At 51.5% G+C, this 99560-nt stretch carries 88 protein-coding genes, 1 tRNA gene and 3 pseudogenes (1 of these 92 only partly in view); 50 read left to right on the top strand and 42 right to left on the bottom strand.

What is annotated here, in order from left to right; all coding sequences use genetic code 11:
• The first annotated feature begins 226 nt into the window (after nt 1–226).
• From AC6HVW_RS19395 to AC6HVW_RS19370, 6 genes are all read left to right on the top strand, one after another.
• A complete protein-coding gene (locus tag AC6HVW_RS19395) occupies nt 227–865 on the top strand; it encodes a vWA domain-containing protein (RefSeq protein WP_021807361.1) in 639 nt (212 codons plus the stop codon).
• A 20-nt stretch (nt 866–885) separates the two neighbouring features.
• Nucleotides 886–1530 carry a TerD family protein gene (locus AC6HVW_RS19390; RefSeq protein ID WP_021181609.1) on the top strand — a complete coding sequence of 215 codons (645 nt, stop codon included), beginning with the start codon at nt 886–888 and terminating at the stop codon, nt 1528–1530.
• Nucleotides 1527–2165 (top strand): vWA domain-containing protein, encoded by a 639-nt coding sequence (locus AC6HVW_RS19385; protein ID WP_021807360.1) that lies wholly within the window; start codon nt 1527–1529, stop codon nt 2163–2165. Before AC6HVW_RS19390 ends, AC6HVW_RS19385 begins: the two co-directional genes overlap by 4 nt.
• Nucleotides 2166–2260: 95 nt before the next feature.
• Entirely contained in the window at nt 2261–3301 is a 1041-nt protein-coding gene (locus AC6HVW_RS19380) for a TerY-C metal binding domain-containing protein (protein ID WP_071682766.1), read from the top strand.
• Entirely contained in the window at nt 3301–4902 is a 1602-nt protein-coding gene (locus AC6HVW_RS19375) for a PP2C family serine/threonine-protein phosphatase (protein ID WP_497569642.1), read from the top strand. Before AC6HVW_RS19380 ends, AC6HVW_RS19375 begins: the two co-directional genes overlap by 1 nt.
• A gap of 30 nt (nt 4903–4932) precedes the next feature.
• Complete coding sequence (locus AC6HVW_RS19370; protein ID WP_497569641.1) at nt 4933–6432, top strand: helix-hairpin-helix domain-containing protein; 1500 nt, start codon at nt 4933–4935, stop codon at nt 6430–6432.
• 112 nt (nt 6433–6544) lie between these two features.
• Here AC6HVW_RS19370 and AC6HVW_RS19365 read toward each other — a convergent pair whose 3' ends face one another.
• Entirely contained in the window at nt 6545–7117 is a 573-nt protein-coding gene (locus AC6HVW_RS19365; protein ID WP_497569640.1) for a response regulator transcription factor, read from the bottom strand.
• A 76-nt stretch (nt 7118–7193) separates the two neighbouring features.
• Nucleotides 7194–7451 (bottom strand): FaeA/PapI family transcriptional regulator, encoded by a 258-nt coding sequence (locus AC6HVW_RS19360; protein ID WP_021181614.1) that lies wholly within the window; start codon nt 7449–7451, stop codon nt 7194–7196.
• A gap of 774 nt (nt 7452–8225) precedes the next feature.
• Here AC6HVW_RS19360 and AC6HVW_RS19355 point away from each other — a divergent pair.
• From AC6HVW_RS19355 to AC6HVW_RS19325, 7 genes are all read left to right on the top strand, one after another.
• Nucleotides 8226–8774, top strand: a complete 549-nt coding sequence (locus AC6HVW_RS19355; RefSeq protein ID WP_071682762.1) for a fimbrial protein — start codon at nt 8226–8228, stop codon at nt 8772–8774.
• A 44-nt stretch (nt 8775–8818) separates the two neighbouring features.
• Nucleotides 8819–9544, top strand: coding sequence for a fimbrial biogenesis chaperone (locus AC6HVW_RS19350; protein ID WP_081367078.1), 726 nt, complete (start codon nt 8819–8821; stop codon nt 9542–9544).
• Nucleotides 9519–10079, top strand: coding sequence for a fimbrial protein (locus tag AC6HVW_RS19345; RefSeq protein WP_071682761.1), 561 nt, complete (start codon nt 9519–9521; stop codon nt 10077–10079). Before AC6HVW_RS19350 ends, AC6HVW_RS19345 begins: the two co-directional genes overlap by 26 nt.
• A gap of 7 nt (nt 10080–10086) precedes the next feature.
• Nucleotides 10087–10806, top strand: coding sequence for a fimbrial biogenesis chaperone (locus AC6HVW_RS19340; RefSeq protein ID WP_071682760.1), 720 nt, complete (start codon nt 10087–10089; stop codon nt 10804–10806).
• The gene (locus tag AC6HVW_RS19335; protein ID WP_368439080.1) at nt 10803–11537 is read left to right on the top strand and encodes a fimbrial biogenesis chaperone; all 735 of its coding nucleotides are present in this window, start codon (nt 10803–10805) and stop codon (nt 11535–11537) included. Before AC6HVW_RS19340 ends, AC6HVW_RS19335 begins: the two co-directional genes overlap by 4 nt.
• A 61-nt stretch (nt 11538–11598) precedes the next feature.
• Nucleotides 11599–14190 carry a fimbria/pilus outer membrane usher protein gene (locus tag AC6HVW_RS19330; RefSeq protein ID WP_497569639.1) on the top strand — a complete coding sequence of 864 codons (2592 nt, stop codon included), beginning with the start codon at nt 11599–11601 and terminating at the stop codon, nt 14188–14190.
• A 224-nt stretch (nt 14191–14414) separates the two neighbouring features.
• On the top strand, nt 14415–15293 hold the full coding sequence (locus AC6HVW_RS19325; RefSeq protein ID WP_497569638.1) for an adhesin: 879 nt from the start codon (nt 14415–14417) through the stop codon (nt 15291–15293).
• A 421-nt stretch (nt 15294–15714) separates the two neighbouring features.
• Here the strand turns inward: AC6HVW_RS19325 and AC6HVW_RS19320 are convergent, their stop codons facing one another.
• The 12 genes from AC6HVW_RS19320 to AC6HVW_RS19265 form a co-directional block, all read right to left on the bottom strand.
• Nucleotides 15715–16299, bottom strand: coding sequence for a tyrosine-type DNA invertase (locus AC6HVW_RS19320; RefSeq protein ID WP_447886386.1), 585 nt, complete (start codon nt 16297–16299; stop codon nt 15715–15717).
• A gap of 461 nt (nt 16300–16760) precedes the next feature.
• Nucleotides 16761–17474, bottom strand: coding sequence for a helix-turn-helix transcriptional regulator (locus tag AC6HVW_RS19315; RefSeq protein ID WP_447886377.1), 714 nt, complete (start codon nt 17472–17474; stop codon nt 16761–16763).
• Nucleotides 17475–17536: 62 nt separating this feature from the next.
• Entirely contained in the window at nt 17537–17935 is a 399-nt protein-coding gene (locus tag AC6HVW_RS19310) for a hypothetical protein (protein ID WP_497569637.1), read from the bottom strand.
• Between the two features lie 612 nt (nt 17936–18547).
• Complete coding sequence (locus tag AC6HVW_RS19305; protein WP_037376481.1) at nt 18548–19327, bottom strand: outer membrane protein; 780 nt, start codon at nt 19325–19327, stop codon at nt 18548–18550.
• 142 nt (nt 19328–19469) lie between these two features.
• Nucleotides 19470–20036 carry a fimbrial protein gene (locus AC6HVW_RS19300; RefSeq protein ID WP_209529090.1) on the bottom strand — a complete coding sequence of 189 codons (567 nt, stop codon included), beginning with the start codon at nt 20034–20036 and terminating at the stop codon, nt 19470–19472.
• 17 nt (nt 20037–20053) lie between these two features.
• Nucleotides 20054–21088 (bottom strand): fimbrial protein, encoded by a 1035-nt coding sequence (locus AC6HVW_RS19295; protein WP_497569636.1) that lies wholly within the window; start codon nt 21086–21088, stop codon nt 20054–20056.
• Nucleotides 21089–21103: 15 nt separating this feature from the next.
• A complete protein-coding gene (locus tag AC6HVW_RS19290) occupies nt 21104–23740 on the bottom strand; it encodes a fimbrial biogenesis usher protein (protein ID WP_209529088.1) in 2637 nt (878 codons plus the stop codon).
• Nucleotides 23741–23839: 99 nt separating this feature from the next.
• Nucleotides 23840–24487 carry a fimbria/pilus periplasmic chaperone gene (locus AC6HVW_RS19285; protein ID WP_209529181.1) on the bottom strand — a complete coding sequence of 216 codons (648 nt, stop codon included), beginning with the start codon at nt 24485–24487 and terminating at the stop codon, nt 23840–23842.
• Between the two features lie 129 nt (nt 24488–24616).
• Nucleotides 24617–25165 (bottom strand): fimbrial protein, encoded by a 549-nt coding sequence (locus tag AC6HVW_RS19280; RefSeq protein ID WP_021807339.1) that lies wholly within the window; start codon nt 25163–25165, stop codon nt 24617–24619.
• Between the two features lie 65 nt (nt 25166–25230).
• Nucleotides 25231–25788: a type 1 fimbrial major subunit FimA gene (gene fimA / locus AC6HVW_RS19275; protein ID WP_021807338.1), complete on the bottom strand. Its 558-nt coding sequence runs from the start codon at nt 25786–25788 to the stop codon at nt 25231–25233.
• Between the two features lie 438 nt (nt 25789–26226).
• The gene (locus AC6HVW_RS19270; RefSeq protein ID WP_209529085.1) at nt 26227–26820 is read right to left on the bottom strand and encodes a tyrosine-type DNA invertase; all 594 of its coding nucleotides are present in this window, start codon (nt 26818–26820) and stop codon (nt 26227–26229) included.
• Between the two features lie 267 nt (nt 26821–27087).
• A complete protein-coding gene (locus tag AC6HVW_RS19265; protein ID WP_021807336.1) occupies nt 27088–27561 on the bottom strand; it encodes a YfjT/YkfB family phage-associated protein in 474 nt (157 codons plus the stop codon).
• Nucleotides 27562–28007: 446 nt separating this feature from the next.
• On the opposite strand from AC6HVW_RS19265, the gene AC6HVW_RS19260 reads away from it, so the two are divergent.
• The 19 genes from AC6HVW_RS19260 to AC6HVW_RS19170 all read left to right on the top strand — a co-directional run bounded on the left by AC6HVW_RS19260 (nt 28008) and on the right by AC6HVW_RS19170 (nt 50759).
• Nucleotides 28008–28271: a PAAR domain-containing protein gene (locus AC6HVW_RS19260; protein ID WP_059199172.1), complete on the top strand. Its 264-nt coding sequence runs from the start codon at nt 28008–28010 to the stop codon at nt 28269–28271.
• Between the two features lie 90 nt (nt 28272–28361).
• Nucleotides 28362–29822 carry a type VI secretion system contractile sheath large subunit gene (gene tssC, locus AC6HVW_RS19255; protein ID WP_497569635.1) on the top strand — a complete coding sequence of 487 codons (1461 nt, stop codon included), beginning with the start codon at nt 28362–28364 and terminating at the stop codon, nt 29820–29822.
• 24 nt (nt 29823–29846) lie between these two features.
• On the top strand, nt 29847–31589 hold the full coding sequence (gene tssF / locus AC6HVW_RS19250) for a type VI secretion system baseplate subunit TssF (protein WP_497569634.1): 1743 nt from the start codon (nt 29847–29849) through the stop codon (nt 31587–31589).
• Complete coding sequence (tssG, locus tag AC6HVW_RS19245; RefSeq protein ID WP_059199175.1) at nt 31586–32614, top strand: type VI secretion system baseplate subunit TssG; 1029 nt, start codon at nt 31586–31588, stop codon at nt 32612–32614. Before tssF (AC6HVW_RS19250) ends, tssG begins: the two co-directional genes overlap by 4 nt.
• Before the next feature lie 18 nt (nt 32615–32632).
• Nucleotides 32633–34378, top strand: a complete 1746-nt coding sequence (gene tssF / locus AC6HVW_RS19240; RefSeq protein WP_071682752.1) for a type VI secretion system baseplate subunit TssF — start codon at nt 32633–32635, stop codon at nt 34376–34378.
• Nucleotides 34379–34398: 20 nt separating this feature from the next.
• Nucleotides 34399–36381 carry a type VI secretion system tip protein TssI/VgrG gene (tssI, locus tag AC6HVW_RS19235; RefSeq protein WP_141130892.1) on the top strand — a complete coding sequence of 661 codons (1983 nt, stop codon included), beginning with the start codon at nt 34399–34401 and terminating at the stop codon, nt 36379–36381.
• A gap of 30 nt (nt 36382–36411) precedes the next feature.
• Nucleotides 36412–37128, top strand: coding sequence for a DUF4123 domain-containing protein (locus AC6HVW_RS19230; RefSeq protein WP_071682750.1), 717 nt, complete (start codon nt 36412–36414; stop codon nt 37126–37128).
• A complete protein-coding gene (locus AC6HVW_RS19225) occupies nt 37128–38261 on the top strand; it encodes a hypothetical protein (protein WP_071682749.1) in 1134 nt (377 codons plus the stop codon). The genes AC6HVW_RS19230 and AC6HVW_RS19225 overlap by 1 nt, the downstream gene beginning before the upstream one ends.
• Before the next feature lie 13 nt (nt 38262–38274).
• On the top strand, nt 38275–42264 hold the full coding sequence (locus AC6HVW_RS19220; protein ID WP_497569633.1) for an RHS repeat-associated core domain-containing protein: 3990 nt from the start codon (nt 38275–38277) through the stop codon (nt 42262–42264).
• A 4-nt stretch (nt 42265–42268) separates the two neighbouring features.
• Nucleotides 42269–42517, top strand: a complete 249-nt coding sequence (locus tag AC6HVW_RS19215; RefSeq protein WP_179248563.1) for a hypothetical protein — start codon at nt 42269–42271, stop codon at nt 42515–42517.
• Nucleotides 42518–42899: 382 nt separating this feature from the next.
• The gene (locus AC6HVW_RS19210) at nt 42900–43130 is read left to right on the top strand and encodes a hypothetical protein (RefSeq protein ID WP_186486325.1); all 231 of its coding nucleotides are present in this window, start codon (nt 42900–42902) and stop codon (nt 43128–43130) included.
• Between the two features lie 357 nt (nt 43131–43487).
• Nucleotides 43488–44051, top strand: a complete 564-nt coding sequence (locus tag AC6HVW_RS19205; RefSeq protein WP_186486407.1) for an RHS repeat-associated core domain-containing protein — start codon at nt 43488–43490, stop codon at nt 44049–44051.
• On the top strand, nt 44051–44440 hold the full coding sequence (locus AC6HVW_RS19200) for a hypothetical protein (RefSeq protein WP_179248565.1): 390 nt from the start codon (nt 44051–44053) through the stop codon (nt 44438–44440). Before AC6HVW_RS19205 ends, AC6HVW_RS19200 begins: the two co-directional genes overlap by 1 nt.
• Before the next feature lie 118 nt (nt 44441–44558).
• Nucleotides 44559–44810: a hypothetical protein gene (locus tag AC6HVW_RS19195; RefSeq protein WP_186486326.1), complete on the top strand. Its 252-nt coding sequence runs from the start codon at nt 44559–44561 to the stop codon at nt 44808–44810.
• Nucleotides 44811–46638: 1828 nt separating this feature from the next.
• The gene (locus AC6HVW_RS19190) at nt 46639–47673 is read left to right on the top strand and encodes an RHS repeat domain-containing protein (protein WP_497569632.1); all 1035 of its coding nucleotides are present in this window, start codon (nt 46639–46641) and stop codon (nt 47671–47673) included.
• Nucleotides 47666–48058, top strand: coding sequence for a hypothetical protein (locus AC6HVW_RS19185; protein ID WP_039996075.1), 393 nt, complete (start codon nt 47666–47668; stop codon nt 48056–48058). Before AC6HVW_RS19190 ends, AC6HVW_RS19185 begins: the two co-directional genes overlap by 8 nt.
• Nucleotides 48059–48261: 203 nt before the next feature.
• Complete coding sequence (locus tag AC6HVW_RS19180; RefSeq protein WP_186486330.1) at nt 48262–48546, top strand: hypothetical protein; 285 nt, start codon at nt 48262–48264, stop codon at nt 48544–48546.
• Nucleotides 48547–48843: 297 nt separating this feature from the next.
• Nucleotides 48844–49236, top strand: a complete 393-nt coding sequence (locus tag AC6HVW_RS19175) for a hypothetical protein (protein WP_497569631.1) — start codon at nt 48844–48846, stop codon at nt 49234–49236.
• 896 nt (nt 49237–50132) lie between these two features.
• Nucleotides 50133–50759 carry an ECs1377 family protein gene (locus AC6HVW_RS19170; protein WP_497569630.1) on the top strand — a complete coding sequence of 209 codons (627 nt, stop codon included), beginning with the start codon at nt 50133–50135 and terminating at the stop codon, nt 50757–50759.
• Nucleotides 50760–51444: 685 nt separating this feature from the next.
• Here the strand turns inward: AC6HVW_RS19170 and AC6HVW_RS19165 are convergent.
• From AC6HVW_RS19165 to AC6HVW_RS19095, 15 genes are all read right to left on the bottom strand, one after another.
• Nucleotides 51445–52788 carry an McrC family protein gene (locus tag AC6HVW_RS19165; protein ID WP_497569629.1) on the bottom strand — a complete coding sequence of 448 codons (1344 nt, stop codon included), beginning with the start codon at nt 52786–52788 and terminating at the stop codon, nt 51445–51447.
• Nucleotides 52785–54941: a DUF8426 domain-containing protein gene (locus tag AC6HVW_RS19160; protein WP_497569628.1), complete on the bottom strand. Its 2157-nt coding sequence runs from the start codon at nt 54939–54941 to the stop codon at nt 52785–52787. The genes AC6HVW_RS19165 and AC6HVW_RS19160 overlap by 4 nt, the downstream gene beginning before the upstream one ends.
• Nucleotides 54942–55072: 131 nt before the next feature.
• Nucleotides 55073–55360: a type IV toxin-antitoxin system YeeU family antitoxin gene (locus tag AC6HVW_RS19155; RefSeq protein WP_497569627.1), complete on the bottom strand. Its 288-nt coding sequence runs from the start codon at nt 55358–55360 to the stop codon at nt 55073–55075.
• 76 nt (nt 55361–55436) lie between these two features.
• Entirely contained in the window at nt 55437–55772 is a 336-nt protein-coding gene (locus AC6HVW_RS19150) for a TA system toxin CbtA family protein (RefSeq protein ID WP_497569626.1), read from the bottom strand.
• Nucleotides 55773–55785: 13 nt separating this feature from the next.
• On the bottom strand, nt 55786–56268 hold the full coding sequence (locus AC6HVW_RS19145; RefSeq protein ID WP_497569625.1) for a hypothetical protein: 483 nt from the start codon (nt 56266–56268) through the stop codon (nt 55786–55788).
• A gap of 59 nt (nt 56269–56327) precedes the next feature.
• Nucleotides 56328–56648, bottom strand: coding sequence for a DUF5983 family protein (locus AC6HVW_RS19140; RefSeq protein WP_497569624.1), 321 nt, complete (start codon nt 56646–56648; stop codon nt 56328–56330).
• Nucleotides 56645–57025, bottom strand: a complete 381-nt coding sequence (locus AC6HVW_RS19135; RefSeq protein WP_497569623.1) for a hypothetical protein — start codon at nt 57023–57025, stop codon at nt 56645–56647. Before AC6HVW_RS19135 ends, AC6HVW_RS19140 begins: the two co-directional genes overlap by 4 nt.
• A gap of 67 nt (nt 57026–57092) precedes the next feature.
• Nucleotides 57093–57578: a RadC family protein gene (gene radC, locus AC6HVW_RS19130; protein WP_497569622.1), complete on the bottom strand. Its 486-nt coding sequence runs from the start codon at nt 57576–57578 to the stop codon at nt 57093–57095.
• Between the two features lie 19 nt (nt 57579–57597).
• Nucleotides 57598–58044 (bottom strand): antirestriction protein, encoded by a 447-nt coding sequence (locus AC6HVW_RS19125; protein ID WP_497569621.1) that lies wholly within the window; start codon nt 58042–58044, stop codon nt 57598–57600.
• 114 nt (nt 58045–58158) lie between these two features.
• The gene (locus AC6HVW_RS19120; RefSeq protein ID WP_497569620.1) at nt 58159–58977 is read right to left on the bottom strand and encodes a DUF932 domain-containing protein; all 819 of its coding nucleotides are present in this window, start codon (nt 58975–58977) and stop codon (nt 58159–58161) included.
• Between the two features lie 100 nt (nt 58978–59077).
• Entirely contained in the window at nt 59078–59290 is a 213-nt protein-coding gene (locus tag AC6HVW_RS19115) for a hypothetical protein (RefSeq protein WP_497569619.1), read from the bottom strand.
• Between the two features lie 81 nt (nt 59291–59371).
• Nucleotides 59372–59731 (bottom strand): hypothetical protein, encoded by a 360-nt coding sequence (locus AC6HVW_RS19110; protein WP_497569618.1) that lies wholly within the window; start codon nt 59729–59731, stop codon nt 59372–59374.
• A gap of 86 nt (nt 59732–59817) precedes the next feature.
• Complete coding sequence (locus AC6HVW_RS19105; RefSeq protein ID WP_497569617.1) at nt 59818–60282, bottom strand: YfjT/YkfB family phage-associated protein; 465 nt, start codon at nt 60280–60282, stop codon at nt 59818–59820.
• Nucleotides 60283–60336: 54 nt separating this feature from the next.
• A complete protein-coding gene (locus tag AC6HVW_RS19100) occupies nt 60337–61014 on the bottom strand; it encodes a helix-turn-helix transcriptional regulator (protein WP_497569616.1) in 678 nt (225 codons plus the stop codon).
• A gap of 59 nt (nt 61015–61073) precedes the next feature.
• A complete protein-coding gene (locus AC6HVW_RS19095; protein WP_418355234.1) occupies nt 61074–61802 on the bottom strand; it encodes a YaaW family protein in 729 nt (242 codons plus the stop codon).
• Between the two features lie 537 nt (nt 61803–62339).
• On the opposite strand from AC6HVW_RS19095, the gene AC6HVW_RS19090 reads away from it, so the two are divergent.
• The 8 genes and pseudogenes from AC6HVW_RS19090 to AC6HVW_RS19055 form a co-directional block, all read left to right on the top strand.
• Nucleotides 62340–63785: a YfjI family protein gene (locus AC6HVW_RS19090; protein WP_497569615.1), complete on the top strand. Its 1446-nt coding sequence runs from the start codon at nt 62340–62342 to the stop codon at nt 63783–63785.
• 190 nt (nt 63786–63975) lie between these two features.
• Complete coding sequence (locus tag AC6HVW_RS19085; protein ID WP_497569614.1) at nt 63976–65016, top strand: DUF6387 family protein; 1041 nt, start codon at nt 63976–63978, stop codon at nt 65014–65016.
• 114 nt (nt 65017–65130) lie between these two features.
• Nucleotides 65131–65349, top strand: coding sequence for a helix-turn-helix transcriptional regulator (locus tag AC6HVW_RS19080; RefSeq protein WP_497569613.1), 219 nt, complete (start codon nt 65131–65133; stop codon nt 65347–65349).
• Nucleotides 65350–65733: 384 nt separating this feature from the next.
• Nucleotides 65734–66762 carry a YagK/YfjJ domain-containing protein gene (locus AC6HVW_RS19075; RefSeq protein WP_497569612.1) on the top strand — a complete coding sequence of 343 codons (1029 nt, stop codon included), beginning with the start codon at nt 65734–65736 and terminating at the stop codon, nt 66760–66762.
• A gap of 208 nt (nt 66763–66970) precedes the next feature.
• Nucleotides 66971–67389, top strand: a pseudogene (locus tag AC6HVW_RS19070) (transposase); the annotation flags it as partial.
• Between the two features lie 232 nt (nt 67390–67621).
• Complete coding sequence (gene istA, locus AC6HVW_RS19065) at nt 67622–69157, top strand: IS21 family transposase (protein WP_497569611.1); 1536 nt, start codon at nt 67622–67624, stop codon at nt 69155–69157.
• 24 nt (nt 69158–69181) lie between these two features.
• Nucleotides 69182–69937 carry an IS21-like element helper ATPase IstB gene (gene istB, locus AC6HVW_RS19060; RefSeq protein WP_419236845.1) on the top strand — a complete coding sequence of 252 codons (756 nt, stop codon included), beginning with the start codon at nt 69182–69184 and terminating at the stop codon, nt 69935–69937.
• Between the two features lie 122 nt (nt 69938–70059).
• Nucleotides 70060–70856 (top strand): annotated as a pseudogene (locus AC6HVW_RS19055) (IS256 family transposase); the annotation flags it as partial.
• A 145-nt stretch (nt 70857–71001) separates the two neighbouring features.
• On the opposite strand, the gene AC6HVW_RS19050 reads toward AC6HVW_RS19055, so the two are convergent.
• The 3 genes from AC6HVW_RS19050 to AC6HVW_RS19040 are packed head-to-tail and all read right to left on the bottom strand — an operon-like array spanning nt 71002 to nt 76017.
• The gene (locus AC6HVW_RS19050; protein ID WP_497569610.1) at nt 71002–71316 is read right to left on the bottom strand and encodes a hypothetical protein; all 315 of its coding nucleotides are present in this window, start codon (nt 71314–71316) and stop codon (nt 71002–71004) included.
• Entirely contained in the window at nt 71316–75545 is a 4230-nt protein-coding gene (locus tag AC6HVW_RS19045) for an RHS repeat-associated core domain-containing protein (RefSeq protein ID WP_497569609.1), read from the bottom strand. Before AC6HVW_RS19045 ends, AC6HVW_RS19050 begins: the two co-directional genes overlap by 1 nt.
• A gap of 37 nt (nt 75546–75582) precedes the next feature.
• A complete protein-coding gene (locus tag AC6HVW_RS19040; protein WP_497569608.1) occupies nt 75583–76017 on the bottom strand; it encodes a DUF1795 domain-containing protein in 435 nt (144 codons plus the stop codon).
• A 207-nt stretch (nt 76018–76224) separates the two neighbouring features.
• Here AC6HVW_RS19040 and AC6HVW_RS19035 point away from each other — a divergent pair, with 207 nt between their 5' ends.
• From AC6HVW_RS19035 to AC6HVW_RS19025, 3 genes are all read left to right on the top strand, one after another.
• Nucleotides 76225–76776 (top strand): SH3 domain-containing protein, encoded by a 552-nt coding sequence (locus AC6HVW_RS19035; RefSeq protein ID WP_497569607.1) that lies wholly within the window; start codon nt 76225–76227, stop codon nt 76774–76776.
• A 180-nt stretch (nt 76777–76956) separates the two neighbouring features.
• Nucleotides 76957–77133 (top strand): hypothetical protein, encoded by a 177-nt coding sequence (locus tag AC6HVW_RS19030; protein WP_497569606.1) that lies wholly within the window; start codon nt 76957–76959, stop codon nt 77131–77133.
• A gap of 127 nt (nt 77134–77260) precedes the next feature.
• Nucleotides 77261–78376, top strand: a complete 1116-nt coding sequence (locus tag AC6HVW_RS19025; RefSeq protein ID WP_497569605.1) for a YcjF family protein — start codon at nt 77261–77263, stop codon at nt 78374–78376.
• Between the two features lie 200 nt (nt 78377–78576).
• Here AC6HVW_RS19025 and AC6HVW_RS19020 read toward each other — a convergent pair whose 3' ends face one another.
• Nucleotides 78577–79350, bottom strand: a complete 774-nt coding sequence (locus AC6HVW_RS19020) for an LEM-3-like GIY-YIG domain-containing protein (protein WP_497569604.1) — start codon at nt 79348–79350, stop codon at nt 78577–78579.
• A 319-nt stretch (nt 79351–79669) separates the two neighbouring features.
• Here AC6HVW_RS19020 and AC6HVW_RS19015 point away from each other — a divergent pair.
• Both AC6HVW_RS19015 and AC6HVW_RS19010 read left to right on the top strand, forming a co-directional pair.
• Nucleotides 79670–79969: pseudogene (locus AC6HVW_RS19015) on the top strand (IS5 family transposase); the annotation flags it as partial.
• A gap of 188 nt (nt 79970–80157) precedes the next feature.
• Complete coding sequence (locus tag AC6HVW_RS19010; RefSeq protein WP_497569603.1) at nt 80158–81588, top strand: hypothetical protein; 1431 nt, start codon at nt 80158–80160, stop codon at nt 81586–81588.
• Between the two features lie 57 nt (nt 81589–81645).
• Here AC6HVW_RS19010 and AC6HVW_RS19005 read toward each other — a convergent pair whose 3' ends face one another.
• The 4 genes from AC6HVW_RS19005 to AC6HVW_RS18990 form a co-directional block, all read right to left on the bottom strand.
• Entirely contained in the window at nt 81646–84069 is a 2424-nt protein-coding gene (locus tag AC6HVW_RS19005; protein WP_497569602.1) for a DNA methyltransferase, read from the bottom strand.
• Between the two features lie 957 nt (nt 84070–85026).
• Nucleotides 85027–86241 carry a tyrosine-type recombinase/integrase gene (locus tag AC6HVW_RS19000; protein WP_497569601.1) on the bottom strand — a complete coding sequence of 405 codons (1215 nt, stop codon included), beginning with the start codon at nt 86239–86241 and terminating at the stop codon, nt 85027–85029.
• Nucleotides 86228–86680, bottom strand: a complete 453-nt coding sequence (locus AC6HVW_RS18995) for an Arm DNA-binding domain-containing protein (protein WP_497569600.1) — start codon at nt 86678–86680, stop codon at nt 86228–86230. Before AC6HVW_RS18995 ends, AC6HVW_RS19000 begins: the two co-directional genes overlap by 14 nt.
• 156 nt (nt 86681–86836) lie before the next feature.
• A tRNA-Sec gene (locus AC6HVW_RS18990) sits at nt 86837–86931 on the bottom strand.
• A gap of 174 nt (nt 86932–87105) precedes the next feature.
• Here AC6HVW_RS18990 and AC6HVW_RS18985 point away from each other — a divergent pair.
• Both AC6HVW_RS18985 and AC6HVW_RS18980 read left to right on the top strand, forming a co-directional pair.
• The gene (locus AC6HVW_RS18985; RefSeq protein ID WP_179252613.1) at nt 87106–87690 is read left to right on the top strand and encodes a DJ-1/PfpI family protein; all 585 of its coding nucleotides are present in this window, start codon (nt 87106–87108) and stop codon (nt 87688–87690) included.
• 680 nt (nt 87691–88370) lie between these two features.
• Entirely contained in the window at nt 88371–89315 is a 945-nt protein-coding gene (locus tag AC6HVW_RS18980) for an Rpn family recombination-promoting nuclease/putative transposase (protein WP_186486408.1), read from the top strand.
• Nucleotides 89316–89633: 318 nt separating this feature from the next.
• On the opposite strand, the gene AC6HVW_RS18975 is transcribed toward AC6HVW_RS18980, so the two are convergent.
• The 5 genes from AC6HVW_RS18975 to xylF form a co-directional block, all read right to left on the bottom strand.
• Nucleotides 89634–90980, bottom strand: coding sequence for an esterase-like activity of phytase family protein (locus AC6HVW_RS18975; RefSeq protein WP_186486343.1), 1347 nt, complete (start codon nt 90978–90980; stop codon nt 89634–89636).
• 166 nt (nt 90981–91146) lie between these two features.
• The gene (xylR, locus tag AC6HVW_RS18970) at nt 91147–92325 is read right to left on the bottom strand and encodes a D-xylose utilization transcriptional activator XylR (protein WP_059199223.1); all 1179 of its coding nucleotides are present in this window, start codon (nt 92323–92325) and stop codon (nt 91147–91149) included.
• A 51-nt stretch (nt 92326–92376) separates the two neighbouring features.
• Nucleotides 92377–93561 carry a xylose ABC transporter permease XylH gene (xylH, locus tag AC6HVW_RS18965; protein WP_071682713.1) on the bottom strand — a complete coding sequence of 395 codons (1185 nt, stop codon included), beginning with the start codon at nt 93559–93561 and terminating at the stop codon, nt 92377–92379.
• On the bottom strand, nt 93539–95080 hold the full coding sequence (locus AC6HVW_RS18960; protein ID WP_071682712.1) for a xylose ABC transporter ATP-binding protein: 1542 nt from the start codon (nt 95078–95080) through the stop codon (nt 93539–93541). The genes xylH and AC6HVW_RS18960 overlap by 23 nt, the downstream gene beginning before the upstream one ends.
• Nucleotides 95081–95108: 28 nt before the next feature.
• Complete coding sequence (gene xylF, locus AC6HVW_RS18955; RefSeq protein WP_071682711.1) at nt 95109–96104, bottom strand: D-xylose ABC transporter substrate-binding protein; 996 nt, start codon at nt 96102–96104, stop codon at nt 95109–95111.
• A 376-nt stretch (nt 96105–96480) separates the two neighbouring features.
• On the opposite strand from xylF, the gene xylA reads away from it, so the two are divergent.
• From xylA to AC6HVW_RS18940, 3 genes are all read left to right on the top strand, one after another.
• The gene (gene xylA / locus AC6HVW_RS18950; RefSeq protein WP_497569599.1) at nt 96481–97800 is read left to right on the top strand and encodes a xylose isomerase; all 1320 of its coding nucleotides are present in this window, start codon (nt 96481–96483) and stop codon (nt 97798–97800) included.
• A gap of 51 nt (nt 97801–97851) precedes the next feature.
• Nucleotides 97852–99303, top strand: a complete 1452-nt coding sequence (xylB, locus tag AC6HVW_RS18945; protein WP_497569598.1) for a xylulokinase — start codon at nt 97852–97854, stop codon at nt 99301–99303.
• 157 nt (nt 99304–99460) lie between these two features.
• A protein-coding gene (locus AC6HVW_RS18940) for an isochorismatase family protein (RefSeq protein ID WP_071682708.1) crosses the window boundary here: on the top strand, nt 99461–99560 show its start. Its footprint extends 452 nt past the window's final position; 100 of the gene's 552 nt are visible here — the first part of the coding sequence; the start codon lies at nt 99461–99463; its stop codon lies off the right edge, out of view.

Raw genomic sequence — 99560 nt, 5'->3', positions numbered from 1 at the left:
CCGTGCTACAACTCAACGACATCCTCTCTATCAGCCCTGTTACAGATCAGCTCCCGCCCCCGACCATAACTCCGCGCTGGCTCCCTCTCCCTGTGGGAGAGGGTCGGGGTGAGGGGATAAAGCGATCGCAAAATCAACAAATCCACTCCTGCAAACGTGGGTATTTCTGTTGAGATAACGACCAGAACACTTATTATGTAAACTCGGCACTCAATAAGGGAATACGATGAGAAGACTTCCGGTCTATCTGTTACTTGATACTTCGGGCTCCATGACGGGCGAACCCATTGAAGCGGTCAAAAATGGGGTGCAAACGCTGCTTTCCACCCTGCGACAAGATCCCTACGCCCTTGAAACCGCCTATGTTTCCGTCATTACCTTCGATTCTTCCGCACGCCAGGCTGTGCCCCTTACCGATCTGCTGAGCTTCAAGCTGCCAGAACTGGTCGCCAGCGGCACCACCGCGCTGGGTGAGGCACTCTCACTGGTCGCCACCAGCATCAGCAACGAAGTGCAGAAAACCACCGCCGAGACCAAAGGCGATTGGCGCCCGCTGGTGTTCATCATGACCGATGGCTCACCAACGGATGACTGGCGCAAAGGCGTCAGCGACTTTAAAGCCGCCAGAACCGGCGTGGTCGTTGCCTGTGCCGCTGGCCACAGTGCCGAAACCAAAGTGCTCCAGGAAATCACCGAGATCGTCCTCCAGCTGGATACGGCGGACTCCACCTCGATCAAAGCCTTCTTTAAATGGGTGTCGGCCAGCATCTCCGTCGGCAGCCAGAAAGTCGAATCAGGCAAAAAGGAAGTTATTGGCCTGGACGATTTACCGCCACCACCACCCGAAGTTAACGTTGTGCTATAAAACATTTTCAAGGAGATTTTATGTCAGTCAGTTTGCGTAAAGGACAAAGCGTCAGCCTGCGTAAAAACGAACACGACCTTTCCTCAGTCACCATTGGGCTCGGCTGGGATATCAATGAAGAGAAGAAAGGTTTGCTGGGTGGTCTGTTTGGCAAGAAAGAGCCGGAGTATGATCTCGACGTTATCGCCTTCCTGTGTAATGCCCAAGGCAAAGTCGCCGACCTTGGCGATGTGGAAAACGGCCGGCCTTCGCTGGTTAACGGGGACATCATTTTCTTCAACAGCCAGCGCCATAAGTCTGGCCACATCTGGCTGACCGGCGATAACCGCACCGGCGCGGGTGACGGTGATGACGAGCAGATTATCGCCCAGTTGAACTCCCTCGATCCCAAGTACGAAAAAATCGTCTTCATCGTGCAGATCTATAACGGCCAGGAGCTGAAGCAGCACTTCGGCAAGGTGCAAAACGCCTTTATCCGCGCGGTGGATGCCAAAAACGTGGAAATGGCGCGTTTCGATCTTTCGGGCGGGGCCGCCTTTGATGGCCAGCGTTCCATGCTGTTTGCCGAGTTGGTGCGTGAAAGCACCGGCTGGAAGCTGAACGCCATTGGCGAACCTTCCGAGTCCGACTCCTTCGTGTCCCACTTGAAGAACTACCTGCAATGAGAAGATTACCCGTTTACCTGCTGATTGATACCTCCGGGTCGATGCGCGGGGAATCTATCCATGCCGTTAACGTGGGCATTCAGTCGATGATGAGCGCGCTGCGCCAGGACCCGTATGCGCTGGAAAGCGTGCATATCTCCATCATCACCTTTGATAACGAAGCCCGGGAGTTTATCCCGCTAACCTCATTGGAAGAGTTCCAGTTCTCCGACATTGTCGTCCCCAGCGCGGGTGGCACCTTCACCGGGGCCGCGCTTGAGTGCCTGATCAAATGTGTCGATCGGGATATCCACCGCTCCGATGGCGATCAGAAAGGCGATTGGCGGCCATTGGTATTCCTGATGACCGATGGCACCCCGTCAGACAGCTATGCCTATGGCGAGGCGATCAAAGAAGTCAAAAAACGTTCCTTCGGTTCCATTATCGCCTGTGCGGTCGGGCCGAAGGCCAAGCATGAACACCTCAAGCAACTGACCTCTCAGGTTGTGGCCCTCGAAACTCTGGATTCAACGGCCTTTTCCGGCTTCTTCAAATGGGTGTCGGCCAGCGTCGCGTCAGGCAGTTCCAGTGCGGGTGTTAACGCCGGGCAGGATAACCTCCCGCCACCACCACCGGAAATACAGCTGGTTCTGTAGCCAACAGGCAAAGCCTCTACCCGGAGCTTTGCCTGTTTTTTCATTGCCCCATGACGCGCATTGCAAGAAGCATCCGCCTGACGAGGTTTTTAACCATGAGAAGACTGCCCATCTTCCTGGTCTTGGACTGCTCAGAGTCCATGATCGGGGAAAGCCTGAAGAAAATGAATGATGGCCTGCAAAGGATCGTCAGCGACCTGAAAAAAGACCCCCACGCGCTTGAAACCGCCTGGATATCGGTGATCGCCTTCGCCGGGGTGGCAAAAACCATCGTACCGCTGGTCGAGGTGGTGTCATTTTATCCCCCTCGCCTGCCGATCGGCGGTGGCACCAACCTGGGCGCGGCATTGCGGGAACTTACCCGTCAGTTGGATCAACAGGTCAGAAAAACCACCCAGGAACGCAAAGGCGACTGGAAACCGGTGGTGTACCTGCTCACGGATGGCCGCCCAACGGACGATACCGCCCCCGAAATCAGGCGCTGGAAAGAAAACTACGCCAATAAAGTCAACCTGATCGCCATCGGCCTTGGCCCTTCGGCGGATATGAACATCCTGCGGCAGTTGACCGATAACGTCTTGCTGTTCACCGACAGCCAGGAAGGGGATTTCGCCCAGTTCATTAAGTGGATCACCGCGTCTGTCTCTGCCCACAGCCGCAGCGTGGGGGAAGATGCGCCTCCGTTGCTAACCCACACCGACCACATTGTGAGGCTGGCCAAAGACGATATTGCCAGAGCCTACGACGAAAACTGCGTCACCCTGACGGGCCGTTGCAGCAAGTCACGCCGCCCTTATCTGATGAAATACGAACGCCCGGCCATTAACCTCTCCACGCTGGATTTCAAGCTCAATATCAACGGCTTTAACCTCAACGGCTGCTTCCCGATCGATGAGGATTATTTTGCCTGGAGCGATGAATCGGCGTCTGCCATTCAGGTCAATACCAGCGAACTGCACGGCGTGCCGGGTTGCCCGTACTGCGGCAATGCCAGCGCCTTTGCGATGTGTACCTGCGGCAAGCTGCTGTGCGTCAACGGGCCCGATGACGTTATCTGCCCGTGGTGCGATAAGGGGCTGACGTTCAGGGAAAACGGCGGCGACTCTGATTTCGACGTGACGCGAGGGAAAGGCTGATGCAAGACGTGGATAAACTGCGCCAAAACGTACTCATGCTGATCCTGGCTGAAACGGGCGCAACGACGGATGACGCCCAGCTTGCCAGCCTGCAAGCCGATGATGAGATCGGCACCTTGCTGACCAACCTCATCACGAAAGTGACGGCCAAGACCCCCGCAACGCTTGAGACAACAGAAGCTCCGCCGTTGGTTGCCAATGACGATACCTTGGCCGACGAGCCAAAAGTGGTCCTCACCAAGGACGATGACACCCCTGTTACCTCGCCAGATACCGAAGATCTGCCAACACCAGACGACTGGCAGAAAGCACAGTTTGATCCGCTGGACGTGCAAGGAGATGCCGCATTGTCTGAAGAAACCGCCAAAGAAAGCCTGAAGCCAGGCCAGATCCCGTCCGGCACCGCTACCCCGATTAGCACGCCGCAGAACATTCAGCCGCAGGCAAAAATCAACGTGGCCAATGCCCGTACCGGCGTCCCCTTCCATTCTGAAATCGATATCGTGCTGGATGATGGAACAAGCGCAGAAGTGCTGGCCGTCGCGTTCTCCAAAGATATCGGTATCACCTTTGATCCGGCGACCTCTTCACTGGCAGGAACCGCCACCGAAAGCGGCGACTTTGACATCACGGTCACCTGGTCTTGCCCTACTGCGCCGCAATGCTCCACCCAAGTGCCCTTTATCGTTAACCCCGACCCGCGCAGCCTGTGGAAAATCCTCGAGCCGCCTGCCGATTCGCGCTATTTCAAACCGCATGTCGCCCATCAGCAGATCCAGGGGCCTGGCGTGAACATCGTGGCAGCCAGCCGCAGAGGGCGTTCACACGAACATGCGGGCACCTTCCGGGATGACGACTTTTACATCGCCAGCAATAGCGATACCGGCTGGAACATCATGTTGGTGGCAGACGGAGCCGGTAGCGCTAAAAACTCGCGCGAGGGCTCGCGCATCGCGACTCAAACCGTAGGCGACTACCTGACGAACCTGTTGAATAGCGACAAAGGGCTGGAACTCAAAGCCTGCGTTGAAAACTGGGGAACCGACGATCAGCGGATAGTCTGGGAGGCGTTTAATCGCCTGTTCCGCCAGGCCGCGATCATGGCCGTCAACAATATCAGTAATGAATCCATCCGGGCCGAAGAGAGCGCTAAATCCTATTCGACCACGCTGCTGGTCACCGTTTCCTTCCGTACCGGGGCCGAGCTGTTCGCCGCCTCATTCTGGTTGGGCGACGGTGCCATTGCGGCCTACGGGCCGGTGGGCAAAGTGCGTGTACTCGGCACACCAGACAGCGGTGAGTATGCGGGCCAAACACGCTTCCTGGATGCCGACGCCGTGAACGATGCGAACTTCAGTAAACGCATCAGCATCGGTAAATGGACCGAGGTCTCTCATCTGGTGCTGATGACAGACGGCGTCTCCGATCCCCGGTTTGAAACGGATAATGGCCTGCAAAATAGCCAGAAGTGGGATGACCTGATCGCGGAGCTGACCCCCTGCCTGAACGATCCCTCGCAGCCCGCAGAGCGGCTGGCCGAATGGCTTAACTTCTTCTCCCCGGGCAATCACGACGATCGGACCCTGATCGTGGCGTGGTGAATGGATTGGACTACATAGCGGGTGAGTAAAATGGCAAATATTGTTACCTGTACCACCAGGGATGGCGAAACCATCCAGTATGTCGATGAGATCATCGGCTCCGGCTCCATGAAGGACGTCTACTTTTCGCCGGACAAATCATACGTAGTGGCGTTCTATAAAAAGCCGCAGAACGAGCAGGCGAAAGAACGCATCGAGATGATCACTGGCCGTTACCGGCAGAACATCTTTGAGCAAGCCGGTGGCGATTACTGGCAAGGGCTGTTTTGTTGGCCCACCAGCATAGTGGAACACGACGGCAAAATCGGCATCGTGGTGCCCACCTACCAGAGCCATTTCTTCTTTAAGTACGGCTCCAAGAATAACGACTTCCTGGGGATTAAAGGCCGCGAGAAGGAAGGTAAATGGTTCGCCAGCGCCAATAACCAGCACAAGTTCCTGGATCCGCGCGAACGTGGCAACACGCTGAATTACCTGAAGGTATGCCTGCTGCTGACCCGGGCCGTCCGGCGTATGCACGCCGCGGGCCTGTGCCATAGCGATCTGAGCTATAAAAACGTGCTGATCGACCCCGAGCAGGGGCACGCCTGCATCATTGACGTCGACGGGCTGGTGGTGCCAGGCAAATATCCCCCAGACGTGGTCGGTACGCCGGACTTTATTGCTCCGGAAGTGGTGAAAACCAGCCATCTACCGAAAGAAGATCCGCAGCGCATACTGCCCAGCATCGCCACCGACAGGCATGCGTTATCCGTGCTGATCTACATGTATCTGTTCTTCCGCCACCCACTGCGCGGCGGCAAGATCCATGACATGGACGATGAGATGCGCGACGAATCCCTGGCGATGGGCGAGAGAGCGCTGTTTATAGAGCACCCGACCGATCACAGCAACGCGGTCAAACTCAACCAGGTCAGCCCTTCATCGTTGCCTTGGGCCGATCCGCAGAAAGTGCCCTACACCATTATGGGCCCCTACCTGACGCCGCTGTTTGAAAGGGCGTTTATCGAAGGCCTGCATGAACCCACCAGGCGGCCAACCGCCGATGAGTGGGAAACGGCTTTGGTGAAAACAGTCGATCTGATCCAACCGTGTCAAAACACGGCCTGCGAACAGAAATGGTACGTGTTCTCCGGTAAAAATCGCCCGGCTTGCCCATATTGCGGTACGCCGTTCAAGGGTAAGCTGCCGATCCTGAACCTTTACTCCTCGCGTAAAGCCGGGAGCTTCCGGCCCGACGATCATCGCCTGATGGTATGGAGCGGCCAGTCGATTTATGCCTGGCACGTGAACCGCCTGATCGCCCCCAACGAACGTACGCCGGACGCGCAGAAAAAACGCGTGGGCTATTTCGTGTTCCATAACGATCAGTGGTGGCTGGTGAATGAAGGCATCAGTGGGCTGCTCTCCTTGCCGGATAAAACCCCGGTGGCGATCGGTGACAAGCTGGCGCTGAACGACGGTGTCCAGTTCGTGCTTTCTACCGAAGAAGGTGGCAGGCTGGTAGTAGTGCAGTTGGTGGAGAACTAAGCGTTGGTGAGTGCGGGGTGCGGCGCGCCTCGCACTGGATTATGGAGGAAAGGAAGATCCACACCTGCGCCCCACAAAAAACAACCATTAGTGCTTTCACCCTTAGGTAGCATCATCCCTCTCCCACTGTGCTCCTCAATATATCCGGGCTGCCTTGCCACAACCAATGGTACAGATCGTGACTGCGCTGGAATCCCAATTTTCGCATGGATGCCTGCTTATGGGCGCTGACGGTCTTGGTGCTGATCTGCAACTTTTTGGCGATCTGTGTAGGCGATAAGCCTGCTGCTATCGCCTGCAAGACCTCTCGCTCTCGCCGAGTGATCTTTTCGTAGTCAGGTACGCAGGTGGCATTATTATTGAGCTGCACGTCGAACAGCCTATCCAGCAGTTGCATCACCGCCTCGGGTTTATCATTCAGGCCGATTTCTCCCTGTTGATAGGTGACCCCTTCAATATTTTTTCGTATAAGGATTTGGTACCGTTGATATCCATCTCCCCGCCAGCTGGCGTTGCTCCTGACAATCAGATCCGCAACTTTCAGATGAATAATATCATTGCAATCAGCATGGAAAAATAGAGGGGATACTCCCCGGAGATAAAAATACCGTTCAAAAAGGTGGCGAACACCTTGTAAGAAATAGAAATTTTTGCCCCACAGAGCAATAACGATGCGTGAGTTCATATTGACACCTTAACAGCCTGATTTTTTTAAATGACACCGTTGATTAGGTGATACATCATTGGGATAAATCCCCACCTCAGGTAGGTGTTGCAATACACCAGCGTAGGCTCTTTTGGTCTGGCACCGATGAGACATGCGCCTTCTTTTTCTTCACCAGTTTCATCAGGTAGTAGCGGGACACATAAATGTTGGTATCACAGTAGTCGGCAATATCCCGGGTCTTGGGCCATTTATCTTGCGGGGGCAATGTGCCCAGAGGGCAATCAACACGGCTCAATACCTGCAGCGCCGTCAGAACCTTGTCGCAGGCTGCATTATGTTTTTTATATTTCATGAGGTTAAACCTTTTCTCTTACAAGCTTAGTGATGCGTCAGCCCGCGCTACAGGCCAAAGCCCACCGTTCAAAGCGGCAAACGGCATGCAGGTCCCGTCTGCTTGGCTTTCTGAGCGTATTTAATACCACATCGGAGTAAAGTATTTATAAACGCTACAATAACGAGTTTTAAATCTGCCTAAATTAAATTTGCGATATAACATATCGGAAACATAATGATACATACGATAATAACTCGCAATTTGACTATAAAAACCATCTGCCAAGGCATTTATTGCGAAATTGCTTTGCCTATCAAAAAACACTTTTCAAAAATAAAGTTGGCCGTAATAATTCCGACCTAAATCGATGGATAGGAAAGATCTTAAGGATATAGGAAATAAATCGCGAGATTAATCTTAATAAAAAATGAAAGATCTGGCTTTCGATTTAGGAAATCATTGGATCAGGAAAATCCTCCATTTCCAGCTCAGTCAAACTGTGTCTCCAGTGATGGGAAGACAGCCGCACACTAAAACTTAACAAGGCTTTCATGCTTGATGGATAGCCAACCGCTCTCAATCCATTAAGCACAGAACCTTGGCATAAAAACGCATGAAAATAGCATCAGGATGCCTTACTCACGTCTAAAAAAATTGACGGCATCAGTAGTGATTATTTTATTGAAGATACTTTGTCTGTTCGGACTGTTCAGATAAATGATGGCTCGTGGCTAATAATCAGCTACGAAATGATTATATTCACCTTTTTAATACGTAAATAAGGAATTCATTATGCGTAAGTCTATTTTTACTCTGGCTCCGGTGGTTGCGGCTCTGTTGGCAGGATCTGGCGTGGCTCAGGCCGCATCTAACGCCCAGATGACCATTACCGCCAACGTTGTTGCGGCGACCTGTGACGTTTCTCTCTCCAACGCTAGCTTGGATCTGGGTAACTATTCCAAGTCTGCCTTCACTACAGTCGCCACTCCGGTAACCGCAAGTGTAAAAACCTTCACCGTGGGTCTGAGCAATTGTGAAACTCCGGCCAAGACGGGTGATAAGGCAAGCCTGATTGTGACCGGCCAAACGCTGGGGGGGAACCCGAACATATTTAACAGCACTGGTACCAACACTGGCGTCATGCTCAGTGAAACAGCCACACCAACAAAGTACATCACCAATGGCCAGAAATTGGCGGTAGCGACCGCAGGTGCAACCCCGGCGGCAGGCGATTTCAACGCGAAATCCTTGAGCCTGCAGGCTGGTTTGGCCTCTACGTCCCTCACGCCAGATATCGGTATGGTTAGCGCCCCAATCCTGTTCAGCTTTGCCTACAACTGATGTGTTCCAGCGGGCCGATGGCCCGCCTTTTCAGGATCCGCAATATGACGCGCTTTATCTCCCTGTTTTCGTTGCTAGTGGCCCTGCTGGGTGCACCGTTGGCAGGCTGGTCCGCCGGGTTTGGCATTAATGCCACCCGCCTGATTTACCCTGAAGGGGCCAGCAGTATCAACGTCGCAGTACGCAACACCCTTAACCACGAACCGTACTTGGTACAAACGGCTATCAGCGGTAAACAGGATGCACAGACCGCGGCCCCGTTCACCGTAACGCCGCCGCTGTTCCGTCTGGAACCGCAAAGTACCAATCAGTTACGTATTGCCTTTACCGGCCAGCCGCTACCCGGCGATCGGGAGTCGGTGTTTTATTTGCATGCCACCGCTATTCCGACCAGTACGCAACTGGATCCGACTCAGCAGCGTAATGACGTTCAGGCCCAACTGCGCTTCGGCGTGGGCAACATTATCAAGCTGTTCTACCGGCCTGCGAGCTTGAGCGGCTCCTCCGCCGCAGCCCAAAGTGGGTTGCAGTTCTCCCGCGTGGCTGGGGGGCTAAAGGTGACCAATCCCTCTCCCTATTTTGTCAGCCTGGCCGACTTGACGGTGAATGGGCAACAACTGGCCTTGGATACGCCGGCTGCACTCATGCTCCCCCCTTTCGGCAACCATATCTGGCCGGTTAAAACACCGTTGGCAACCGGCAAGCGGGTGCAGTGGCAGACCATTAATGATACCGGAGGCACCGATGCGTTCAGCGCAACGTTACCTTAAGGCCGTGCTGGCTGTAATGCTGGCAGGTGGTGGAGCGGTATCCGCCCCGGTGCAGGCCGTGACGCTGGATTTCTCAGCCGTGCTGACCAATGGCACCTGTACGCTCAGCCTGGATAAAAGCACTCTGCCTTTGGGTGTCATCGCTAAATCACAGCTGCGCCCAAACCAGCTTGTTGCTCCACAGCCCTTTACCCTCTCCGTGCAGGACTGCACCGGCTCTGCGGGCGGCAGCCTTAAACCTGTCGTGACTATCGCTGGCACTGGCACCACCCAAGACAGTAAATGGCTGTTTCGCAATGCCGGATCGGCGGCGAATACCGGGATTTTGGTGATCCAGAGTGCCACCGTGCCGGATTACAGCCAGCCCGAAGTCAAAAACAACAGCGTGCTTTCACTGGCTAACGCCGGGCAGATACCGGTCAACCAGACGTTCACCTTTTATGCCGGTGCCAGTTGTGGCGGCAGCAACGGGTGTGCCACGGTCGCGACCGGTGACGTGACGGCCACGCTGGTGTTTACGTTTCTCTATCAGTGAGGGCCCGATGACACAGCGATTTCATCAGGTGCTATCAAGCCTGCTGCTCACCTTCAGCCTGTCTGCACAGGCAGGGAGCGGCGGCATCAGCCTGGGGCAGACACGCGTTATTTTTTCTGCCGCGGATAAAGCGCAAACCCTCACCGTCAGCAATAGCGGGCAACAGGCTTATCTGGTCCAGGCTCGAGTACAAAACGGCCTGGACGATACGACCCCCGCACCGTTTATCGTTACGCCACCGCTGTTCTCGCTGCAAGGCGATAGCCGCCAACTGCTACGACTATTGCCGCAGGACGCCACGCTGCCCTCCGACCAGGAATCGCTGTTTTATCTCTCTATCTCGGCCATTCCTGCACAGGCTGAACCCGTAACGGCGGCCGATCGGCTGTCGGTAGGGGTACGTTTCGTGATCAAGCTGTTTTATCGCCCGCAAGGGTTGGCGTTACCCGCGGACAACACCCCGTGCCTGCTGACGTTCAAGCGTGAAGCGCACGGCGTGCGGGCCATCAATCCCACCGGCTATTTTCAGACCCTGGGGATGCTGACCGTTGACGGGCATACCGTGGCGTTAGACCAACAACCGGCGATGGTGCCTCCGCACAGCAGTATCACCCTGGCCGTTGACGGGCCGGTGAATAAGGTGGCCTGGCAGACACTCACCGACTATGGCGGACTCTCCAAGTCCTGCCAGCAGACAGGCTCAGCCTCCACGGAGACCACACCATGAAATACCCTATTTATCTTCTGATGGGCCTATGCCTGTTGGTCAACAAAATGGGCCTGGCACAGGCTCAGGACAACGCCTCGCCGGGGATATCCTTTTACGTGCTGCGGGTGATTTACCCGGAGGGCGAAAAGCAGGGAGTGACGCTAACCGCCTACAACAAAAGCCCGGCGCCGTACCTGATGCAGTCATGGATCCGCCCGGTCGATCCGGCCACCGGGGACGTCGATCTGAACTGGCATGGCACCCCGGTGATGCCGTTTATTGTCACGCCGCCGCTGGCTCGCCTGGAAGCGAACGGTGAACTGGCGCTGCGTATCCGGCGCAACGATATGCCACTGCCTAACGACCGGGAATCGGTGTTTTTTATCTCCATGAAGGCGCTGCCCACCCAGCAACCCGACGGTGAGCAGATGGTGATGACGGTCGTGAGCAATATCAAACTGTTTTACCGCCCGGCGGGATTGGTGAAACGCGCCGTGGCAGACATGGCCCCGAAGCTGACCTTCAACCGGGCAGGCGACCAATTGACAGCAACCAACCCGACCCCCTACTGGCTCACCTTCTCCCGCCTGGCGGTGGGGAATGTGGCGTTGGACAAACCGGCTCTGCGCCTGATGGTGCCCCCTTTCGGCAAGCAGTCTTACACCCTGCCCGCCACCGCGAGCGGGAAAGTCAGCTGGCAGCTGATCGATGAAGATGGCTGGGATACTCCGGTTGCCCAACAGGACTGACGATTTCTCCCTTCCTGGCTCGTTACGGGGAGCCACGTTCTTTCAGACGGATAGGATAATAATGAAAATTCACCCTCTTGCCCTTGCTCTTTTCCCACTCCTGGTGGGCAGCGCATTGATTGCAGGCACGTCTCCAGCCTGGGGCCGCGACTACTTTGACCCGGCGCTGTTGTCGCTGGGTGGTGGCCTGGAAGCCGTCACCGACCTGAGTGCGTTTGAAAGCGCCGGACAGACCCCGCCGGGGACTTATCTAGTGACGGTGTTGGTCAACCGCAGCGAGCGTGGCCAATACCGCGTCGTGTTCACCCCAAGTGATAAGGGCCAGGTCAGCCCGGAATTGACCCCGGCCTTCCTGGCAGAGATGGGGATCAATACCCCCGCATTGCCCGCTTTTGGCGGATTGCCGGTCGACAAGCCCGTCAGTGACCTGGCCACCCTGATCCCTGATGCCCGGGTGCACTTTGATTTTCAGCAACAGCGCCTGGAACTCAGTATTCCCCAGGTGGCGATGAAGCCAGACGCCAGCAGCGTGGTTAACCCTGCACTATGGGACCAGGGCATGACCGCGTTTTTACTCAACTATACGCTCAACGGCGGGCGTAGCCGTCAGGACGGACAGTGGGGCCAATCCAACAGCGAACAGAAAAACCTGTTTCTGGGGCTGCACAGCGGATTGAACTGGCAGGCCTGGCGCCTGCGCAGTGACATGACCTACACCTACAATAACAGCCGCAGTGGCTATGCCGACAGGCAAAGCAACCAGCAAACCCGTTTCTCAAATACCTATCTGCAACGCGATATCCAGGCCTGGCGTTCGGATGTGCTGGCTGGGGAAAACAACACCGGCAATGACGTTTTCGACAGCATTCCGTTTCGTGGGGTGAAATTGAGCTCCAGCGAAGACATGCTGCCGCTCAGCCTGCGGGGATTTGCCCCGGTGATCAGCGGCATTGCACAGAGCAACGCCCGGGTTACCGTCAGCCAGAACGGTAACGTGGTGTACCAGGCGTATGTCGCCCCGGGGCCGTTTCGGATTAATGACCTGTACCAGACCGGACAAGGGGGAGACCTGACGGTCACGGTGACCGAAGCGGATGGCAGCGTACGTACCTGGACCCAGGCCTTCTCGGCTCTGCCGGTGATGCAACGTCCGGGTGGGTTGAAGTACGAACTGACCGCTGGGCGCTACAACGGCGGCATCACCACCGGTTCCAGAGAGGCCCATTTTGCGTTGGGCACCCTGATTTACGGGCTGCCCCATGACATCACGTTGTACGGCGGCGGGCTGATAGCGGAGAAATACGCCTCGGCGGTGGCAGGCAGCGGGATTTCGCTGGGGGATTTCGGCGCCATGTCGGCGGACGTGACCCTCTCATCGGTCCGCATGTATGAAGAAAGACAGAGCGGCCAGTCATACCGAGTACGTTATGCCAAAAGCCTGCTCAGCACGGGCACCTCGGTGGACCTGACGGCTTATCGTTACTCCACCCGACACTATTACAACTTTGCCGACTTCAACAACAGCGGTTATCAGCTCAGTGAAGGCCAGGTGCCCTGGGCACTGGCCCGACAGCGTTCGGATTTCCAGGTGCGGATAACCCAGCAACTGGGGGGTTTTGGTTCGCTGTACCTGTCGGGTGCGCGCAGTGATTACTGGGGCGATGAGCAGGTGAACAACACCCTGTCGGCAGGTTACAACGGCAGTTGGCACGGCGTGAGCTATGGCCTGGCCTACAGCGTTGACCGGATAAAATCCGACGGGGATTGGCCGCAGAACCGCCAGTTGGCGTTCAATATGCAGGTACCGTTCAGCCTGTTCAGCGCGCAACCCGCCCTCAACCGCAGCTACGCCAGTTATCAGATGACGCACGACAGTGAAGGCCGTGTACGGCAACAAGTGGGGGTGAGCGGCTCGGCGGCGGAAGACCGCCTGTCCTATAGCCTGATGCAGGGATGGAGTAACAACAACCAGAGTGGCAACGGGGGTAGCACCAGCAACCTGAATCTGGGTTGGCAGGGGAGCCAGGGCATGGTCAGCGCCGGGTACAGCCACAGCAGCCGCTATAACTCGCTGAATGTGAGTGGTAACGGGGGGCTGGTAGTTCACCCCAACGGGGTGACGCTGAGCCAGCAACTGGGCAATTCAGTAGCAGTGGTTCGTGCACCGGGCGCTGCCGGGGTGAGCGTGATGAACGGCGGAGTCCGTACCGACAGCCGCGGTTATGCAGTGGTGCCGTACCTGTCTCCTTACCAGAACAACACGGTGAGCCTGAACCCGTCGACGCTGCCGGAAGATGTCGACCTGCCGCAGAGCAGCACCAATGTCTATCCCACCAAAGGGGCGGTGGTAGCGGCCACGTTTACGCCACGCACCGGCTATCAGGCGCTGATAACCCTGACCCAGGCTGGCATGCCGGTACCCTTCGGCACGCTCGTGACACTGACCGGGGAGGGCGCGGAGATCAACAGCGGCATCGTGGGTGATGCCGGCCAGGTGTACCTAAGCGGGTTGCCGGAACAGGGAAAATTGCGCGCGGCGTGGGGCCGTGGGGCTGCGCAGCAGTGCCTGGCCCACTTCAGCCTGAGCAAGGCAGCAGTATCAGCAAATAATCCAGTGCGCATGCTGAATGTGCAATGTGAGGAAGGACAGTGATTAAACAACGTTTGATAAAGACAGCATCATACGGTATCGCCAGCATGGCGTTAATGATACCCCTTGCGGCCCCCGCTCTGGCGGAAACCATCACCATCGGTAAGGGCACAGGGATCCTATGGGAGGGCATGCCGTTTAACGCGACATTAAGTGGCCCTCTCGATCATCCGAAACTTGATCCCATATACGGACTCTTGTCAGTCTCCAAGTCAATGACCCGGTGTATGGCCTCAAATGAATTGAAAAGCATTGGTGGCTATTTGGCCTTCCCGCTGACCGGGGTACCTGGAGTCGGATTGATGCCTCGGGCCTCGGGTAGCGCCACTTATACCCTAAGTAACAATTCACAGGGGAAGTTGACTGGCACCATTGGCCAGCCAGAAACCAGAGGCTCCTCAACGTCACAAGGGAATATTACCTCACCGCCAGACTATACATGGTGCCTGCCCCCTGCCATGTCGTCGAATGATACATTTTACTCAAGTTCCGGTACTCGTACGGCGACGCTCTCAGGCACCTGGGTACTGGTGGCGGACGGCAGCCAAAAAGCTGGAGAGGGTTCAGTTCCCCCCATGTATTTTGGTAGCTTTTCCGCCACTACCTCAGGGGATAGAAGGACCTCTATACTGCCCACCAATATTTCCCTGCGCATCTCCACGCTGGAATGTAGCGTGAATACCCCGACGGCCATCAACTTCGGATCGGTCATTCGCAATACCCAGGCCAATGCGGAACTGGCGGTGAAGCCCGTGCAACTGGTTGCCACCTGCGGGCAGCCTACTGACCAGATAAATGCCAATATCAATCTGCAGTTCCGCGCCATCAGCGGTCTGTACAACAGTGCACCCTCACGGCTGGCATTAAACCAGAAGGGAGGCTATATCACCGGGGAAATTGATAACGGGGTGACCGGCAGTGGCGACTGTAAGGCCACAACCGGCTTGCGCTTTGATAACTCCCTCATAAAACTGGGCAGCATCACCAATGCGGAAAGCAGCAAAACCTTGACCAATCAGCTCACCTGGCGACTGTGTTCAGGAGGCAGTAGCGTGCCATTCGGTGCGGTCACTGCCTCTACAGAAATGCTGGTGACGTTTAACTGAGCCGCATTTGGGGCTGCTGGCGGTTGGGTTGTATTCCAACCGTCCAGCGTGTTGAAGCTGATCTCCACCGACATACCGACAAGCAGGATTTTTTATGCCAACCACGCAAAAACACCTTTAGCGATTTATCCCGAATTCCCGGATGGTTGTGTTTTGCTCACGTTCGCCTTCTTTATAGCTATGGTTTGATAATAAACCGGTTGAAACCACGGGGAGCCGTACCCGGATGAATACCTTTGGTGCGATCGGTATCAACGATATTTCCCATGCAATTTGAAAGGCTACTAGCCCGAGGAGCCCTTATCCCGAGAATTTTTCTGCATTGCTAAAATAGAATATTCTCAATATCTACCATTCTGGCAGAAAACACGAAAAGTCAAAAAAGTTACCTTCCGACGTTTTTAGGCAATATCAACTCGCGTTATACCAACGGTGAATTCGAAGAGCCATCACTCCCTCTCATCCAGGCTCCATTAAACCTTTCGGCATTGGCCGCCGTATAAATAACCGTATGTCGGATATTACGGTGCCCCAGGTAATCCTGAATCAATCGCGTATCGTTACCGCGCTCGGCAAGATTATACCCGCAAGCATGTCGCAGCATGTGGGGGTGGATAGGTAGGGGGAGATTGGCTTGTTTGCCATATTCTCGCAGTAATTGATAAAAACGCTGCCGGGAAAGGCGCTTCCCTTGCCGCGATAAAAACAGCCACGGTGACTGATGCCCCGGGAGTGTCTCGCGCTCGGCCAGCCAGCGCCCAAGTGCAACGCTCTCTTCCGGCAATAACGGATGGTTAGTACTCAACCCTCCCTTCAAGCGTTTGATACGTATTATTTTCGATAGAGGGTCATAATCCGTCACTTTCAGGCCCGTCAGCTCGCTCACCCTTAGCCCATGTAAAAAGGCCATACTCACCATACAGTAATCGCGATACGAAACCCTATCCTTTGAAATCGTTCTCAATAGACTACGCACTTCTTCCCCGGTTAAATATTTACGCTTCATCATTACGCTCTCTTTGGCTACAGCTAAGAATATTCTTAGTGAAACGTAACAATAATTTTCAAATTAAAAAGAGATATGTGAAATGAAATCGAATATTTGTGACGTTCACCGCGTATCGAAGAGCGTTGATGAATAAATCAACTTCTCATCGTCATCTTGCTCAGCTACCCGCATTCATGACGATGTCGCGCTCCCTCGTGGCACACACTTTCCCCTACAGCAGGCGGCAACACGCAGGGAGCGTTCAATTCCCCTTAGTGCCAGATCATCTTATATAAGCCTTCATCAGAAGATGTGCGTAGTGGGAGAGGAGGTCACCCACATCCTGCGCCGGAAATTCCATCACCACGCAGCTCGCAGCAGCGAGAGATGCCAGCCACCATGCCCACTGGTTCATCGCCACCGCCGCTCTCACATTGTCGGGAGTGCATCGGTGCTCGCCCCCTCTTTGGCTTTGCTCGTCATTCTTTTTTTGCCGGGGCAAGGAGAGTTAACAAAGAGCGTATGTCCTGCGCGCCCAGTTTCATTAATGCACTGAACCGCTGGCTGTAAACGGTCTTCACACTAACTTGCCGCGTTCTTGCCTGTTGTGGAACAGAGCGAAACTGCAGTGTTTGACGCAATACGCTACGTTCGTGTTCTGTCAATTCGTGACTCATCCCACCCCTCTCAGCCATCCATTCCTCTGGCGTGGCTAATACCGCACTACACAGTGCCGGCAGAGAAAGCCGAGCGTCCACAATACGCACATTGGCCATTCCCATAGCGATGAGCAGGGGCTGTACGCCCGCAACATCAAAGGGTGATAGCACCACCACCTGATGATAACGCACCGCCGCGTACGGCATCATCTCACTCAGTTGCAACAACGCTATTAACGCCTCCCGGGTCAGGAACGGCAGTCGCACGACCAGGCACCGCACAATCTGATTATCTAATGCATAGGGCCACGTCGTCTGTAGCGCCTCATCCAACGAACTGACACCGACGACACGCTTCCCCCCTTTCATAAAGGGAGGATGTTTTAACGCGGAATGCAGCCCCATACGGCCGTAGCTACAGGCATCAACACATGCCACAAACCAGCCGTGTGCCTCACCAGGCGCTGATGCATACCGAGCCAGGCCGGGCGCATAGTCATAGGTATAAAGTCGATTGCTTTGGGGGTCAGCCATATCTCTACTCTCCTTGCGAGCGACTCGCTGCAATCAATGTCATGCGCGGTGTTACCCTGCATTCACGGGAAAAGAAGCCAGTAACATCCCAGTGCCAGCATGCCCATCCAGGCGGCTCCCAGCGCGCCACAAAACACCACTTCTTCGGTCGGAGACAGTGCAACGCAGCGGCCTGCGTTAAACACGGCAACCAAAGTCGCCATGCCCAGCAGCAGGCTCAACGAGTTTTGGATAGGTGGCGAAAGAGAAAACCCCGCTATCTGAGAACACCACATGGTACCAATCATGAGTGCCCCGATGCGCAGCGACCCAAGCATCCCGGTATCCCCGCGCAAAAATCGCCAAAGCCACCAGGCAGGAGCGGGTTGTGGGGGAGGTAACATCCACAATCCGCCAATCAGCAATGCCGTGATACCCATCCACAACATCACCAGTACGGCCAGAGCCACCAAAAATGTCATGAACACATTATCTCCATCACTCACTGCTCATCGCACTTGCCGTAATACGTTACCCATCGAGAAATAACGTCAACCGTATAAATTGAAATTCCACCATTACACAAAAAGCGCATATATTGGCGAAAGCTCTTGGCGTGTTAGCTTGCGGAATTAAGAAGTAAAAACACTGAGCGCGCGTCAAACAATTTTCGCCCTGATAACCCCATAAGTCACGCCAGCTCGTCTATCGACAACGTTCTTCTACATGTCACATCCACCCGCCGCGCGCATGAAAAAATAGATGTAATTAAGTAGGTTAGCTCGATAAACACATCGTTAAAATAAAGCCTGACAAATAACCACGCTCAGTTATCCAATGGTTAATTACCTTTATTTTCATGTCGATTAAATGTATTCAGACTTCGGTTTCTGACGACTCCATAATGTTTAATAAAACAAAAAACAGAAAAAACAAACAGTATACCAGCAGCAATAATCTCCCACATAGAATGCCCTTGGCCTGATATTTAGGCAAACACATAAAAATACAGCACAGCAATCCGCCAGGGGTGCCAATACGTCACATTAGGTATGAAAACCTCATCGGCAGCCGTCATTCAATGTGGGATGAGGTTAAAAGTGGTAGCGTACACCGGTATGTAGAGAATGCAGTTGCATCTTAGAATGCACATCGCCATCCCCTTTGATGATACCGTTGGCCGCAGACCAATGCGTGGTAATGTCCCCCGCATCCGTATAGGTGTAACCCAGTTCTACCGAGACGTGTTCTGTCACATCCCAGGCAACGCCGGCTCCCAACGCCCAGGCCAGATTGGTCTTCTTGCTGCTGTAGCCGTCTTCGGCCAACGCCTGTCCGCCCACATTGCTGCTGGTCGCGATATTGTGTCGCACGAATGCTGCCCCCACCCCTGCCATGACATACGGTGTAATGTCGTTGCCCAGCGGGAAGTCATAGAAGGCGTTCACCATCAATGTATTGACGCGTGTCTTCTGACGAACGTCGGCTGTCGCCGGTAACGCGAAGTTGTTTTTAGCATCCCCGTTCCAATAACCGTTGGCTGACGGTTTGAACGAGAAGTCTTTCTCGGATTTACCGAAGGTCTGGAAGGCCAGCTCCGCCCTGACAGGCTGCTGCCAGTCGTCCGCAAAGCGATAACCCACGGCAATCGACGGCGAGAACACTGAAGAGGAAGTATTCTCCAACTGCGATTTACCCATATCCCAGTTCAAAGCCCCTACCGTAGTCCCCGCTTCACTCGCCGTATTCTCCGAATTACGGAACTGTGATGCTCCGAGTTTGCCGGAAAGGTAAAAACCGGATGAAATTGTTTCCGCCATGGCTCCCGCTGACATCAGCGAAAAAATCACTCCTGACATTATGCGCATTTTCATTATCACTGCCCTCTGCCTCAAAAATTAGCTCTTAATATTTCGCTGTAAGACTCAGCACGCTCCGTGCACGCAAACAATTTTCCTATCACGCCAGGCAAACCCGGTTTAGGCGGAAGCGTGTTTGACTTCGAGCAAAACGGTATTACTGATAATCCAGCGTAAATGTCGCCATTGAATTGGCCGTCCCCGCCGTGACGGCACCGCCTGCCCTGACATAGCGGGCATAAAACGGGATCGATACGCCAGGAGCATTCATTGCAAACCCATAGGTAGGTGTGATGTAACCCGGAGCAATGCGTTTGCGGTTCCAATCCAGCAATTCCACACCAACGTTTGTTGCCGTACTACCTGCCGTTAGAGCGAATAACCCACTGTTATTAGCATGCGGCGTTCCACTCCAACTGACCTTGACGCCAGGTGTAGGTCCACAATCCTCAAGGTTGATGGTAAAGCGCGTTAACGGCATCACAGCCGGAGTTTCCACAAACTGTTTGGTCGCCCAAATACCCAGGTTTACCGTTTTGTCGATTGAGTCCGTGCTGAGTGAGCAGGCTGGATGTATCAACGTTGCGCGCATATAGAGGTTAATCACGCCCAAGTCCGCCCAGGCGGGTGTCAAGGCACTTAACCCCGCTACGAAAATGAGCGGACGAATAAACTTCACGCCCTTCCGATAAGGAGAACGGGTGATGGAGTCAATAGATAGCATTATTCATTCTCCATTTATCAGGGGAAGTCCACACGCAAATACGCCCGAGACGTCACTGGCCCTTCAGTCGGTTTATTACCAGTCACGCTGACGGGATAGGCCTGAATAGTGACGTTTTGACGTGCATTGCTATCCAGCACGAAAGGGATCACACTGGATAAATTATTTGGAACCAGTGAAGTTCCGTTATTATTAGTCACGCGGAACCCGACATCATTATTCTCATCCGAGACCACAATATTGCCATTGGTTTTATCCGCCTGCAGGCGCATGGTTAGCTGGGCATTCCCGGCAATATTGTCACACTTGACGCTGACCGTTTTCGATTTGGGCTGAACGCCTTGCGCAATAACGCCAGCAGTATTAAATGCACCGGATGATAAGTTACCGAAGTCGATATTAATCACATCTCCCGTATTTAACTCACATGACTGAGAAGCACTAATATTTACATCAACATATATCCTTTGTAAAATGACTTGTTTTGATGCACACCCATACGGCTGGCACCGTCCTATCTCCGCCAGCAAAATATTTTTCGAATAAGCCCCTGAAACAATTTTTTTATCAATCCTTAATTGAACCTGCATATCAGAAGGCAAATTGGTCGTCACTTCACCCTGTTCAAAAACCCGATCACCCCCTATATTTGGCCCAGTAGCATTCACGACCTTCGCATTATATGGTGCATAATGTTCACCTCGTCTCAAACCAATGGATATATAATCATCGATTTTTTGATAGACGTATTGCCCCGGATTTGTATACGGTGGCGCCACCGCCCCGCCAATATAAGATACCCACTCCATTTCAGTCCCGGCATTATGCTGAATCCTCTTTTCTGAGAGAGTGATATTTTCACTACCATACGTTCTTCCGACCTCATTTTCACTCGACGATAAGTTTCTATTAATATGAAAATTAAGATCCCCACACCCGGAAAGGCAAGTTACAGCCATTGCATCTCCAAAATAAGACAGTGAAGTGAAGCAAAATAAGAAAGAAAAATACGTACTCTTGTTACCGGCAAAGGGTAAATTAAATCTGCTCATGTCATCACCCGACTATTAAATACACCCAGCACGCGCATAACTGATGCCGCGCTTCTCTGCGTCTTTGCCCAACTGGTAGCTCACCGTGCATTGCTGCGATGCCGCATGACCCCAGACCACGTTCAGTTTGCCGTTAGGTTTCAGGCCCGACATGAATACCTGACCCGCATCACCCACGATGCCACCACCGCCCCCCGTCTCATCACTCACCGACGCCCCAAACGGAACCGGTTTGCCATTACGCTGCATCAGCGTGATTTTCGCCCTGGCGCCGATGCGCGCATCGAAGTTGGCTCGTACCAGAGCGCCTTTGGTTGGCACCACGTTGGTGACAGCATTTTCCAGCTCGGCGTTGTCCTGCAGCGTGGTCGTATCCAGCGCAATACGGTTCGCCCGGTAAGAAGTGGCATACGGCACCACCGCATACCCCCGCCAGTCGGTGCTCACCCCTGTCGCGTTCTGCACCCGAACGCCGTCTGCGCCCGGCGCCTTGACCAAAACGTTGGTATCACCCAGTGGCTGACTGAGCGTTACGCCGTCCGCATGCGCCACCACCCCTCCGCTCAGGCCGTAGTTCACCTGCTGGTAGTGTTTGCCGTAGCTGTAGCCAATATTGCTGTTTGCATAGCGCCCCTGATAACTCAAACTCGCCGTACCGGTAGCACCGCCGCCCTTCGTGGTGTGGCCCTGCTGCACGCTATAGCTGAGGTTATTGTCATCCAGTAATGTGCCACTGACGCCCGCCTGTTGAGCAACCTTGTTGTCCGCGTCATGCGTCACCGAATACGTGGCGTAAGCCGTGTTGGTCGAGTTGGTGATATCGCGCGCCTTCCCCGTCCCCGTCAGCCAGCGACTGAGTGGTACCGAGACGTTGAATGCCACGCGACGGTCCGCATCGCTCAGGCCCGGGCTCTTGTTCCACGACCAGTTCAGGTTGTAGTTGATGTCTTCCCAGTTGCCGCTATACCCCACTTGCCACAGTTGGTCTTTCTCACCGGTCCGCCAGTAGGTCTGGTGGCTACCGGTCACGTACGCCGTGCCCACATCAAACACTTGCTGGCTGATGTTGAGTTGCAACCGTCCTTTCTTGCTGTAATACAGGTTGTGGTAGTCCAACAGCTCCGGTTTCGTATCAACCGGGCCGTCCTGCGTCTTCAGGCGATATCCTTCCATCTGGCGCCACGCCGTTTCGCTCAGCGTGTAGAACCCCTGGGTTGAGTAGCGATACCCCAGCAACTGGAAGTTGGTGCCGTAATCATTCAACGACTTGGCGTACAGGAAGCGCAGCGACTGCCCTTCTTTTTGGCTGTCGTCAGGCAGCACGCTGCGTGCATGCGTCACGTCCGCTGAGACTGCCCCCCAGTTACCCAGGTTTTTACCTGCACCAAACGCAAAGGACTGGTAGTTGTCCGACAACTGGGAGCCGCCATACATCGTCACCCCTGCCGGTAACCCCCAGATAAGCGTCCCCTGCCAAAAGTCCGGCGAGTCCTGCAGGTCAGAGCCGGAACGGAACTCACCGGCCGTCAGGGCGTACTTCACCCGCCCCTCACGTTGCAGTACCGGCACCGCCGAATACGGCACGGTGAACTGGCTGATGGTACCGTTATTTTCACGCACGGAGACCTGCAGGTCGCCACTGGTTGAGGTCGGGAACAGGTCGGTGATTTCGAACGCCCCTGCCGGTACGTAGGTCTGATAAATCTCATACCCGTTCTGTCGGATGGTCACCTGCGCCGGGCTGTTCGCCACGCCACGTACGGTCGGCGCAAAGCCGCGCATGCTGTCCGGCAGCATGCTGTCATCGCTGGCAAGCTGCACACCGCGGAAACCGACGCCGTCAAACACATCCCCTTCGGTGTAACTGTCACCAATCGTCAAGGCGCTCTTGAGTGGAATGATGCTGCGCTGCGCATAGGTGCTGACGTTACGCCAAGTGTTGTTACGGTAGCGCCCATTTTCGCTGTAATTCCAGGTACTATAATTACGCAGTCGCCACGGCCCGATGTTCAGCCCGCTGTTCAGGTTCAGGAAATAGCTGTTGTAATTGGCGTCGCTTTGGGTGTTCTTACTGTTGCTCCCCGAGAAGCTGTAGTTCAGCAAGCCGGCCGTGATGCCGTTGTCCCAACGCTCAGGCGGAATATATCCCCGAACGTTATTCCTGAACGCCGCCTGAGGAATGCTGATATCAAGACGCTGGCGCTCAAACTCGAAGCGTGTCTGCGCCTTATCAAACGACGCAGGCAGGTCGGCACATTGCTCTCCCGTCAGCTTCAGCAGCGCTGGCGACGCCTGAATGTTAACATCCTGCTTCTCCAGCCAGGCACGAGACAGGCAAGGCATCAGACCAGTGTCGTCCGCCCCTTTCCGGCCTTTTTGCAACGCATCAAACCGCACATCCTGCGTGCCGATATATTCCTCATTAATGTAGACCTCAACACGGTACATTCCAGCCGGTTGACCTTCCCCTTGCGCAAAACGGGATAGGTCCGCTACTTGCGAAGCATCGCCGGAGAGAAACGCCGGGTTGAAATACTCTTCCGCGTAGCTAAAATTCACACCCAACCCCATCATGGCAAAGCACGGAAGCAGAGATAGTTTGGCCCACACGGCATTTTTCCTGAAATACGCCGGCAGTTTGAAATACTGCATAACTTACTCCTCTGGCAGCACAAACGGGCAGTCGCTATTTTCTGACCGCGCACTGTTACTTAATTCTGATATTCAGCTCCTGCCGTCAGACTTTACCCGTCAGTTAATCTGAACCTTGGTTGCAGGCGTATTGGCACCGTAATCGTTAATTGTTTGATAGCTTAATGTTCCCGTTGCCACCCCGTTCGGCAGTGCCACGCGCGCACTGGATTTTGGCGGCACCATCGTGGTATCGATATTCCGACCACCGATGGACATATTCACCAGCGTCACATAAAACGGTGAGCCATTACTGATATTCAGCGAATCACCGCTGCGGTTAAATTTCAGCATGGAAGGCGCATCCGCCGACTTTTCCGCCAACCCGGCTGGGCGAACAAACATCTTTATGCGGGCCAGCACGGCAATTTGCAGAACATTATTATCTTTGACCTCGTCCTTATTGATTGACGGGATCGCCTTGCTGTTCAGCCAATATAATGTCTCGCGATCTTGGGGCAGTTTTTCACCGCTATAAATAATGCGCAGTGTATTTTCACTTTTCGGTTTGCTGACAAATAACGGCGGTGTCACAATAAAGTCTTCCGTTTTTTTGCCCGCTTCATTCTCCACCCAGGTCTGAATCAAATACCGGTTATGTTCATCACTGTTATTGACCGCCAGCGAAACCTGTCGTGCATCCGCCGGATAAACCACACGCGTAGAGCCAAGCGCAATACCGCCCGCCCAGGAAAACGACGGCAACATTAACAACGCACTGAGACCGGTGACGGTAATGGCTTTTTTAAATTGGAAAAAATAAGAATAAAACACGGAAACCTCACTTTTACTCATTCCGCACCCGGTAGGCATGCCGGTATAGAAATATCGTCGTGATTATTGATAGGTGAGCGCGAACCAGGTAAAGACATCGGCATTCCCCCCGGTCACCTGACGCGATGTTGCCCGATAGCGCGCATGAAAGCGCAGGCTGTTATCCCCTTCATGCAGGCGACTCCAGACGCGCGGCTGAGTATTAGGCGCGATAATTTGTCCTTGCTCATCAAACAACGCCAACCCGACCCCCGTGGCCGCATTCACTCCCTCCCCGGCTTTCAACACCAGTGGATCCTTGCCGTCCGTGACGCCAAAGAAAGTCACGCCGACCTGGTCACTGACGGCCGTGCTGCATTCCGTCAAACGGATACTGAAGCCAACCGGCGACGTCAAACTTCCCACTCCGCTGAACTGGTTGCTCCGCAATTGCCCCATGTCTACCGTCTGATTTTGGCTATCGGTAGCAACCGTACAGGCTTCCGCCGTCAGCGAACCGCGAAAATGAGTGATCCCACCGTCAATCACGACGTGATGCCGATCCCCTGCCAGGGCATCGCCGGACGCCATGAGCAGGAGCACGATCCCTGCGCACAACTGTTTTTTGCACACTTTCGCCTCCTGTTTATCGGTAAAGACCGCCGTTACCGGCGGTCAACATGTCACAGGACAAAAAATCAGTTGTATTCCATCTTGAAGGTCGCATCCGCGTCCGCTTCACCCGGAGTGACGGCGGTTTTGGTGGACTTGTAGCGGGCGGTGAAGCTCAGCACGTTGGAGCCATCAACCAGTTTCTGTGCCGTTGAGAACACGGAACCGTCCGGCTTCAACACTTTGCCGGTGTGATCGGAGATTTCAATGCCCACACCAGATGCGCTACCGGCGGCACCACCAGCGATATTACTCACGGTCAGTACAGTCGGGTCGTTCGCATCCAGGCTGCCATAGAATGAGGCTGCCGCTGTGGTTGACACGCTAGTATCACAGTCTTCCAGCTTGATGGTGAACGGCACCGCATTGGAGCGTGCACCTACAGAAGTAAAGTTAGCCGTGCGGAACTGACCCATCTTCACGGTTTGATCAACGGAGTCCGCGCTAACCGCACAGGCCGCGTTGACAATCTGGCCGGTGAAGTGAACGGTACCGCCGGTTACAATTGCCGCTGACGCCACGGTGCCTGCGGACAGCAATGCCAGTCCCAGAACAGATTTGATAAAACGCTGCTTGCTCAACATACGTAAAGTACTCCTTACTTAAACCTTGTTAATTTCGATAGAAAAAATCGACGACACCATGTCGTATCCGCCCCGACATTCGGCACCTGAACCTCACCGTCACTGTCTAAAAGGCATCATTCCAGTTAGTCAATTAGGACCATTTTGACTATCTCGTTTTGAAGCAGACGAATTACCCAATTCGCACCAAAATGGCGAAGTAAAGCACCGGTAATATTTTGATTTTTAATAGATAAAACTATTTTTAATTTTTAAAAATAAGACTAACAAAAGGAATTAAGTAAAGGATGTGGATTCAAGATGAGGCGAAAAATGAAGGAAATGACAATCAGGAGAAAAAGACAAAGCACTTTTGCCTTTGTTTACAATAAGGTATAAATTAAGTAGTGGAGATGTAAAAAAGTATTGCGCTTTTCAAAAAGCCAATCTAGAATGACTTTAACAGTTTGGTCCTATTTGTCTCCCTCGCAGTTTAACTTTTCCTTGCCACACCCCTTCGAAGCGTTCAGCGTTGCTGGCCGTGTAACTGACCGTATGACGAATATTACGGTGCCCCAGATAGTCCTGTATCAGACGCGTATCAATACCCCGGTCGGCCAGCGCGAAACCGCAGGCATGGCGAAGCATATGCGGATGCGATACCACGGGGATATTGGCCTGCACCCCAAATCCGCTGATAAGTTGGTACACCCGCTGGCGTGACAGTTGACCGCCTTGGCGAGAGAGAAACAACCAGTCGCTCTCTGCCCCCGGCTTGGTCTTGCGGATTTTTAACCAGGCGCGTATCGCTTTTATTTCGTTGTTCAGCAGCGGATGATTGGTGCTAAACCCATTCTTCATCCGCCGGATATACAAGCTCTTCGCCCGCAGGTCCATGTCCGACAGCCTCAATCGACAGACCTCACTGACGCGAAATCCGTGAATAAAGCTCATGTACACCAGACAATAATCCCGTTGCGGATTTTGGCTCTCCTTCGCACAGTTCAAGAGACGCTCCACCTCTGACTGCGTCAAATGCTTTCGTTGATTCATACTACCTCTTCAAACACTCGAGACTCATTTCACATCGCGAATTATCCTGCCTTTATCCCATGTGAAACACTTGAAAGCACCGTGATGGTGCGCCCATTCCCTTGATTACCGCAGATGAACAGCTCAGAGCATCAAATCAAAAAGTTACTTAAAAACAAGATAAATAGCCAGCCAACGACCAGCCTGCAGGATTATATCACGGTGAGCGGGGTCGCACTGTGACTTCTTTGCTGGCGACCCCGCGTAAAGGATAACGTAGCGACTTCGTTATGGAGTAGGTAATGGCGTAAAGACCACCTCGGGCACACACCCGCTGGATGCCAGCGGCGGCAGGCTATCGGCAGCGCGACGTAACGTAAAGGTGGAGGGAAAAACGTCATCACTCCACACGGCCAACTGTTTTCCCTGGCGCAATTTCTCCCAGGCGCTCGCAAACGCCCGCAACCCCGTGGAGGACGTCAGCTCATTCACCAACACCGCTTCGCCACCATCCACAGAGATAAATAGCAGCACGGGTTGCGTCTCAAAGTCATGGTTGGTGAAGCGCTGACCCTCTTCATTGACATAAATGACATAAGGCGTGCCGTTGGTGGTGCAAATCAGGGTAAAACTGGATAACCCGTCCCCTTTCACTGTATAGGCGGTGGCGCGCCCCCACTTTTTATCCCCTTCGTAGGCATAGAGCGGCGCCATCGCGCCCAACAACATTCCCACTACTGTCACCATAATACGTTTGAACATTCACTCTCTCCTTGTTGGCAATGATTACGCCTCTCCTCTCACGACTTCAACCGCGCTTCGCTGAGACAACTCGTGACACATGGCGCAACATGGCAGAGTCATGTTGCTTGTCGCCTCGATGGCGAGCAAAAAAGCAACACAACCAATTGCAACGTTAGTTTATTATGAACAAATAAACTAATAACCTATGGTGACTAATTGTGAGTTTGTTTTACCTGATGCACATTTAAGACGTAGATAAATCGGTCGGAGCCGGTTTGAGTTCGCTGACCTCATCCTGGTTAAAGCAATGCAATGAACGCTTTATCAATGCCTCCAGATTGATGCTAAAAGATCCCCTTTATTCCTATGCTGCTCACAGATTCATTAATCACCGTTATATTTCAACTTTTTTCCATTCTAAACATCCTGTAATCTGATAAGAAAATACTAACTATGGTGGGCGTATGGCAGGGAAGGCCGTGATTTTACAAGGCGACAAAACCTCTCATGGTGGGGTCGTGTTACAGGGATCGTCAGTGATGCAGTTCTGCGGGACGAACGTAGCGCTGGTAGGGCATTTGGTGTCCTGTCCGCAATGCAAAGGGGTCTTTCCGATTGTCACTGGCGCAGAAACCACACTGGTCGGCGGGGTGCCTGTGGCGCTGGAAGGCATGAAAACCGCCTGCGGGGCCGCTCTGATTGCTTCACAACATGAATGTAATGCCTGACGGCAACGTCGTTCAGCGCTAATCACTCCGCCAGAAGCGGCAGAGTCGCAAAATAATGGACAAGACGCTTTACCAGGGAGCAAGGATGCCGTGGCTACGTTAGATACGCTACAGACCAATTCAGACATTTCCCCACCGCGCACCTCACTCGCCGCTGGGCTACTTGCAACGCTGCACGGCAGTGAATATGCGGTGAGCCACGCGGATATCGCGCTGTTGCTGCGCGCCCTGCCGGAACAAGGCCGTGGCGTCACCCTCAACATTCTGCTGATTGATCGCCTGCTGCGGGAGCTGGATCGGCGCCTGAGCGCCCAGATGGATGCAATCCTGCATGCTCCGGCGTTTCAGCGCCTGGAATCGACCTGGCGCGGGCTGGCCCTGTTGGTCGATAACATCCCGTTTCACGAGAACATTCAGCTGACGCTGCTCCATGCCACCCAGGAAGAGCTGCTGGCGGATTTCGAGTTCTCCCCAGACATTACCTCCTCGGGCTATTACCAGCATGTCTATTCGGCAGGCTACGGCCAGTTTGGTGGGGTGCCGGTAGCGGCGGTGATTGGCTGCTATGATTTCACCCCCGGTGCCGCCGATATCAAACTGCTACACTACCTCAGTGTGGTCAGCGCCATGGCGCACGCGCCGTTTCTGTCGGCGGCAGACGCCACCTTCTTCGGCGTTGATTCATTGGCCGACCTGCCCGCCATTCTTGATTTGGATGCGGTCATGGCTGCACCGACACATATCCGCTGGCAGGCACTCAGAGCTACTCCGGATGCCCGCTATTTGGGGCTGACCGTGTGCCGTTTTTTGCAGCGTGAACCTTATACCCCGGCGTCACAGCAGGTCCGGCAATTTGTCTATCAGGAACAGATTGCCACACATCAGCACCTGCTGTGGGGCAACAGCGCCTTTTTACTGGCGCTCTGCCTGGCGGGCAGCTTTGCCCGTTATCGCTGGTGCCCGAATATTATCGGGGCGGAGAGCGGCGGAGCATTCCGTAACCTGCCCGCTCGCTACTATGCGGCGCTTGGGCGTTGGCAAGAAAAGATCCCAACCGAGACGCTGCTGTCGGACCAGTGGCAGTACCGCTTGTCGATGGCCGGGTTTATTCCGCTTGGGGTGCGCAAGCAAGGGCAGGACGTGGTGTTTTATTCGGCCAACTCAATCCAGTCGCCGCAATATACCGACCTCACGCCTGAGGGGATGAACGCCCGGGTCAATGACCAACTGGGGGCGCAACTGCCTTACCTGTTTATCATCACCCGGCTGGCGCACACCATCAAAGTGCTGCAGCGTGAGCGGCTGGGTAGCTGGCGCAATCGGGGAGACCTGCAGCATCAGCTCAACAACTGGTTAAAACGCTTTGTCTCCGATCAGGAGAACCCACCAGCCAGCGTTCGCAGCCGCCGCCCGTTACGCGCTGCACGCATTGAGGTGCAGGAAGTCGCGAATGATCCCGGCTGGTATCTGACACAGTTGCATGTGCAGCCGCATTTCAAACACATGGGCTCCAACTTCGTCCTCGCCTTGACCGGGCGTCTGGATAAATAACCTCCAAGACAGGAAGTCTTGCGCATGAACCAGAACAAACATCGGCAATTCCCTCCAGCCCGTCGGCGCAAAGCGCTACACCAGGCTGCCGAGGTGCTGCAACAAACACATGCCCCGCTGGTTTCCTTCCTGACCGCATCCAACCACGATCCCGATGTGGAGCGGCAATTGGAGGGAATGGCCTGGATGACCGGGCAGTTAGAGGGGCAGTTGGCAGACCAGCTACCGAACCTCACCCACCATATGCTGGCCCTGCTGTGGCCCTATTTTCTGCGACCCACCCCGAGCATGACCGTGCTGGAATGGCAGCAGGATTACCTGTCGGATCCCGCGCAGGCTTGCCCCCAGATCGCCAAGGGGGCCACGGTGGTCAGTATTCCGTTGCCAGTGACAACCGGTGAGGAAACGCTGCGGTGCCATTTCCGCACCTGCCGTGATACCCGGCTGTGGCCGTTACAGATGCAGGCGGTAAGCCGCGAGCAGCGGCACGGCCATGACAGCCTGTGTCTGCAACTGGTCACCACGGCGGATCGGCCCCTGGATCTCACTACCCTGAACGGCCTGCGGCTGTATCTGGGGGAAGACCTGCATACCGGGCAACAGCTGCATTTGTGGCTGAGTGAATACCTGAGCCACGCCACGCTGGAAGTGGGGGGAAAGACGTGGCCGCTGCCTGAGCTCGCACTCACCCCGGTCGGTTTCAACGACGAAGAGGCCCTGCTGCCCTGGCCACAGAATGCCGACCCCGGCTATCGCCTGCTGCAAGAGCACGCCTGCTTCCCCAACGCCTTTTTATTTATGGACGTAACGGGCTTCCCTAGCCTACCTCCGCTATCAGCCTCTCACGGCTTTACCCTGCGGTTCACCTTCTCCCGGCCTTTGCCTTCTGCCCTGGTTATCAACCGCCAGACGGTGCGCCTGCATTGCACGCCCGCCATCAACCTGTTTAGCCATTACGCTGACGGGATCAGCCTCGATGGTACGCAGTCAGAGCTGCCGTTATTCCCCAGCGTGCGCCATCCTGAGGATTACGACGTGTTCTCGGTGGATGAAGTGACCGGCGTATCAGCCCTGAGTGATGTCCCCCGCCGCTATGCGCCGTTTGAACGCTTCAGCCAGCAACAAGATGCGGGGTATTACCATGTGCGGGTCACCTCATCGCCCGTGGGGGGCTTGAACCATCACCTGGCGTTGATCCGCCACGGAGAAAACCTGGACAACCTGCCGCCGGAATCGGTGTCCGTACGGCTCACATGCAGCCACCGCCGCCTGCCGTTGCACCTGAAAGTAGGAGAACTCCGCCAACCGGCCACCGGCTGCCCGCCGGGGGTGCGCGTACACAATATCACCCGCCCGTCGGTCCCCCTGAGCCCAAGGTTGGATGCCACCTTGCAGGCGGCCCTGCTGCGCAATATCTCATTGAACAGCCGCTCACTGCTGACGCTAACGGCGCTGCGGCAGGTGCTGAGCGCCTGCGATCTACCCGCCTGGCACAGTGAACTGGCGGCAGGGGTCTCCCGGCGGCGCAGGGCGGGGTTACTCAGCCTGACCGTACGCCCGGCTGAACGTCATATCGACGGTGTGCCGATCGATGGCCTGGCCTCGGTGCTTACGGTGCGGCTCCAAGGGGCGTTTGACTCGGAAGGCGAGCTCTATCTGTATGGCCGGGTACTGGCACGGTTCCTGGCCCAGCGCGCCAGCGTCAACCATTTCCATACCCTCACCGTGGTTAACCAAGATAATCAGGAGTCTTACCGCTTTCTATGATCCCCAGTGCAGAGCAGGAGCAGCAGCTCCAGGTTATCGCCGATAACGTTAGCCAGTATGACTTCTACCGCCTGGTGGAAGGGCTGAACCGGCTGGCAGGCATCGATCCGGCCCGCACGCTCGGCCTGCCGCCGAACCGGGAGGCGTTGCGCTTTACCGCCGCTGCCGGGTTGGGCTTTGCCGCCAGCGATGTGGTGGCGTTGCAACATGAGCCAGGTGGGCCGCTGCGCCTGGAGGTGAGTTTTCTGGGCCTGCAAGGCAGCCAGTCGCCCTTGCCCTATTACTACCTGGATGACATTGCCGGGAGCACGGCACAGGGAGAAACGCGGCTCAACGATTTTCTGGCGGTGTTCAACCATCGGCCTCTGTCGTTGGCGCACCAGATTTGGCGCAAATACCGCTATGAGATCACCTTTAAACCGGGGGGCCGCGATGCCACCTCAGGGCGTATTTTTGCCCTGATAGGCCTGGGCCATCCGCAGACGCGAGAGCAGTTGGGAATCAACGCCGAAGCCATGCTGGCCTACGCCGGTCTGCTGGCCTCACCGGGCCGTTCGCCGGAGGTGATCGCTCGCCTGGTCGGTCACTTCTTTTCACTCCCAGACGTGACGGTGCAGTCTTGTATGCCCCACGTCATGACGTTGAGTGACGAGCAGCAAAATCGCTTGGGCCAGGTCACCGCCGTACGCGGACAACGCCATCAACCCCGTTCGCTGCTGGGGGGCAACTTTGTGATCGGCAGCCGGATGCGCGATCGCAGCGTCAAATTTCAACTGTCGATCAATGAGCTCACGCAGGAACAGTACCTGTCGTTTTTACCTGACGGTAAGCAGCATCGCCTGCTGGTCAATTTTGTCGAGTACATCCTGCGCGAACCGCTGGTCTGGGATCTGCGCCTGACGCTGGCACGGCATCAGGCCGGGGGGCTGAAGCTCGGCGACACACAGCGGACCCAGTTGGGGTGGACCACCTTTGTGGGGCAACCCGAAGAGAAACCCTACACCCTGTTGCCTGTGCGCAGGTAGCCAACGTCAAGGATTGATATGAACTTTACCGATCATCTCAGAGAGGAACATGCCTACCTGCGTGCGCTGGCGGACAAGGTGGGGCAGGAAAAACCCGCACTGGCCGCGCAACTGGGTCGCCATGCCGGCGATCCGGATGTGGAATGCCTGATCCAGGGGGCGGCAATGCTGAATGCCGGCCTGCGTCAACGCCTGGAGGACGGCTTCCCCGAGGTCACGCAGGGGCATCTTGAGCGTACCTGGCCCTTCCCCTTGCGGCCTATTCCAGCCTGTGGCGTGGTGAACGTCAGCGCCAAAGCCAGCACGCTGGATGCGCCGTTAACCTTGCCCGCCGGAGAATCGCTCTCCTTGTTGTCCGATGGACGTACGCAGGTGTTCCAGACCTGCCATGCCTTGACGCTGCAGCCGCTGGCCCTGATTGACCGGCAGTTGCTGGTCACCCACTCCCACAGCGAGATCCGCCTCACGTTTCAGTACCAGGGGCCGGGTGACACCTGGCCAACCCAGCCGCTATCGCTGTTTCTGGGCGATGATCCACAGGTGGCAGCGACGCTGACCCTGTGGTGTGAACAGCATCAGGACCGGCCCGTGCTACAGGTGGAAGGACGACAATGGGTGTTGGAAACAGTGTTGTCCTCCCCGCGGCCAACTGCGGATAACCGCATCCTGCCACACGAGGGGGAAACCACCTGGGCGCTGCAGAGCCTGGCCGAATACCTGTACCTGCCCCATGTGAATGATTTCCTGACGCTGGATTTTGGCCCGATGCACTCAGGGCTGACGTTGGGGAATAGCCGCACCTTTACCGTCATCCTCACGTTCAACGGGGAGATCCCGCTCACCCAGGCCCAACTGGCGTCGGCCTTTATGCTGCACTGCGTCCCGGTGATCAGCCTGGCGGAACAGAAAAGCGCCCCCATACGGCTGCTACCCGGGCAGAGCGTTTACCCGCTACCGTATGCCGACGATCGCTGGGTGTATGCCATCACCGGCGTCAGCATGCTGGAAGAGCCGGATACCCTGCGGCGGGGCCGACGGGTGCAATTCCAACCCGACAGCGAACTGACGCCGGAATCGCGTTATGCACCCGACGCCGGGTTGGCGCTGTTTTACACCGTCCGGGTCAGTGGTGATGTCCTGGGGCGGATGCAGCATGAACTGGTGTTGTGCAACAGTGCAGGAGAACCGCTGACAGAGCCCCCTTGCCGGGCCGTGGTCTGTGACCTGCTCACCACCTCGGCGCAATCTCCCACGTTACCGCTTGGCTCCCCTTTCCTGCTCGGCATGGCGGTGACCGACACTTTGGACGTCACTACCGTCACCCGATTTTCGACCCCGTACCCGGCGGTGGTGGACAGCCATCACCATTGGCGGCTGATGGCCTGCCTGTCGTTCAGCCCCGCGCTCCTCAACCACCGGGAAACGGTACAGCGGGCGATCGACGATTTTTGCCTGCACGCCCGACATAACCTGCCCCAGGTCCGGCACATTCGCCGGGCGGTGGAGGGCATCACCGCCGTCAAGACCGAACCGGTGAATACCCTGATGGGGGAACGGCTGCGGCGCGGTTTGCAGATGACCCTGACGCTCGACGATCAGGCGTTCGACAGCCCCGGCGAAGCCTACACCTTTGCGGCGGCGCTGAGCGTCTTCTTTACCCATTGCCTGACCACCAACAGCTTCCTGCTGCTGGATGTGATAACCGAACCTTCACAACGGCGCTGGGCATTGCCCCTGGCGCGCGGCCAACGAGCCATGATGTGAGACACCACAAGGAGTGAACGATGGACAGCGGATTATTTTTCAGCAGCCAACTCGGTGAACTGCCTCCGGACACCTTTGACGTGGCCGGTTTTACCCTGGAAGAAGGGTTGTCGACCCTGTTTACCTTGACGGTAAACCTGGTCAGCACCCGGTCAGACATCGAACTGGAAGCACAGTTGCTGCAGCCGGGGGCATTGACCGTCACCGTCAGTGGCAAGGAACAGCGCACGATCCCAGGGCTGATCGCCAGCCTGACTCAGGGAGAAAGCGGTTTTCGCCGCACCTACTATCAGGCGGTGATCCGCCCGGATGTCTGGGTACTCAGCCTGAAACAGGACAGCCGGATCTTCCATTTCCTGTCGGTGCCGGACATCGTCAATCAGGTATTGGACGAACACCGCATCCCTTATCAGAGCCATATCCAGCAGACCTATCCACCGCGTGAGTACGTGACCCAGAAGCGCGAAAGCGACCTGGACTTCATCCTACGGCTGATGGCCGAGGTGGGGATCAGCTTCTGGTTTGAAGATAACGAACTGGTGTATGGCGATTCGCACCTGAGCATGACGGAAGGTATCCCGCTGACCTTCAACCCGCATATCCAGTCGCCAACCCAGGGCGACATTGCCCATCGGCTGACCCTGGGGGCGTTCATGCAGTCACGGGAAAGCGTGCTTAAAGATCGCGAACACCGGCGGCCCGACCATCCTCTGCAGTTTAAGCAGAGCGACCCTGCATTGGGTGGTGAAGCCACCCAATACTCGGTATTTGAGAGCTATGGCCGTTATCAGGATGACCAGACCGGACCGCAGCTCAGCACCGTGCGGCTGGAGGCCATGCAAGCGGGCACCCAACAGGGCGCAGCAGAAACCAACAGCATCCGGCTGATGCCGGGCACGATTTTTACCTTGCAGGGCCATCCGGTGCAGGCGCGCAACGATCGCTGGCAGGTGATCACCGTCAGCCACCGTGGGGAGCAGCCTGCCGCGCTGGAAGAAGAGAGTAACGGCAGCGGCACCACCTTCACCAACTCGCTGACCTTTGCGCCGGGGAATATCGACTGGCGGCCAAGCTACCGTTACAAGCCGCTGGCCGACGGGGACGAGGTGGCCACCATCGTCGGACCGAAAGGCGAAGAGCTGTACGTCAACGAACTGGGCTGGGTGCGGGTGCACTTTCACTGGAACCGTTATGACCCGGCGGATGAAAAAGCGTCCTGCTGGGTGCCGGTCTCCAACCAGTGGGCGGGGGACGGCTTTGGTTCGGTGACGTTGCCGCGCATCGGCCAGGAAGTGCTGATCAGCTACCTGAACGGCGATATCGATCGCCCGGTGGTGAGCGGGCGTTACTACAACGGCTTGAACAAACCGCCCTACCCGTTACCGGCCAACAAGACCAAATCGGTCTGGCGCACCAAATCGCACAAGGCCGAGGGCTTTAACGAACTGTCGTTTGAGGATGAAGCGGGCAGCGAGGAGATTTACCTGCACGCACAGAAAGACCTCAAGGCCCTGGTCAACAACGATGCGCACTGGGACATTCGCGCCAACCAGAGCAGCAAGATTGGTGGCAACAGCCTGAGCGAAATCGAGGGCAACCGGGAAAGCCGCATCAAGGGTGAACTCACCCTCCACACCAGCGGCAAAAAGTCCGAACTGGCCGATGGCGAATCCCATTTACAGGTCGGCAGCGCCTATGTGGTGAAGGCTGGGCAGGAAGTATCGGTTGAAGCCGGGGCCAAAATCACCCTCTCGGCGGGCAGCGAGCTGACGCTCAAGGCCGGGGGCAGCTTTATCAAACTGGCACCGGGGGCCATTTTCACGTCGTCATCGTTGCAGGTGGGCAGTGGCTCTGCGGGCAGCGGACAGGGAGTCAACCTGAAGATGCCGGGTGTGGTGCCGTTGTTGGCGGCCCCCACGCTAATCCAGCAGGGTGTGCTTAGTAGTGATGCTCCTTATTGCGAAGAGTGTGAGAAATGTAAAGAGGAAGGGTGCGCAATTTAATTGGCCACTCATCGTCAAGGAGGAATAAAGATGCAACAGACCGTACAGGACTGGGCAAGAAACACATCGGGAACGCCGTTGTACGCCGTCTTGGCCAATACCAACGGTGCGCAAGGTATCAAGGCCTATTACCGGGAGGATGGAAGCCGCACGCCGTACGGGCTTTACGCCAATACGCCGTATGCCAACTGGTTCGAGGTGATGCCGGTGCTGGTGCCGCTCACTGACGGCAGCCCGTTTCTGCGCTGGGTGGCAGAAACGCCCCTGCGCAACTGGGGCTGGTTGGCGCGTTCACCGTTGCCGCAGGTTGCCCTGGCGGCCCACCTTGCCGGTTTGACTCAGGTGATCATGCCTGGGGGTAAAGCGGTGTTTTTCCGCTACTGGGATGGGCGTTATCTGCCAGCACACCTGCGTTATATGGGAGAGCACTGGATAGATGTTCTGCCGGTGTTCTCGGATTACTGGATAAACGGCGAGGTGTTTACCTGCCCGGTAGATCCTACGGCGCAAGCCCAGGTCAGCCCCTGGTGGCAGGTGCCGCAACGTCTGATTGACCAACTTCTGAAAACGGATCCTGGGCCGGTGATTGCCCAGGCATTACAGCAATTGCAGGAAACCCGTGCCGATCTCTATGGGCGTTTTTCCCCTGCCTTGCTGGAGATGAAGATCCGACATTTACTGGTGCAAAGCCATGGGCAGCGTGAAGGGCTGATGGCTCGCATCGTCACCACATTGGAGAGTGAGTGATGAGTTATTATGGGTATGGCAACAACTCGACGACGTATACCAGCAGCGCATACGGGAATTACAACAAACGGGTGACGATCCCTTCTGCACCCATCGACCCTGAGAAGCTTTTCCAGAAGACGCTGAACAATTTTAAATCCTGCCTGACGCGTTACCACGATACGACAGAGTTTCCGCTATTGGGCAGCTTGCTGTTGATGGATCAAGAGGTGAAAGTCGGGGACTTTGTCATTGCAACCGCGCGGATAGACAAAGGCACGCTTAACGGCGCCATGCAGTGCACCCTCAATGAACCCATTACCCTGACACACGCCTTTGAAGCCAAGGGGTATCTCCCGATTGCAGGCTCTTCCTTCAAGATCATCAAACGTAAGAAAAAGACCCCGGAACAGTTTCGGCAGATAGCCTACATGAGTGTCAATCAGGCGTACGGACCTTATTACAACAACATGGCGTCCTCGGACTTTGAGGACATCACCGTGCTGGATGGCCTGGCTTTCGATGACAACGGGATGGCCACCATTAATCTGCCCGAGTGCGACGATGCGTATACCTATCACGTTGTCGTCAACGCCCAGGCTAGCAGTGAAAGTAACCTCCAGCGGCTGGATGAATCCTACAGCGAGCTGATCGTCAAGTGTACCAACCTGCTGGAAACCCAGTGGAAAACACACCAGCAGGCAGCCTGGAAGGATTTTACAGACAGAGGCGCTCAGGTGGACTTTACCCAGGCGTTCAAAGCATTTTTTGCCGGGTTACGCGACAAAATCCTCGAACTGTACGAGACAGCCAAAAAGATCGTGCAATGGATCACCAGCGAGAACCTGGATGCCATGCTGGCTTATATCGGCCAGAAGGGGGTGGATAAAATGAAAGAGCTGTATGACACCGGCAAAAAACAGATTGCCGATACGTTGGTGATCCTCTCCGATGAGATGCTGATGTTTATCTGTGCCCACGCTCTGTACAGCTACTTTTGCCTGCTGACACCGCAACAGATCGCCGATTTTGCCGGGGGAGCGGCAGGCGAATTGGTCATGATGCTGTTGCTTTACATCGTGCTACCCGGTGCCGTAGCCAAATTAGCCCTGGATGGGTTGGATAGCTTAGCCGGTATTAGCCCGGCCCGATAATCAAGGAGAGTCAATGAAACCGTTATTTCGTGCCAATGCCGGTGCAGGGAAAGCGATCATGGGGGGGATAAAAGAAATCATTTCCCTGATCAATGAACACGTCCCCCATTATTTGGCCAAGAACCCTATTCGGGCAGGGGCTGTTCCGTTAAATATCAAAAAAACCGCGAATATCGACTCCGCTGGCTTGGGCAAGAGCCTGGAAAATCAGAGTAGTCTACCCACTGGGTCCAATAACCTGCATGAAACCAAGTTTGAATCGCCGGTCATCCAAGCTAACAGCAGCGGTCAAAACCCGCAGGGCAAGGCGACGCCAAGAAGCGAGCACACTGATAAGGACGGCGATCCGGTTTCGTTGTGCACCGGCGAAGAACTGTTGACGATCAGCGAAGGCAGCCTGCCGGGGCTGCTGCCCTTCACCTGGCAGCGTTTTTACCGCACCAGCGCCTGTGAGTTGGATCTGGGTTTGGGGTACGGCTGGAGCCATAGCCTTTCCCACCGCCTGCATTTTACCGACGACACCATTGTCTGGCATAACGATGAAAACCAGCGGACCCCCTTCCCCTATCCGAATGCCGAACACCCAATCCTGACCAATGTGCTCGGGGGCGCGGTGCTGGCCCTCGGTAGCCACGAGAACGAATACAGCCTCACCTTTGGCGGTGGCGCTGGGGTGTATACCTTTGTGCGTGAGGGAGAATGGGGGCGGTTGACCGCCCTCAGCGACAAATATCACAACCGTCTGCAACTGGAATACGATCGCCAGCAGCGCCTGATCCACCTACAGCATGCGCAGGGCCGGTTGTTGTTCCAGTACACGGATGATGACTCGGCGCACATCGCGCAGGTCCATTTGCAGGCACTGATCCGTGAAGAGGCCTATCGTGATGCGGTCTGGGTGACGCAGCAAGTGCTGGCACATTACACCTACAACGCGGCCGGGCAACTGGCCAGCGCCCTGAACGCCTGTGGGGAGCAAGAGCACTACCAGTACAACGAGGCCCATGTCATCACACAGCGCCAGTTGGCGGGCGGCGCCTGTTTTAACTGGGCCTGGGAAGGCGTGGGGCCAGCATCACGCTGTATCCGTCAGTATGGCAATTTCGCCCAGTTAGATACCCGTTACCTGTGGGACGATAACCAGCGGCAGGTGACGCTACGGCGCTGCGACGGCAGCCAGGAGATCTATCAATACGACGGCCAGGCCCGGCTGATTTTCCGGCGGGCAGCGAACGGTGCAGAAACCCGCCATACGTACAACGAAGAGGGGCTACGCGTCAGCACCACCGATGCGTTGGGCCAGCAGACCCGTTATTTTTATGACGACGCGGGTAACCTGGTGCTCGAACTGAGCCCGGATGGCAGCATGACGCGCTACACCTATCTGGACGGTCAGCTCAAGCGGGTGGCCAAGGGTAGTGGCCGCCTGGAGCAAGTGTGGCTCAATAGCATTAATGAACATGGGGATATCTACGCGGCGCGCTCACCCGGGGAACAGGTGACTGAGTACGACTATTTCCCGAACGGGCAGATGCGTGCCGTTACCCATCCTGACGGGGTGACACAAACGTATCGTTGGGATAACGTAGGGCGTTTACTGGAGAGTACCACCAGTGGCGGTAGCGTGCGCCGTTACCGTTATACCCCCCTTGGCACCCAGCCGATCGCCGTTACCGATGAAGCAGGTAATACCACCCATTTTGTCTGGGATGCGTTGGAACGGTTGCTGGAGCAGACCACGCCGGACGGCCGCACCCAGCGATACCGTTACAATGCCTATGGCAAGGTGACCGAATCGCGCGATCCGGCCGGTTTGGTTACCCGCTACGAGTACGCAGCCCCCCTGCATCTGCTGACGCGCAAGATCCTGCCAGATGGCAGTACGCTGGAGTATCGTTACGACAACACGCACCTGCAGGTTAGTGAGATCCTCAACCCTAAAGGGGAAAGTTACCGCCTGGCTTACACGGCGACGGGGCTGCTGAGTGAAGAGATCGGGTTTGACGGGGTTAAAACCGCGTATGCGTACGATCTGAACGACAGGCTGATTGAAAAGCGAGAATACGGTAATCAGCCAGATGCGGAGCCGCTGGTCACAACCTACCAGCGAGACTGGCAGGGAAAACTGCTGCGTAAGACCCTACCGGATGGGCAGGTAGAGCAGTACGACTATGATGCCCTGGGGCGGTTAATTGCCGTCAATGACGGGCAGATGCCGCTGGCCTGGGAATACGACATCGCCAATCGCCTGGTGGTAGAGCACCAAGGGTGGGCAACGCAACGTTATCAGTACGATCCACATAGCGGGTTGCTGAAAGGCAGCCGACTGCCGGACGGCCAACAACTGGGCTACCACTACCAGCATGGCCGGGTACAGGGGATCACGCTAAACGAACAGCCGCTGCTGGCGTTCAACCACGACAACGCCGGGCGCGAGCAGGAGCGGCGGCAGGGCAACGGGCTGGTCAACCGCTACCAGTACGATAGTCTGGGGCGTATGGTGGAACACCGCTTGCAGGGGCCCGGCGAGATGGGGCTACAGCCACTGTGGGAGCAGCATTACCGTTACCAGGCACAGGGTGAACTAGCGAGCATTACGGGAAATGCCCCACGGGAATACGGCTATGATGCGCGGGGGCAGTTGCTGAGCGCCCAATTCCCTAGCAGCCACACGGCGATAGATCGGCACAGCGTGGCAGGGGAAAACTTCCTGTACGACGGGGCCGGTAACCGGGTCAGTGAACATGGCGAGCGGGACAGCGCCCCTGGCAACCGGCTGGCGTTTTTTGGTGACAGGCACTTCGAGTACGATCGCTTTGGTAACTTGGCGGTAGAGCGACGCGGCAAGGCCCACAAATTGGTGACCACCTTTGCCTATGACTGTCGGCACCGGCTGATAAAGCGGACCGATCCGCACGGGCAAGTAACCACCTACACCTATGATGCGTTTAACCGCCGGACCAGTAAAACCGAAGAGGGCCGGACCACGGAATACCTGTGGCAGGGCAATAAGCTGATTGCGGAAACGGACAATCAACAGCACTGGCAGACGTTCTTGTATGAGCCGGGCAGCCACCGGCCAATGGCGACGATAGTAGGCTCTACACGGGTGAACAGCCCGAAGGTCAGGACCTATTGGTACCAGAATGACCACCTTGGCACGCCGCACAGCCTGACGGACAGCCAAGGCAACACCGTATGGCGGGGACAGTACAGCGCCTATGGGCAACTGACGGAGGAATGGACGCAGCCGGATGATCCGTATGGACACCCACAACCGAAGGTGAACAACCCACTGCGTTTTCAGGGGCAGTACGAAGATGCGGAAAGCGGGCTGTATTACAACCTGAACCGGTATTATGATCCGGGGATTGGGCGGTATTTGACGGCGGATCCGATCAAACTGGCTGGGGGATTGAACTCTTATCAATATGTTGACGGGAATCCTGTAGGTTGGGTAGATCCACTTGGACTGTTTAAACAGGATGGAACGGGATTCGATAATGCCGTTATAAAAACAGATTCACCAGCCTTACCCAAAATACCATCATCATCAATGGATGATTTGTTGGCGACTGGAAAGCTCCCAGGTAATTCAGGTACAATTATTACAGATCGAAGCGTTTCTTATAGCGATATGTTTAAATTAAGTACTAATAACTCCACCGGTTTTCCAAAAGAAGTTTTGTTGGTCAGGCAGGAGGTCGATGGAAAAATGCGACATGTAATCTACTCTGGAGATGCTGGCCGTGTTGGTGTTCCTAAAAATAGTCGACCAATAGCACATACGCATCCTACAGAAAATATTTACCAGCAATGGCCGTCATCTGGTGATATGAAAACTATTAATGGATATTATTATGCGCAACTTGACCTCAAGCCAAACCACAAGGCTCAACCACACTCTATTATTTGGGGTGATAAGTCAGGAGATACAACTATAATTTACCCAGGGCAAGGAAAAGAACCTCTCCCATCTAGTAACCCCAAAAAGAGGAAATAAAAAGATGAGTAAAGCCAAAGAGATAACAGAGCAAGAAATTATAGAGAAGTTGACTTCTGATGGTATAAGTCTTGATGAGTATCACATACAGGAGACGTATTCTGGCAGCTATGAGCTGGCTGCTAAGTTAACTGATGGTCGATATTTTAATTTTTTTTGGGAAGATGATTTTTTTCATCAAGCAGCTTTAGAGTTTATAAAAAAAAGAGGGGCTAAAATTATCTCATGGGATGATTATGTGCATAAACATTGAAACCAATCAGTGTGACGATATAATGAAATTAACTTTTAAAACCCAAATGTTATCATGCAGTTATGGTTTGCAAGATGAAAGTGTTCTGGGGGAGAAACGTACACTTATAGAGGTAGAATAGGCTAGCCAGTAGGTCAGTTGGATGGGTACTGGTGAACAGTACCTCTCTATACCCCGACCGTCGCCCAGTGGCAGATCGACACAGCGTGGCGGGGGAATGTTTCCAGTACGATGGGGCCGGCAACCCTGTCAGTGAACAGGGCGAGGGAAACAAGGCCCCGGGAAATCAGCTGGCATTTTTTGGTGACAGGCACTTCGAGTACGATCGCTTTGGCAACTCGACGCGGCAAGGCCTACAAAACAATATGGAGGTATTCAAACCATGATTACATCAGAACTAATTATGGAGAAAGTGAACAACTATAGTATTAAAGATATAGTAGATAAAGTTGAAAGCGTTATTGACTGCAATGATTTTAATTTCAAAATGATGCATTACGAAAGAGAAAGGCATGTTTTTAATCTAAAAGTACATGACATATATACAACTAAGGGAGGTGCTGAAAAGTTTGGATTTTCTGAAACGATAGATCATCTTGATGAGAATAAATGATAAGAACATACTTATATGCACTTATAGAGAAAACTATTATATGGTGCACTTTCTATTCCAAGAGGAATCTATGACTTTGATAAGTATTATGGGGTTAAAGATAAGAGTTAAATCACAAGAAGAAATAGATGAGATAATGGCTAGAGCAAATCGAAATTGGACGGAAGAGTGACCTATTTCCGTTTGAAGATGACTGACTCACATTGGGTTGGTGGCTTTAGATTTCATTTGTAATTCGTTTTTTCGATGTTTAAATTCGTGCCCCGCCCTGGCTTATAAGGGCGGGTGTAACGCCGGTGCTGCCCACAATTGGTCTACCACTACCAGCATGGCCAGGTGCAGTAATTTAATTACAACCTGAACCGGTATTATGATCCGGGGATTAGGCGGTATCTGACGGCGGATCCGGTAAAACTCGATGGTGGGTTGAACTCTTATCAGTATGTTGATGGGAACCCGGTTAGCTGGGTGGATCATCTAGGACTGTTTAAAACTGATGTAACAGGTGTGGAGAGGAGTTCTGTTAATACAGGAGCTCCACAGCTTCCTGAAATTCCGTGGTCTAGTGCTTCGGTTAAAAGGGCGTCTGATGAACTTGACCGTGGTGCTTTAGAGGTTACAGTAAGAAATAGAAGTGAAGCGGAAGAGCTTTTTCGTGGTAAATATGTAGGAGAAGGTTATAGAAATGCTGAAAGCTTCAACTCGGTAACAGCGAAGGATTACTTTAAAGTTAACCTTACTACTAAAGAGCCTTATTATCATTGGGATGATACTCCTATGTCAGACATTCAGAGTAAAAAAATATTTATGGCAAATCATGACATTAACGATGCACACGGAGCCTTACCGCACTTACAATTACATCCTACTCGCGGAAGAGCAATGAGAATATACTGGCCAAATACTGTAGGTAATAAATAATGAATGAGAAACTAGGAATTCCGCTAAAAGTATGGAACGGCATTGAGTTTGGTTCCTATATTGAAATTGCACAAGAAGTCCAGCCAAAATCTGATGATACAAAACGTTGGATCGCTTTGTATGCTTTGCAAAAAATGACGGAGGAGATGAAAAATAGTGTCCATTCTTATGATTTCATAAAAAAGTCAAAAGACTTCATGTACTGCGTTGTAGATTTTGAGATTCCAATTAGAATCATTGAATTTAATGATGGTGTTGATGTTGGTGATGCAGTTAATCTAAAGTATTTTACAGCAAATACTGAAGACGAGTTAGTTTCAATTTTCAAGAAAGAAGGAATAAACCCAGAACTGTTTGTCCCACCTTGGCGTTGCGATTATCCGACTTAATACATCCCCCCCGACCTTCACATTGAGGTCGGGAATACCCCACTAATCCCCGAATAGAAGAAGTAAAAATCTCATGATGTGAACTTGAGAAAAAGTTATCTTCAAGGTGATTTAAATCATGGCAAAGAAATGTATCATTATCACAGATGAAGAGATTATTAACAATCTTAATTCTGACGGACTTACTGTTGATAGTTACTTTATTCAGGAATTGTCAACCGGAGATTACACTATATGTGCATCATTTCAAGGTGAATCTTTTGACTTTTTTTGGGAGGATGAAATTTTTAGATGTGCCGTTGTAGACTTCTTGAAACGGCGAGGGGCCACTATTGTTTCCTGGGGTGAATATATTAAAAAACTTAAATAGTTAAATTATTCAGGGAGACATTCCCGTTGATTGAATTTTAAATCAGCCCCCTATTTCCATCAATGAGGATAGGGGGCTTTATTACTAAAGTTACTTTGAGTCTGTGGTGCTTAAGGGGGCTGACCCTTTATACTTACACCAATGGGAATCATGTTATTTATGTTGCCCCATTGGGATTATTTTCATTAGATAAGAATGGGTTTGAAAATACGCATGCTAATCTGGAAGAACCAGAGTTTGTTAGCTTATATAGAGCAGTAGGCCCCAGTGAGCTATCAGACATTCAGAGCACAGGAGCTTTTAATAATGTACTTGGCATAGAGACAAAATACTTTACAACATCAGGTAAAAAAGCATCAGAGTATGCAAAAAAAGCCGTTTTCGGTTTTGGAGACGACCCGTACACTATAGTCAAACTGATGTGCATAAAAACACATTAAATAACCCAATGTTTTTTGCTAAGGTTGATGGAGGTATACCAGCATATGTTTTGCCAAGTAACATATTGCTAGGACTGAAACCTATTGCACTACCCTATTCCCCTATACCTAAGGTGAAAAAATGAAAAGAATTTTGGCCGATATACATTTGTTTGAGACGAGCAAAGGTGGGAGGGTTAAACCTCTTCCAAACTTAGTTTTCAAATGCCCTTTTTTTTCAAAGGAATAAATGAATTATCATCGCATGGATATGATTGTCGTATGTTAGTTGAGGAAGTAGGTAGAGAAATTAATCCTGGCGATAGAGTAATGTCAATGCCTATAATTTTTTTGTCCCCAAATGAAGTGTTCCCCCATTTATTCATTGGCGCCAAGTTTGATATATGGGAGGCTGGGGTGATTGGATGTGGAGTTGTTTCATTAATTGAAGAGTAAGATTTATTGCCCATGTGCTATCCAAACTATCGAGGCAACCCGCTACCAGTTGGATGTACTGGACTGACTGGTAAAGAGCACTCCTCAGTACAATGCCTTTTTTCGATGTTTAAATACGCCCCCGCCCTTGGTTATAAGGATGGAGTGTAACTTCAGACGACCAACAGTTGGACTACCTAGAGAAAATCGGCACAGGGTATTAAAACATGAATAGATATATATTCAAGAAAAACCTACTTTGTTCAATTGAGGACTTATTCTTAATGGAACATCTCCATTCTATTGATTCCAATGAATTATTATTTACAGTAATCCCTGTAATCGAGGAAGGGAAACGGTATAACTCTAAAGATGAACTTATACAGCGGACAGTATTTAGCAATGAAAATATATATGGGAAAATTATTGGTATCAATGATGTCGTGGACGTATTCAGTGGATTAGACCCACTTTTTCCATTGTGGGTGAAAATTTCATTAAAAAAACAAAAAAATAAACCATTCCTTATTAAATTGCAAACAAGCGTAAGGTTTAGAAAGCCCAGCGTGCTAATGAACACAGGAAGTAAATACCCTCCATTTTTATAGGGAATGAAACAGCCCTAGAATAATATATAGACTATCAATCACCAAAGGCCTTAATATTTTATTATTTAGGCCTTTATTATTTAATTCCCATTAAATTCATTAGCCTCTGGGATACTCAGAGGCTATTTAAAAAAGATGCAGCAGGGGGTGAAGAGAAGTTAGATTAATATGAAAACCCCAAAAACATCAGAAGGTAGATCGGCACAGCGTGGCAGGGGAAGGCTTCCTGTACGACGCGGCCGGTAACCGGGTCAGTGAACATGGCGAGCGGGACAGCGCCCCTGGCAACCGGCTGGCGTTTTTTGGTGACAGGCCGACCGCTTTGGTAACCTGGCGGTAGAACGGCGCGGCAAGGCCCACAAATTGGTGACCACCTTTGCCTATGACTGTCGGCACCGGCTGATAAAGCGGACCGATCCGCACGGGCAAGTAACCACCTACACCTATGATGCGTTTAACCGCCGGATCAGTAAAACCGTAGAGGGCCGGACCACGGAATACCTGTGGCAGGGCAATAAGCTGATTGCGGAAACGGACAATCAGCAGCACTGGCAGACGTTCTTGTATGAGCCGGGCAGCCACAGGCCAATGGCGACGATAGTAGGCTCTACACGGGTGAACAGCCCGAAGGTCAGGACCTATTGGTATCAGAATGACCACCTTGGCACACCGCATAGCCTGACGGACAGCCAGGGCAATACCGTATGGCGGGGGCAGTACAGCGCCTATGGGCAACTGACGGAGGAATGGACGCCGCCAGATGCTCGGGATGAACACCCGCAACCGAAGGTGAACAACCCACTGCGTTTTCAGGGGCAGTACGAAGATGCGGAAAGCGGGCTGTATTACAACCTGAACCGGTATTATGATCCGGGGATTGGGCGGTATCTGACTCAAGATCCGACAGGGCTAAAAGCCGGATTAAACAATTATCAATATGCTGAATGCAATCCAGTTAGCTATATAGACCCACTGGGTTTATTCACTATTAAGAATAAGTTTCCTGATGAGACGTTGCCTAAGGATGGTGTTATATTACCGCATACCATTGAGAACGGGAAAATAAAAGGAATTGATGGTAAAAGAGAAATGGATTTCGTAGTTACTCAGGATGGCCGACTGGTCATTGGTGAAAAACATCATTTCCTGGGGAATGCTGAAGATGTACTGGCAGCAGGACAACTAAGATTAAATGGGTTAGGGCAAATACGACGTATTGATAATCTCTCAGGGCATTATAGACCAACATTGGATGAATCATTAAATTTTCCAGAAGCATTAAAAACCTCTGGTTTGGATATCAGTGGTGCAACATTGAATGGTTACAGGATTCCCGTCACGTCTGATGGATTAGCTTTACAACCTATTCTGGAAATAAAGAAGGTATTGAGAAATGAATAAAACCACATTCAGAAAAAATCTCTTACTAGCAATCCGTGAGCTTCACCCGGACTTTCCCATTGATGATGAGAGTGTTGGTAAGTTTATAATCACCCCTAAGAAAGAAAATGGAAAAAGTTATAACTCAACTGATGATTACATACGGTTATGGGTAATGAATGATAAGAATTTAAAAGGACGAGAGTTATCTCTAAGTGAAGTCATTTCATTTTTCGAAGGGATGTTTCCATTATGTCCAGTCTGGATAAAAATAAATACCATAAAAAGTAACAGTGAGGATGAGGTGGTATTTAACCTAATTACTAGTTTACGGAATCGTAAACCTAGTGTCGTAATGAATACAGGGAGTAAATATCCTCCATTTTTTATAGATAATGATATCTGAATAACTTTTGATTGAATTCGATTATTAAAATGCCGGGGATGTTTTTTTCTATTCCCGGCATTTATTAATAAATTTTCTTTAAGTCTATTAAACATAGGCATACTTCACACTCTTGATTACCAAAAAATCCGTAAATAAATCAGGGCTCGAGATAATTTACGTGAAGAAAAAAATCGGAGTAACCATACGTAAAGATAAATCTATTGGAAAAACAGATTATTGGATTTCTCCTAAATGGAAGAAGGGACAAGTTTGATTTATATGGTGAGTGGAAGCCAATACAAAGCAACATTCTCGATAGCTTTATTGAAGCAATTGAGCGGGATGATGAAAATGCATATGTCTGTGTAGGAGATGATAGCCAAGGATTAATTGGTAATGTAGGCGATGTGCCTGATAGCCAAATTAGCATCCGATGCCTAGGTGCTTACAAAGATATAAATACCGTAGAAGATACCACGGAGTTTTATAACAGCCTTCATTATTAGAGTAAATTGATAGCGATCTTCGGCTTGCTCTTTATTACTTTCTCAAAAAAAATGAAGGTGATAGAAAAAGTCCTTAACATGAGTAGCCCACTAATATCGACAGCTCTTGATAAAACTAGGTTACATTTTGGGTTTATTTTTTGAGATAAATCAATTTGTAGACAATCCGTTCGGGTCAATATATAGCCACACATTACCAACACTTTTAGATATGAACATCACTATCGGACTTATAGATCGATATATGGAGTACGAGCTTTTACTAAAATGCACTTGTAGGAGGGCGGAGGAGAAACCATGATTACATCAAAATTAATTATGAATAAAGTTAGTGACTATAGTAATAAAGATATAGTGGATAAGGTTGAAAGCATTATTTTCGGCAATGAGTTTAACTTCAAAATGATGCATTACGAAAGAGAAAGGCATATTTTTAATCTAAAAATACATGACATGTATACAACTAAGGGTGGCGCTGAAAAGTTTGGGTTTTCTGAAACGATAGATCATCTTGAGAGAATAAATGATAAGAACATACTCATATGCGTTTATAGAGAAAACTCTTATATGGTGCATTTTCTCTTCCAAGAGGAATCTATGTTCTTGATCAGTATTATGGGGTTAAAGATAAGGGTTAAATCACAAGAAGAAATAGACGAGATAATGGCTATGGTGAATCGAAATTGGTAGGAGGTGTGATATCCTTCCGTTTGAAGATGACTAACTCACATGGAGTGGTTATGTATTATAGCTAAAGGTAAGAGCAAATCAGGATTTGAGATAATCCATAGAATGAGAACAACAGAATATGTGAACTTACAGTTTTTTGGAACAAAGACCCCGTCGGTAAGATACTTGACCCACAACCAGATAATCTCCATCTATGCGGAAAATGGCAACCTATAGCAAGTAATTATTTAGGTGATTTTATCAATGATATACAAGATACCGAAGATTATTTAGTCTGCGTAGGAAGTAAAGAAAAAGGATTAACTGGAGTAATTTGTACGGTACCTAATGAGTATATAGACGTTTTAATTAGAGGTTCCTACAAGAATTTTCTGGTCTTTTAATAAAATAATTTGATTTCCTCCATTGAAGAGTTTCTCTTATGGGGGGAGGTATTTTAGTGACTATTCCAGTATCGCGACGACCATGGTTGCAGCCTGCGGGAGTTGGCCGGTGGGGTTGAGTTTTACTTGGAATGGCAGGAGGAAGGCAAACAGGCCCGTACGGTGCGCCACTGGAGCAACCTGCCGAACCTTGAGTAGCGTTTTCTGTGAGATAAGCAACCCGAAACCGTCACCGTGGTCCACCAGGACGGTTTCACGGGAGACCTAGCAACATGACATCCGATTCCGGCGCTTCATCAAAAAGGTCGCCCCGGAAGGCGCGTTCCACCGCAACGATTTGCGGCTAGACCTGATACTGTATCCGAACACACCGATTTGTTTCCTGTTACTTTCGGCTGGAACCCGGAAATGTGTCAGGCGCTTGTGCACAACCTCAATACCAACAACAAAATGGCTTCCGGTTATCGTAGACCGTTGATAAAGTGACCGACGGGTAGGCGAAGGGAAACCAGCATGGTCGAACGTATTGATTATCAGATTGAAAAATATAGCTTCACGGAAGTTAATGATACACCGCGCATTGCGCAGCAATGGGCTGAAGTCCTTAAAGAGTGCCGTCAGGTGCGGGCTGGAAGTACTGAGCGTCTACGCATCGCATTGCTGAATGTGGATTATGTCACCAGCTTTGAACTACCTTTTCGTTTGCTGTTGGTGCGTGCCCCACAACTGATTGCCGAGCTGCGTGATGAACTGCAACTCAGTCAGAAAAGCGCCGTGTTCAACGGCAAGCGTTTTGGCTGTGTTTACAGCGTGAAGTCTAATTTGAGTAAGGTACCGGATGAATTTCAATACCGTCTGTCAACCCGCATTCGCCGGGAAGTATCGTCAGGCGAAACCGCAGAGCCTTACCGGGAGATTACCAGGGAAATAAAAATGCCGCGCGAGCGGCTTAAAAAGGCACTTGAGAACGGACTCGCGGTAACGGCGCTGGATGGTCTGTTTTGGTTCGGTATGCAGCGGATCGCAGCCGACGTGGCGATACTCAGAAAAAAGGGGATGCGTATTGCGACCTCAGAGGTTCAGGCATGGGACAGTCTCACAGCTACCCTCCGCCCCATCCCGGTATACAGCGGCGTCTGATGCGCTCATTGTCACTGTTGTTATCTTTTCCTAGTGTGCTTTTTCGGCGATCACAGGAGTCGCATTTGATAGCTAGTACTATTGAATTTACTTAGTTTTATCGTGTTGGATTTTGGTTGGTGCCCCCTATTGTGCCCCCAAATGATTTTGCTTGTGGGGAGCGGGAGAGATGAAGGTTACTTGTTGGTGTCGGCTCTCCACTGAAGTAAACCAGCAATGCACATTTCATCATCGGTTACGCATGTCAGACCAGAGTAGTGCAAATCTTCTTATGTTCCCGCTCGTCACTGATGATAATCCACCGGATATATGGTTACCGCATCCAAGATACAGAATGCGCTCGGCAAGCAAAGCTGGATGAATTAATCCTCAGCCTTTCAGCCGCTGATGATGCTGTTGCATGCTGCCACCATCTAATCGCCAATACGTATGAGCAGGAAACTGAACAACAGGATGCTGGAGCCGGGATTTGCGCTTCATGGCATTAAGGCGTAGATGATGCGCAATTAATTGATCTTTCGTAGAAATAGCCTTGTGCTGATAATAGAGTGGTATAATTTCATCCCGATAGTAGATCCGAATGAATAAAATCAATGCCGCAGATGAGTTTTACATTTTCAGCAGCATTTTTTATGTCCGGTAGGTAAGCATGAGCCTGAATTGTGGGTGAGATTTATTGAGGGAGCTAGGTCCCAAGGTGCGCCAATGCTATTCCTTCTCCCCTCTGCGTGTTGAAGGCGATAAGGTGAATTAACTGCTCGACAATAGCGGCTTCATCGGGAATCAGATCGACACTCGCCACCTGTAATCGTTCTTCGCCCGCTAAAATCCTATAGCCTGTGTTCAGTATCTGGTCTCCCAGACCTGCATGATGAGGATAGAGGAGCATGACTTGCGGGCAGTGATAAAGTCGAGCATAGGCCATCATCTGGTAAACATCGGCCTGCAATACGCCGCTCCTGGTATCTTCGGGATGAAGCCCAATACGCTTCCATTTAGTGTCTATGATCATCACAGTCTGGCGGTCCCGCTCGATACGTAGATCCGGCCGGGTCTGGAAGCGCGGTTTGCCCTCTTTTCCGTCCTCACTCAGACAATACAATCCGCCAGCCTGAGCACGGACCGTCCATTCCGTACCGCGTACAGCACGCCTCGCTAGTGCCGCAATATAAGCCTCGAACAAATCGTTCATTGGGAAAAGCAGTGTGATCCCATGCTGTGCCAGGCTCTCGTGATGTGTTGCCTGCCAATTGCGTTTCAGGAGGAGGCGCGCCAGATTGTAGAGCGTTTCCCAGCGGTGATTGGTTCGGTCGATCCGCACCTGTGACCACGGAAGGTGACTTAAGGGGACGTCGCTAACCTCTACCAGCAGGCTGCGCAGCTCATTCAGACGACGGAGCGTATCCGCCGCTCGGGCATAGTGGCGAAGCAGGACTACACACGCCTTCATAATACGAAGCAGGGCGGTATCGGCTGACAGTACGTCGTAACGACAGGCGAGGCGGTCAGGGCGTACGGCAAGCGTAGTGAATTGCCGCTTGATATTGAGCCTTCCGCGCAATGCGGGTAAATCGTTTTCCTGCGCCAGATAGGCGCGCGGCAGCCCCCGCTGTACTTCGGCTAAGAGTCGCTCGGCGAACAGGCGGATAAGTATGTCAAGCAAGCTTTCAGCTTGTCGTGCCATTGTTGCGGCCTGTCCATTGCCGAGTTTAAGCTCGAGGGCGACACCGAGCATGCGTATCAGGCGGTATCGGATTGTGGCGTCCGATTCTATCGTCTCGTTGTCGATCTTGGGCAGGATCTCAAGGCTACACCCTGGAGCGGCAATGACCCCAACCATTTGCCCGGCAATTATTTTGTTATGGCGATCGATTAAGATATTGGTACCGTGCCGATTTGCCAGCGGATGCGTACGCGCCGCCGCAAGCAGCGCGTTAGCCTGAGTGCGGGTAAAAGCATTAGGGGCATTTGTACTGCTTTCCGTGCCCACACAGACCCCACCCCATTCGTGAACCGTGAGGTGCGTCATTCTTCCGATTCACCGGCCATCTTGTGAGCGTTAGCGTTAAGCGCTCTGGCTTTACCTACCAGTGGGCCAAAGGCGTCATTTCTGAACGGTGCACGTACCGACCAGCTTGATAACGGCTCTCCCTCAATTCCTGGCGGCGGTAAGATCTTATCTTCCCGCATAAACCCATCACCCAGCACTGCCGCGATTCGGCTCCAGTCCTCGAAGAAATACTCCTGTAGCAGTGGAATGACCTTATTGCGCACTGCATCTTCAACCTGTTCCCTGGTTTCACAATTGATAAAGAAGGCGTGTCCAATGCGATACTCCCGGCCGATAAGATATTCGATTCGCTGGTTGATGGTGGTCAGGACGGCGGTGAGATCGATACCGTCTACTTCACTTAGCAGACTTGCGTCGGGAGCCATTTCCCGGAAGTTGAATCGTCGCCGTAATGCCGTATCGAGCAAGGCGATAGAGCGATCGGCAGTATTCATTGTGCCGATGATATGAAGGTTGGCGGGAATGCCAAAGTCTTTCTTTTTCGAATACGGCAGCGTCACGGTGAGCGCATCAGGCATGCCTAGGCGTTTGTCCGGCTCGATTAACGTAATCAGCTCGCCGAACACTTTCGAGATATTCGCCCGGTTAATCTCATCAATAATGAGGACGAACTGCTCTGGCTGTCCTTCAACATCGGAATCGTTAGCCTGATTTTCTGTATTCGAGAGCAGCCTGCCCAGTGCCGGGAGATTCACACGACTGGTAGGGAGCGAATAGAGCGTCCGCATCGTGAAGTTACCATCAATAATGGTATCGAGCGGGAGTGGGTCGTCGAGAGTCAGTAGCCAGCGCACAGGGCGGCGGTGGGCATAGTAACCTTCGGCTTCAGATACAAAATAGTAATCGCCCGTGATTTCAGCGATAGCACGAAACGCGGTATTTCCGTAAGGGACAATCACGATATCGCCAGGTTTCATTTCGCAACGGAAGGGATAGGTTTGCGTCCAGTTACTGGGCGTCTGGTTCCCCGGATTTTGCTTGATCCATTCATCATGAATCGCGTTGAACGATGAAAATGTATCCGCGCTCCAGTCGATGCTCCCGCCCCAACCCAGAGCGATATAGCCGTTGGTCCGCGCATCTTCATAGACATCGTCTTCTGTGCCAATAGCCCCTTGCCCCATTTTCCAGAAGCGTCTTTGGGACAGCTGGAGTGCCGAGGCGTCCGTCTGAACACGGGGCTGAGTTCTGGCCTGATCGGCAAGGGCACAAATTTCCCTGAATAGCCCCGGTGTGGGCGCGAGTCTGAATCCTGCCGACGAAGACTCATCTTCACCGATTTCTGGACGAAGGCCCTCAACGAAGGTTTCGTAGTCATAGCTCTGGTGGAAGGTGACGAAAGAGATCCTCTTTTCTGCCATCAGTTCGTTATAACGCGCCATCAGGGCTGCGCGCCCATCCTTTGATTCCGGATAGGCAGCTTCACCATCGCAGAGCGCTACGGCTTCCCTCGCCGTGTGATAGGTTTTACCGGTACCGGGAGGGCCGTAAAAAATAAGGTTAGTCGGAGTTGGTTTAGTCTGGGCCACCAGATTGTCTCCTTCCGTAAGTAGGAATGTGTATTTCCGGGTTGTGCTCATTTTAGGCCCTTCCGTCACTGGAGGGGGAACATCAGCCAACTCCTGAAATTTTTGCCCATCAAGGGCCTGACAGATGTTCGGCCATGCCATTTTGAGACCCATTTCATTATTCAGAGGGCCTACTACCAGGGTCACACTCGCATCACCGCGTTCGCGGGCCGGGGTGATGTAGTTTTCAAGGACATAATCCCGGATATCGTCGGCCTGAGAGTTATCGTCGCCAAGGAAGCGTCCATATTGTCCGAGCCAGCTGTTCCAGTTGGACAATCGGTTAAGCGGCTGTTCTGAGTCGGGCATCAGCAGTCGATAGTCGTCGCCGTTGTCTTTAGCATCGCTGCGAATCTGTTTGATCCGTTGTCGCAATTGCGCAAATCCATCCGCCTTGTAGGCTGCATCCAGATCTGCATGAGGAGAACCAAGCGCGGCGAGATTTTTTTCGATAGTTTTGACCGCATAAATACGAGAGTTGAGGCCTGCTTGTGTTTTGGCTCCTCTGATCTCCAGCCATTCCCGAAATTCAACCTCGAACATTCCCGATGTCCTCTCATTTAACGTTAACTCACTGATAGCTATCATCGTGGATGATGGGAGGGCCAGCAAGGAAATTGTGTAATGCGAGTGACATTGTTATGCCTTTCTTCGCTCCTGTTTAATTGTAAACATCAAGCCCGGCCGCTTGGAGGAGTTGGAGTGACGCAATGCTGGCGGCGTGGGTCGAGTTCACCGGAGCGTAACTGGGTCTCCAACAACTTTTCAATCAACACCGGAAAAGCCACATCGAGAGCCTTGAGGGCTTCAGGTGTGAACGTGCCGATCACACCGGCGCGGTCAGCCAGAAAATGCAGGCAGTGGCCCTGTTGGACTAATCGAGCTCCCAGACGTGGCGTAATAGCACAGTGCAGACCCCAGACCGGAGCCGTGGGTAGGGTATCAGGTTCGAGATTTTTCATTGTGCGTTTTCCTTAAATAGCACAACGCCAGCGTTAAGGCTGGCGTGTCGGTAGATCATTGAGTTGAGCCGGAATATCAAGCGAGGCGGCGATTTATTGGGTTTCTCAGCCCTAGCGCACTGCGGGCGCGTAGCATATCCCCACCACTCAGCGTCGGATCTTGTGCCAGCAAGCTGAAACCGGGGCGGTCAATGCGTACCAGATCGAATTTCTCCACCAGTTCGTTGATGGTTTCCCGCACTGTCATTCCGTACTCAATCTGTTGAGCGATGGCTTGTGGATCGTGATACGGCGTATCGTTGAGTTCTAATCCATAACAGTGGTTCAGCAACCAGGTAAGCAGTTGTTCGTATTCGGCTAACGCCTGATTGGCGTTAGGTGTAGTACGGGGAATTTTGTCGATGGCCTTCATTAAACGATTTACCTTAATAAAGAGGTGAGACCGGTAGCTTGCAGTGGTGAGCCAGCCAATGGGTGACGGGGCACCACTGCTTCAATGGCACGTCGGATTCGATTGTCCAGGTATTCGGACTGTGGGTATTCGCCAATAGCAATACGGCCATCACCAGCCATTGATAGGGATAACCCCGTGTATCGCATCGGATGGGGGCATGGGGTATTTGACGTCGGTACAGTAAGAAAGGATCACCCGCCAGATGGGCAGTACGCTCGCCGTTGAAGCTGATCACACCCAGCCCAATCGCACTGTCGTCATAACGTAGCGGACGGTTACCGGTATGCTCACAAATAATCGGAGCACTGGCTAAGCCAAGACTGTCGGGACGTTCACGCATCTTTAGGTAGGCAATAGTAATAGCTTGGCTAAGGGTGTGCCAATCTTGCGGAAGAACGGTGTGGTGCTGGAGAAAGTGAAATACGCCAGGCACGGGCGTTGTGCTTGTGTTCATTGGGCATTTTCCTTGGGAAATTACGGGGCAATACGAGAGCGGCTATAAGTGGAGCGTTATTACCAGCCGAAGGTGGCAAAGTCGGGCAACACATCACCCAGAGCATCAATATGCAGGTAGGTCAGTTGATGGCGTTTCATCAACGTGATGACCAAACGGCGGCAGGTCTTGGAGAGCCCCAGTCGTTTGAGGTGCAACAAAGGGTGACTCCAAGCATCCAGGCGTATCAAATACCCAGTCCCCGAAAAATGGATCCATTCATCATCGCTGAACTCATCCTGACAGTGTGAGATCCGATACAGCAGCATATTGTCGTCCTTACTAATATGGGCCGAACTGCATTGCAGGCCGAAACGCAAAAGAGGGGTTGTTGCGATCATCTGTAGTTTCCCTCCTTTATTGCACCCATTTGTGGATAACGGCGTTGGTGATGCGCCAATACCTTCTCACGCCATTCCGGGCTGATTTCTGGGGCCATAGTCAAGTATTTCTTTGGACAACTGTAGTAACAAGGCTCTAGCGATTCATCCATCGCCTTATAGCCCCAACAGCCGCCTGAGTTTTGCATTAGGGTGCAATGGATGACGGTATGGCCGGTTTTGGCGGGATCTTTCGGCGTGCTCTGGACAACAGACCACAGGACGTTGCCTCGTAGCGCATGTGCCAGCGTAACGTGTTGATAGTGTTCAGTGTCGTCGGTTTGGATCAGTGCCGCGATCAGTTCACGGCGAGATCTGTGTGAGAATAGCCAGCCCATGGGCGTGCTCCTTGAAAATGAGATCTCAGAAATGTGAGATAGGGGAAATTGGGGAAGATAGTCGCTCTCAGCCGGGTAGCCAGCCTCGTTCGGCAAATGACACGATATCCATACCGCCCACAATCAGGTGATCCAGTACTCTCACGTCCACCAATTCCAGCGCTGTTTTTATCCTGTCAGTGATCTGTCGATCGGCCTGACTGGGTTCGGCCAACTGGGAGGGATGATTGTGCGCCAGTACGGCACTTGCTGCATTGTGCTTCATAGCCGACTTCACCAACTCACGAGGGTAAACGGAGGTACTGTTGATAGTGCCGGTAAATAGCGTCTCCTGAGCCAGCAGGCGGTTTTGATTATCGAGCCACAGCACGACGAAGACTTCGCGCTCCAGCCCAGTCAGATGCAGGCGCAACCAGTCGCGGGTCACGGCGGTGGAGGTAAATGCAACACCCGGTTCCCGCAACTGTTTTGCGAGTAGGTTCAGGGCGCGTCGGATAGTGCGTTGTTCGCCGGGTGACATTTCAGCCACTGTGGGGGATAACGTTATCTTCATGGTGAGAGTACCTTGTTGCTCAGTCAATCAGGGAGAAAATGGCGCGACTTTCGGGATGGTGCAGCGCGTATTCTCTGAGGTGGTAGAAGTGTTCAGTCATGGCTTCGCTCTCGGTACGACAAGCTTGGTGACTGTAGGCCATCAGGCAGGCAGTGATCCCCGCCGCCTCAGCATGCATCTCAGCACCATTACCATTCATGCCGTTAAACAGTGACCACTGCACATCACTTACTGGAGCCATAAAGGCACCGCCGTTGCTCAGCGAATAAAAACTCCAGGATCCACCGTGGTAATCAGTACACAGGCGATCCATCCAACCAAAGATGCGGGGTTCCAGCATGAGCCATTGAGGTATGCTGCCAAAGTGCTGCAACCAGAAACGCGTGCGCTGGTGGCCTGACACTACGGTGGCGGTCAGTGCGTTTGCCGAAGGGGTTTCCGTAGGCGAGGTAGAATGTGTATTCATGGAAAATATCCTTCTGAATGAGATAAACAACAAAACAGGCTCCACCGGAAAACCGGGGAGCCTGTGGATGAGAGGGAGGCAGAAAAGTGAGTCCATGTATGAAGGGAGATATAATCAGGCTACCGTCTGCTTAAGTTGTTCCGCCATCACCCACAGCGCCCGGTTAAGCTTGATATCGCTATCAATCCCATTTATCGCACGGGTTCTGGCCTGCTTACCCTGAGCGCTACGGCCATTCAATCCCCCTTTGGTGAGATTCTCCTGCAGCCGTTGGAACGTCGTCCACAAATCGTCTTTCTTGTCTTCCCAACGGCGGGGCATCAGGATTTGGCTTTCGGTCACTGGATGGTGTTCTTCGCCGTAACGGTAGGTCAGTGCAGCATGCGCCAATGCGTGCTGGTGCTCCGGTAATAACGTTAATACCTGCATCCCCTCACGCTGTTCTTCTATCCGGTCAAATACCCCCAGTATTTCGTAGGCCCCTTCAATCACCTGTCCCGCGATATCGCCTTTGTGTGGCACGCGAATTTCGCCAAAACTCTGGCCGCAAACCAGGCCATTACTGCAAATTTGGCGGAACCAGCCTGGGATCATCTGGTAGCTGCTGGAACCATCGTGGCTGTTGAGCAGGACGATCTCCTGCACCTCCTTCTGAAGGATTTGTCCCGAGCGGCGCAATCGCAGCATGTGCTTGGTATGTTCACGTTTGCCCGGATCGCGAACGCGGGTCTGACAGGCGAAGAACGGCTCAAAACCCTCTTCACGCAATCTATCCAGCAGGGTAATCGTGGGAATAAAGGTATATCGCTGGCTTCGGGATTGATGCTTGTCGTCACCCAATACGCTGGGCACGTACTGGGCTAACTCATCAACGGTTAACGGGCGGTCGCGGCGAATAGAATTTACCCGACCAAAACGGCTGGCTAATCTCATGATGATTTCCTTGATTAAAAAGCATAAAAGCAAAAGCCCCTGCTCCGTGAGGAGACAGGGGCGATGTGTAGGTTCAGTGGTCGTTGCAGCAGACGGCGGCTCAGAAGTTGTCCAGGATCCGTAATATCTGCGCCATCAGGGCCGTTATCAGCGCAGTTACCAGCAGCGTGACTGCTTCTCTGGCTGCATCTATTTTGTCGTCATCGTGACCTTCCTCACGAAAGCGGATTTCAATAAACTGCCGGGCCTGCTGTCCACCGTACCAAGTCAGAACCTGACCCAGAGCAGTTACCAGTATTTTCAGAAAAATCATAGGGTTTGCTCCGGACTGCCTGACGGCAGCCCGTTGGTGATGTGACGTCTTTTATGGAGGGAGATGAAACAGAGACATTACTCAGTTATAGGTGTAGCGCCACGCCCCTTTGTCGGTGGTGACTACCACTTCCGAAGCCACGCACTCATTATAAAAATTCACTTTGACGGACTGCCCGTAGCGCAGAGTGATCGGCAGAATGGTTTCCTTGTTAACGGAGGACATAAACTTTTTGTTGTCGATACGGCAGTTACCCCGGTTAACGTCAATATTTTCAACTTTCACACTGTCATCCAGCGAGGTGACCACTACGGTGGCGTAGCGTGTTCCGGCAGGATGAACATAATCACTGGTCTCCACTTTTATTGGGGAAGTTGGCTCGGCCAACGCCGGAGCAGACAGTAAAAACAGTGCGGGTATCAACCATTGTTTGATTTTCACAGCGTATTCCTTTTAAAAGTAACGTATCGCCGGAACACGAATATCATCATTCGTTACCAGCAACAGACGGTAAAGACAGGTACAAATCAGAGTGAGGCCTTTGCTACGCAACCCTGTGAGCCAAACTCTGGCAGCACCTTCGACGCCCCGGCTAGCGTAAAAGTGGCAGGCTTGACCCCCTCACCGGATACCGAGACCTGTTTGCCATTACGCAACTGTGTCCAGGCCAGCACCAGGTTATTGCTGCCGACACGACTGTCAGACTCACTGATATCAATGGGCTCTCCACCGTCAATTCTGATCTGAAGGTTTTTATCCTCATCCATACTGACTTCATGCCCGTTAGCGTCCGTAAATATGACCGTGGCCGGCTGTGAGCCATAATCCTCACAGGACAGATATAACTGCGACTGACCTTTCCCCTTGATGACAAACTCTGATACACCTTGGCCCCAACCACTGGACCAGGTGTCCTTATTTCCGAAAGCCTGTGCCATGACCGGAACCAGGCCACAGACCAACACCAATGCGCTGAGTGATGATTTATTCATGGATGTATCCTTTTGTGATTAAAACAAACTGTCCTGACGGACGGGAATGCAGGCTCATTCTCTGATGAGCCCGCTGATATACTGATAATGCGGCAGAGCCTGAATGAATCTCGGGTCCTGAAAGATGCGAGTGATATGGCTGTTTCGCACAAAACCGCTGAGGGTCATCACCACATCGGTGATTGCTGAAAGGGTGAACACCTGAATGCGATCTTTCGATACGGCCACCAGGTACCACTCCCCGTCCAGACAGATAAGCCGGTAAGGGGCCACAGCAGATTGCTGATGACCCTGATGTAGAAAGTGAACACGGCGGTTACGGATGATGGCCTGAACGATGACCTGGAAACCGCCAAACAACGCAGGTGCCTGACGTGGCCGGGCATTCCAGATAATGCAGGGGGAATCCTGACCGCTATCGAGCAACACCGACAGTAGTCTGGGATCCAGAGTAGGAAAATAATGCGCCACGCTGGTTATCCGGGCAAAGCGGAGAATGTCGCTGTTGGTGCGAAAGGGACCCCGGGCATCCAGGAGCCGGAAGCTTCCACTGGAATATTCGATGTCGAGATAACGCAGACGCTCACGCAGGTCGCGCTGAACGGTGCGCTCAGAAACGCCAAACTCCTGAGCCAGTTGTCTGACGCTGAGTGATTCGCCCATAAAGAGGCGACTGACCAGTATGGCGAGACGGCTGGCCAACCGATCATAGCGGTGTCCCTGTTCAGGCATGGTGTGTGCTCCCAGCAGAAAATATTGGTACCAGTCATCTGCTGGCAGTGAAAAATGGATTAACGGGAAAGGCGTTGCTGCCGGAGCCAGGCTACGATGATGCAGGCCGGTATGGTGACCCGGTAAGCCGGACCCGCAATGTCGGAAATCATCCACGCCGAACTGAGCACAATGGCTACGGGACCGGCAATAACGGACAGAGCTCTGGATGCCACCACCACCGTGCCCCAAGTGGCGATGCCTCCCAGTGAGGTAATGACGCTGGCAGACAGCACGGTGGCGAGCTCCAGTGCGGCAAGAGAGGAGGTACGTATGGCAGCCTGCACTGCCATCAGAATGAGCTGAGGGGTGGGGTTGGTCAGGTCGAGTTGCATATTGCGGGAAAAGGTAGCCAGTTCTTCCGGTGTCATCTGGTCCAGGCTTTTCTCCAGCACCTTCATCAGCAGGCACAACTCAATGGTCTCGGTGCTGCTTTTCAGGTTGTAGTTCACATCAAGTTTGTCACAAACGTCACCGAGGATTTCCCGGTAGGTCACGCCCTGTCCCAGCCTCATCAGACTTACCAGCGTATTGGCCCCATAACGCTGAAGTTCAGCCGCTATCAGTTGCCAGTAGCGCCGATGTTCCGGTGCCAGCAGACGGTATTCCGGGGTGCTGGTCAGGCTCTCTGTCCAGCGGGTGTCGCCGTCACGAGGGTCAGTGGTCAGAATAGAAACCAGTAGCTGCAGCTCTTCATTGCTGCACTGGCCCAGCAGGTTTAAATCGGGGTCATTGCGGTAGACAGCCATTGTTCTTCCTCAGTCAGTGTGGTTAGAGGTCACACTGTAAGGGGGGCTGTTGCACGGATATGTCATTCGAATTGATTGATTCTCATCCAAAGTCATTGCTGTGCGACAGTGTGTGTCACTACACAGGAGGGAACGAGACTAGTATTGAATCGCCTGAATCACCAGGCAGTGAACATATACGCGTGTCTATCGCTGCTCATTAAGGTGATATATATCTGAATATTTTCTGGTAAGAGGGCAAACAAAACATGCCCATGAAATTATTAACATATAATAATGATTTATTATTTCCCTGCCATTATTTATCCTTACAATAAATGAGAATTTCGCAATTAATTAAAAAATTGACAAGTCATGCCATAAAAACATGATGCAACACGCGCTTAATTCCATCAACACCTACCGACGTCTACTGATATCCATCGGCGTAATTCGCTGAAAACCGGCAATCATAAATACTTGTAAAAATTACAGAGGATGTTTTCAATAAGCATCATGAGGTCATGTTTAATAACTAAAAAACAGAAAGGAGATATTGTGAACAGCATTTACTCATACACATCTTTACATGGAGGACCACGGTTTCCCTTACAATCTGTACCAGGCCTTATCCGTGAGGCGATTATTGGCGTGTCCAGCAAAACAAAAGCGCCCCTACCGCTGATTTTTGCTTCTGCAATGGCCCCTGTTTCACTGCTTTGCCAGGGGCTTATTGATGTCACTCCGGGAGAAGATATGACACTCCCTGTTTCGTGTAATTTTTGTACCGTGGCTGAGTCAGGCGAACGTAAATCAACGGTTGATAAGCTTTTCATGGCTCCCGTACATGAGTACGAGCGTGAGGCCGGAGCATTGTACGAAAAAGCGATGCAACAGTATGAAACTGAACTGGAGATCTGGAAGGAAGAACTCAAGGCACTGAAAAGCGTGTTGCATAAAAAGACCAAAAATAATCAGTCACGGGAGGAGATAAAGGAGCTTATCCGGGTGCACCAGAAAAACCGGCTGCTGGAGCCTCTACAGGTACGGCTGTTGGGAAGTGATATTACACCGGCGGCATTGCAGTTTCAGCTGTATAAAGGCGGAGGCTCAATGGCATTACATTCTGCGGAAGGCGACATTATTCTGGGAGGACAGGCAATACAGAATCTGGGGCTACTTAACGATCTATGGGACGGCACGCCATTTACTGTCTCCCGGCGGTGTTCCGAAAGTTTTAATGTCCGCGATGCCAGGCTTAGCGCGAGTCTGATGGTCCAGGACGCCCCATTGCGTAAGTATTTTAAACGGGCACAGCAGCAAGCCCGGGGAACTGGCTTCCTGGCCCGGTTCTTTTTCGCTCGCCCTGAAAGTGCGATTGGTACACGGACGGGCCATACACTGGAAAATTACCGGCAATTGCTGGTCCCGTATCATCAGCGCCTCCGGCAGTTACTGGACTCTTACACCCATGCAACAGAACAAAAGGCATCATTACGACGACAAAAACTGACTTTTACGCCAGAAGCACAGCTGCAGTGGGTGAATATGTCCGAGCGTTTAGAGCGGGAAATGTCTGAGAATGGTCATTACTACTCCCTGCGCGATTTTGCCTCTAAAGAAGGTAATAAAGTGGCACGTCTTGCTGCCCTGTTCCACTACTTCAGTGGTGACGAGGGGGATATTCCAGAAAAGACATTACGAAATGCGCAACAAGTCAGTGAATGGTATCTGAACGAGGCACTTTTTTTGTTTGGCTCTAAACCAGAGCAGCCCCAGCATGTTCAGGATGCAGAGCTGTTAATGGCATGGCTTCATGAGCGTTTTTTAGATAATAACGGTCAGCCCTTAGCAAGGAGTTGGATAAGCCCCAGGGTACCCAACCAGCTTCGCAGGCCAGGTCGATTACAGCCATCCCTAGAGCATCTGCGTGATACTTACCGGATTTCAATAGCGCTTAATGGCAGAACAATGCTTGTCGCCCCGTATGGTTTCAGGTGGTAAACCAGTAATAGACAAATTTAGTCATGTAGAATTGGATTAGCATTGAGATCATAAAGCTGCTAAACCTGCTAAGTTAAGCAGATTTAGCAGCTTAAAAGGAACGTGATGAGCCACTAACAGTCCGTTACCATGATTTCTGCAATATGATTTCAACAAGAAAAATGCCACTTCAGTGCAACAAGGAGAACATATGAAGAAAGTGATAAAGGGTAGAAAAGGAAAAAAGGGTACAAATGCAGCTATGAGCACAGAGGCAAAGAGCTATTACAGTAAGATTTTATCTCGTGCAAAGTGCAAGGCATACGATGCAAAGCAGGAGGATGTAAACTGGTTTAACATAAAAAATTATCAGTTTGCAAATGAAATATCTTTCAGAGAACTTATCGTTGAGTTGATAGCCAGGATTGACTCAGCTAATGCTGCACATACAGATGGTGACTACGGCATCGTATCTAAAGCATTATTTGATAAGATTTACTCTGATATAACAACAGGTCATCCCACTATAAATAATTATTTTATTTCCGATAAAGATGACCCACGCATTATCTCTCTGGTTGATAAAAGAGAACAGGAAGATGAATTGGCCGACTGGGGAGTATTGGAATGGTTTACACTCGATCAGCACCGTTCCCACATACCTGTACGGGAATTAAATATTAGCGATATCCACGATTGCTATCATGCGATCTCATCAACAGAAATTACTACTCTGCCTGTTTATGCAAACACCTCACACCCTTGCTATACCGGATTTTTAAAAAAAGAAGACATTAACAGTGACACAACATTAACCGCCATTCAGTCAAAAAATCGTGGTATAGAACAGCTTTATCTGTCTGTGGACCCCTCCTTCAGTGAAAAACAGCTTATTGCGGCATTCAAAAATATACTTGCAGGTCTGCGCCAACAAAAGAAACTCACCATAAGGAAGATGTCAGATATTAAATTGCATAAAACGCTTCCGTTAATGGACCTGATTATCTGGCAGATCAAAGAAAGAAAACAATTACCATTAAGGCAAATTTATAACCTGCTGGAAGGACTGCCAGTAGAAAGCTCAGACAGCAGAACCGAATTTAACGGGAGTAAATTTAATACAGGTGTTCTGAGAACACTTGAAAAGGTACTGGATCGGGGAACACTCTTACCGCTACTGGATGCACTTGACGAAGAAAAAGGAAATTATGGTATAAATCTTAATGAGTTAAAGCATCACCAAACACAGTGATCACGCAAACAAGATAATGTCAATATATTTTTTTACAGCAAAATTTTTATCATTACTTAATGGATTTTGTTGTTTACCTTATGCCCTGAGTTCAACGTAACAAGGGGCTATGCCATGAAAAAGAAGATGCAGGAAGACAATCAGAGGAAAGATGAGCAACCATTCAAACTGGTTGATTTGAAATTTATCTGTGAAAACACGGGGTTATCAAGGGCATTTATCTACAAGCTGATGATTAATAATGTATTCCCAAAACCACTGAAGCTTGGGCGTTCCAGTCGCTGGTTCCTGAGCGAGTTCCTGGAGTGGCTAAATGACCGACACAGGAAGTAAGGACCTCAACATGAGCTGGTATTCATCTAGCCAGGAAACAGGTACTGGTGCACTAACTTTCCCTGGTGTGGCGACAAGTCTGTGGGAGCTGAAACAGGTTCCCGGATGGCATTATCCTCATAGAAGGTAGCGACAGGCTTACAGTGATAAAGAAAATAATTATGGTTCTTATATTATTAATTAAAGTTATATTAATAATACCAACCATGATTAACTGTTATTTAATTAACTAAATCATACTAATGCATGTATATAATGCTATTCAATTTCATACAAAACTGAATAGCCACCCTACTAATACTGATATGAGGGTAACCTGTAATGGTTACCTCTTTCAAGTATGATTTATTATTCACACAGCACAGATACAGGATAATAATTATAATGTTCACTGACAGTTGTTTTGATATAGAATCAACTAGTATGCATGTAGCTTACTGTGATACCACACTCGTAGTCATCAACGAATTCGATACTGTACAGCAACAACGCAGATTACTCTCAATATTGAATAAAATTGTAACTTCCGAGACTGCGGCATTCAGAGTTACCAGAACAGGAGACTATAAGAAAATCAAAACTGGTTTTCTACTTGAGGAAGCTATCAGTGGATTACCTGAACTAGAAAACAGTATCGGTGAACATCAACAATTACATCCAACGATATTGCTATTCAGTGATACTATCAAAAACCACAACCTGGCTGAATCATCAAGGCCATGGGGGGCGTCATTATGCGAGGTTGCAACAATAAACCACTGGCTGGAGTTGTTTCGAAAAGAAGCGCAATCAGTCACTCATAAGCGACGACTACGTAATTATCAAAGGGCTGCCAGTAAAAATCTGGCTGGAACATTAGCATACGTAGATAATCTATTTAAAAATCACTCTCGTTTGCTGGTAATTCGTGTCGACTTGTCATATCAGGAAGTCATCGTTAAAAGTAAAAAAATTTCTGCCGATATGACCCGGTTACATCGCAAGCGATTATTTAAACGTGTTCAGTCACACCCTTTATTTAAGCATTGCTTAGGGTATATCTGGAAGCTTGAGTATGGGCAGAGAAAAGGGTTCCATTATCATACCTGCTTTTTCTTTGACGGTAGCAAAGTTAGAAAGGATGTAACACTGGCTCGATGTATAGGAGAGTATTGGAAAAGGGATATCACTGACGGTATCGGAATTTATTTTAACTGTAATGCAATAACCAGTACCTATGCTCAGTTAGGGATTGGTGACATTCATTACACCGACCAGGAGAAGCGTAGCACATTGCAGAAAGTAATTACCTATATTACTAAGGTTGATACAGCTGTACGTTTTAGCCTGCCACAGGGAGCTCGTACATTCGGACGTAGCGAATATAATTTATCGAACAGAAAAAAACGGGGAAGACCTAGAAATATAACTTAGTGCTCCTTAATTCGCATAGTGAATCGCTAACATGGGTTAATCTTGGCCGGAAAACGGAAAGATCTCTGGAGGAGCTTTACAGCTTTAAAAAGCTATTGATGATGAGGAAAAACCGGCAACTCAGTTAGCGGAAACTGGAGATTGTAATTTAAATTGTGTAATTGCCTGTTTTTGATATGTTCCTCCTGACAATGGAGACAGGCAATTTATGGACGAAAAGAAACTTAAGGCACTTGCTGCCGAACTGGCCAAAGGCCTTAAAACCGAAGCCGATCTCAATGCGTTTTCTCGTATGCTGACCAAGCTCACCGTCGAAACCGCCTTGAATGCCGAACTTACTGAACACCTCGCCATGAAAAAAAGGCCCCTAAAACAGGCTCGAATACCCGTAACGGTTACTCGTCTAAAACGCTGCTCACTGATGATGGCGAGATCGAGCTGAACACACCACGTGACAGTGAAGGCTCCTTTGAACCCCAGTTGATAAAGAAAAATCAGACGCGTATTACGCAGATGGACAGCCAGATTTTATCCTTATATGCCAAAGGAATGACCACGAATGAAATCGTTGCCACGTTCAAAGAGATGTACGATGCCGACGTGTCACCCACGTTGATATCCAAAGTTGCAAAATGGCGTCTGAATCGATCACTGTTTGGCATTCGAATCGATCATGATTTGGCATGCATCTCCGATCGCGATTTGGCATCACAATCGATCACGGTTTGGCATGCCTCCGATCAGGGTTTGGCATCCTGCCGATCACTCCGGGAATTAACTCTTTCTTACACGGTCTCCATGGCTGATTTTTACGCCAATGGAGGCATCGATGTCCAAAAAGAGAAAAGCCAGGAGCCCTATGGAAACCTGTTTCAAGATCCTTCAGCTCAAGTTCGACCAGAAGCTGACCAACCGTTGTATCGGGCTGACGATGAAAATCAGTGCCTCGACGGTTTTTGAGGTTCTCGCCCGCTTTAAAGCCACGTCTCTGCCATGGCCCCTTCCTGAAGCGATATCCCACGATGGCCTTGAAAAACTCATCTTCCCGGCCAAAGGCATACCTGCATCAGAGCGGGTCATGCCGGATCTGCTTCACTTCGATACCGAGATGAGAAAATCCGGCGTGACGCGGCAACTGCTATGGATGGAGTACAAGGCTCAGGCCGGGGAACTGGCGATGGGGTACTCCCACTTCTGCCGATGCTACCGGGAGTGGAAAAAGACACGGCGCCTCTCAATGCGCCAGGAGCACCGTGCCGGTGAAAAGCTCTTTATCGACTTCTGCGGCCCGACGGTTCCCGTCATCAACCCGGATACCGGCGAGGTTCGCCGTGTGGCCATCTTCGTGGCCGTGATGGGGGCGTCTAACTACACCTACGTGGAGGCCTGTGAAGGTCAAGATATGATGTCCTGGCTGAACGCCAACAGCCGCTGCCTGGCCTTCCTGGGCGGTGTACCGAAGCTGCTGGTCCCCGATAACCTCAAAAGCGCGGTGAAAAAGGCCGATCGCTATGAACCCGTCATCAATGACAGTTACCAGGCGTTGGCGGAGCACTACAGCACCGTTATCATCCCGGCTCGCCCCTATAAGCCGAAAGATAAATCGAAAGCAGAAAACGGCGTTCTCATCGTCGAAAGATGGCTGCTTGCCCGCATCCGCAATGAAACCTTCTACACGCTCAGGGCGCTGAATACCCGTCTTCGTGAACTACTGGCGGACATGAATAACCGGCCAATGAAAGGGTACGGCAACCAGAGCCGCGCAGAGCGCTTCCGCGTACTGGATGCACCGGCGCTCTCGTCGCTGCCTCTGGCAGCGTACGAGTACACCGAATACAAAGCGGTGAAGGTCGCCCCAGACTACCACGTTGAGTATGCGCATCACTGGTACTCGGTCCCGCATGAGCTGGTTGGTCAGCGCCTGTCGCTCAAGGCAGGTCAGTCGGTGGTCCAGGTCTGGCACAAGGGACAGTGCGTGGCGCAGCATCCGCGCAGCCTCCATGAATATCAGCACTCTACCAATCCGCTGCACATGCCGGCTCGGCACCTGGGGCACGGGACATGGACGCCAGAACGTCTGGTCGAGATGGGATGTCGCATCGGCCCGTTCACCGGCAGAGTGGTTGACGCCATGCTGAAAGCCAAAGCCCATCCGGAACTGGCCTACCGTGCGGTGCTCGGTCTGACCGCACTGCAGAAAAAATACGGAAAAGAGAGGCTGGAAAAAGCCAGTTGCGTCGCCTGGCATTACAAAACACCGGACAGGCGCTTCATCGACAACCTGCTGCGCCACAATCGCGAGAACCAGGAGCTGCCGTTATCGAGTCAGAGCGAACAACACTCTCCGGCCTCGCTGGAGCATGAAAACCTGCGCGGTCCAGGCTACTACCACTAACTGACAAACAGAGGAACAAACGGCATGAGCGATAACCTGTTAAACAAACTGACCCAACTGAAGCTCCCGGCGATGGCAGGGAGCCTGATCCGCCAGCGAGAAACACCGCAGACCTACGGCGAGTTGTCGTTCGAGGAACGGCTGATCCTGCTGGCAGATGACGAACTGCTGAACAGGGAAAACGGTCGGGTGGCCCGTCTGAGGAAGAGTGCGAACCTGAAATACCAGGCAGCGCCGGAGGGGCTGCACTACCCCGTCTCAAGGGGGCTGAGAGCCGAACAGATGCGGGAACTGCTGAACGGTCATTACATCACGCATCGGAAAAACATCCTGATCACCGGCCCGACGGGGTGTGGGAAAAGCTGGATCGCCAATGCTCTGGGTGAGCAGGCCTGTCGCCAGAAACACAGCGTTCAGTACTGGCGTACCGGTCGGTTACTGGAAATGCTGGCGCAGGGCCGGGTAGACGGTAGCTGGCTGAAGCACCTGAAACAACTGCAAAAAACGCAGGTACTCATCCTGGACGATCTGGGTCTGGAACCCCTGAGCAACGCGCAATGTAACGACCTGCTGGAAATAGTGGAAGACCGGTACGGACAAAGCAGTACCCTGGTGGTGAGCCAGTTCCCAGTAGATAAGTGGCACGGGCTGATGGAGAGCCCGACAACGGCAGATGCGATCCTGGACAGACTGGTGCATAACGGCCACAGACTTGTACTGCAAGGAGAATCGATGAGGAAAAGCAAAACGGCAGTGGAAAGCGAGGAAAAAACAGGTTAAAAAGCAGTAGGAAAAGTTAACGCATCCCGGTTGACCGAATGGAGACGAAATCCTGATCGAACTTCGGTGCCAATACGTGATCGAAGTTCCATGCCAATCCGTGATCGAACAGAGCGGAATACGCAAAAGTCACTGATGCCGTTAAAGAGCAGGTCACCGAGTGGCAAAACCGGCCATTGGACTCACTGTATCCCATTGTTTACTTAGACTGTATTGTGGTAAAGGTTCGCCACAATGGTGGCGTCATTAACAAGGCTGTGTTCCTGGCCCTGGGGATTAATACCGAGGGCAAAAAAGAACTGCTGGGCATGTGACTGGCAGAGAATGAAGGGGCCAAGTTCTGGCTCAACGTCTTGACCGAGCTGAAAAATCGGGGTCTTCAAGACATCCTGATTGCTTGCGTGGATGGTCTGAAAGGCTTCCCCGATGCGATAAAAAGCGTCTATCCGCAAACCCACATCCAGCTGTGTATTATCCACATGGTGCGTAACAGCCTGAAGTATGTGTCGTGGAGAGACACAAAGCGATCACCAGCGGGTTGAAAACGGTGTACCAGGCTACGACAGAGGAAGCGGCTCTGATGACGTTGGGCAAGTTCGCAGGCGTCTGGGATGAAAAATACCCGCAAATCAGCAAAAGCTGGCGTACTCACTGGGAAAATCTTAACACGTTCTTCGATTATCCCGCGGATATCCGAAAGGCTATCTACATGACCAACGCTATCGAATCGCTGAACAGCGTTATCCGGCAGGCGATCAAGAAGCGTAAAGTGTTCCAGACGGATGACTCAATGCGAAAAGTGATTTATCTGGCAATCCAGGCGGCGTCGAAAAAATGGAATATGCCGATCCAGAACTGGCGGCTGGCAATGAGTCGTTTTATTATCGAGTTCGGTGACCGTCTAAACGATCACCTTTAATACGCTGGCAGTTACACAGAATTATGGACAGGCTCGAAAACTGCCATAGCCTAACTCCAGTGCTCGGCCATTTATCGGGTTCTTTAATGAGACGAATAAAAAAATATAAAACCTATATTTTTATTTACCTCAACTCACTTAAAAATCAAGACAATGCACTTACAAACTCCTTCATGGTGGCCTTCCATTCTTTTGTGTTTATTTTTTTAAAATACAGCTCAATACCCAAGCTTGCTTCTTCAACATAAAGAATATCAGATAAATTTGTTGTTCGCCTTCCTAAATAATCAAACAAACAGAATCTTAACAATCTCTTTTTCTCTTTATTTTCATTTAGCAAGTTCCATTCAACCACTTCATCTTCCACATAAAAAAAATCACCTTTACTATTTTCTGTAGAAACTTCCCAGCCAGCATCTTCAAGAGCATCTTTTAACTCAATCATTCTAGCTCTAGTCATTATAAACTCTCCCAAAAACCCTTTGGAGGCGATATACCACTAGACTCCAATCCATTCATAACACGAGATTTAGTCATTGGCTTTGCCCCATCCTTCCAAGTATCAATAGAAACAATTTGCCCTTTTTTATCTGTAATAGTTAGGCTATAAGAATCATCCCCTACTTTACGGACATAGTATTTTGAATCTGGGGATCTTCCACCTCCCTTCAGTTCTATACCATCCGCTATATTTTTCTGCCCTCTTTTTAAATATTGTTCAGGCGTCAAATTTGAGTGTCTACGAGCATGATCCTTAAGCCCAGAATCCCCATCTTTAAATACCCGTCTTTGTTTCCATTTTGGCCCACAACTCAACCCGAGGGGATCAATCCACCCTAGCGGATTTGGTGCGTACTGATAAAGGTTCAACCCTCCCGCTAAACCGAGAGGATCTGGCGTCGTGAATCTGCCTACTTCCGGCGCATAATACCGGTGAGTATTATAGTGCAGTCCGGTCTCTTCATCCAGATATTGCCCGGCATAACGCAGTGGTTGGCGGAATCGGCCCAACGGCTGGCTGAAATTACGCCACATTGCATCGGTCTGCCGTGCCACCTGACCAAACACCCCATACTGCCCCGACCACACCATCTCACCCTGCACGTTGGTCACTTCCTGTGGTGAACCATTCAGGTCGGTGTGATGCCAGTACAGTTTATCCCCACTGTAGTGCCGTTCAATGCAGGCCAGCGGTGTATAGGCTTCGTTCGGGTCATAGCAGTAGGTTTGTTGATGATCGTCAGTACGGCTTTGCAACAACCGCAATCCTTGCCACAAGAAATAGGTCTCACGCCGTTCCTGACGGATGGTGACCACCTTGCTTGACCGACGGCCCAGCGCGTCATAGTGGTACTGCGCTTCAAACAGTCCCTTCGGCCCGTCACCTTTCGCCCCCACCAGACGGTTATCCGCATCATAGCGATAGTGCTGGCTGCCGGGACCTTTCTGTCTGACCGACATATTGCCGAAGGCATCATACTGATACTGCCATTCTTCCCAGAGGGTCAACCGGTTATCACTATAAGGCTGGCTGCCACGGACATACGGTGAACTTTCCGGCGTCAGTAATGGCAGTAGCAAGGCGTTATCAGCCTGATCATAATGCACAGAGGTCTGATCGCTATGTGCCGAATAGACGCTACGTAACCGACCCTCAACATCATAACCATAGCTCAGCATGCCCCGATTACTGTCCTCCACAGCAGCCAGTTCATGCAGATCGTCATAATGATAAGCTCGCCACAGAACCCCTTGCTCTGGGAAGGTAAGTGCGTCGGTTAGGCGATTGCTGATACTGCTCTGCCACTGGCGACGACCCAGGCGGTCATATCGCCGGTGCTGCGTCAAAGCCCCCTGAGTACGGCTGGTCTCACGGTGAAGTGCATCGCGTTCAAACTCGCTGATTATCTGGTCATTGAAACGGATGGCAGTGACGTGCCCAGAACCGTAATGCAGCCACTGAAACTGGTCATCGTTCGGCAGACCGAGTGTAGTCAGGTTGCTCAATGCATCATACTGGTAGCTCAGTGCTTCAACGCCGTTATGCTCTCTAGTCACCCGACCCAACGCATCCCGTTCAAAGCTCACGGTATTAGGCTGGATACCCAGCTTCTCACCGTGCTCGGTCGGAATACGGCTGGCACTAAGCAGGCTGCCCAATAGATCCCACTGGTATATGACCTGCTCGGTCTGCGTCTGGCGCGCAATCACCTGGCCTACGGCATCGTAGGTCAGTTGGCTAACTTTCTCCGGGCGATGCCCTTCCGTGTCTGCGGTACCACGCTGTACGACTTCGGCAACCTGCCCATCGACATTAAAACGGTAACCATAGCGAGTATCGTCCGGGCGCTGCTCTTCCTGCAAGCGGCCTTCCGCATCACGGGTAAAGCGATAGATACCGCCGTTGGCGTTATCCAGGCTGAGCAGGTGGCCTTCCACGTCATACTCGTAACGCAGGGTGCGGTTCAGGCGGTCGGTAGCGCTCAGGGTTTGCCCGCGTGCGTTGTAATGCCAGTGGCGCGGCAGGTTTTTCCCCTGCTGATGGCTGAGCAGCAGCCCCGCATCAGACCAGTCAAACTGCTCCGTTGAACCATCCGGCAGGGTCAGTGTGACCAGTTGGCCTGCGTCGTTATACTGGTAGCGAGTTTCCTGCTGCAATGCATCGCGGCGGGAGACCATCTGCCCCAGCGTATCATAGCCCCAGGTAGTGGGCTGGCCGGAACAGTCGGTGTAGCCTGTCAGTTGCCCCCGGCTATTCCAGCTTAGCTGACTATCGCCACCCCGTGCATCGGTGACGCGGTCTGGCAGCAGCGTATGGATGTGTGGATAATGATAGTGCGTCGATTGCAGCAACCGGTCGGTTTCCTGCACCACCCGGCCCTGTTCATCCCAGACGGTACGTTCTGCAATGCCATCTGGCCAGAATACAAAGGTCTGCCGATCGCTGTTGCGTTGGTACTGCCAACGCGTAGTGGCTCCGTTGGCATCGGTGACGGACACCAGCCTGCCCAGTTCATCCCACTGGCATTTGCGTAGATGGCCCAGCGGCGAGCAGTAACCGGCAGGGAGACCAGCTTCATCCCACAGCATCTGATGCTGGTTGCCGGTACGATCGGTGTAACGGCTGACGCGACGGTGTTCGTCTAGTTCCCACACCGCCTGACTGCCATCCTGGTAGGTCGCGGTGCGCAGATTGCGTTCTTCATCATAGGCCAGCCGATAGCCATCACCCTCGCTGGTGTGGTGTTCGGTGACGCACCAGATATCCTCCATTTCCTGCCACTGGTAGTCGCAGCGAAACCCGGTGGCATTCTCATGCCATAGCAGCAAACCGTTCTGTTCATCCCAGCCAAAGCGACGCATCACTGCTTCACCTCGGTGTTGCACCGCGACCAGTTGGCCTGCGTCGTTATACTGGTAACGAACGCGTTGCACCTCACCCTCCACGGTTTGCTGCCACACGGCAGTAAGACGGTTGAGTTCGGGGTGATATTCACAACGCAGGGCCTGGCCACCGGTACGGGTGATGATGTCCATCTGCCGTTGTTCGTTGTAGTGGAATGACTGCTGGTTGCCGACATTGTCGCTGATGGCACTCAGGGGAGCTCGGCCCTCGGCGTCGAAGGCCGGATAGTGATAACGCAGTTCACCGGCATCGCTGATACACCACGTGCCATCTTCCTTATGCGTAAGCCAGCACTGCTGATCGGGGCAGAAGGTACGATGGCCAACGGGTACCTCAGGGAACGGGATAAAATCCCCATAGGTGTTACGCCACAAGATGCCCTCTTCCACCTGCCGCAGTTCGCTTTCCCAGAACAGGCTCCAGCCCAGCCCCAGTACGCTCTCCGCTGCATGGCTGCTGAGATAACTACGTTGCCAGAACAACGGCAATTCACCATCGAGGGTGAAGTCCAGGTCATCGTCGTCATTGAGGAATTTTTGCCCGCTAGTCACATCTACCGGGTTGGCCAGAATACCGATCACTGGAACGACTATCGCCAGCGGCCCCAGCCAACAGAGCACTTTGGCTACCTTGCTAGCCCCCGGAATTTTGCTCATCAGACGCTCTACAGCACCTGGCCCACGCCCCACAGCCCCTTTCGCACTGACCAGACCGGCGATAAGCATCGTCAGGTCGGAAACGGTGTAGGCCCATTCGGGGATTTCCGGGCTGATGTTTTCCGTGGTCGTTGTGCCACCGCCGATAAACACGTTGGAGGAACCGGCCAGGATGGTCGCATCGCAGGTAGTTTTATCGCTCTTGCGGGCGGCTGGCTGGCCGTTGATGAACACCGAGAAAGAGCCCTGCGCCACCTGCTGCACCTTGTCCTTGTCACAAGCGACGGTGCTCAAGGTAGCTACGGCAGCAGCCTTGCCATTGATAAAAACATTGCCCGAGCCGGTGATAATCGTCCCGCTGGGGCTCATCGAGCTGGCTCCGGCCTCGACACATGCATCCCGCGCCTTTTCCCCCAGGGCATTGGCAGCCATGCCAACCGCGATCCCGGCCCCAATCAGCAAAAAGCCCACGCCAAGACAGGCAGACGCACACCCGGCACCAATCAACATGCCACCCAGGATCCCCCCGGCCACGTTGATCAGGCCACCTAGGATCGTGCCGCCAATCAACCCGGCGAGAGCCCCCGAATGGCCGATGGCATCACCGACGCGTGCAGCTTCCAGCATGGTATTCGCTCCTGTCCTTGGTCGAAATGTGGGGGTGTTACGGGTGTTGGTAACTGCTCAGACAGGCTGAGAAGAAAGCTTCATCCTGCTCGGTCAAGGCCTGGGAGCTCGCCAGCGTGAAAATCAACACGTTAGAAGCCGTAACAGGGAATACAGCCTGACGTTGGTGCAGCGTCTGGCCCTTTTGCGGATGATAGCGGGAAAGCAGCATAATGCCGTGGAACAGGCCATCGCCCAATACGGCGGGCTGTTCGTCGAGAGCCTGGTACTTGCGCAAGCCTTTTTGCAACACCTCACGCTGGCGGGCCAGGTAAGCGGCAAAGTCTTCGTCGGGGCGCAATTGGTCACGTGAGATGTTAAGTGATGGCCCGGATGGGGCGATCAGAATATTGACGGTTTGCTCACGGTATCCGGCAGGCAAGGTAATGCTACCTTCAGTGAAAACACAGCGGGGTTCTGAAACCTGGGTCATCCTTGTACTCCATGGCTAAATCCTGATTTAATGACCCATACATTTATCACAATGCGAGTGGTAAGTGATAGTCGAACGAGGAAAAAACGTAAGAAAACCTTTAGGTTTCACTTGATGTCCGATGTACAAAATGTATGACAAACGACACATTTTTAGCACACCTGTTTGCGGTATATTGTTTTTTCACATACGAGGGATAGGTGTGGAATGAAAAATAAAACTGTAGGATTCATGGTTATTCTTTTTTTCTTTTGGCTTTTTGCGAAAAATGATAAAACACAAACAAGCAATGCCACACCTCTCTCACAATCTAACCCGCCGTCAACTCTTACCACCCATAATTCAACATCAAATATACTTACTGATGAGAAATCGAAAGCATATTATATTAATGCCGATACATTGAAAGTACGTAATGCTCCTAACGGGAGTACGATTCAATCTCTAAAGCGAGGAGCCCAGGTAAGAGTGTATGAACAGATTACTTCATGGAGCAAGATAAGCAAAGATCAAGAGGAAGAACGCTGGGTATCTACGAGCTATTTATGTGAAACCTCAGAATGTTACATAAAAAGGGTCCTATCCCAACCTACGCCTATTCCAAAGCAACAAAGAATTGAACAGCCAAGAACGCCTCGGCATCAGCAGCCTCAGAATTATAGTTCTTCCTGTTCTTGCTCATCAGGCAACGTATGTATAGGACCCAGAGGAGGACGTTACTGTATTACATCTGGGGGGAATAAACGCTATGGTGTTTGAAGTGTAACTTGATGCAAAAAACCAAAATGAAGCATGACGTTTTGCGGATATTCTCAATGAGCGTAAGTTTTGAAGGTTACAAAATTAACAGGTTATTCATACATCGTAAAGTGTTTAAATTTGATATGCTAGTTGCTAGCTTACCTATCCCACTAGCGACAGATTTTACAGAGGTTACTTATGGCTACTAAAGACAAAATTGATGTGGAAGAACTCAGGAAGAAAGCAACTGAAAAAGTGGAATTCATTTTGATGGAGCTCAATAAAAACTTCCTTGGCATAACTGAAGTTTTTGCAGGTGGTGCAGGAGTTGTCAACAGCAACCTACTGGAGGCTATGAGCGAAGAGCGGACATAACAGCTAAACAATGGTTGAGCACTACCAGATCACGCTAACATAGCAGTACATTTTTTCGCCTTAATACTATTTATCTTTTCATAATCTGGTGGTTGCACGATAAGATTGAGAAAGTTTTGGATGAGGGATGACAATCGTGAATATAGATATAAATACCATTTTGAATGATGCAGTCAAAGATATGCCAGTAGCTAACATTATAGTGATAGGTAAAACAGGCGTTGGCAAAAGTTCTCTTATAAATGGTGTGTTTAGAGGGAACTTTGCTAAAACAGGTGTTGGCAAACCAGTTACAGACAACATTAAAGTTATTAAGAAAGCTGGCGTTCCTTTGCAAATTATTGACACCCAAGGGCTTGAGGTCGCTGATTATGAAAAAACAAGATTCAATATAGAGTCATATATTAATGAAAATAACAGCAGTGAACTATCAGAAAACTATGTTCACCTTGCATGGTTATGTATAAATGACACAGGAAAAAGATACGAAGATGCTGAAATAGATATAGCTAAATATCTTGTTAGCAAAGGCATACCAGTAATTGTCGTTCTGACAAAAACCAATGCATTTAAAAATAACGAGTTCACTGACGAAGTTAGAAAAGCATTTAAAAACTACAGTCATGCAGTCTGTTCTACACGAGCCATAGAAGAAGTTATTTATGATGACGATGACACGGACGAGATCATAGGCATCAGAAAGGTTAAAGGCATTGATGAGTTGATTCAAGTATCTTACGAGGTTATCCCCGAAGCTCAAAAAAAGGCGTTCTCCAATGCTTTGTCAATTAAAAATAAAAAGGCATTGGATATAAAAAAAGATCAAGCTAGTAAAGAGGTATTAGCGGCCACAGCTCTAGCTGCAGCCGCAGCTGCAATACCTGTACCATTCTCAGACGCATTTACATTAGTGCCCATACAAGTAGGGATGATAGCTAAGATTAGTTACACGTTCGGGATGGATGTATCCAGAGCCGCTCTTACTACAATGGTTACGTCATTAGTTGGTGCTGGCGGTGCAGTTTTTGTTGGACGGGCTATTGTTACTGGTTTACTTAAGATGCTTCCCGGTGTTGGTAGTGTTGTAGGAGGCGCAATATCTGCAACAACTGCGAGTGCAATCACTAAGATGCTAGGGGATACATATACTTTAGTCCTTTACACACTTGCAACTGAGTCAGAAACAGGAGAAATAGATTTTGAACTGGCTGCTAAATTGCTAAAATCGAAAGTATCATTCTAATTTGGAAACGGCGTGTATTTTCACGCCGTATTTTTTAAAGATGAACATTAAATTAATTTTCTTCTTTCCCAAGAAGAGTACTTAACCCTTATTTTATTATTCAATGTCAGTTTATGGTACTGAGGTGCCTATCATGACGCCACCCAAGGGCATCATGAGCGAGAAAGAGCTATGACCTGAAATCCTGCTTCATTCAGAAATCAAAATCCTGGTGAATATCTTACAGGAGACATAGCGCCTTTCTTTCTGAGGTCATCAGGAATCTTCTTGCCGAGATAAAGCTGAGTGATCTTAGGAGATGCCACCCTACCACGGAACCCGAAACGGGAACGTTGAGTAGCTTCAAACTCATCGTCTACGTCCCATGAAGGCATCTCTGGGAAATTCTCACGGGTTGACTTGAGCCACTCATCAGCAACATATACTCCTCTCACGATTCCCCTTACTGTAGCCAATATAACCTCAGCTTTACGGGCGCGTTCTACGCTGACACGCCAGCTAAAACGCACAGCATCATAGAGATCAATATCCTTTGAACTCCTGTTAACGGATATAATCAGGGTCTTATGTTGGAAAACAATTGTTTCAGGCTGATACGTAGCGATTAACTCTTTGATGTGTGCAGCACCGAATTCATTACTGCCAGCACCGTTCATGATGTTAGTCAAACCGGGGTAAGCGTCTATGAGTGCTGCTTCAACCTCGTAAGCGGTCTTTTCATCAGCCATACCGTGTCGATGGATAACATGAATAACCTCAAGGCCTGCTAATCTGATCTCTCGAAGTTGTTTGAGCTTGTTATTAAGTAACTCATCATCATCAACTGCTGCGACCTCACCACGCATATGAGCAAATACACGATTATCTTTCCCCTTTCCTACGTAGAACGTACTGCCGTCCCTTGGGTCAATCAGACGGTATACATACCAGCCAAGATGTTCGATTACTCCCGGTGGAAACTCCTTAATGTCCATGTCATAACGCCTATCACTTAATTTATAGTGCATAAGCTATACACAGTGATGTCGATTGACAACTTATAGTACCCACTAATCTGCCCCTATGATTGATGCAGTGATGAATTAGCCATGTCCGCTTATGGCACTGAGCAAACTATCAGGCCTAATTTGCACTACAACCGTACCCGGCGCCACAGTCATCTCGGTGGCGTCAGTCCGGAGGACTTCGAAAAGGCCTCGCCGTGAGGACAGAAACTTGCTACTAGGATATGGTCACTTCAAGCAAATTGTTGCGGGCTGAGCCCACCACAGGCGTTGCGGCGACGCCACCTAAAGCCCCCCCCATGCAGTGGTAGCCAATAAGGGGTCTTCGCGTTGGAAGTTTCGTGATTGCTTTAAAATAGAAGGGATAAAAGCTGTCATATCGTTTAAATCGAATGAAAAAGTCAGTCGGGATGGACGAAGGAGGCTGGATGCTCAGCGATATAAAAAACTTAATGTCGTCGAACGTTGCTTTGGGACGTTAAAAGAGCATCACCGTATTGCCACGCGCTCGGAGAAAACGGCCAGAAATTATCTTAGCACGCTCAAACCTGGTTCTATTCATCTGTTTTTAAAAAGATTATTTTGTTAAGGCATACAGTCTAGCGATTCATGATTCTCACTACGATCCTGGTAGGTACCTTAGAGTGCTCCACACAAGGATCACGGCATCATAGGGAATGAGTTTGCCTCATTGGTATACTCCCATCGGGTAAACATAGACAAAACCATACTAAAAGTAAGATAATAAAATTTTTACTGACCTTAACAGTGACTTTTATGGCTAAATTACCCGGAAAAACAGCATACTCAGGCATCAGAAGAACTACGACCAGAAAATCAGGATTCAAAAGTCATCCGGACAGCACTGGAGGTGAATATAAACGTGAGGTAGTAACTCCGTATCTACTTGAAGCAGGAAAAACACTAACAGTATGCTTTCGGTTCCCCATTAGTGATGGTCAAAAATATGTTGGCTTCGGCGGATTCTTCCAATGTGAAGATTTTGTCGAAATAGTGTATCACAATCCTAACTCAGTAAAAAATGAGTTTTCAAGGCGAACCTCCACTGACACATCAAAATTTGGCTCAATGTGGCAATGTAATAGCACCTCTGAAAATACAACTATTAGCTTTTATTCGCACGTAGACACTTACGTTGCTTTATATGAATTAGAATGTGGTTTAATCTGGCATGATGCTTTCGATATAGCAATCGAAAATGATCAACTTGGATACCTCGAAAACATGCATTCAATTATGCCTGAAGCAGGTTTTTATACAAATGAAGGGGAAGTAGAATTATTGTATGATGGCGATTTAAGATCTTACAACCAAGATATTATTTTTCACCTCAAATCTTGCAACCGCTGTGCTAGGTTTCTGCCCATTAATGTAAATAACGAACGCGAGCACTTATGTTTTTCGAACCATTGTGTTGCCAAGGCACCTTGCAGACATAAAGGATTTGGTATACTTACTGATGTTGATACTGGCGCAATAAAATTACTAAACTTTGGATATCAACTTGAATGCCGTTTCTGTAAGAAATATTACGTAAATATGCCATTGAACTGGCAAAGAACAGCAGCTCAAATGAAGGAGGACGGGCAACGACGTAGAAATTTTGAATTACTGACTGCTGAAATTTATCAACTATCACCACAGTTAAGCTACCGCACCCAAACAGGTCGAGAATTACTAGATGACATATGGAATCGATTCAGAGGCCATTGTTTTAATTGTAATAACCCATTAGAAAACAAAAGAAAAATGCACCTCGATCATACACGTCCACTGGCTCTTTTATGGCCACTTGATGGTACTGCCACAGCTCTATGCTCAACTTGTAATACTAGAAAACGTGACAGACCGCCATCACAGTTCTACAATGCTATTCAGATCAATCAGCTTTCACAGCTGACTAGTTTATCTGTAGCTGAATTAATGGCCCCAGAACCTAATCATGAAGTGATTAAAGAACTACTCAATCGGTTAGATTGGTTTTACGAGGAGTTTTTAATGAAGCCTTCATTACTTATAGAACGTGACGGTAAAATTTCGGCTGAACTTATTGTTAAGGCTTTAGATAAAGTCTTGATACGTTCACAACTGGTTAAATACAACTTCTCATTCGTTGATGAATATAACCGCCGACGAGACCGACATATCACTTTCGATATTAACGAAGACACTGATTTTATTGTTTAGCAGATGAAAAACGAAGGGAAAAAAATCATTTCCCTTCGTTTAAAAATATTCATCCACTTATTTTCGCAATACTAAGTATTGGTGACCAGTGACACTTCCTTTATCGGAAATGCCGTGTTTTTCACAATGTTCTACAGACTCAGTAAAGATATCAACCACTGTGAAATATTTTTCGGCAAATGGCTTTAACGACTCTGCCATATTACACTTGTCTGAATGTCCTAAATGGAACACAGCATAGCCACCATGTTTTAGTCTTTCGTGACACTGACTAAAGATAAAACTATAGGCATCAAAAGATTTTTTCTGAATCACTTCAATAAAGCTCTTTGGTTGAGTCTCAAAATCTTTCTTAGTCCAACCACAAAACCAGTATCTCATCCAGTTAGTCATATAAAACTTTGTACTGTCAAAGAATGGAGGTGACGTAATGATCGCATCTAAATCCTGTATTTCTTCTGGCCATTCAGCAAGTATGTCAGCTTGATAGCAATGCCCCGCAACGAAGTTCTCACCAACCTCTGTGTTCAAAGACTTATTTACTTTAGTCCACAGTTTTTCAATCAAATTTTTGTATACATAATCACCGGTTGGAGCATAAGGTGTAATAGGGTGACTTGTACGACTCAAAGCATAAGGTCTATTACCATGCAAAATATGCAACATACATGACATAATCAAAGCCCAATCAGCTGATTGAGCATCATGATGTTTGATAAAGAAATCTCGGGCACAAATTATTTCCTTTAATGTATTCTCATGAAAATACTCTGGGATAGTTTTATTAAATCTAACTTCGTTTGAGTCTTTAATAGATTCATTACTAGGCATAGAGCTAGCTATATAATCCTCTAAAGAACCCATTATTTTATTAACTTTATCCCTACTTGGGCTCATTATTTTGGCATTACTAAGGCTTGTTGCCAACAAACCGATATCCATACCAAATGACTTACGCCCATTTAATGCTGCTTCAAAAGGAATTGTGCCTGAACCACTAAAAGGATCGAGAATTTTATCGCCTACTTTAGAAAATGCTTCGATAAGCTTAAATGCCAAAGCAGGCTTCATCTTCCCCTGATATGAGCAAACTGAATGCAGGGTATTACCCCAATTACGCTTCGAATAAGGATGTTGAAGATGCGGCAAAGACTCTTTAAACATATCCCACTTATGAGAAATATCACAACTTTGCACATCTATACCAGCAACGGATATTTTCCCCACATTAGCCTTTTCTAAAATGATTAATGACTGAGATAAAGGAGCCCCTGATTTAGACTTTCGCCCTCTTAACCTTACAATATCAAGAGTTCCAAAACCAAAATCCTTTGCTATTTCACTGAGAATGTCATGGGTAGGTACGTGTACACCACCATAAAGTGAATCGCCAATATCAATAGCAGCAATACCACCTACTTTCATATGCTTATAAAGCCCCTTAAATACAAGCCCCATCTCTTCAAAATAGCCTGCAGCCATTTTAGAAATGCGTCCATCATATGCATTGGCTGCAAGCTCAGAAACAACAGCCTGTGCAGCAGGGTGAACAATATTACCTTTATTTTTTGTTACATCATTAATGCCCGAAGTCACTACCTGATCTCGGAAGCCGCGCAAACAATTAGCAGTGGTAATAAACCCCATGTACCACAATTCTAACTTAGTATTCCGAAAGTAGTTTGTCCCATTCAAGTACGGTGGACTTGTAATTACGCCATCTACGCCAAGTGGCTGTAATTCATGTAGTTGTTTTGCGTTATGCCCGACTAACTTTGCCTCAACTAAAGAGGTAGGGCAACGTAAGCAATCCTCGGCTAAAAGCATTAATTGCTCTTGAATTGATTTAACAAATTCAGGCAGACCTTTCGCAAGTTCTTTAGGGGTTTTGAAACGAACATCACCAGCTCGCTTTAAGCGAGAGCAAATGATGATTTTTGAAATAACAGCTACTTCAAGTGCCAATCCTAATATTGGCCTTTTAGCTAATAATTCGTCATTCAAAGTTCTAATTTTTAGAAGCTTAGAAAACATGTCATCATCAAAATATACACTATCCTGAAACGCTACAGTGTAGTATTCTCTCAATTCTTTTTTTTCACAAAGACTTTCATATATACTTGGTAAGTCTTTCGATAGCTGCCTTATTTCATTGTAAAGATTTAGTTTTTTATCTTTTGGCAAAGCTGCAATAGTTAACTTTGCATTAATAACCTTGCGCATTGCTGGATTTATTTCACAATAGAATGTTTGGACATTTTGAAATCCGAGTGTCAAAGGCGTTGTTCCAACACCTGCAAACGGTTCTAGTATACTTGTAGCATTAGGTATATATGTTTCTATAATTGAACGAACAAATTCAGAGGAATAGCCTTCAAGATATGCATACCAATCATGAAGAAACTCCCCTTTACCACCAACGTGGGTAACATCTTTGGGATCAACTTTTAAATCTAAAGGTAGATAGTTAGACACAGACATTTTTTAACCTTTTCAGAGTTGGCGATAACAGCGAAGGATGTTAATGTTTATCTCGCCTATATCAACCACTTTATCAACTAATACTGTATTAATTAACAGTATTGCACATGTAGGCAAGTATGGAAATTACTATTTCTTTGGTGAGAATTTTTCTGAACTGTATTCGCTATAACCTATGAAGTAGCTACACATTACGTTGTTGAATTAAAATGATTTTCTGGTATAAAAACTCACATCATCCTAACAACATTGGTACCCGCATTCAGCAGTTATATCCGTATAAAATTGACCATCTGTAGGTGCAATCAGTTGAAACGGCATCTCAAGGCGCAAAAACGATGCTGGGTTAACACAAGCGCTTTGCCAACAGCTTAATAGCTCGTCGGGTGGTAGGGCGTATGAGAGGTGAAGTGGCACTATAGAGGCGTTAATGCTGAACTTAAACATATCTGGCTGAGAGAGAACAGAGCTAATGAAATATTCACAACCAACTGATTTATAGTTAAATTTATGTAAGGCGCTATTAATCTCAGGGTGCTAAGGTGTATATAAATCAGCCGGTAGTAGTGCGCACTCATAGCACCGGATTTGACCCGCATTATAGGGTAACTATAGACCGTGGTATCGCCAGCTTCACGACTCCCCCCTGCACTGTAACCCTCGAAACCATTGAATAGCTACAAGCACTCTTCAGTATCAGGGACTGCCATAAAGGCTCCGCGATAGAATGAAAGTGTAAAATGTCCAGATTCAGCCGCTGTACTTAGCGTATAGACAGTCAAGCTGCTCAACGATGGTTCAACTGGGCTGTATCCGGCTATTTTTAAAACAAATATTCAATTGAGGGGCACAGCCTAAACCATTATTTAACCCTACATAAATAAGCAAAAAACTGAAACTGCCAGCACCAACATCACTGCTGTCACCGCCGATCTCTTTCAGAAAAACCACCTCAACCTAAGCACGACACCCAAACTCCCCATGCACCACATTCCCGTCCCGCTCCAAGCTATCCATATAGTCCGCATACCACTGCAGCATCTCACGCCGTCCATCCAGATACTTCGCATGGTTGTAGGTGCCGCGGATGCTGTTCTTATCCACATGCGCGAGCTGTGTCTCAATCCAGGCCGAGTTATAGCCTTGCTCATGCAGGATAGTGCTCATGGTGTGGCGGAAGCCATGGCCGGTCAGTCGCCCTTTGTAACCCAGCAGCTCGATAACCTGATTGATGCTTTCCTTGCTGATTGGCTTACGTTGATCGTTTCGGCCAATGAACACCAAGGGATAGCCACCAGTAATCGATTTGAGAGAGCTGAACAGTTCGATAACCTGCGTTGATAATGGAACGACATGCGGTCGCTTCATTTTCATCACTTCAGGCGGGATACTCCATACGCCCTTTTCGAAGTCGATGTCCTGCCAGCGTGCAAACCTCAGCTCCTGGGTTCTTACCCCCGTCAGCATGATGATCTTGGTTGCCGTTTTAGTGATGACACTACCAGTGTATCCAGATAAGTCTTTGAGGAAATATGGCAGTTCCTGAGCCGTCAGGAAGGGGAAGTGCTCTTTCTTCGGCGTTGCCAAAGCGCTAGCGAGGTCGGGTGCAGGGTTGTAATTAGCTCTGCCGGTGATAATGGCAAAGCGAAAGACCTCTCCGCAACGTTGGCGAACCTTACGCATTTTCTCCAGTGCCCCACGCTTCTCCATTTTACGCAACGCTTCCAGCAACTCCATCGGCTTGAGATCGGCAATAGGCCGCTTGCCGATATAAGGGAAGATGTCTTTCTCGAAGGTATCAATGATCTCATCACGGTAACGCAGTGACCAGCGGTCAGCTTTAGTCTGATGCCACTCGCGGGCGATAGCCTCAAAGGTATTTTCCGCATTCAGCTTCTGAGCAAGCTTCTCGGCCTTTTTGGTTTCACTGGGGTCGCCGCCCGCCGCCAGGATCTTTTTGGCTGCATCGCGCTTTTCACGAGCACCTGCCAGGGAAACATCGGGGTAAACGCCAAAGGCGAGACGCTTCTCTTTACCAGCAACTCGGTACTTCATACGCCAGTAACGCGATCCATTCGTAGCCACTTCAACGTATAGCCCTCCGGCATCACCTAAGCGGTACGGCTTATCTCTGGGCTTTAATGCCCGAACTTTTGCATCAGTTAATGGCATCGTTGTTTCCTCCTGAAAGCAAGAATGCTTTGACGGCCTGAGTTTGCTCTGGCGTAAGCGATAGGGTTTGCTTAGTGGTTTTGATAATCAGCCCACCGGGTTCGGTGAGCGAAAGTTGGAAAGCTTGCTTGGTACGTTCCTGGCGGCGTTGTTCCCTCTCCAGAGTTTTATCAATCGCGGGATCGTAACCATCTTTGATCTTCGCTCTGGCTTCTTCCCTTAACATGATGGCTTCGCTAATCGTGACAGCAGGGTATGTCCCGAATGCTAGGCTCTTCTCCTTCCCGTCTATGCGGTACTTCAGACGCCAGTATTTTGAGCCTGTAGGCACTACCAGCAGATAGAGCCCCCTACCGATAGAAAACTTATAGGGTTTGCTACGGGTATCAAGTGACGCTATTGTTTGATTATTAATGGTTTTTAGATGTTTTGGTGGCATGTGATTTTACCCACAGTGGTCGGTTTGCCCAATAGTGCCCCCAGGGGCATATTGATACCAGTAGACTCCTGTTGACTTCGGAATACAAGGAAGGCTTGATACACAAGGGTTTAAAGGGGGTTTAGTTGACATTGGGAGAGTTCAGTAGAGGTCGAATGGCGGAAGATCACAGGAGTCGAACCTGCCCAGGACCGCTGGCGGCCCCAACTGGATTTGAAGTCCAGCCGCCCCACCGGGGACGAGGATCTTCCTCTGGAAACAGGAAGCAAGTCGCAGATTATAGCGCGAATCCCCCTAGCTGCTAAGAGGGAATTCATGTTTCCGCGATCCCCTTCGTACACTTGGCCTACCGCACAAAACTCCCGCCTTTTATCTGCTACCCTAGCCGAGCCCGGGTTATTAACCCGTACATTGCTGGAGATGCTATGACCAAGAAAGTTGCCGTCCTGCTGAGCGAAGGATTTGAAGAGGCCGAGGCGGTTATCGTGATCGACGTGTTACGTCGTATGGAGATAGAGGTAGAGCTGCTGTCCTGCCAGGATAGGCTGGAGCTGCGCAGCTATCACCAGATACGTATGTTTGCCGATGCTCTGTTGGAACGCCGCATGGACCAACTGTACGATGCCGTGGTGATCCCCGGCGGGCCGCAGGCTACTGCCGCAATGGCGGAAAACGAGCTGGTCGTGGAGTTTATCCGCCGCCACGATCGTGCTGCCAAGCTGATCTGCCCGCTGTGTTCTGCCGCCGCTCGCGTACTGGCTGCCAACAAACTGCTGCAAGGCCGCCGTTATGTCTGTTCTGGCGATCTGCATCAGGAGATCGAAGATGGTACCTACGTGGCTGAAAGGGTTGTGGAAGATGGCAATCTGATCAGTGGCCAAGGGTTGGGGGCCGCGTTTGATTTTGCCTTCACCGTGGCCTACCGCCTGACCGGCGATCGCATTACCACGCAAGAGCAAGCCGTACATATCTATCACGAAAACTGGCAAGCCCCACAGGCAGTGCATTAATCGCTACTGCTGCTAACTAGGCGCGGCACAGTTTGCGTTTTCCGGCCCCGATGCCGAAAGCGAAAATTGTTACCGCGCTTTCTGTTTTTTACGGCTACTCCTCGCTATCCAGGTACAACGTTTTGATCCCGCTTTTGCTACGTTTAGCAGCAACCAACGCATAACAATGACCTGTAACTGTTTTACCCGATTAGGTGAAGCCGTGGTCAGTAATACCACGGTCATTAGCACGCCAGTAACCCCCCCTAACCGGCCCATCATTTTTGTTAACCACACAATAGAAGTGCGGGAATAAGCTGCATCTTTGGCGAAGATTATTCATATTGATGATAACATGGCTATTCTTATGAATTTTTCGGGGCAAATATATTCGACCGTAGGGTCTAAGTCAGTTGAAGTAACCTTGACGTCGCCAATACCTCTTCCCCTGTAATAGTCGGTAGTCCATAATTACACCATGCAATGCCTTCACGGGATCTATGATAAAAAAGAGAGGGAATTCTTTATGGGTATGCCACAAACAAAATCTGAATTAATTTCATATCTTAATAAAAACCTCGGTGAATTAATAAATGTCCTGAATACAGATTCGCCGGAGCTTGCCTCAGATAAATCAATGGAGAGACATTCGAAAAATAATAACGTCAGCTTAAAATCAGTATCGGAGTGAAATGATTATGATGAAAAAGAAAAACAACACGCCAACGCCCCACGATGCCACATTCAGACAGTTCCTGACCCAGCCAGAGGTTGCCCGTGATTTCATGGAACTACACCTCCCGGCAGAGCTGCGTGCCATCTGCGACCTTAACACCCTGAAACTGGAGTCAGGCTCCTTTGTGGAAGATAACCTCCGCCAGTACTTCAGCGACGTGCTCTACAGCCTGAAAACCACCGCTGGGGATGACGGTTATGTCCACGTGCTCATCGAACACCAGTCCACCCCGGATCGGCACATGGCTTTCAGGCTCATCAGGTACGCTGTAGCGGCCATGCAGCGCCATCTGGAGGCAGGCCACAAAAAGCTGCCTCTGGTAATACCGATGCTATTCTATACCGGTAAGCGCAGCCCATACCCCTATTCCACCCGGTGGCTGGATGAGTTTGCTAACCCAGAGCTGGCCGGTAAACTTTACAGCACTGCTTTTCCGCTTGTCGATGTCACCGTCATCCCTGATGACGAAATCGCAGGCCATCGCAGCATGGCGGCTCTGACACTACTGCAGAAGCACATTCATCATCGGGATCTGGCGGAACTGGTGGATAGGCTCGCTCCCATCCTACTGGCCGGATATCTCTCTTCATCACAGGTAGTATCGCTGGTACACTACATTGTACAGGCGGGCGAAACGTCAGACGCCGAAGCCTTTGTACGCCAACTGGCACAGCGAGTGCCGCAACATGGGGACACACTGATGACCATCGCACAACAGCTTGAACAGAAGGGTATTGAGAAGGGTATCGAGAAGGGCATTCAGCTTGGTCGGCAGGAAGGGCATTCAGAAGGCGAGCGCGATGCTACGCTGAAAATTGCCCGTACCATGCTGCAGAACGGTCTCGATCGCAACACCGTCATGAAAATGACCGGTCTGACTGAAGACGAGCTGGCACAGATCCGCCACTAATCTTATTAGAACAATGTTCTAGCCTTACTGTCGGACCTTGCCAGTAGTCTGAATAGTCGCAAAGAGACTATTTTATGGTGGGACTATGACCTGATGATATAGCAAGGTTTGACAAATAACGGCGGTATGAAGAATTGCCGTGTAGTCTCACCGCCAGGATATTACGCAAAATTGAAATTAACTCGTTTAATTAAAATGAACAACTAATAATGGCAGGGTCTTATATCTCTCCGAAAAGGAGTGATTCGCTGTATTTGATTTTTCACCGTCATAAAAAGCCTCCCCACCAAGGAGAAGGCTTAACGATAAAGGAGAATTTTACGGCTGTAGCAGGGCTTTCACATCCAGCAAAATAAATTCGTTATCATCCGCCACGTTGGGTTCACGGCTGGAAGAGAACGGGAAGTTATTGTCGTTCCCCACGATGATATGGCTGCCATCCACCACATCGACATTCTCGATAGTGAAGAACGGGAAGGTCAGCACGCCGTTATTCAGCGGTTTACGCGCCAGCTTCTGTGGGTACTGAATGTTCAGCAAATCGATATACGCCAATTTTTCTACCGGTTTGCCGACGTTGGCGTCGGAAAACGCTATTTTGTAGACCCGTTTGAATTTGGCGATCTGGCTGAAGCAGTTATCCGTTGGCGCGCCTGCCGCACAGGCTTTATCGGCAGTACCTTCACCATTATCACGTTCGATCACCAGCCCGTGGGTGGCGTCGATCATATTGAAATCACCGATGGCGTTCTGATTGTCTTCCAACACGTACTGCCAGCTGCGGCCAGTCCATGCTTGCTGTTTGACGTCAAACTCCAGCACCCGCAGGTAGCGTTTGCCCGCCACGTTCTCAAACTGTTCGCCGTCCCACAAAGCCCCTTCCAGCAGGGGATACAACTTGCTGCCATCCGGTGATACCGCCATTCCTTCAAAGCCCTTGGAGCGCGCGACCTGGAAGTTCTGCTTGCCGTCCGGCGCACCTGGCAGCGTCAGCGTCGGGTTATCCGGCGATTTCACTACCTTGCCGTCAACCTGGGTGTCAAACACCGCCAGCACCTTGCCGTTCAGATCCGCTTTAATCAGGTAAGGGCCAAATTCATCGCCGATCCATAGGGCATCGTCGGCAAACTGGAAGCTTTCCGGGTCGAAATCGCTGCCGGTCAGGTAACGTTTGTCGGTGCTTTCATTGACGATATGGAACGGGACTTTTTTATCGGGATCGTGCAGGAACAGCGTTTTTAGCGGCGTTACCGTACCTTCCTTGAAATCGATACGGTAATGGTTGAGATACAGCATGGCGTCCGGCGAGTTGGCTTTGCTGCCAAAGCCGTTATCGGTCAGCACCCAGTAGGTGCCATCCGGCATGTGTTTGATGCCGGAGTGCCCCTGCAATGGCTGACCATTGATGGGTAGCCCGATGCCGGTCAGCCGATCGGCAGATTTCCCCACTACGCTGCCCAGTTCGGTGATGCGTTTGCCGCTGGTGTATTTACCGCTCTGTTGCAGATCGGTTGGTGCATCCTGGGGGGCCGTGACGCTGGACCTCACCGGTAATACGGCGTGCCCGGCCAGCACGGCGGGGACTTCCTGAGCCTGCGCCCATAGCGTGGTGCTGAATGCCAGGCAACTGGCCAGCAGTGCCAGGCGGGAGGGTAATTTATGCATATAATGAATTCCCTGGTTATGGTTTTGCCCAAAGGTAAAAAGCAACGCCACTATAGGGAGCCGTAATGACAGAAATATTATGTGCCGCGTGACACCTTGTCAGCCCCTCCCCAATACCAGGTGGGCGCAGCATGCAGCGCCCCTACGTTTTGAGCCAGCGGGACGTTCAATAGCCAGCCTCCCCAAAACGGTCGCGGCACTCTTTGGGCGTCATGTCATAGCCCTTCTTGAACACCGAATAGAAGTACTGCAACGATGGGTAGCCACACATCTGGGAAATTTCGTTGATGGGTAACGAGGTTGCGGTGAGTAAATTGCGGGCGCGATCGAGCTTCTCTTGGTGGATGGCGTTATGGATCGTCTGGCCGGTTTCATCCTTGAAGCGCTTTTCCAGATTGGAACGGGACATGCCCACCGCATCCAGTACCTGCTCCACCTTGATCCCCTTGCAGGCATGGTAACGGATATAGTGCATGGCCTGGATCACCGCCGGGTCACGCAGTGAACGGAAATCGGTAGACCGCCGTTCAATCACCTTCACCGGCGGCACCAGAATGCGCTGTAGCGGCAGCTCGCGCTGATCAAGCAACTGATGTAACAGCTTGGCGGCACGATAGCCCATCTGGCGTGTCCCCTGCACCACCGACGACAACGCCACGCGCGACAGATAGCGCGTCAGCTCTTCGTTATCGATGCCAATCACACAGAGTTTTTCCGGCACAGGAATATCCAGGTGCTCGCACACTTGTAACAAGTGGCGCGCCCGCGCATCAGTAACGGCTATGATCCCGGTCTGCTGGGGCAAGGTCTGCACCCAGTCCGCCAGGCGATTCTGGGCGTATTGCCAGTTCTCCGGCGCGGTTTCCATCCCCTGATACACCACCCCCTGATACTGTTCCGCAGCCACCAACTGGCGAAAGGCCTGTTCACGCTCCTGCGCCCAACGCTTCCCCCCCTCCACCGGCAGGCCATAGAATGCAAAGCGGTTCAGCCCCTTTTCTTTCAGGTGCATAAACGCCGCTTCCACCAGCGCATGGTTGTCGGTAGCGATGTAATGCACCGGCGGGTAATCCGCCTCCCGATGGTAAGAGCCCCCGACACCAACCAGCGGTACCTGGACGTTACGCAACAGTTGCTCAATATTCCGGTCGTCGAAATCGGCGATCACGCCGTCCCCTAGCCAGTCCTTGATATTATCGATGCGGCAACGGAAATCCTCTTCGATAAAGATATCCCAATCGCTTTGCGACGCCTGTAAATACTCGCCAACGCCCTCCACTACCTGGCGGTCATACACTTTATTGGCGTTGAACAGCAGCGTAATACGGTAGCGCTTCTTAAACATGGGGGCTCCCCAGCAATAAATACGGCCACAGCTACAAGTGTGAAGCCACGTCTACACCCGGCGTTTGGTCGCGGAATCCATCCACACCGCCAGCAGCAGGATCGCGCCTTTGACGATATATTGCCAGAACGTCGGCACGTCCAACATGCTCATGCCGTTATCCAATGAGGCCATGATAAACGCCCCCATCACCGCTCCCGCCACGCTACCGATCCCCCCGGCCAGGCTGGTGCCACCGATCACGCAGGCGGCGATAGCATCCAGCTCGGCAATGTTACCGGCAGAAGGCGAGCCGGCCCCCAGGCGCGAACTGAGGATCAGCCCGGCAATCGCCACCATCAGGCCGTTGATGGCAAATACCGCCAGCTTGGTACGCTCAACATTAACCCCGGAAAGCCGCGCGGCATCGATATTACCGCCGATGGCATAAATACGGCGGCCAAAGGCGGTACGTGATGCCATAAAGATCCCAGCAAGCATCAATGCGGTCAGGATCAGCACCGGCGTTGGTACCCCGCGATAGTCGTTCAGCAGGTAAATCGCCCCTAATACCAGGATGGCCATGATGCTTTGCCGAGTGACATCGCCGCTCGCTGCCGCTACCGGCAAGCCCAGTTGCGTACGTCTACTGCGCCGCCGCCACTGCCAGGCCACAAACAGCATCAGGCCGACCGCGCCAATGCCAAAACCCACTCCGTTGGGCAAGTAGCTCTGGCCAATCTGTGACATGGCATTGCTGGTGGGTGACACGGTGGTGCCATTGGTAATGCCGATCAGAATGCCGCGAAACGCCAACATTCCCGCCAGGGTGACGATAAACGAAGGGACTTTACGATAGGCTACCCACCAGCCATTCCAGGCCCCCAGCAACAGCCCCGCCAACAGCGTGACCACAATGGTCAACGGCAGCGGCCAGCCGAACCAGACGTCAAATATCGCCGCCGCGCCCCCCAACAGCCCCATCATTGAGCCAACGGAAAGGTCGATCTCCGCCGAAATAATCACGAACACCATGCCCACCGCCAGAATGCCGGTGATCGCCGTCTGGCGCAGCAGGTTGGAGATATTACGGGCGCTGAGATAGGCCCCTTCGGTGGTAAAGGTAAAGAACAGCATGATGACGGCGATCGCCGCCAGCATAACGAACACCTGCAGGTTGATGGTTTTCAGCCCGAACGGCGGCTTTTTTGCCCCCACTGGCGGCAGGCTGGCTTCAGATTGCGTGCTTTTCAACATGTGTTTCACTCCTCAAGGCCGCTTCCATTACCTGTTCCTGGGTCAGATCGCGGTTCACCAGATCGGCTTTGATCTGCCCCTGGTGCATCACCAATACCCGATCGCTTAACCCCAGCACCTCCGGCAATTCGGAGGACACCACAATCACCGCGAGCCCCCGCTGTGCCAATTGATTGATTAACTTGTAAATCTCTTGTTTGGCACCGATATCAATGCCGCGCGTTGGCTCATCCAGAATGAGGATTTGCGGGTTCAGCAACAGGCACTTCGCCAGGATGGCTTTCTGCTGGTTACCCCCGCTGAGACGGGCAATAGCCAGCTCCGCAGAAGACGTTTTTACCCGTAGCCGTGCCAGCGATTGTTGGATGGTTGCCTGCTCCTGCGCATCATCCAGCACCGTCAATGCGCCACTGAAATCCCCCAGCGCCGCCAACGTCATGTTGGCACCCACGCCCATCACCGGCACGATGCCATCGCGCTTGCGGTCTTCTGGCACCATGGCGATGCCATATCGCATTGCCTCGCGGCAGTTGGTGATGGTGGCGGCCTGCCCTGTGATGGTGATCTTGCCCTGCCAGCGCCCCGCATAGGCGCCAAACAGGCACTGCATGGTTTCGGTACGCCCGGAGCCAACCAGCCCGGCCACGCCGAGGATCTCCCCACGCCGCAGGGTAAAAGACACATTATCGGCCCGGCGGATATGCCGGTTGACCGGGTGCCAGGCAGTGAGGTTTTCCACCTGCAGGACCACCTCACCGATGGTATGGGGTTCCTGCGGATACAGCTCGGTCAGCTCACGGCCAACCATCATGGCGATGATATCGTCCTCGCTCATCTCCGCCGCAGATCGGGTGCCAATGTGCTTGCCATCGCGGATCACGCAGATAAAGTCCGAGATCGCTTTCACCTCGTTGAGCTTGTGCGAAATATAGATACAGGCGATCCCGTGATCGCGCAGATCCGCAATGATCGCCAGCAACGTGGCGGTTTCACTTTCGGTCAATGAGGCGGTGGGTTCATCGAGTACCAGCAGGCGCACCTGTTTGTTCAAGGCCTTGGCAATCTCCACCAACTGCTGTTGGCCCAACCCCAGTTCACCCACGCGGGTATTGGGATCAACCTCCAGCTTGACCTGCGCCAGCATGCGCTGGCAGCGCAGGTACATGTTGTCGTAATCCATCACCCCATAGCGGCCCCACTCGTTGCCGAGAAACAGGTTCTCCAGCACCGTCATCTGCTTCACCAGGGCCAATTCCTGGTGAATGATGGCGATGCCTTTCTGCTCGGTATCGCGAATGGTTTTCGCCGTAACGATCTCGCCCGAAAAATAAATATCGCCCTGATAACTGCCGTGCGGATATATTCCGCACAGCACTTTCATCAAGGTGGATTTTCCTGAGCCATTTTCACCGCACAAGGATAATACCTGCCCCGCTTCCAAGTGCAGGCTGACATTATCCACGGCTTTCACTGCGCCGAATTGTTTAGTGATATTTCGCATTTCTAACAGGCAGGGCATTATTCACTCCCCCCAGATGGCATTGCCATTAATTAAGGTCAGATTGCTTATGGAAACCATCGGCAATAATCGTACTGTCGATATTCGTTTTATCCACCTGTACCGGCGTTAATAGCCAGGCCGAAACTTCTTTACTGCCATTATTTAATTTGGCGTTGGACTTGGGTTGTTCCCCTTTGCCCAGCTGCACGGCGATATCCGCCGCTTCGTCGGCCAGCTTGCTGATCGGTTTATAGACCGTCATGGTCTGGGTGCCCGCCACGATGCGTTTTACCGCCGCCAAATCGGCGTCCTGACCAGAGATCGCCACCTTCCCCGCCAAGCCTTGTGCAGCCAGTGCCTGAATGGCTCCACCGGCGGTGGCATCGTTGGACGCCACGACCGCGTCGATATGGTTATTGTTGGCCGTCAGGGCGTTTTCCATAATCTTCAGCGCGTTTTCCGGCAGCCAGCCGTCGGCCCACTGATCGCCCACCACCTTGATCTTGCCGCTGTCGATCAGCGGTTGCAGCACGGTCATCTGCCCCTTGCGGAACAGCTTGGCGTTATTATCCACCGGCGAGCCGCCCATCAGGAAGTAGTTGCCCTGCGGTACGCGCTGCACCAGGCTTTCCGCCTGCATCTCACCCACTTTCTCATTATCAAACGAGATGTAGAAATCGATATCGGCATTGTTGATCATGCGGTCATAGGCCAGGACCTTGATGCCTTCGCGCTTCGCCTCGCTGATCACGTTGCTCAGCACCTGGCCGTTATAAGGGATGATCACCAGAACATCGACGCCGCGGTTGATCATATTCTCGATCTGCGCCATTTGGGTTTCTTCATTGCCGTTGGCCGACTGAACAAACACATCGGCCCCCAGGGCGTTGGCTTTCTTGACAAAAATATCGCGGTCTTTTTGCCAACGTTCCAGACGCAGGTCGTCGATAGCCATACCGATTTTAATCTGTTGGCTGTAGCCCGGTTGGCTGGCCAGTAGCAGCAGTGCGCAAGCTGAAAGCAAGAGTGGTTTGAATTTCATTTTATAACCCTTGAGTTGTGTAGGGAAATAGTTATCCGTACGCTTTCAAACGGCAAAATTGAAAGGTGACAAGATAAAACACGAAACTTCCAGTGGATTGTTGTCGCTTATGCAGTGTTCAGCAATTACAGATTTTCACCAGTGAATTACGGTTTTTGGTTTAATGTTGATTTTATGATGGCGGTCATGTTTTAAACCTGAGAAATAACCCGCGGCCAGTAAAACCGGCCCTTCGTTGAATTATGAGATCCCGCGCACATTTAATAATTCTGTGAATTTAAGTGTGAAATAACGTAATTGAGCATTCCGCCGCTTACTCCGAAGATGAGCGCATCCCGCATCCCTTACGCCGGGCACCGTTACCAAGGAGTCACTCATGCAATCCTATTTTGATCAGCTAGAACAGGTTCGTTACGAAGGCACCAGCAGCAATAACCCGTTGGCTTTCCGCCACTACAACCCCGATGAAATCATCCTCGGCAAACGTATGACCGACCATCTGCGCTTCGCCGCCTGCTACTGGCACACTTTCTGCTGGAACGGGGCAGACATGTTCGGCATTGGGGCCTTCGATCGCCCTTGGCAACAGCCGGGCGAAGCGCTGGAGCTGGCTAAACGCAAGGCCGATGTGGCGTTCGAGTTTTTCCATAAGCTGAACGTGCCTTACTACTGCTTCCACGATATCGACGTGTCACCGGAAGGGGCCACGTTAAAAGAGTATCTGAACAATTTTGCGATCATGACCGACGTGCTGGCTGAGAAACAGCAAAGCAGCGGCGTGAAGCTGCTGTGGGGCACCGCCAACTGCTTCACCCATCCGCGTTACGGTGCCGGGGCGGCGACCAATCCGGATCCGGAAGTCTTCAGCTGGGCAGCCACTCAGGTGTTCACGGCCATGAATGCTACCCACAAACTGGGTGGTGAAAACTATGTGCTGTGGGGCGGGCGCGAAGGCTATGAAACCCTGCTCAATACCGATCTGCGCCAGGAACGTGAACAGATTGGCCGCTTTATGCAGATGGTGGTTGAGCACAAACATAAGATCGGCTTCCAGGGAACGCTGCTGATCGAGCCCAAACCCCAGGAGCCGACCAAGCATCAGTACGATTACGACGTCGCCACCGTGTACGGTTTCCTTAAACAGTTCGGCCTGGAAAAAGAGATCAAGGTGAACATCGAGGCTAACCACGCCACGCTGGCCGGGCATTCGTTCCACCACGAGATCGCCACCGCCATCGCGCTGGGGATTTTCGGCTCGGTCGATGCCAACCGGGGCGATCCACAGCTAGGTTGGGATACCGATCAGTTCCCGAACAGCGTGGAGGAAAATGCACTGGTGATGTTCGAAATCCTCAAGGCCGGCGGTTTCACTACCGGCGGGCTGAACTTTGATTCCAAGGTACGCCGCCAAAGTACCGACAAATATGATCTGTTCTACGGCCATATCGGCGCTATGGACACCATGGCGCTGGCGCTGAAAGTGGCCGCCCGCATGATCGAAGATGGTCAGCTACATCAGCAGGTTGCCAAACGCTATGCCGGTTGGAACGGTGAGCTGGGCCAACAGATCCTGCAAGGGAAACTGTCGCTCGAAGCGCTGGCACAGCGCGCCGAGCAACAGGTGCTGGCCCCACAACATGTCAGCGGGCATCAGGAAAAGCTGGAGAACCTGGTCAACCGCTACCTGTTCGGCTAACTCTCTACGGCGCGGTGAGTCCGCTCACCGCGCTTCAAAGGATCCGTGCTCATGTATATTGGAATCGATCTCGGTACTTCCGGCGTGAAAGTCATCCTGCTAGGCGAGCAAGGCCAACTGCTGGCCAGCCAGAGTGAGCCACTGCCCATCTCACGCCCCCATCCCCTATGGTCTGAACAAGACCCGCAAGATTGGTGGCAGGCCACCGACCGCGCCATGTTGGCATTGGCTAAGCAGCATAGCCTGCAACAGGTCAAAGCCATTGGCCTGACCGGCCAGATGCATGGCGCAACGTTACTGGATAAACAGCAGCGGGTATTACGCCCGGCCATCCTGTGGAACGATGGCCGCAGCTTTGCGCAATGCCAGGCACTAGAACAAACCGTACCCAATTCACGGGAAATCACCGGCAACCTGATGATGCCCGGTTTCACCGCCCCCAAGCTATTGTGGGTCAAAGAGCACGAGCCACAGATTTTCCAGCAGATCGATAAGGTGTTATTGCCGAAGGATTACCTGCGCTGGTGCATCACCGGCGAGTTTGCCAGCGATATGTCCGATGCCGCAGGGACAATGTGGCTAAACGTCGCCAAACGTGACTGGAGCGACGCCATGCTTGATGCCTGCGAGCTGACGCGTGAGCAGATGCCTGCGCTGTTTGAAGGCAACCAGATCACCGGGCAAGTGCATAGCGAACTGGCACAACGTTGGGGGATGGCACCGGTGCCGGTGGTGGCCGGCGGGGGTGACAATGCCGCCGGGGCGATCGGCGTTGGCCTGTATCAAGCCGGGCAGGCGATGCTGTCACTGGGTACCTCTGGCGTCTACTTCGCCGTCAGCGACGGTTTCCTCAGTAACCCGACCAGCGCGGTGCACAGCTTCTGCCATGCGCTGCCGCAGACCTGGCACCTGATGTCGGTGATGCTCAGCGCGGCGTCCTGCCTGGACTGGGCCTGCCAGTTAACCCATGTCGACAGCGTCGCCGCCCTGTTGCGTAACGTTGAGCAGGCGGCTCCTGCTGAAACGCCGCTGTGGTTCTTGCCCTATCTTTCCGGCGAGCGTACGCCACACAACAACCCGAATGCCAAAGGCGCCTTCTGGGGTTTCACTCATCAACATGGGCCGAACGATCTCGCACGGGCAGTGCTGGAAGGCGTGGGTTTTGCACTGGCGGATGGCATGGACGTGCTGCATGCCAGCGGCCTGCAACCCACGGCTATCACCTTGATTGGCGGTGGTGCACGCAGCCCGTTCTGGCGTCAGATGCTGGCCGATATCAGCGGCCAGCGGCTGGAATACCGCACTGGCGGCGACGTTGGCCCGGCATTGGGTGCCGCGCGTCTGGCGCAGATTGCGCTGAACCCTGGCGTACCCTTGAGTACCCTACTGCCGGAATTACCGTTAGAGCAGGTGCATGAACCGGATGCCGAACGGCATCAATATTATGTCGCTCAGCGCCACACCTTCCGCGAACTTTACCGCGGCCTGCAGCCGCTGATGTAATCCCCTCCCTAACCACATATAACCCCTCTCAATCGATGAGGGGTTTACCTCCCCTCAACGCTGGTCCGCTATTGCCATAATGATGGCCGTTTTTGACCTTCTTTCTAGCCTACCGCAAGCGCAGTATGGTCTTACACCAAACTGAGGAGGGCCGAAAATGTCACGTAGCGCACTATTGATCATCGATGTTCAACAATCCTTTCAGCATCGTCCGTTCTGGCAGGAAGACGACCTGCCGGCGTTTCAACAGACGCTGA

It is taken from the genome of Serratia sp. NCCP-200 (genome assembly GCF_059697885.1).
The sequence above is the reverse complement of the archived record's forward strand: the minus strand, read 5'-3'. Positions and strand labels throughout refer to the sequence as shown.

Coding starts and splice junctions, on each gene's coding strand:
- AC6HVW_RS19395 (WP_021807361.1), top strand. CDS start 227: ATGAGAAGACTTCCGGTCTATCTGTTACTTGATACTTCGGGCTCCATG.
- AC6HVW_RS19390 (WP_021181609.1), top strand. CDS start 886: ATGTCAGTCAGTTTGCGTAAAGGACAAAGCGTCAGCCTGCGTAAAAAC.
- AC6HVW_RS19385 (WP_021807360.1), top strand. CDS start 1,527: ATGAGAAGATTACCCGTTTACCTGCTGATTGATACCTCCGGGTCGATG.
- AC6HVW_RS19380 (WP_071682766.1), top strand. CDS start 2,261: ATGAGAAGACTGCCCATCTTCCTGGTCTTGGACTGCTCAGAGTCCATG.
- AC6HVW_RS19375 (WP_497569642.1), top strand. CDS start 3,301: ATGCAAGACGTGGATAAACTGCGCCAAAACGTACTCATGCTGATCCTG.
- AC6HVW_RS19370 (WP_497569641.1), top strand. CDS start 4,933: ATGGCAAATATTGTTACCTGTACCACCAGGGATGGCGAAACCATCCAG.
- AC6HVW_RS19365 (WP_497569640.1), bottom strand. CDS start 7,117: ATGAACTCACGCATCGTTATTGCTCTGTGGGGCAAAAATTTCTATTTC.
- AC6HVW_RS19360 (WP_021181614.1), bottom strand. CDS start 7,451: ATGAAATATAAAAAACATAATGCAGCCTGCGACAAGGTTCTGACGGCG.
- AC6HVW_RS19355 (WP_071682762.1), top strand. CDS start 8,226: ATGCGTAAGTCTATTTTTACTCTGGCTCCGGTGGTTGCGGCTCTGTTG.
- AC6HVW_RS19350 (WP_081367078.1), top strand. CDS start 8,819: ATGACGCGCTTTATCTCCCTGTTTTCGTTGCTAGTGGCCCTGCTGGGT.
- AC6HVW_RS19345 (WP_071682761.1), top strand. CDS start 9,519: ATGCGTTCAGCGCAACGTTACCTTAAGGCCGTGCTGGCTGTAATGCTG.
- AC6HVW_RS19340 (WP_071682760.1), top strand. CDS start 10,087: ATGACACAGCGATTTCATCAGGTGCTATCAAGCCTGCTGCTCACCTTC.
- AC6HVW_RS19335 (WP_368439080.1), top strand. CDS start 10,803: ATGAAATACCCTATTTATCTTCTGATGGGCCTATGCCTGTTGGTCAAC.
- AC6HVW_RS19330 (WP_497569639.1), top strand. CDS start 11,599: ATGAAAATTCACCCTCTTGCCCTTGCTCTTTTCCCACTCCTGGTGGGC.
- AC6HVW_RS19325 (WP_497569638.1), top strand. CDS start 14,415: ATGGCCTCAAATGAATTGAAAAGCATTGGTGGCTATTTGGCCTTCCCG.
- AC6HVW_RS19320 (WP_447886386.1), bottom strand. CDS start 16,299: ATGAAGCGTAAATATTTAACCGGGGAAGAAGTGCGTAGTCTATTGAGA.
- AC6HVW_RS19315 (WP_447886377.1), bottom strand. CDS start 17,474: ATGGCTGACCCCCAAAGCAATCGACTTTATACCTATGACTATGCGCCC.
- AC6HVW_RS19310 (WP_497569637.1), bottom strand. CDS start 17,935: ATGACATTTTTGGTGGCTCTGGCCGTACTGGTGATGTTGTGGATGGGT.
- AC6HVW_RS19305 (WP_037376481.1), bottom strand. CDS start 19,327: ATGAAAATGCGCATAATGTCAGGAGTGATTTTTTCGCTGATGTCAGCG.
- AC6HVW_RS19300 (WP_209529090.1), bottom strand. CDS start 20,036: ATGCTATCTATTGACTCCATCACCCGTTCTCCTTATCGGAAGGGCGTG.
- AC6HVW_RS19295 (WP_497569636.1), bottom strand. CDS start 21,088: ATGAGCAGATTTAATTTACCCTTTGCCGGTAACAAGAGTACGTATTTT.
- AC6HVW_RS19290 (WP_209529088.1), bottom strand. CDS start 23,740: ATGCAGTATTTCAAACTGCCGGCGTATTTCAGGAAAAATGCCGTGTGG.
- AC6HVW_RS19285 (WP_209529181.1), bottom strand. CDS start 24,487: ATGTTGCCGTCGTTTTCCTGGGCGGGCGGTATTGCGCTTGGCTCTACG.
- fimA (WP_021807338.1), bottom strand. CDS start 25,788: ATGTTGAGCAAGCAGCGTTTTATCAAATCTGTTCTGGGACTGGCATTG.
- AC6HVW_RS19270 (WP_209529085.1), bottom strand. CDS start 26,820: ATGAATCAACGAAAGCATTTGACGCAGTCAGAGGTGGAGCGTCTCTTG.
- AC6HVW_RS19265 (WP_021807336.1), bottom strand. CDS start 27,561: ATGTTCAAACGTATTATGGTGACAGTAGTGGGAATGTTGTTGGGCGCG.
- AC6HVW_RS19260 (WP_059199172.1), top strand. CDS start 28,008: ATGGCAGGGAAGGCCGTGATTTTACAAGGCGACAAAACCTCTCATGGT.
- tssF (WP_497569634.1), top strand. CDS start 29,847: ATGAACCAGAACAAACATCGGCAATTCCCTCCAGCCCGTCGGCGCAAA.
- tssG (WP_059199175.1), top strand. CDS start 31,586: ATGATCCCCAGTGCAGAGCAGGAGCAGCAGCTCCAGGTTATCGCCGAT.
- tssF (WP_071682752.1), top strand. CDS start 32,633: ATGAACTTTACCGATCATCTCAGAGAGGAACATGCCTACCTGCGTGCG.
- tssI (WP_141130892.1), top strand. CDS start 34,399: ATGGACAGCGGATTATTTTTCAGCAGCCAACTCGGTGAACTGCCTCCG.
- AC6HVW_RS19230 (WP_071682750.1), top strand. CDS start 36,412: ATGCAACAGACCGTACAGGACTGGGCAAGAAACACATCGGGAACGCCG.
- AC6HVW_RS19225 (WP_071682749.1), top strand. CDS start 37,128: ATGAGTTATTATGGGTATGGCAACAACTCGACGACGTATACCAGCAGC.
- AC6HVW_RS19220 (WP_497569633.1), top strand. CDS start 38,275: ATGAAACCGTTATTTCGTGCCAATGCCGGTGCAGGGAAAGCGATCATG.
- AC6HVW_RS19215 (WP_179248563.1), top strand. CDS start 42,269: ATGAGTAAAGCCAAAGAGATAACAGAGCAAGAAATTATAGAGAAGTTG.
- AC6HVW_RS19210 (WP_186486325.1), top strand. CDS start 42,900: ATGATTACATCAGAACTAATTATGGAGAAAGTGAACAACTATAGTATT.
- AC6HVW_RS19200 (WP_179248565.1), top strand. CDS start 44,051: ATGAATGAGAAACTAGGAATTCCGCTAAAAGTATGGAACGGCATTGAG.
- AC6HVW_RS19195 (WP_186486326.1), top strand. CDS start 44,559: ATGGCAAAGAAATGTATCATTATCACAGATGAAGAGATTATTAACAAT.
- AC6HVW_RS19185 (WP_039996075.1), top strand. CDS start 47,666: ATGAATAAAACCACATTCAGAAAAAATCTCTTACTAGCAATCCGTGAG.
- AC6HVW_RS19175 (WP_497569631.1), top strand. CDS start 48,844: ATGATTACATCAAAATTAATTATGAATAAAGTTAGTGACTATAGTAAT.
- AC6HVW_RS19170 (WP_497569630.1), top strand. CDS start 50,133: ATGGTCGAACGTATTGATTATCAGATTGAAAAATATAGCTTCACGGAA.
- AC6HVW_RS19165 (WP_497569629.1), bottom strand. CDS start 52,788: ATGACGCACCTCACGGTTCACGAATGGGGTGGGGTCTGTGTGGGCACG.
- AC6HVW_RS19160 (WP_497569628.1), bottom strand. CDS start 54,941: ATGTTCGAGGTTGAATTTCGGGAATGGCTGGAGATCAGAGGAGCCAAA.
- AC6HVW_RS19155 (WP_497569627.1), bottom strand. CDS start 55,360: ATGAAAAATCTCGAACCTGATACCCTACCCACGGCTCCGGTCTGGGGT.
- AC6HVW_RS19150 (WP_497569626.1), bottom strand. CDS start 55,772: ATGAAGGCCATCGACAAAATTCCCCGTACTACACCTAACGCCAATCAG.
- AC6HVW_RS19145 (WP_497569625.1), bottom strand. CDS start 56,268: ATGAACACAAGCACAACGCCCGTGCCTGGCGTATTTCACTTTCTCCAG.
- AC6HVW_RS19140 (WP_497569624.1), bottom strand. CDS start 56,648: ATGATCGCAACAACCCCTCTTTTGCGTTTCGGCCTGCAATGCAGTTCG.
- AC6HVW_RS19135 (WP_497569623.1), bottom strand. CDS start 57,025: ATGGGCTGGCTATTCTCACACAGATCTCGCCGTGAACTGATCGCGGCA.
- radC (WP_497569622.1), bottom strand. CDS start 57,578: ATGAAGATAACGTTATCCCCCACAGTGGCTGAAATGTCACCCGGCGAA.
- AC6HVW_RS19125 (WP_497569621.1), bottom strand. CDS start 58,044: ATGAATACACATTCTACCTCGCCTACGGAAACCCCTTCGGCAAACGCA.
- AC6HVW_RS19120 (WP_497569620.1), bottom strand. CDS start 58,977: ATGAGATTAGCCAGCCGTTTTGGTCGGGTAAATTCTATTCGCCGCGAC.
- AC6HVW_RS19115 (WP_497569619.1), bottom strand. CDS start 59,290: ATGATTTTTCTGAAAATACTGGTAACTGCTCTGGGTCAGGTTCTGACT.
- AC6HVW_RS19105 (WP_497569617.1), bottom strand. CDS start 60,282: ATGAATAAATCATCACTCAGCGCATTGGTGTTGGTCTGTGGCCTGGTT.
- AC6HVW_RS19100 (WP_497569616.1), bottom strand. CDS start 61,014: ATGCCTGAACAGGGACACCGCTATGATCGGTTGGCCAGCCGTCTCGCC.
- AC6HVW_RS19095 (WP_418355234.1), bottom strand. CDS start 61,802: ATGGCTGTCTACCGCAATGACCCCGATTTAAACCTGCTGGGCCAGTGC.
- AC6HVW_RS19085 (WP_497569614.1), top strand. CDS start 63,976: ATGAAGAAAGTGATAAAGGGTAGAAAAGGAAAAAAGGGTACAAATGCA.
- AC6HVW_RS19080 (WP_497569613.1), top strand. CDS start 65,131: ATGAAAAAGAAGATGCAGGAAGACAATCAGAGGAAAGATGAGCAACCA.
- AC6HVW_RS19075 (WP_497569612.1), top strand. CDS start 65,734: ATGTTCACTGACAGTTGTTTTGATATAGAATCAACTAGTATGCATGTA.
- istA (WP_497569611.1), top strand. CDS start 67,622: ATGGAAACCTGTTTCAAGATCCTTCAGCTCAAGTTCGACCAGAAGCTG.
- istB (WP_419236845.1), top strand. CDS start 69,182: ATGAGCGATAACCTGTTAAACAAACTGACCCAACTGAAGCTCCCGGCG.
- AC6HVW_RS19050 (WP_497569610.1), bottom strand. CDS start 71,316: ATGACTAGAGCTAGAATGATTGAGTTAAAAGATGCTCTTGAAGATGCT.
- AC6HVW_RS19045 (WP_497569609.1), bottom strand. CDS start 75,545: ATGCTGGAAGCTGCACGCGTCGGTGATGCCATCGGCCATTCGGGGGCT.
- AC6HVW_RS19040 (WP_497569608.1), bottom strand. CDS start 76,017: ATGACCCAGGTTTCAGAACCCCGCTGTGTTTTCACTGAAGGTAGCATT.
- AC6HVW_RS19035 (WP_497569607.1), top strand. CDS start 76,225: ATGAAAAATAAAACTGTAGGATTCATGGTTATTCTTTTTTTCTTTTGG.
- AC6HVW_RS19030 (WP_497569606.1), top strand. CDS start 76,957: ATGGCTACTAAAGACAAAATTGATGTGGAAGAACTCAGGAAGAAAGCA.
- AC6HVW_RS19025 (WP_497569605.1), top strand. CDS start 77,261: ATGACAATCGTGAATATAGATATAAATACCATTTTGAATGATGCAGTC.
- AC6HVW_RS19020 (WP_497569604.1), bottom strand. CDS start 79,350: ATGGACATTAAGGAGTTTCCACCGGGAGTAATCGAACATCTTGGCTGG.
- AC6HVW_RS19010 (WP_497569603.1), top strand. CDS start 80,158: ATGGCTAAATTACCCGGAAAAACAGCATACTCAGGCATCAGAAGAACT.
- AC6HVW_RS19005 (WP_497569602.1), bottom strand. CDS start 84,069: ATGTCTGTGTCTAACTATCTACCTTTAGATTTAAAAGTTGATCCCAAA.
- AC6HVW_RS19000 (WP_497569601.1), bottom strand. CDS start 86,241: ATGCCATTAACTGATGCAAAAGTTCGGGCATTAAAGCCCAGAGATAAG.
- AC6HVW_RS18995 (WP_497569600.1), bottom strand. CDS start 86,680: ATGCCACCAAAACATCTAAAAACCATTAATAATCAAACAATAGCGTCA.
- AC6HVW_RS18985 (WP_179252613.1), top strand. CDS start 87,106: ATGACCAAGAAAGTTGCCGTCCTGCTGAGCGAAGGATTTGAAGAGGCC.
- AC6HVW_RS18980 (WP_186486408.1), top strand. CDS start 88,371: ATGAAAAAGAAAAACAACACGCCAACGCCCCACGATGCCACATTCAGA.
- AC6HVW_RS18975 (WP_186486343.1), bottom strand. CDS start 90,980: ATGCATAAATTACCCTCCCGCCTGGCACTGCTGGCCAGTTGCCTGGCA.
- xylR (WP_059199223.1), bottom strand. CDS start 92,325: ATGTTTAAGAAGCGCTACCGTATTACGCTGCTGTTCAACGCCAATAAA.
- xylH (WP_071682713.1), bottom strand. CDS start 93,561: ATGTTGAAAAGCACGCAATCTGAAGCCAGCCTGCCGCCAGTGGGGGCA.
- AC6HVW_RS18960 (WP_071682712.1), bottom strand. CDS start 95,080: ATGCCCTGCCTGTTAGAAATGCGAAATATCACTAAACAATTCGGCGCA.
- xylF (WP_071682711.1), bottom strand. CDS start 96,104: ATGAAATTCAAACCACTCTTGCTTTCAGCTTGCGCACTGCTGCTACTG.
- xylA (WP_497569599.1), top strand. CDS start 96,481: ATGCAATCCTATTTTGATCAGCTAGAACAGGTTCGTTACGAAGGCACC.
- xylB (WP_497569598.1), top strand. CDS start 97,852: ATGTATATTGGAATCGATCTCGGTACTTCCGGCGTGAAAGTCATCCTG.